This is a genomic window from Marinomonas dokdonensis, assembly GCF_052747885.1.
Map to the genome: position 1 here is coordinate 1 of NZ_JBRAND010000001.1, position 115343 is coordinate 115343.

Annotated in this window: 101 protein-coding genes and 2 tRNA genes (1 of these 103 running past the window's edge); 43 read left to right on the forward strand and 60 right to left on the reverse strand. The window is 45.4% G+C overall.

The genetic code is table 11. The annotated features are described in order from the left end of the window. The coding region (locus ACUM5Y_RS00005; protein ID WP_445974795.1) for a retention module-containing protein at positions 1 to 4146 on the reverse strand (4146 nt) is incomplete at its 3' end. Positions 4147 to 4509: 363 nt separating this feature from the next. Between ACUM5Y_RS00005 and ACUM5Y_RS00010 the strand changes: the two genes are divergently transcribed. From ACUM5Y_RS00010 to arsJ, 4 genes are all read left to right on the forward strand, one after another. Beyond that, positions 4510 to 6000, forward strand: coding sequence for a SulP family inorganic anion transporter (locus ACUM5Y_RS00010; protein WP_445974796.1), 1491 nt, complete (start codon positions 4510 to 4512; stop codon positions 5998 to 6000). Positions 6001 to 6018: 18 nt separating this feature from the next. Continuing rightward, entirely contained in the window at positions 6019 to 6870 is an 852-nt protein-coding gene (locus tag ACUM5Y_RS00015; RefSeq protein ID WP_445974797.1) for a universal stress protein, read from the forward strand. A 199-nt stretch (positions 6871 to 7069) separates the two neighbouring features. Next, positions 7070 to 8083: an ArsJ-associated glyceraldehyde-3-phosphate dehydrogenase gene (locus ACUM5Y_RS00020; protein WP_445974798.1), complete on the forward strand. Its 1014-nt coding sequence runs from the start codon at positions 7070 to 7072 to the stop codon at positions 8081 to 8083. A gap of 33 nt (positions 8084 to 8116) precedes the next feature. Continuing rightward, entirely contained in the window at positions 8117 to 9340 is a 1224-nt protein-coding gene (arsJ, locus tag ACUM5Y_RS00025) for an organoarsenical effux MFS transporter ArsJ (RefSeq protein ID WP_445974799.1), read from the forward strand. A 7-nt stretch (positions 9341 to 9347) separates the two neighbouring features. On the opposite strand, the gene ACUM5Y_RS00030 is transcribed toward arsJ, so the two are convergent. Together ACUM5Y_RS00030 and ACUM5Y_RS00035 are read right to left on the reverse strand one after the other, a co-directional pair. Then, positions 9348 to 10400, reverse strand: coding sequence for a threonine aldolase family protein (locus tag ACUM5Y_RS00030; RefSeq protein WP_445974800.1), 1053 nt, complete (start codon positions 10398 to 10400; stop codon positions 9348 to 9350). Positions 10401 to 10433: 33 nt separating this feature from the next. Beyond that, on the reverse strand, positions 10434 to 11579 hold the full coding sequence (locus tag ACUM5Y_RS00035; protein WP_445974801.1) for a GNAT family N-acetyltransferase/peptidase C39 family protein: 1146 nt from the start codon (positions 11577 to 11579) through the stop codon (positions 10434 to 10436). 285 nt (positions 11580 to 11864) lie between these two features. Here ACUM5Y_RS00035 and ACUM5Y_RS00040 point away from each other — a divergent pair, with 285 nt between their 5' ends. Further along, the gene (locus ACUM5Y_RS00040; protein WP_445974802.1) at positions 11865 to 13346 is read left to right on the forward strand and encodes a RimK family ATP-grasp domain-containing protein; all 1482 of its coding nucleotides are present in this window, start codon (positions 11865 to 11867) and stop codon (positions 13344 to 13346) included. 92 nt (positions 13347 to 13438) lie between these two features. Then, positions 13439 to 14176, forward strand: a complete 738-nt coding sequence (locus ACUM5Y_RS00045; protein WP_445974803.1) for an AraC family transcriptional regulator — start codon at positions 13439 to 13441, stop codon at positions 14174 to 14176. Here ACUM5Y_RS00045 and ACUM5Y_RS00050 read toward each other — a convergent pair. From ACUM5Y_RS00050 to ACUM5Y_RS00075, 6 genes are all read right to left on the reverse strand, one after another. Beyond that, positions 14173 to 15225 (reverse strand): ABC transporter substrate-binding protein, encoded by a 1053-nt coding sequence (locus tag ACUM5Y_RS00050; protein ID WP_445974804.1) that lies wholly within the window; start codon positions 15223 to 15225, stop codon positions 14173 to 14175. The two genes, ACUM5Y_RS00045 and ACUM5Y_RS00050, sit on opposite strands and share 4 nt — an antisense overlap. Next, complete coding sequence (locus ACUM5Y_RS00055; RefSeq protein WP_445974805.1) at positions 15222 to 16718, reverse strand: sensor histidine kinase; 1497 nt, start codon at positions 16716 to 16718, stop codon at positions 15222 to 15224. Before ACUM5Y_RS00055 ends, ACUM5Y_RS00050 begins: the two co-directional genes overlap by 4 nt. After that, positions 16684 to 17364, reverse strand: coding sequence for a response regulator transcription factor (locus ACUM5Y_RS00060; RefSeq protein WP_445974806.1), 681 nt, complete (start codon positions 17362 to 17364; stop codon positions 16684 to 16686). The genes ACUM5Y_RS00055 and ACUM5Y_RS00060 overlap by 35 nt, the downstream gene beginning before the upstream one ends. A gap of 124 nt (positions 17365 to 17488) precedes the next feature. Continuing rightward, complete coding sequence (locus tag ACUM5Y_RS00065) at positions 17489 to 19009, reverse strand: tripartite tricarboxylate transporter permease (protein ID WP_445974807.1); 1521 nt, start codon at positions 19007 to 19009, stop codon at positions 17489 to 17491. Positions 19010 to 19011: 2 nt separating this feature from the next. Beyond that, positions 19012 to 19452, reverse strand: coding sequence for a tripartite tricarboxylate transporter TctB family protein (locus ACUM5Y_RS00070; protein ID WP_445974808.1), 441 nt, complete (start codon positions 19450 to 19452; stop codon positions 19012 to 19014). 85 nt (positions 19453 to 19537) lie between these two features. Then, complete coding sequence (locus ACUM5Y_RS00075; protein WP_445974809.1) at positions 19538 to 20530, reverse strand: Bug family tripartite tricarboxylate transporter substrate binding protein; 993 nt, start codon at positions 20528 to 20530, stop codon at positions 19538 to 19540. A 253-nt stretch (positions 20531 to 20783) separates the two neighbouring features. On the opposite strand from ACUM5Y_RS00075, the gene yddG reads away from it, so the two are divergent. Next, positions 20784 to 21674, forward strand: coding sequence for an aromatic amino acid exporter YddG (gene yddG, locus ACUM5Y_RS00080; protein WP_445974810.1), 891 nt, complete (start codon positions 20784 to 20786; stop codon positions 21672 to 21674). A gap of 63 nt (positions 21675 to 21737) precedes the next feature. Here the strand turns inward: yddG and ACUM5Y_RS00085 are convergent, their stop codons facing one another. After that, positions 21738 to 22970: a pyridoxal-phosphate-dependent aminotransferase family protein gene (locus tag ACUM5Y_RS00085; protein WP_445974811.1), complete on the reverse strand. Its 1233-nt coding sequence runs from the start codon at positions 22968 to 22970 to the stop codon at positions 21738 to 21740. A 292-nt stretch (positions 22971 to 23262) separates the two neighbouring features. Between ACUM5Y_RS00085 and ACUM5Y_RS00090 the strand changes: the two genes are divergently transcribed. Beyond that, positions 23263 to 23700, forward strand: a complete 438-nt coding sequence (locus tag ACUM5Y_RS00090; RefSeq protein WP_445974812.1) for a DUF3010 family protein — start codon at positions 23263 to 23265, stop codon at positions 23698 to 23700. 132 nt (positions 23701 to 23832) lie between these two features. Here the strand turns inward: ACUM5Y_RS00090 and ACUM5Y_RS00095 are convergent, their stop codons facing one another. Further along, on the reverse strand, positions 23833 to 24723 hold the full coding sequence (locus ACUM5Y_RS00095) for a DMT family transporter (RefSeq protein ID WP_445974813.1): 891 nt from the start codon (positions 24721 to 24723) through the stop codon (positions 23833 to 23835). A 132-nt stretch (positions 24724 to 24855) separates the two neighbouring features. Between ACUM5Y_RS00095 and ACUM5Y_RS00100 the strand changes: the two genes are divergently transcribed. From ACUM5Y_RS00100 to ACUM5Y_RS00110, 3 genes are all read left to right on the forward strand, one after another. After that, entirely contained in the window at positions 24856 to 25680 is an 825-nt protein-coding gene (locus tag ACUM5Y_RS00100) for an HAD-IIB family hydrolase (protein WP_445974814.1), read from the forward strand. Between the two features lie 45 nt (positions 25681 to 25725). Then, positions 25726 to 26958: a glycosyltransferase family protein gene (locus ACUM5Y_RS00105; protein WP_445974815.1), complete on the forward strand. Its 1233-nt coding sequence runs from the start codon at positions 25726 to 25728 to the stop codon at positions 26956 to 26958. Between the two features lie 108 nt (positions 26959 to 27066). Beyond that, complete coding sequence (locus tag ACUM5Y_RS00110) at positions 27067 to 28824, forward strand: alpha-amylase family glycosyl hydrolase (protein ID WP_445974816.1); 1758 nt, start codon at positions 27067 to 27069, stop codon at positions 28822 to 28824. Positions 28825 to 28885: 61 nt separating this feature from the next. Here the strand turns inward: ACUM5Y_RS00110 and ACUM5Y_RS00115 are convergent, their stop codons facing one another. Together ACUM5Y_RS00115 and ACUM5Y_RS00120 are read right to left on the reverse strand one after the other, a co-directional pair. Further along, complete coding sequence (locus ACUM5Y_RS00115; protein WP_445974817.1) at positions 28886 to 29218, reverse strand: DMT family transporter; 333 nt, start codon at positions 29216 to 29218, stop codon at positions 28886 to 28888. A 41-nt stretch (positions 29219 to 29259) separates the two neighbouring features. Beyond that, positions 29260 to 31101, reverse strand: a complete 1842-nt coding sequence (locus ACUM5Y_RS00120; RefSeq protein WP_445974818.1) for an ABC transporter ATP-binding protein — start codon at positions 31099 to 31101, stop codon at positions 29260 to 29262. Positions 31102 to 31385: 284 nt separating this feature from the next. On the opposite strand from ACUM5Y_RS00120, the gene ACUM5Y_RS00125 reads away from it, so the two are divergent. The 4 genes from ACUM5Y_RS00125 to ACUM5Y_RS00140 all read left to right on the forward strand — a co-directional run bounded on the left by ACUM5Y_RS00125 (position 31386) and on the right by ACUM5Y_RS00140 (position 34147). After that, entirely contained in the window at positions 31386 to 32585 is a 1200-nt protein-coding gene (locus ACUM5Y_RS00125; protein ID WP_445974819.1) for a Bcr/CflA family multidrug efflux MFS transporter, read from the forward strand. An 18-nt stretch (positions 32586 to 32603) separates the two neighbouring features. Then, the gene (locus ACUM5Y_RS00130) at positions 32604 to 32954 is read left to right on the forward strand and encodes a HopJ type III effector protein (protein WP_445974820.1); all 351 of its coding nucleotides are present in this window, start codon (positions 32604 to 32606) and stop codon (positions 32952 to 32954) included. A gap of 94 nt (positions 32955 to 33048) precedes the next feature. Further along, the gene (locus ACUM5Y_RS00135; RefSeq protein WP_445974821.1) at positions 33049 to 33870 is read left to right on the forward strand and encodes an HAD family hydrolase; all 822 of its coding nucleotides are present in this window, start codon (positions 33049 to 33051) and stop codon (positions 33868 to 33870) included. A gap of 121 nt (positions 33871 to 33991) precedes the next feature. Continuing rightward, positions 33992 to 34147, forward strand: a complete 156-nt coding sequence (locus ACUM5Y_RS00140) for a hypothetical protein (RefSeq protein WP_445974822.1) — start codon at positions 33992 to 33994, stop codon at positions 34145 to 34147. Positions 34148 to 34207: 60 nt separating this feature from the next. Here ACUM5Y_RS00140 and ACUM5Y_RS00145 read toward each other — a convergent pair whose 3' ends face one another. Both ACUM5Y_RS00145 and ACUM5Y_RS00150 read right to left on the reverse strand, forming a co-directional pair. Further along, positions 34208 to 35707 carry a TyrR/PhhR family helix-turn-helix DNA-binding protein gene (locus ACUM5Y_RS00145; protein ID WP_445974823.1) on the reverse strand — a complete coding sequence of 500 codons (1500 nt, stop codon included), beginning with the start codon at positions 35705 to 35707 and terminating at the stop codon, positions 34208 to 34210. A 42-nt stretch (positions 35708 to 35749) separates the two neighbouring features. Then, a complete protein-coding gene (locus ACUM5Y_RS00150) occupies positions 35750 to 36961 on the reverse strand; it encodes an ROK family transcriptional regulator (protein ID WP_445974824.1) in 1212 nt (403 codons plus the stop codon). 127 nt (positions 36962 to 37088) lie between these two features. Here ACUM5Y_RS00150 and ACUM5Y_RS00155 point away from each other — a divergent pair, with 127 nt between their 5' ends. Together ACUM5Y_RS00155 and ACUM5Y_RS00160 are read left to right on the forward strand one after the other, a co-directional pair. Further along, positions 37089 to 38291: an AGE family epimerase/isomerase gene (locus ACUM5Y_RS00155; RefSeq protein ID WP_445974825.1), complete on the forward strand. Its 1203-nt coding sequence runs from the start codon at positions 37089 to 37091 to the stop codon at positions 38289 to 38291. A gap of 147 nt (positions 38292 to 38438) precedes the next feature. Then, positions 38439 to 39392, forward strand: a complete 954-nt coding sequence (locus ACUM5Y_RS00160) for a LysR family transcriptional regulator (protein ID WP_445974826.1) — start codon at positions 38439 to 38441, stop codon at positions 39390 to 39392. Positions 39393 to 39476: 84 nt separating this feature from the next. Here the strand turns inward: ACUM5Y_RS00160 and can are convergent, their stop codons facing one another. The 4 genes from can to ACUM5Y_RS00180 form a co-directional block, all read right to left on the reverse strand. Beyond that, positions 39477 to 40109, reverse strand: a complete 633-nt coding sequence (can, locus tag ACUM5Y_RS00165; RefSeq protein WP_445974827.1) for a carbonate dehydratase — start codon at positions 40107 to 40109, stop codon at positions 39477 to 39479. A 12-nt stretch (positions 40110 to 40121) separates the two neighbouring features. Next, positions 40122 to 40961 (reverse strand): putative RNA methyltransferase, encoded by an 840-nt coding sequence (locus ACUM5Y_RS00170; RefSeq protein WP_445974828.1) that lies wholly within the window; start codon positions 40959 to 40961, stop codon positions 40122 to 40124. A 141-nt stretch (positions 40962 to 41102) separates the two neighbouring features. Next, a complete protein-coding gene (locus ACUM5Y_RS00175) occupies positions 41103 to 41969 on the reverse strand; it encodes a DUF1853 family protein (RefSeq protein WP_445974829.1) in 867 nt (288 codons plus the stop codon). Continuing rightward, entirely contained in the window at positions 41969 to 42310 is a 342-nt protein-coding gene (locus tag ACUM5Y_RS00180; protein WP_445974830.1) for a YqcC family protein, read from the reverse strand. The genes ACUM5Y_RS00175 and ACUM5Y_RS00180 overlap by 1 nt, the downstream gene beginning before the upstream one ends. A gap of 104 nt (positions 42311 to 42414) precedes the next feature. Between ACUM5Y_RS00180 and ACUM5Y_RS00185 the strand changes: the two genes are divergently transcribed. The 3 genes from ACUM5Y_RS00185 (at position 42415) to ACUM5Y_RS00195 (ending at position 46499) form a co-directional block, all read left to right on the forward strand. Next, positions 42415 to 43485 (forward strand): DUF3549 family protein, encoded by a 1071-nt coding sequence (locus ACUM5Y_RS00185; RefSeq protein ID WP_445974831.1) that lies wholly within the window; start codon positions 42415 to 42417, stop codon positions 43483 to 43485. A 161-nt stretch (positions 43486 to 43646) separates the two neighbouring features. Continuing rightward, positions 43647 to 44501 carry a sulfurtransferase gene (locus ACUM5Y_RS00190; protein WP_445974832.1) on the forward strand — a complete coding sequence of 285 codons (855 nt, stop codon included), beginning with the start codon at positions 43647 to 43649 and terminating at the stop codon, positions 44499 to 44501. Positions 44502 to 44513: 12 nt separating this feature from the next. Beyond that, positions 44514 to 46499 carry an EAL domain-containing protein gene (locus ACUM5Y_RS00195; protein ID WP_445974833.1) on the forward strand — a complete coding sequence of 662 codons (1986 nt, stop codon included), beginning with the start codon at positions 44514 to 44516 and terminating at the stop codon, positions 46497 to 46499. Between the two features lie 49 nt (positions 46500 to 46548). Here ACUM5Y_RS00195 and ACUM5Y_RS00200 read toward each other — a convergent pair whose 3' ends face one another. Then, positions 46549 to 46806, reverse strand: coding sequence for a formyltetrahydrofolate deformylase (locus tag ACUM5Y_RS00200; RefSeq protein WP_445974834.1), 258 nt, complete (start codon positions 46804 to 46806; stop codon positions 46549 to 46551). Between the two features lie 181 nt (positions 46807 to 46987). Between ACUM5Y_RS00200 and ACUM5Y_RS00205 the strand changes: the two genes are divergently transcribed. Then, a complete protein-coding gene (locus ACUM5Y_RS00205; protein WP_445974835.1) occupies positions 46988 to 47275 on the forward strand; it encodes an ArsR/SmtB family transcription factor in 288 nt (95 codons plus the stop codon). 61 nt (positions 47276 to 47336) lie between these two features. On the opposite strand, the gene purU is transcribed toward ACUM5Y_RS00205, so the two are convergent. The 4 genes from purU to ACUM5Y_RS00225 form a co-directional block, all read right to left on the reverse strand. After that, the gene (gene purU / locus ACUM5Y_RS00210) at positions 47337 to 48194 is read right to left on the reverse strand and encodes a formyltetrahydrofolate deformylase (protein WP_445974836.1); all 858 of its coding nucleotides are present in this window, start codon (positions 48192 to 48194) and stop codon (positions 47337 to 47339) included. A gap of 89 nt (positions 48195 to 48283) precedes the next feature. After that, positions 48284 to 50458, reverse strand: a complete 2175-nt coding sequence (gene rlmKL, locus ACUM5Y_RS00215) for a bifunctional 23S rRNA (guanine(2069)-N(7))-methyltransferase RlmK/23S rRNA (guanine(2445)-N(2))-methyltransferase RlmL (RefSeq protein WP_445974837.1) — start codon at positions 50456 to 50458, stop codon at positions 48284 to 48286. A gap of 149 nt (positions 50459 to 50607) precedes the next feature. Continuing rightward, positions 50608 to 51648, reverse strand: coding sequence for a quinone-dependent dihydroorotate dehydrogenase (locus tag ACUM5Y_RS00220; protein WP_445974838.1), 1041 nt, complete (start codon positions 51646 to 51648; stop codon positions 50608 to 50610). Positions 51649 to 51678: 30 nt separating this feature from the next. Then, on the reverse strand, positions 51679 to 51909 hold the full coding sequence (locus tag ACUM5Y_RS00225) for a DUF2835 family protein (RefSeq protein ID WP_445974839.1): 231 nt from the start codon (positions 51907 to 51909) through the stop codon (positions 51679 to 51681). A gap of 128 nt (positions 51910 to 52037) precedes the next feature. Between ACUM5Y_RS00225 and ACUM5Y_RS00230 the strand changes: the two genes are divergently transcribed. Genes ACUM5Y_RS00230 through ACUM5Y_RS00260 form a run of 7 tightly spaced genes read left to right on the forward strand, consistent with a single transcriptional unit; the run spans position 52038 to position 59921 of the window. Next, entirely contained in the window at positions 52038 to 53006 is a 969-nt protein-coding gene (locus tag ACUM5Y_RS00230; RefSeq protein WP_445974840.1) for an AAA family ATPase, read from the forward strand. Positions 53007 to 53025: 19 nt separating this feature from the next. Further along, positions 53026 to 53937: a DUF58 domain-containing protein gene (locus ACUM5Y_RS00235; protein ID WP_445974841.1), complete on the forward strand. Its 912-nt coding sequence runs from the start codon at positions 53026 to 53028 to the stop codon at positions 53935 to 53937. Further along, entirely contained in the window at positions 53937 to 54419 is a 483-nt protein-coding gene (locus tag ACUM5Y_RS00240) for a DUF4381 domain-containing protein (RefSeq protein WP_445974842.1), read from the forward strand. Before ACUM5Y_RS00235 ends, ACUM5Y_RS00240 begins: the two co-directional genes overlap by 1 nt. Next, positions 54412 to 55410, forward strand: a complete 999-nt coding sequence (locus tag ACUM5Y_RS00245) for a VWA domain-containing protein (protein WP_445974843.1) — start codon at positions 54412 to 54414, stop codon at positions 55408 to 55410. The genes ACUM5Y_RS00240 and ACUM5Y_RS00245 overlap by 8 nt, the downstream gene beginning before the upstream one ends. After that, positions 55407 to 57152: a VWA domain-containing protein gene (locus tag ACUM5Y_RS00250; RefSeq protein WP_445974844.1), complete on the forward strand. Its 1746-nt coding sequence runs from the start codon at positions 55407 to 55409 to the stop codon at positions 57150 to 57152. Before ACUM5Y_RS00245 ends, ACUM5Y_RS00250 begins: the two co-directional genes overlap by 4 nt. Beyond that, positions 57146 to 58948 (forward strand): BatD family protein, encoded by a 1803-nt coding sequence (locus ACUM5Y_RS00255; protein ID WP_445974845.1) that lies wholly within the window; start codon positions 57146 to 57148, stop codon positions 58946 to 58948. Before ACUM5Y_RS00250 ends, ACUM5Y_RS00255 begins: the two co-directional genes overlap by 7 nt. Before the next feature lie 52 nt (positions 58949 to 59000). Continuing rightward, positions 59001 to 59921, forward strand: a complete 921-nt coding sequence (locus ACUM5Y_RS00260; RefSeq protein ID WP_445974846.1) for a Dyp-type peroxidase — start codon at positions 59001 to 59003, stop codon at positions 59919 to 59921. Positions 59922 to 60004: 83 nt separating this feature from the next. Here ACUM5Y_RS00260 and ACUM5Y_RS00265 read toward each other — a convergent pair whose 3' ends face one another. From ACUM5Y_RS00265 to ACUM5Y_RS00300, 8 genes are all read right to left on the reverse strand, one after another. Continuing rightward, entirely contained in the window at positions 60005 to 61828 is a 1824-nt protein-coding gene (locus ACUM5Y_RS00265; RefSeq protein WP_445974847.1) for a SurA N-terminal domain-containing protein, read from the reverse strand. 75 nt (positions 61829 to 61903) lie between these two features. Next, positions 61904 to 61980, reverse strand: a tRNA-Asp gene (locus tag ACUM5Y_RS00270). Positions 61981 to 61986: 6 nt separating this feature from the next. Further along, the gene (hbs, locus tag ACUM5Y_RS00275; RefSeq protein WP_012069435.1) at positions 61987 to 62259 is read right to left on the reverse strand and encodes a non-specific DNA-binding protein Hbs; all 273 of its coding nucleotides are present in this window, start codon (positions 62257 to 62259) and stop codon (positions 61987 to 61989) included. A 123-nt stretch (positions 62260 to 62382) separates the two neighbouring features. Next, positions 62383 to 64776, reverse strand: a complete 2394-nt coding sequence (gene lon / locus ACUM5Y_RS00280; protein WP_445974848.1) for an endopeptidase La — start codon at positions 64774 to 64776, stop codon at positions 62383 to 62385. Positions 64777 to 64988: 212 nt separating this feature from the next. After that, positions 64989 to 66272, reverse strand: coding sequence for an ATP-dependent protease ATP-binding subunit ClpX (clpX, locus tag ACUM5Y_RS00285; RefSeq protein WP_445974849.1), 1284 nt, complete (start codon positions 66270 to 66272; stop codon positions 64989 to 64991). Between the two features lie 13 nt (positions 66273 to 66285). Then, positions 66286 to 66918: an ATP-dependent Clp endopeptidase proteolytic subunit ClpP gene (gene clpP / locus ACUM5Y_RS00290; protein ID WP_347982335.1), complete on the reverse strand. Its 633-nt coding sequence runs from the start codon at positions 66916 to 66918 to the stop codon at positions 66286 to 66288. A 77-nt stretch (positions 66919 to 66995) separates the two neighbouring features. After that, the gene (tig, locus tag ACUM5Y_RS00295) at positions 66996 to 68321 is read right to left on the reverse strand and encodes a trigger factor (protein ID WP_445974850.1); all 1326 of its coding nucleotides are present in this window, start codon (positions 68319 to 68321) and stop codon (positions 66996 to 66998) included. Between the two features lie 119 nt (positions 68322 to 68440). Further along, a tRNA-Arg gene (locus tag ACUM5Y_RS00300) sits at positions 68441 to 68517 on the reverse strand. A gap of 255 nt (positions 68518 to 68772) precedes the next feature. Between ACUM5Y_RS00300 and ACUM5Y_RS00305 the strand changes: the two genes are divergently transcribed. Continuing rightward, positions 68773 to 69597, forward strand: a complete 825-nt coding sequence (locus ACUM5Y_RS00305; RefSeq protein WP_445974851.1) for a YihY family inner membrane protein — start codon at positions 68773 to 68775, stop codon at positions 69595 to 69597. Between the two features lie 52 nt (positions 69598 to 69649). After that, positions 69650 to 70204 carry a hypoxanthine-guanine phosphoribosyltransferase gene (locus ACUM5Y_RS00310; RefSeq protein ID WP_445974852.1) on the forward strand — a complete coding sequence of 185 codons (555 nt, stop codon included), beginning with the start codon at positions 69650 to 69652 and terminating at the stop codon, positions 70202 to 70204. Positions 70205 to 70287: 83 nt separating this feature from the next. On the opposite strand, the gene sthA is transcribed toward ACUM5Y_RS00310, so the two are convergent. The 11 genes from sthA to ACUM5Y_RS00365 form a co-directional block, all read right to left on the reverse strand. Beyond that, the gene (gene sthA / locus ACUM5Y_RS00315; protein WP_445974853.1) at positions 70288 to 71682 is read right to left on the reverse strand and encodes a Si-specific NAD(P)(+) transhydrogenase; all 1395 of its coding nucleotides are present in this window, start codon (positions 71680 to 71682) and stop codon (positions 70288 to 70290) included. A gap of 19 nt (positions 71683 to 71701) precedes the next feature. After that, positions 71702 to 71935 (reverse strand): (Na+)-NQR maturation NqrM, encoded by a 234-nt coding sequence (nqrM, locus tag ACUM5Y_RS00320; protein ID WP_445974854.1) that lies wholly within the window; start codon positions 71933 to 71935, stop codon positions 71702 to 71704. A 32-nt stretch (positions 71936 to 71967) separates the two neighbouring features. Beyond that, positions 71968 to 72984: an FAD:protein FMN transferase gene (locus ACUM5Y_RS00325; RefSeq protein WP_445974855.1), complete on the reverse strand. Its 1017-nt coding sequence runs from the start codon at positions 72982 to 72984 to the stop codon at positions 71968 to 71970. A gap of 63 nt (positions 72985 to 73047) precedes the next feature. Continuing rightward, a complete protein-coding gene (nqrF, locus tag ACUM5Y_RS00330; protein ID WP_445974856.1) occupies positions 73048 to 74274 on the reverse strand; it encodes an NADH:ubiquinone reductase (Na(+)-transporting) subunit F in 1227 nt (408 codons plus the stop codon). Between the two features lie 42 nt (positions 74275 to 74316). Next, on the reverse strand, positions 74317 to 74925 hold the full coding sequence (gene nqrE / locus ACUM5Y_RS00335; RefSeq protein WP_445974857.1) for an NADH:ubiquinone reductase (Na(+)-transporting) subunit E: 609 nt from the start codon (positions 74923 to 74925) through the stop codon (positions 74317 to 74319). After that, positions 74926 to 75588 (reverse strand): NADH:ubiquinone reductase (Na(+)-transporting) subunit D, encoded by a 663-nt coding sequence (locus tag ACUM5Y_RS00340; protein WP_445974858.1) that lies wholly within the window; start codon positions 75586 to 75588, stop codon positions 74926 to 74928. Then, positions 75588 to 76385 (reverse strand): Na(+)-translocating NADH-quinone reductase subunit C, encoded by a 798-nt coding sequence (locus ACUM5Y_RS00345; RefSeq protein ID WP_445974859.1) that lies wholly within the window; start codon positions 76383 to 76385, stop codon positions 75588 to 75590. Before ACUM5Y_RS00345 ends, ACUM5Y_RS00340 begins: the two co-directional genes overlap by 1 nt. Next, positions 76378 to 77574 carry an NADH:ubiquinone reductase (Na(+)-transporting) subunit B gene (locus tag ACUM5Y_RS00350; protein WP_445974860.1) on the reverse strand — a complete coding sequence of 399 codons (1197 nt, stop codon included), beginning with the start codon at positions 77572 to 77574 and terminating at the stop codon, positions 76378 to 76380. The genes ACUM5Y_RS00345 and ACUM5Y_RS00350 overlap by 8 nt, the downstream gene beginning before the upstream one ends. 3 nt (positions 77575 to 77577) lie before the next feature. Next, positions 77578 to 78915 carry a Na(+)-translocating NADH-quinone reductase subunit A gene (locus ACUM5Y_RS00355; RefSeq protein ID WP_445974861.1) on the reverse strand — a complete coding sequence of 446 codons (1338 nt, stop codon included), beginning with the start codon at positions 78913 to 78915 and terminating at the stop codon, positions 77578 to 77580. 588 nt (positions 78916 to 79503) lie between these two features. Further along, the gene (locus ACUM5Y_RS00360; RefSeq protein ID WP_445974862.1) at positions 79504 to 80475 is read right to left on the reverse strand and encodes a transposase; all 972 of its coding nucleotides are present in this window, start codon (positions 80473 to 80475) and stop codon (positions 79504 to 79506) included. A gap of 125 nt (positions 80476 to 80600) precedes the next feature. Beyond that, complete coding sequence (locus tag ACUM5Y_RS00365) at positions 80601 to 81482, reverse strand: LysR family transcriptional regulator (RefSeq protein WP_445974863.1); 882 nt, start codon at positions 81480 to 81482, stop codon at positions 80601 to 80603. 123 nt (positions 81483 to 81605) lie between these two features. On the opposite strand from ACUM5Y_RS00365, the gene ACUM5Y_RS00370 reads away from it, so the two are divergent. From ACUM5Y_RS00370 to ACUM5Y_RS00380, 3 genes are all read left to right on the forward strand, one after another. Continuing rightward, positions 81606 to 82679, forward strand: a complete 1074-nt coding sequence (locus ACUM5Y_RS00370; RefSeq protein ID WP_445974864.1) for an NAD(P)/FAD-dependent oxidoreductase — start codon at positions 81606 to 81608, stop codon at positions 82677 to 82679. A 246-nt stretch (positions 82680 to 82925) separates the two neighbouring features. Beyond that, entirely contained in the window at positions 82926 to 86339 is a 3414-nt protein-coding gene (gene mfd / locus ACUM5Y_RS00375; RefSeq protein WP_445974865.1) for a transcription-repair coupling factor, read from the forward strand. Continuing rightward, complete coding sequence (locus ACUM5Y_RS00380; RefSeq protein WP_445974866.1) at positions 86336 to 87097, forward strand: hypothetical protein; 762 nt, start codon at positions 86336 to 86338, stop codon at positions 87095 to 87097. The genes mfd and ACUM5Y_RS00380 overlap by 4 nt, the downstream gene beginning before the upstream one ends. 81 nt (positions 87098 to 87178) lie before the next feature. Here ACUM5Y_RS00380 and sohB read toward each other — a convergent pair whose 3' ends face one another. Then, positions 87179 to 88216, reverse strand: a complete 1038-nt coding sequence (gene sohB, locus ACUM5Y_RS00385) for a protease SohB (RefSeq protein ID WP_445974867.1) — start codon at positions 88214 to 88216, stop codon at positions 87179 to 87181. 173 nt (positions 88217 to 88389) lie between these two features. Here sohB and nhaB point away from each other — a divergent pair, with 173 nt between their 5' ends. Continuing rightward, complete coding sequence (gene nhaB / locus ACUM5Y_RS00390) at positions 88390 to 89892, forward strand: sodium/proton antiporter NhaB (RefSeq protein ID WP_445974868.1); 1503 nt, start codon at positions 88390 to 88392, stop codon at positions 89890 to 89892. 78 nt (positions 89893 to 89970) lie between these two features. On the opposite strand, the gene dnaQ is transcribed toward nhaB, so the two are convergent. The 3 genes from dnaQ to ACUM5Y_RS00405 are packed head-to-tail and all read right to left on the reverse strand — an operon-like array spanning position 89971 to position 91861. Next, entirely contained in the window at positions 89971 to 90684 is a 714-nt protein-coding gene (gene dnaQ, locus ACUM5Y_RS00395) for a DNA polymerase III subunit epsilon (RefSeq protein WP_445974869.1), read from the reverse strand. Continuing rightward, on the reverse strand, positions 90681 to 91124 hold the full coding sequence (gene rnhA, locus ACUM5Y_RS00400) for a ribonuclease HI (RefSeq protein WP_445974870.1): 444 nt from the start codon (positions 91122 to 91124) through the stop codon (positions 90681 to 90683). The genes dnaQ and rnhA overlap by 4 nt, the downstream gene beginning before the upstream one ends. Further along, complete coding sequence (locus tag ACUM5Y_RS00405) at positions 91121 to 91861, reverse strand: class I SAM-dependent methyltransferase (protein ID WP_445974871.1); 741 nt, start codon at positions 91859 to 91861, stop codon at positions 91121 to 91123. Before ACUM5Y_RS00405 ends, rnhA begins: the two co-directional genes overlap by 4 nt. Positions 91862 to 91950: 89 nt before the next feature. Between ACUM5Y_RS00405 and gloB the strand changes: the two genes are divergently transcribed. Both gloB and ACUM5Y_RS00415 read left to right on the forward strand, forming a co-directional pair. Continuing rightward, entirely contained in the window at positions 91951 to 92724 is a 774-nt protein-coding gene (gene gloB, locus ACUM5Y_RS00410) for a hydroxyacylglutathione hydrolase (protein ID WP_445974872.1), read from the forward strand. Positions 92725 to 92777: 53 nt separating this feature from the next. Beyond that, a complete protein-coding gene (locus ACUM5Y_RS00415; protein ID WP_445974873.1) occupies positions 92778 to 94448 on the forward strand; it encodes a lytic transglycosylase in 1671 nt (556 codons plus the stop codon). Between the two features lie 70 nt (positions 94449 to 94518). Here ACUM5Y_RS00415 and ppnP read toward each other — a convergent pair whose 3' ends face one another. The 4 genes from ppnP to ACUM5Y_RS00435 all read right to left on the reverse strand — a co-directional run bounded on the left by ppnP (position 94519) and on the right by ACUM5Y_RS00435 (position 97873). Next, entirely contained in the window at positions 94519 to 94809 is a 291-nt protein-coding gene (gene ppnP / locus ACUM5Y_RS00420) for a pyrimidine/purine nucleoside phosphorylase (protein WP_445974874.1), read from the reverse strand. 59 nt (positions 94810 to 94868) lie between these two features. Next, positions 94869 to 95798: a transcriptional regulator GcvA gene (gcvA, locus tag ACUM5Y_RS00425; RefSeq protein ID WP_445975660.1), complete on the reverse strand. Its 930-nt coding sequence runs from the start codon at positions 95796 to 95798 to the stop codon at positions 94869 to 94871. Positions 95799 to 95861: 63 nt separating this feature from the next. Then, the gene (locus ACUM5Y_RS00430; protein ID WP_445974875.1) at positions 95862 to 97205 is read right to left on the reverse strand and encodes a DEAD/DEAH box helicase; all 1344 of its coding nucleotides are present in this window, start codon (positions 97203 to 97205) and stop codon (positions 95862 to 95864) included. Between the two features lie 122 nt (positions 97206 to 97327). Continuing rightward, positions 97328 to 97873, reverse strand: a complete 546-nt coding sequence (locus ACUM5Y_RS00435) for a DUF1285 domain-containing protein (protein WP_445974876.1) — start codon at positions 97871 to 97873, stop codon at positions 97328 to 97330. Between the two features lie 172 nt (positions 97874 to 98045). Between ACUM5Y_RS00435 and ACUM5Y_RS00440 the strand changes: the two genes are divergently transcribed. Further along, on the forward strand, positions 98046 to 99002 hold the full coding sequence (locus ACUM5Y_RS00440) for a methylenetetrahydrofolate reductase (protein ID WP_445974877.1): 957 nt from the start codon (positions 98046 to 98048) through the stop codon (positions 99000 to 99002). Here the strand turns inward: ACUM5Y_RS00440 and ACUM5Y_RS00445 are convergent. After that, positions 98999 to 100009, reverse strand: coding sequence for a glycosyltransferase family 9 protein (locus ACUM5Y_RS00445; protein WP_445974878.1), 1011 nt, complete (start codon positions 100007 to 100009; stop codon positions 98999 to 99001). The two genes, ACUM5Y_RS00440 and ACUM5Y_RS00445, sit on opposite strands and share 4 nt — an antisense overlap. Before the next feature lie 106 nt (positions 100010 to 100115). On the opposite strand from ACUM5Y_RS00445, the gene ACUM5Y_RS00450 reads away from it, so the two are divergent. Beyond that, a complete protein-coding gene (locus tag ACUM5Y_RS00450; protein WP_445974879.1) occupies positions 100116 to 100826 on the forward strand; it encodes a 3-deoxy-D-manno-octulosonic acid kinase in 711 nt (236 codons plus the stop codon). Next, positions 100819 to 101739 carry a lysophospholipid acyltransferase family protein gene (locus tag ACUM5Y_RS00455; RefSeq protein ID WP_445974880.1) on the forward strand — a complete coding sequence of 307 codons (921 nt, stop codon included), beginning with the start codon at positions 100819 to 100821 and terminating at the stop codon, positions 101737 to 101739. The genes ACUM5Y_RS00450 and ACUM5Y_RS00455 overlap by 8 nt, the downstream gene beginning before the upstream one ends. Positions 101740 to 101749: 10 nt before the next feature. Here the strand turns inward: ACUM5Y_RS00455 and ACUM5Y_RS00460 are convergent, their stop codons facing one another. The 7 genes from ACUM5Y_RS00460 to ACUM5Y_RS00490 form a co-directional block, all read right to left on the reverse strand. Continuing rightward, positions 101750 to 102748: an LLM class flavin-dependent oxidoreductase gene (locus tag ACUM5Y_RS00460; protein WP_445974881.1), complete on the reverse strand. Its 999-nt coding sequence runs from the start codon at positions 102746 to 102748 to the stop codon at positions 101750 to 101752. 106 nt (positions 102749 to 102854) lie between these two features. Next, positions 102855 to 105203 carry a fatty acid cis/trans isomerase gene (locus ACUM5Y_RS00465; RefSeq protein WP_445974882.1) on the reverse strand — a complete coding sequence of 783 codons (2349 nt, stop codon included), beginning with the start codon at positions 105201 to 105203 and terminating at the stop codon, positions 102855 to 102857. A 121-nt stretch (positions 105204 to 105324) separates the two neighbouring features. Further along, the gene (locus ACUM5Y_RS00470; protein WP_445974883.1) at positions 105325 to 105933 is read right to left on the reverse strand and encodes a hypothetical protein; all 609 of its coding nucleotides are present in this window, start codon (positions 105931 to 105933) and stop codon (positions 105325 to 105327) included. 67 nt (positions 105934 to 106000) lie between these two features. Continuing rightward, a complete protein-coding gene (locus ACUM5Y_RS00475) occupies positions 106001 to 106381 on the reverse strand; it encodes a YacL family protein (protein ID WP_445974884.1) in 381 nt (126 codons plus the stop codon). Between the two features lie 11 nt (positions 106382 to 106392). Then, on the reverse strand, positions 106393 to 107388 hold the full coding sequence (gene ylqF / locus ACUM5Y_RS00480) for a ribosome biogenesis GTPase YlqF (protein ID WP_445974885.1): 996 nt from the start codon (positions 107386 to 107388) through the stop codon (positions 106393 to 106395). A 127-nt stretch (positions 107389 to 107515) separates the two neighbouring features. Beyond that, the gene (locus ACUM5Y_RS00485) at positions 107516 to 108106 is read right to left on the reverse strand and encodes an acyl carrier protein phosphodiesterase (RefSeq protein ID WP_445974886.1); all 591 of its coding nucleotides are present in this window, start codon (positions 108104 to 108106) and stop codon (positions 107516 to 107518) included. A 39-nt stretch (positions 108107 to 108145) separates the two neighbouring features. After that, positions 108146 to 110497, reverse strand: a complete 2352-nt coding sequence (locus ACUM5Y_RS00490) for a bifunctional diguanylate cyclase/phosphodiesterase (protein ID WP_445974887.1) — start codon at positions 110495 to 110497, stop codon at positions 108146 to 108148. A gap of 188 nt (positions 110498 to 110685) precedes the next feature. Between ACUM5Y_RS00490 and dbpA the strand changes: the two genes are divergently transcribed. The 4 genes from dbpA to guaD all read left to right on the forward strand — a co-directional run bounded on the left by dbpA (position 110686) and on the right by guaD (position 115211). Next, positions 110686 to 112068 (forward strand): ATP-dependent RNA helicase DbpA, encoded by a 1383-nt coding sequence (dbpA, locus tag ACUM5Y_RS00495; protein ID WP_445974888.1) that lies wholly within the window; start codon positions 110686 to 110688, stop codon positions 112066 to 112068. Between the two features lie 2 nt (positions 112069 to 112070). Then, positions 112071 to 112445, forward strand: coding sequence for a VanZ family protein (locus ACUM5Y_RS00500; protein WP_445974889.1), 375 nt, complete (start codon positions 112071 to 112073; stop codon positions 112443 to 112445). 68 nt (positions 112446 to 112513) lie between these two features. Beyond that, the gene (locus tag ACUM5Y_RS00505) at positions 112514 to 113785 is read left to right on the forward strand and encodes a glycerate kinase type-2 family protein (protein WP_445974890.1); all 1272 of its coding nucleotides are present in this window, start codon (positions 112514 to 112516) and stop codon (positions 113783 to 113785) included. A 124-nt stretch (positions 113786 to 113909) separates the two neighbouring features. Continuing rightward, positions 113910 to 115211, forward strand: coding sequence for a guanine deaminase (gene guaD, locus ACUM5Y_RS00510; RefSeq protein WP_445974891.1), 1302 nt, complete (start codon positions 113910 to 113912; stop codon positions 115209 to 115211). Positions 115212 to 115282: 71 nt separating this feature from the next. Here guaD and ACUM5Y_RS00515 read toward each other — a convergent pair whose 3' ends face one another. Continuing rightward, positions 115283 to 115343, reverse strand: the 3' end of a protein-coding gene (locus tag ACUM5Y_RS00515; RefSeq protein WP_445974892.1) for a hypothetical protein. 188 nt of this gene lie beyond the right edge of the window; 61 of the gene's 249 nt are visible here — the last part of the coding sequence; its start codon lies beyond the right edge, outside the window — the gene reads right to left on this strand; the stop codon is at positions 115283 to 115285.

Sequence of the window (115343 nt, forward strand, 5' to 3'; positions counted from 1 at the left end):
GAAGCCTTCTGGAAGCGCAATCGAGACAACACCAAGGCCATCCTCGTTCACTTCAGCAGCGTTAAACACGCCATCCGCTGTGTCATCACCCACCAAGCTTAAGGTCGGTGCGGCCAACGCTGTAGTATCCAACGTTAAGCCATCCTCTAGCTCAGCCGTCGCTGTGTTACCTGCCGCATCCGTGACTTCCGCACTGATGCTGATCGCTCCGTCTGCCAACTCTGTTAAGTCAACACCACTGAACGTCCACTCACCCGTCTCGCTGTCTTTTTCTGTCAACGTCACCACAACTGGTGTCTCACCACCATCGCTCAACGTCACGGTCACGCTGACCGCGTCATCGTCCACGCCGTTCACTGTGATTGACGCCGCATCATTCGTTAAGGCATCCGCTACGCTGATGCTTAACGCTGTGTCGTCTTGATCCGCAGACAGATCCACGTCAATATCAATAGGAGTAGAGACAGTTGAAATATTTCCTGCTTTATCCGTAATGCTGGTTTCTAATACATCACCAGGCTCAACTTCCACTCTAACAACATACCCAGCTTCAATTTCTTCTGCTGTAAACTCATGCTCAACACCATCGATTGATAATGTGTCTGTTCTTGGATTGAAATCATCTGGCACACTGACTGTTACCGTTAAAGTACCGTCAGCTCCCAATTCATCAAGATTAATAACATCATCACTATTAAGGTCACCTAAGATTTCGACGATTGGCGCACCAACCTCAGTATCTACAAAATATACTCTTGTGGTGTCAGCAAATCCCTCTTGCCCAATAATGTTGCTAACAGAAACACTACCTAGAATTTCAGTATTAGGGTCAGCAGCTAGATCCGCACCAGAAACAGGAATCGAGAAACTGCCATCAGTCACCTCTCCCTTATATGTATTACCATTAATAACTAAGGTCACTTCACCTTCGTATTCAGCAAGGGTATCTACTTGAACTGAACCAGTGATATTTACAAGTCCACTAGCCTCATCACTATTAATAGCGGCATCAGATGTCACTCGATCAATGATAAAATTCACTTGTAATTCTGACTGATCAATAGAATGAAGAGACTCACCTACTGTTGTAACCGTATTTCCAGCCAAGTCTGATGAGGTTACTGATACTGTGAAGTCTGTATCAGCAACTAGGTCAACACCTTTTACATCAAGTGACCATTGGCCGTTTTCATCGACCACAGTTTCATATGTAAAGCCGTTGATAACAGCTTTAACGGCATCTCCAGTCTTTATGTCACCACCCGTTGCTTTACCAGTAACGAGAATATCTGATACAGCTTCAAGGGCTGAAATCTTGTCATCCTGAGTAATATCATCAACTGTCACGCTACCTTGCTCAGCCACTGTATCAACAAGATAATCAGCCGTTATAGCGTCTTTGCCTTGCAAACCATCCGAACTGAATGCAGTTACACTTGCAGAAACTTCATACTCTCCGTCTCCGTTTACCGAAAGAACAGAAACTGGAACGTCTACACTAAACACTCCATCTGCATCAACACTGCCACCTGGTACACGTACGATATAGGTTTCACCATTTACGACCAGACTTACCGATGCAAACGCATACTCATCGCCCGTCACAGAGCCCGTGATCGCAATGGTTTCTGCCCCCGATTCAACGGCGTTAATGATACTGTCGGATGCAATATCATCCAGAGTCAACTGAACATCAATTGACTCGGCACCTTCTGCCACGTCATTATCAAAAATACGTAGCGAGCCTTGCATATCCCCAAGCACAGCATCGCCTGTTACATTTGATAAGGTAACAAACGCCATTTCCATGTTTTCGACTTCAATATCATCGACAATTGGAATCTGTATAACAGCGGATGTTTGCCCTGCAGGAATGGTTATGGTTCCTGTGGCATTTTCGTAGTCTTCCCCAGCGGTCGCCCCCATTCCTAGCACATCATAATCAATCGTCACGTCTGTGGCGGATGGCTCACTCAATGACACTGTAAATTCTGCGTACTCTTGGCCTTCAACCGCGTAAACATAATCAATAGAGACAACTGGTTGAGTAGCTTCAACTGTGTCGTTATCAGTTATTTCTATACTAATATTTTCATCATAGAAGTTATCGCCAGTGATCACGGCATCAAGGAATTCTGCCCCTTCAATTTCCACATCATCAAAAATAGGGATTCGTACTTCAATAGAACTAGCACCTGCAGGAAGCTCTAAACCAAAGGTTGGCCACGCTACATCACCAATAAATTCAACGGAATTAAGTGTGGCCGACAACCAAGTTTCCCCACCGTCAGTGGAATATTCAAACGGCATACTAAAGTCATCAGCATATTCAGCAATCTGTTTACCAAGTTCGCCACTCAATGTTTCACTGGTAAAGGTGATATTGAGAGATTGCGCCTCATCAAAGGCAAGAGTACTGCTTAGGGTAAATTGGGCGTAGTCATCGCCTTCTGAGACAGGGTCTGAAATATTGGTTGAAAGGTGGGATTTATTAAGATCTAGCGCTACTGAAGAGCTTTCTGTGTATGACGCGGTCCAGTCATTGACAGTAAAGTCAAAATTTAAGCCCTCAAGGTCATAAGGGGTCAGATCTTCTTTGGTGATATTAATATAATAGGTACCATCGCCATTGTCGACGAGCTCACCTAAACCTTCAAAATCAGCACCTAAAGAAACGTTGGATACAACCAAGTTCTCTGAGAAAACTTGATTTACCTTAATACCATTTGCTAAATCACTAGCGTTAAATTCTAACCGCCCAGACTCTTTAACATCATTAAAATTATAACTAACCGTACCTTGGCTAAATTCAATAATATCTGGAGCTCTTTCATCAAATTCCTCAGGAACTCGGTCGCCAGCAAACTCTTCAATACTCTCTTTAACGTGCTCCATCGCAAGGGTTTCAAATTCGTTATACCCAAGCCCATCAGCAATTTCAGACTCACGTGTAAATTCAATACCCAAGGTTGCCAAAAGATCCGATAAATCTTCCTTGTCCATCGTTTCGATGTTTAAATTAACGTTCTCTAGGGCATCACGAACAGATTGAGAGATAGAAATTACTTCACTAACTTCTTCTAGGTTAACAAGGTCATTAGTCTGCAGTATGCCATCATCTTCTGCTGTATCTGTATCACTATCCTTCAAACCGTCTTGAATGGCTTGCAGAAAGATCGCCATATTCTCAACATAGTTATAATTTAGATCGTCTAACCCTATATCTGCACCTGTTTCAGCATCTACACCAGCAACATCTTGCAAGAACAGATAGTCACCATCAATCTCATCAGAAGTAACGCTACCAACAATTACACCACCCACCGAGAAAGTAATGGTATCCCCTTCATGGTATCGAAAAGAACCATCATCACCATCAGCACCAGTCAAACCAGTTAGACCACTTGATGTGGTATAAGTTAATCCGTTGACCAGTCCATCGACAAAATAGCCAGTGAACTCTTCAGCAACTTCAGTTGCGCTATCAGTCGAACTAGTTGAGGAGCTGCTAGATGAACTGGTTGAGGAGCTGCTTCCAGTATCATCATCAGAATCGATTGAGGATAGAGAAGTTGATATACCAAAACGACTACCCGTTTCACTTTCTGCGCCATTATAGGTAAAGCTAACTCGAGCCGTATAAACCGTGTTGGTATCATAACCAAAAATTGGTAAGTCACTGGTATCAAAACCTGTACCAATGGAGGCTTCAGATTGATTACGAGTTATACTTACATCAACACTATCTGCATTATCATATTCACCAGACTCTTCACCGGCAGCAGGGGCTTCTTGAGTTTGCGATGGATCCTCACCTGCCAAGATAGCATCTTGTAGAGCCTGAGCCTCGGCTGCAGATTCTTGGGCAAGAGCATCTAAGTCTTCTTGGTTATAGACTTCGCCATTAATATCAACCACATCACCAGGACCAAACTCAACATCTTCAGTCACCCCATCGAAGAAAACAATTTTTCCTCCAGAGGTATTATTGGCGACAATCACATCTCCAAAAAATATTACGCCACCGTCTTCTACAGTTCTAACCTCGCCATTCGCCGATTGAACCTCAACACTGCCATCATTGATTGCTAAGTAACCGATAGGTTTAACATTTACTTCTGTAGCAGGAGTCTGATTGTCGCTCATAACATTCACCTTTAAGTTGGTAAAAAATTTAGTTCCATAATTACTACTAATATTACAAAGCAAAGTACACTTATTACATTGTACTTTGGTACAGTTTTGTACCCATCGTTACACAACAGAACACTTAAAACGCATTTTTTTATTTACAAACAATCCAAATAAGCGTATGACCAACCACCCAATTTGCCATCACTAGCCTCTCAATCTATAATCCGCAGCAATTAATATTTTGCCCTCCGTATTTGAGGTATAAATATTTTTTATACTTATAAATTGTGTAACGGTCTCGATTTTTAACTTAATCGTCTTTTACGCATTTATTCCCCTCCTTTCCAAAATTCTTTCAGCACTCAGAAGGTAATAATGATCGACACAATAAAACGAGATTGGCTCTCAAACATAAAGGGCGACTCTTTAGCGGGTACAGTGGTGGCACTGGCCTTGATCCCAGAAGCCATCGCATTTTCTATTATTGCAGGGGTGGATCCTAAGATAGGCTTATACGCTTCCTTCTGTATTGCTGTTGTGATTTCTATTGTGGGCGGGCGACCAGGCATGATCTCTGCCGCCACGGGTGCCATGGCGTTACTGATGGTTACGCTTGTTAAAGAACACGGTTTGCAATACTTGCTCGCAGCAACCTTGCTCACGGGTGTCATTCAAATCATCGCAGGGTATATAAAACTCGGGGCCTTAATGCGGTTTGTGTCCCGCTCCGTGGTGACAGGCTTTGTGAATGCTTTGGCCATATTGATTTTCATGGCCCAGTTACCAGAATTAACCAACGTCACTTGGCATGTCTATGCAATGACGGCGGTTGGCCTTGGTATTATTTACTTATTCCCTCTATTACCTGTTATAGGCAAAGCCGTTCCTTCCCCATTAGTGTGTATCGTCTTACTGACCATGTTCTCTATGGTTTATGGATTAGATATCCGTACGGTTGGCGACATGGGTGAGCTACCAGACACCCTACCTGTTTTCTTATGGCCTGATGTCCCCCTAAACCTTGAAACACTAATGATCATTCTGCCCTATGCCATTGGTTTAGCTATGGTTGGCTTACTTGAATCCATGATGACAGCAACCATTGTTGATGAATTCACCGACACTACCAGCGACAAAAACCGTGAGTGTAAAGGCCAAGGTATTGCAAACATTGCCTCAGGTCTTTTAGGCGGCATGGCGGGCTGCGCCATGATAGGTCAATCAGTTATCAACGTGAAATCCGGTGGTCGTGGTCGTTTATCCACTTTCATCGCGGGTTTATTGCTTTTGATCATGGTGGTCTTCCTTGATGATTTGATCAGCCAAATCCCAATGGCTGCATTAGTCGCCGTTATGATCATGGTGTCTATCGGCACCTTCTCTTGGGAATCCGTCATTAATCTGAAAAAACACCCACTTTCAACTAACATTGTAATGCTGGCGACGGTATCCATCGTGGTGGCGACACATAATTTGGCGATCGGTGTATTTGTGGGTGTATTGCTGGCCTCACTTTTCTTCGCCAACAAAATTGGTCGCTTCATGGTGGTAAAAAGCAGCTTTGAAGAAGCAAGCCATCACCGTACCTATAAAGTTGTCGGTCAGGTTTTCTTTGCATCAGCAGATCAGTTCAACGCTGCGTTTGATTTTAAAGAAGCCGTGGAGAAGGTTACTATCGACTTATCTTCTGCTCATTTTTGGGATATCACATCCGTATCAGCACTGGATAAAGTTGTTATTAAATTTAGACGTGAAGGCGCGGAAGTCGACTTAATTGGCATGAATGAAGCCAGTGCAACCGTGGTAGATAAGTTCGGGGTTCATAACAAGCCCGAAGAAGTTGCTAAGTTGATGGAAGGCCACTAATTACGATTGGAGAGCATTATGAGTAATGTGATGGCATGTATTGACGGTTCTAGTTTATCTGAACACGTAACCACAGCATCGGTTTGGGCTGCCCTTACCCTGCGGTGTCACATTACTCTCTTGCATTCTTTGGAGAAACCTCCCACCCGAACCGCCGAAGACCTATCAGGGTCCATCGGCTTCGGCAGTCGTGAACACCTGCTTAATGAATTAATCACCCTAGAAGAAAAACGCTCTAAGCTGGCCCTAGAACATGGCAAGCTTGTGCTTGAGAATGCCGAGGCATTTGCCAAACAAGCCGGCGCTGAGCACATCCAATCTCTGCAGCGTCACGGGGATTTAATAGAAACCCTAACAGACCTCAAGGACGAAACGCGCTTAATCGTCTTAGGACGCCTTGGTAGCAACCATCCAATGGATGCCCATACGGTTGGCTCCAATATCGAACGGGTTGCGAGAACACTTGATAACCCTATACTGATCAGTGTCGGTGAATTTCAGCCCCCTAAAAGCTTTATGATCGCTTACGACGGCCGTGAAGCCGCTGACAATGCGATACAAAGAATCGCTAAAAGCCCACTCCTGAAAAACCTACCTTGCCATCTGGTAATGGCGGGTGAAAACAGCCCAGAGCGACAACAAAAGCTTGCCAAAGCAACGCAAATTCTTGAAGCAGAAGGCTTTGAGGTAACTTCTCATTTAGAATCTGGCAGTATTTTTTCCGTTATTAGCCATTACAGAGATCAGCACAATATCGAGCTAGTGGCCATGGGCGCGTACGCCCACTCCAAAGTCAGACAGTTTTTCGTGGGTAGTAACACCTCAAGAATGATCATTGAAAGCCCAATTCCCCTACTGATATTGCGATAATATCTCATCACTTTTGCCTGTTTAGCCTAGTAAGGCAAACAGGCTCTTTTCTACCAATATGACAATTCCATTAAATATCTGAATTTATGAATATATGGTTTTACATATATTGCAAAATTCGACTATCATAGCCCCATCATAGCTTATCCGATACATTCACCTTCGGAACTCTAATCTCGATACAGCAAAAGGTATTTTTATGACAATTAAAGTGGGTATTAACGGTTTTGGCCGCATGGGCCGTCTGTCTTTTCGCGCAGCCTTTGACTGGGACGATGTGGAATTTGTACAAATCAATGATGTTGCAGGGGATGCAGCTACACTCGCTCACCTAGTAAATTTTGATTCAGTTCACGGTCGTTGGCACCACAATGCAACAAGCCAAGACGGCAACATTGTCATTAACAACCAAACCATCACCTGCACTAAAAATCGCCAAATCAGCGAAACAGACTGGTCTCAGTGCGACATTGTTATTGAAGCCTCTGGTGTTATGAAGACCAAAGCGCTACTGCAAGCTTACCTTGACCAAGGCGTGAAGCGCGTCGTGGTCACAGCCCCCGTGAAAGAAGAAGGCGTGCTTAACGTTGTTATGGGCGTTAATGACGACCAATATGACCCAGCTAAACACCCAATCGTGACCGCTGCGTCTTGTACCACCAACTGCCTAGCCCCTGTGGTGAAAGTATTGCATGAGTCCATCGGTATTAAACATGGCTCCATGACCACCATTCATGACATTACCAACACTCAAACTATTATCGACGCGCCCCATAAAGATCTACGCCGCGCACGGGCTTGTGGTAGCAGCCTTATCCCAACAACGACCGGCTCCGCAACGGCCATTACTCATATTTTCCCTGAACTTAAGGGTAAATTAAACGGTCATGCAGTGCGCATCCCTCTAACCAATGCTTCCCTAACAGATTGTGTCTTTGAAATGGAACGTGCCACCAGCGAAGCTGAAGTGAATCAGCTTATGCGTGAAGCAAGCCTTGGTGAACTGAAAGACATTCTAGGCTATGAAGAACGCCCACTGGTGTCTATCGATTACAAGACTGACCCTCGCTCAAGCATTATCGATGCACCAAGCACCATGGTCATTAACGATACCCAAGTAAAACTTTATGTTTGGTATGACAACGAGTGGGGCTATGCCAACCGCACTGCGGAACTTATGCGTAAAGTAGGTCAACTTGACCTTTCGAATTAATCATTAATTTTACATAACAAGCGGTATCGAAACATGTTATCTCAGCTTTCTAGAAGTGTGCGCCAGTACCTTATCGTGACTGGCAACTATTGGTGTTTTACCCTCACCGATGGTGCCCTACGTATGCTCGTGGTGCTCTATTTTTATGGCCTAGGTTATGGTGCTCTCGATATCGCCTTGTTATTTCTGTTTTATGAAATCTTCGGTGTTATTACCAACCTTTTAGGAGGTTGGTTAGGTGCCAGATGGGGACTTAATCGCACTATGAACATTGGTCTTGGGTTACAGATCATTGCCCTAGCCATGCTTTTGGTGCCCACCACTTGGTTAACTGTGTTTTGGGTGATGTGCGCCCAAGCCCTATCTGGCATCGCTAAAGACCTCAACAAGATGAGTGCAAAAAGTGCCATTAAGGTGCTGGTGCCAAAAAATGAAACAGGCAAGCTTTACCAATGGGTTGCCATATTAACAGGCTCAAAGAACGCCCTAAAAGGCATGGGTTTTTTCTTGGGCGGGCTATTGCTAAGTCTCGTTGGTTTCCAAAAAGCGATACTTATTATGGCGGTTGCCTTGGTGTTCGTGTGGTTGTTTAGTCTATGGCAACTGGGTGAAGACCTAGGTAAATCCAACAGCAAACCAAAGTTTTCAGAGATTTTTTCCAAGAGCCGTGAGATCAACATTTTATCCGCCGCCCGCATGTTTTTATTCGGTGCGCGTGATGTCTGGTTTGTCGTGGCACTGCCGGTGTATTTAAGCAGCCAGTTCAACTGGGACCATTGGACAGTGGGAAGTTTTCTAGCCATTTGGGTTATTGCCTACGGCATAGTACAAAGCCTTGCACCCTATATTACCGGTAAGAACAGCAAAACAGTCCCCGGAGCAAAAGTCGCAACGTTTTGGGCATTATTACTGGCGATGATTCCAGCCATCATTGCGCTAGGATTGAGCTATTCCGATCACCCATTAAGCATACTGTTAACCGGCTTAATCGCTTTTGGTGCGGTATTCGCCATTAACTCTTCGCTGCACAGCTACCTAATTGTGCAGTTTGCTAGCCAAGATGGCGTTTCCATGGACGTTGGCTTTTATTACACTGCCAACGCCATGGGCCGCCTAATCGGCACCCTACTGTCCGGTTGGATTTATCAAGAATATGGCCTAGAAAGCTGTCTGTGGGTTTCTTTTGGCTTTCTATTTGTTACCAGCCTTATTTCCATGGCGCTACCCAATAAAAACCCTAAAGCTGCAAACGCTTAACCTTGTTTCAAGAGGTCTTAGTATGAGAAGTACTAAGATCTCTTGCGCAAGCAATAAAGTCTTCAACATCCGCTTGTTGCGTTTGGAATGACGTTACAAAACGCACCACACCTTCCTCCCAGCGACCAGTATAAAAACTAAAGCCTTGTGCCAATAACGCCTCAGCCATGCCAACAGGAAGTCTGCAAAACAACATGTTTGCCTGTGCTGGCGCAATAATTTCTACTCCTGCTATGCTGGCCATTCCCTTTTGCAACAAGGCCATCATGGCATTGGCATGACGAGCATTGTTTAACCAAACATCGTCTGACAAATAGCCCAACATTTGTGCTGATAACAAGCGCATTTTTGAATGCAAATGACCGCCACGCTTACGTAACAAAGCCAATTTCTGGGCAAGGTTCTTATCAAACACAACAATAGCTTCTGCCGCCATGGCACCATTTTTCGTGGCACCAAAAGAAACGATATCAATACCGGACTGCCAGGTCATTTGCGCAGGCGTACAACCCAAAGACACTAGAGCATTGGCAAAGCGTGCCCCATCCATATGCACCTTAAGCCCTTTACTGTGAGCAAGCTGAGAAATTTCTTGTAGCTCGGCAAGGCTATAGACACTGCCTATTTCGGTGACTTGAGAAAGACTTACAGCAGAAGGCTGTACTGAGTGTACATCTCCCATGCGCTTGTTTATCGCCTGCTCTAAGGCGGAGACGGAAATTTTTGCTTCCTCGCCAGCCACGCCGACTAAACGCGCACCATTGGTGTAAAATTCTGGTGCGGAGCACTCATCATTAACAATGTGGCTTTCAGGATGACACAACACACTCCCCCAAGGAGGCGTTAGCGCCGCGAGACTCAATACATTTGCTGCCGTGCCCGTGGACACTAAAAACACCGCCACATCACACTCAAACAGCTCAGCAAACATTTTAGTAACCTGTTCGGTTAAAGGGTCACCGCCGTAGGGCATAGCCTCCCCTTGAGCGGCTTTTATCATCTCAGCCACTACAGCTTCACAAGCCCCGGCAATATTGTCACTGGTCAACGCTAACCTCATCTTATCTCCCTAAATAGTCGCGACGGATGGAATTCACCTCGGGTTCAAAATAACACTTGCCTGTAAGCGCCTTTGTCCGTAGCGCGACATTTTTTCAAACTCTGCTCGGGCAATGGGCACGTACTGACAATCAAGGGGGCTGGCTGGATCATCTTGAGGCCTGCCCTCCTCATCTAAATCCGGGTCATGAACCAGAATACAATCTTCATCATAACCTGACATCACCACCCAATGGGGGACTTTTTTGCCATCCATTCGATAGGTACTGATTAAAATCAGCGCCAATGCTCCGTCATCAAAAGCCTGTAGCAACTGAGTCAGTGGCATGGCCTTGTAGTGCACCTCAAGCCTAGCGTCCTGACATTGTTTCGCAAAACTGTGATGCACGCGCTCGATCACGTTTTTCTTTAATTCATCCCGAACACTGTCTACAAACAGCGGCACATCATCACTCAACCAAACGCTGGCAGAAAGCCCTCGTCGCTGGGCAGCCAAAGCCAAGCCCATAGGGTGGCAACCACCGTGTCCAGAGGTCATAAAAATAGTGGTGGCCTCACGCCAAATTTCCAACTCATCATCCGGTGTCGCCTGATACACAGAATTCAACTGGGTTAACGCCATTTGCAAACAAGCAGGGCCACAGGAAAAAGGCGTACCTTGAGCCAACCAGGGCACGGCGCGCACGGAACGCATCCCTTCCACATGGCGGATTGGCTTTTGCATACGAATCGCATCGGTTTGATCTTCATAATAAGCATCATAATGACCAAACTCACGGAAGCCTAACTTATGATACAAGTTGATCGCCACTTGGTTATTTTCACTCACTTCCAGTCTCAGTACACTCTTGCCTAATTTAACCGCCTTTTTCTCACAGGCCACCAGCAATGTACTGGCAACCCCTAAGCCCCGACTATCTGGACTCACCGCTAAAGAATATAAACGTGCCAAGCGAGTGCCTTGACGTAAATGCAACAAGGCATACCCCAATAAATCCGTGTTTTGACCATCCTCACGGCCCGATACCAACAAGGCAGACCCTGCGGAATGAATCGCACGACGAAAGCTACGACGACTTAACCGGTCACCGCGAAAGGCTTGTTCTTCAAGGGTTAGCAATGCCGCAAGATCTGAAGTTTGAGCAGCACGAATAAACAGTTTGGGGGAAGGTTCTGGCATTATTTCGCCTCAGCAAAAGAGCACAACAAAATGAAAGTTCAACCTGTATAGCCCGTTTTTTGCGACACTTAAAAACAAGTACTACCGAGTCGAATCGACGCGGATTCTAGGACCATTTAATGGAAAAAGATAGTATAAAAAAACACCAAAAAAAGTTTTTTTAGCTCTTGTCAAAACACTAAAACAAGCGCAATATCCGCGCAAATATTGACCTCAATATTTCATGCATTTTGCCCTTCAGCAAGGCGGTTTTTCCCATACTTTCTACAAGGATAAACACAGCGAATGTCGCAAACTTACATTGTCGTTGATCAGGCCAAAGATTGGTCCGCCTTCTTACCCAGCGATCGAGTGATTACATTTTCTCAATACCTAAACTTGGCGACTAAAAGCCAAGGGCGCACCCGCATTATTAACCTATGCAAAAGCAGCAAATACTTGTCCGATGGCTACTACTGCTCATTACTTGCTGAAAGCCGTGGCCACCACGTTATGCCATCTGTTCGGGTGTTAAACGACATTAGCAAAAAGACCTTGTACGAAATGCAAGTGGCTCAGCTATTACCCTCTTTAAGCGAAAAACTTGGCACCCCAGAACAACCAACTGAGCTGCATTTTTACTGTGTGTTTGGCAAAACCACACAAACAGAAATGAAAGAGTTTTCCAGAAAGCTGTTTGAGTTTTTTGCTTGCCCAGTATTAAAGGTATCCCTGAAGTTTCGCAAAACATGGCAAGTAAGTGATCTACAGGTCGCTTCGCACAAACACTTGAATGATGAAGAAGAGACTCTGTTTGCAGAATCACTAGAAGCCTTTAGCACCAAGGTATGGAGCAAAGGCCGCACCCAACGTGCCGCTAAGTTTGATTTGGCCATGTTGGTAAACCCTGACGAAGCCATGCCGCCCAGCGATGCACAAGCCCTTAAGAAGTTTGTGCAAGCAGGTAAACAGCTTGGTATTCAGGTGGATATGATAGGTCCTAAAGACCTCATGCGCTTACCGGAATATGACGGTTTATTTATTCGTGAAACGACCAATATTGACCACCACACTTATCGCTTCGCGAAAAAAGCCGAAGCGGCAGGCTTAGTGGTGATGGACGACCCGCAATCGATCATGCGCTGTACCAACAAGGTGTATTTGGCTGATTTATTTAACACCCATAAAGTGCCTTGCCCAAAAACCCGCATTGTCCATAAAGGGGAGAAAGACTTAGAAACCTTACTTGAAGGTGCCATTAACTACCCTATGGTGGTAAAAATACCGGACGGTGCCTTTTCCAAAGGGGTTATCAAAGCCGAAAATCGTGAGTCTCTTAGCAAGAGTTTGGTAACTCTGTTTAAAAAATCGTCCTTGTTATTGGTGCAAGAGTATCTCTACACAGAGTTCGACTGGCGTATTGGTGTACTCAACAATAAGCCGATCTTTGCTTGTCGCTATTATATGGTGAAAGACCATTGGCAAATTTACCAACATGGTGAAAGCAGCAGTGAAAGTGGTGGTTTTGACACCCTACCTACGTTTGAAGTGCCAAGACGGGTTCTACAAGCCGCCATCGCGGCCACCAAGCCTATTGGAGACGGCCTATACGGTGTCGATATTAAAGAGATAAACGGTCGTGGTTATGTGATTGAAGTGAACGATAACCCTAGCATCGACCGTGGCGTGGAAGATAAATACCTAGGGGATGAGCTTTACATGCACATCATGTCCGAATTTTTGCGTCGTATGCAACTTAACCGCAGCCCGAACATCGCACACCACTAATCTGCCACAAGAAGCGTCAGCCTTGACGCTTCTTGTCCATATGCCAACAGATGATGTTATGATAGCTGTCTGTATTGTTTGTTGAGCAAGCTATGCGTAAGCCAATTGAAGTCATATCCTACCAGTCTACCGCCCCCGACCATCATCACCATCACACCCAGATAGTGATGCCGATTAGTGGCGAGTTGACGTTACAGGTAGAGAGGCAAGAAGCCCTGATCACAAAAGGCCAAGCTTGTTTAATCTCCAAAGAATTCAGCCACACCCATTATGCTCAGCTGACCAATCGCTGTGTAGTAATTAATGCCTTACCAAGCTGGAATCATGAACTCCCCAGCGCATCGGCCTTTGTCACTTTAACGCCCATTGCACAGCAATATTTAGACTTTCTGGTGCATCTGGACGGCCTTGATCCTTACCACCCTATGCTCCCTCAAGCCATGAATATGCTTGAGCATATGTTGCCTTTACCTGTGGAGTCGTTAACCCACCAAGACAGAAGGTTAAGCCAAGCTAAAGCCTTGCTCGAAAAAGACTTTGCTTACCCTTGGACCATGACAGAATTGGCACAAAAGGTTCACCTAAGCCAAAGCCAACTAAGCGTATTATTTAAACGTTATCTAGGCTTAACCCCAAAGCAATATCTGCTTAAGCTTCGTCTTGAAAAAGCTCAATACCATTTAACCACAACAAAATGGAGCCTAGAGCAGATCGCCGAGAAAGTCGGCCTAACGGACGCAAATGCGTTAATTCGCCTGTTTCAGCAACACCTACAACTCACCCCTCGACAATACCAATCCCAGCACCTGGATAGGCTTAAGCACGCCTAATTTTCTTGGGAAATTTCCAAGGCACTCTCCCAGCTTTGAATGAGCCTTTTCTGCTTAGCATAATCGCGGCCAACCAATAGCTGCTGATCCAGTTCAATGGTACGAGTTGGGCCAGAGGCTTGGATAATATAAGGGGAATTCAGCGAAGGCACCTCCGCTTGAATGGGGAACAATAGCCCCCTACGCTGCATCATTTCTTGCCCAGCTTCGGACAAAATAAAGTCTAGAAACAAACCTGCATCCGCTGCATTGGGAGCCTTTTTGGGAATCAAAGCGACCCGCTTTAGCATCAAGGTGTAATCTTTGGGCAAAATCATTTCCAAATTACTGTCCTGACTGGCTCTTTGTGAAGCATAGGAACCTAACAGGTTATAACCCAACACCAATTTGCCTGACGCCACATCGTCAATCACGTCCCGGGTACAACAATAGGTTTGTACATCATGGCTACCAAAGGCTTCTAGCAAACGCCCCCAAGTAGCATCCGCTTGTCGTGCATCTTGACTGACCAGCAAATAACCCACACCACTTTTACGAATGTCATACATGCCGATGCGCGCTGTCATCGCCAGCTCATTTTGACGTATGGTGCGCAGCAGGTCTTGTCGGTCTTGGGGTAATGGTCCTGGAAACAGCTTTTTATTTACCAACATCACAATCGGCTCATAAGAAAAGGCAAACAGCTGATCACGCCATTTCGCCATACTCGGCAAGGCTTCTGTGGTTTCCGATTGATAAGTCTGTGCCAACCCATCATTTACCAATTTAAGCTGTAAATCCATGGCACTACTGATCACCAAACTGGCTTGTGGTGCATCTTTTTCTTTGATGGTTTGGTGATAAAGCTCAAGGGTGTTGATGTCTTGATACGCCACCTTAACCTGTGGGTACAAGGCAATGAACGCCTCCAACAAAGGCTCAAAGGATTCCAAATCCATCGCAGAATGTATGTACAACATTCTGGCGGCATTGGCATTGCCGTACCAAACAGGATTGGCCCATAAGGCTGGGCAGCACAAAAGCATTATGCCCACTAGAAATTTCGTCATCGTGCTGGCCCCTGAGTATATTTTTGAATGTCCACTTGAATACTTGTGCCGGTAGGTTCGGTATCCATAATGACAATACTAGCGGAGTGGTAATCGACAATGTCTTTCACCATGGATAAGCCAACACCACTGCCGGACACATCATAGCGACCACGGTAAAAGCGCTCAAACACTCGAACTTTTTCTGCCTGTGGTATGCCTTCACCAAAATCTATCACGCAAATTCGAAAGTAGCGCTCATGCTCTTCGAGACGAACCACCACTTCATTTGGCCTATGGTGATCCAGCGCACTGTAGCGAACGGCATTTTCAATAAGATTTTGCATCATTTGCTGAAGGGCAAAGCTGTCTCCCAACACCCAAGCACTGGTGACATGGGTTTCCAAAGACAAGCTAATGCCTTTGTGAAGGGCCATTAAGGCTTGCTCACGACAGGACAAGGTCACCACTTCTAACAAATCCATGGCTTCCAAGTGCTTGGTTTGCAAACGGTGTGAAACCACCGCCTGATTGAGCAACAAGGTCACCGTTTTGCTCAGTGCATCACATTGCTGGACGATGTTTTCTAAGGCTTGTTGCTGGGTATCTGGAGAAGTTTGATCTCGCGCATTTTCTGCTAAGGCCTTTAGGCTGGCTAAGGGGGTACGCAATTGATGGGCGGCATCGGCCGTATAGTTTTCTAACTGCTGCAAGTTGCTTTGCAAACGTGCCATAAAATGATTGATCACCACTTTTAAGTGATGGGTTTCTTTTGGGGTATTGATGGTAATGGGGGTTAAATCTCCCAAAGATCGTTCTTCCAACGCCCGCTCAATCCGATGTAAAGGCCGCAACACAAGATGACTACCAATAATAATCAGTGAGATGGCCACCAGAGCAATGAGCAAAACCACCTCTACTGCCCTTCGGGTCACAGCAGAAGCCATCTCCTCTCTTGATAGACGAGTTTGTCCGAGGATAATACGTACGGTTTGTGCCGATTCAGGCTCAGTGAGCTGCCTCTCAAGCCATGCAAAACGCACTAACTCTCCAGAATACATTTGATCGTAAAACTGAATTTGGTCAAGTTCTGGTGGTTTGGGTGGCTGACTGAGCAGATCTTGATAGCCAGTAATAAAGCCCTGCTCGGCACTTTCTACCTTATAGAAAACCCTGTCCTCGTTGGCTTGTGCCAAAGTCGCAAAAGCTGACCAAGGAATATCAATACTGACTTCATTGCCGATCCAACCCACATTTTCATCCATTTGCAAAATCGCACTTCTCAGCAATCTGTCATAGGATAAATCGGCCAGTTTTTGGCTGTAATCAAACACCAGATTCACCGCCAATGCAGCGATCACACTAATGACCAAGACCCCAGCTAAGATAAAGCGGAACCGCAGGGATGGAGCTTTTTTTAAGGCCTGCTGCTCTTCCAAATACATATCCAAAGAACGGCCATCAAGGTTCGCCCCTAACTTAGTCGGGTTTGGATGGGGCAATTTGCGCCACATAACCAATTCCTCGCAAGGTACTAATCTGCAAATCCCCTTGAGCAAGCTTTTTTCTTAAGCGCCCAACATAGAGTTCAATGGCATTTTGCCCTGGGGTTTCATCGAAGTTAAACAGGTGATCGGTAATTTCGTCTTTACTTAACACACGGCCAAGGTGACCTAAAAAGATTTCCAGCAAACGAAACTCGCGGTTTGTGACCCCGGTTAACTCATTATTCACAAATACTTGGCGGCTATCTCGGTTCACAAGAATGTTACCATGCTCAGTGACATTACTGGCATAACCCTGCTTACGTCTCAGCAGCGCACGACATCTAGCTTCTAGCTCGCCGAAATCAAAAGGCTTGGTTAAATAATCATCGGCGCCTTCGTCAAGCAGACGAATCCTATCTTCTATTTGATCTCGGGCGGTTAGAATGAGCACAGGTGTACTGTCTTCCCTTTGTCGTAACTTTTGCAACAACTGAAGACCGGACAAACCCGGCAGGTTTAAATCCAGCAAGATCAGGTCGAAATCTTGGTACTTGAGTAATTCGTCGGCGCTTTTACCATCCGCGATCAAGTCTACCCCATGACCCAAACTGGTCAGCCGATCACAAATCGCCTGCCCTAACACTTGTGTATCTTCCACCACCAAAATGCGCATCTTTTATGTCACCGTATTATTTTTGTCATCACATTAGAAACGAAAAAAGTTCGAGCCCCCTATTAGGGTACTCGAACTCTAGCACTTCAGATTTGCTTAGTGAATACTGGCGCCCAGCACCCCCTTAAGCATCGTGCTCCGCAGTTTTAGAATTGCGCATTTTAGCGCGAACAATTGGGCCAATGATCATAGGTAAAACCAGACCAGAAATTGCGACTACCCAAAGGCCAATACTTAGGCCGCTGTTAAACAGCACTGTCCAATCACCATCGGAAAGTACTAAGGCATGACGCAAGCTTTTCTCCATTTCTGGCCCCAACAGCATACCCAAAATAATTGGGACTAGCGGGATTTCAACCTTACGGAAAATATAGCCTGCCACACCAAAGCCCACCATGAAATACAGGTCTAGCGCACTGTGACTTACAGAGTAAATGCCCACAGAAGCGATCAGGGTTACCACTGGCATTAGATATTTTGGTGGAATGCTCAACAACTTAACAAAGATGCCAACCATAGGAATGTTCAATAGCAACAACACTAGGTTACCCACGAACATGGCCGCAATAACCCCCCACACTAGATCAGCATTTTGTTGGAACAACATAGGGCCTGGGGTGATGTTCAAGGAAATCAGCATGGCCAACAGTACCGCTGTGGTTCCACTGCCCGGCACACCTAGGGTCAACATAGGTACCAGTGCACCGGATGCGGCACCATTGTTACCGGCTTCTGGTGCGGCAACACCGCGAGGGTCACCTTTACCAAATTCGCCTTTATCGGACACACGTTTCTCTAGGGTATAGCTGATAAAGCTACCCAAAGAAGCACCTGCGCCTGGTAGTACACCGGCAACAAAACCTAACACGGCACCGCGAATCGAAGTCGGCAAGACTTTAATAATATCTTTAGGAGAAAGCTTTAGTTTGTTAATTGCAACTTGCTTTAGGCCGTCTCCTGCATGTCTTTCCAAGAAGAAGAACAATTCACTGATGGCAAACAAACCCACAATGGCGATGATGAAATCCACCCCTTCAAAAAGCTCTAGGGTGTTAAACGTATAACGCTGTACGCCAGTGGATAAATCAATCCCTACTGTGGCAATCATCAAACCAATAGCCGCTGCCATGAGAGTTTTGAATTGGTTTTTGCCAGTAATGCCACCTAGGGTTGCGAAGGCGAGAGCAAAAAGCGCAAAGTATTCAGAAGGACCGAATTTAAGGGCAAATTTCGCCAAGATAGGAGCAAGAATAACCAAACCGATAGTGGCGATAAAACTACCAATAAAGGAGGCAATGGCTGAAATCGCTAACGCTTCCGCGGCCTTGCCCTTCACTGCCATAGGATAACCGTCTAAACAGGTCATCATGGCCGGTTCATCACCCGGAATATTAAGCAAGATAGACGAAATACGTCCACCATACATGGCCCCTGCATACACAGATGTTAAAAGAATCAGGGACGAAGTCGGTGATAAGCCTAAGCTAAAGGCCAAAGGAATTAAGATAGCCACACCATTGGCAGGGCCAAGGCCTGGCAAAGCGCCGATTAAGGTACCTAGAATCGCACCTATAATGGCAAACATTATGCTTTCAGGGGTTAATGCAACGGCAAAGCCCTGCATTAATAAGCTCATAGTATCCATAGTTAAAACTCCAATAGACCTAGAGGAAGTGCCAGTTCAAGCACGTAATCAAATAGGAAGAAGATAATCACTGCGCTGGTCACGCCTGTGATCAAGCTCTTCGCAATACTTGAGCCCATACGCCAGCTTAAGAAGCTAACCACTAAAGCGGCTGACAATAAGAAACCAAGGGGTTCAATTGCCCAAGCAAAGGCCATAATAGACAAGGCAACGACACTCAATTCGATTAACATTGGAATCGGAGCCCAAGGCTCATCTGGGTCTGGTCGCACTATCATGTAAACCGAGCTGATGCCTAACAAGATAGCCAGCATGATAGGAAAAGTTTCTGGGCCAACACTTTCGTGTCCACCAAATGGAATGGGGAATTGCGTTGCTTCCCAGCCATACGCCATGGCCAGCAAAAGCATCAGCAAGCCAAACACACGATCGTTAATACGCATGTCATTGCTCCGAGTTTGTTAATTCAAAAGGGGATTCGTTAAAAAAGGGAGGAACTAGGTTCCTCCCAAAAAGATCGGCTGGGAGTTATTTGATCAGACCGATGTCTTTAGATAGTACTTGGATGTCGCGGGTCTGAGCTTTTACAAATTGTGTAAATTCTTCACCAGACTTATGGAATGGCATTAGGCCGTTTTTCGCCATGATGTCTTTCCATTCTTGTGTCTTGTACAGACCGTTCATCGCATCTACCCACCAATCGTAAGAGGCTTCTTCAGCATTACCCGGTACGTAGAATCCACGCCAGTTTGGTGCAACGGAATCAATACCTTGCTCCATAGCAGTAGGAATTTGGTCAAATGGTGCTGGCAAACGCTCTTCAGATAGCACTGCTAATACACGTAGATCACCAGAGTCCATAAAACCTTTCACTTCAGATACATCACCCGTGAAGGCATCAACGTGACCACCGACTACTTGTACCAAAGCTTCACCACCACCACTGAAGGCTAGGTAACGAATTTTTGGAAGGTTTGAAACATTGGCTTTTTGCGCTGTGATCAAGACTTTAAGATGATCCCAACCACCTGAGCCACTACCACCAGAGAACTTAACAGAACCTGGATCTTCACGTAGATCGTCCATCATTTGTTTCAAAGAGGTGTATTTTGAGTCTTTACCAACGGCGATGACACCGTAATCGGCGCCCAAGGTACCTACCCACTTAACTTGGTCGGCATTCATGCCAGGGAATTGGCCTTGAGCTAGACGAGTTGTGGTTGCTGTACTGGCCGCAACAATCAAGTTGGCATCTTTTTGACGCTTACTTACTGTGTGAGCAAAGGCAACACCACCACCAGCACCACTCATGTTAACCGTTTTCACGTTACCTTTGATGTAATCTTGGTCTACCAAGACTTTACCAACACTACGACAGGTAAAATCCCAACCACCGCCTGGGTTAGCAGGGGCAATACATTCAGCGGAACGAGCGGGTTCAAAAGCATAGGCTTGGCCTGCAATCGTTAGGGCTGCAGCGCCAGAAATTAGAACAGACTTTAAGGATAAGGAATTAAGCATTATGATCTCCTGCTTGTTATTTTTGTTGTTTTATTTGCTTACTCAAAGCACGCAGTTAGTTCCCTAACTGTGATTTGATGCCCAAGACATTACCCTGCAAACCTGTCACTAGCCTGTCATCGCGTTATTTTATTGTCATCAAAATTTCAAAATCATCATTTTTGCCGATAAAATTAACGATTTTTGCCTACTCGACCATGGCAGTATTCCGTTACTCTACCCTCCTCTTCAACATGACAAATCGAGACATCTAATGCCGAATTCACCTATTGCCACCGGGATTGGCAGCATTGCCATTTTACTGTGGAGCATATTGGCGCTCTTCACCACACAAGCCAACCAAGTGCCGCCTTTACTCTTACTCACCTTGACTTTTGCCATAGCGAGCGGCCTCTTTTTATTGGTGTATTTAATCAAAGGAGAAGTTAAGCAGGCTTGGCAGAAAACCCCAGTCAGCGCCATGCTAATTTGTGGCTCGGCCTTTTTTGCTTATCACTTTTTCTATTTTTACGCGTTTAGCCATGCACCTGCGGTAGAAGCAGGATTAATTGCCTACTTATGGCCGTTACTGATTGTCTTAATGGCGGGATTAGGCCCTAACAACCGATTGCTTTGGCCTCATTTGGTGGGAGCACTGGTGGCTTTTGCAGGCACGGGCATCATGTTGTTTGCCAAAGACTCTGGAAGCCTTACTGAGAGTAACCCAAACCATGATTGGACAGGTTATGGTGCTGCCATCGCATGTGCCTTGATCTGGTCAAGCTATTCTGTTTTCAATCGTCGTTACCAGTCCGTACCTTCGAGTGGTGTGCTTTGGTATTGCCTTATTACCGCGTTCCTAGCTGGCCTTTCTCATCTTGCCTTGGAAGAGCAGAACTATCAGTTCTCAACCAGCACATGGCTGGCTATTTTCGCACTTGGCCTTGGCCCGGTGGGCATTGCCTTTTTCTGCTGGGATTACGGTGTAAAGCGCGGCAATTTATCCTTACTCGGGGTGCTATCTTACACCACGCCAGCCTTATCTACCGCTTGGCTTGTGCTCTTTACCGATGCGCCCCTCACTCAAGCTCAGTTTATTGCCTGTGCCTTTATTACACTTGGAGCACTCTTTGCCAGTGTTATGCCCACAAAAAAATCCCCATAGGCTTTGCCCATGGGGATTTCATTTTAGCCAAGCCGACTAGGACAGGACGCTTTACATCATTTGTTAAGCCACATTGACCAATTGCCTTGGTACCTGTTGTAAATAAGCCTCCATTTCAGCCATGCCGTTAGGTTGATCTACCTTAACCCCCAAGTCGCGCATGGTGCTGCCTAAAGCATGAAGCGTACGGAACAGGTTATGCTCACGACATTGCTCACCCATTTGCCCGATGCGGATAATCGGCTGCCCAAAAGAGCCTGCTATTTCAACCCGATAAACATCGGAAATGTGACGGCAAATTTGTACCGAGGTTAGACCCTCGGGAATGCTAATTCCCACCACAGAGTTTAGCCTTGAAGAAGGTTCAACAAACAAATTTAGGCCCATGGCCTCAATGCCAGCTTGCAGAGCTTTTGAACAACGTAAATGACGGGCAAAACGCTGCTCTAGGGTTTCATCACAGACAAGTTTTAAAGCCTCATGCAAAGCCATGATGCCGGATACTGGAGCCGTGTAGTGGTAACCATCCTTATGCCAGAAATTTTCCGCCAATTGTGCGTCAAAACACCATTGGGCAGTGGGCACAGTACGGTTCTTTACACAGGCCCAAGCTTCGTTTGAAAACACCAATAACGACACCCCGGGGATAGAAGACAGGCCCTTTTGTCCACCAGTAATCACCACATCCACCTGCCATTCATCCATCTTTAGAGGCATAGTACTTAGCGTACACACAGCATCGACAACCACTAAGCAACCATAAGACTTAGCAATTCGAGCAATCTCTTCTAAAGAGTGGTTAAACACGGTATTGGAAGTTTCCCCCTGCACAAGAGTGAGTACTTTTGGTTTGCTCTCTTCTATCGCGCGACGTACTCTCTCAGGGTCTACTGCTTGATGTACAGGTACATGAAGTTCATGGACATCTGCACCCACTCTGGTGGCCATTTCCGCCATTCTGTGACTAAAAAAGCCATTATTAATACAAAGAATAGACTCGCCAGGCTGCATTAGATTTGACACAGCCATTTCCATTGCGGCCGAGGCTGGTCCTGCCACCCCGAGCACCCATTTCGATTCAGTCTGAAAAACATAACGGGCCATGGCTTTTACTTGGTCGATAACTTGCGCCATCACCCCACCCAAATGGTTGATCACCACAGAGTTGGCTTTGGCCACCCGCTCAGGGATAGGAACCGGACCTGCGCCCATCATTAATAACGGTTCGTGTGGAAGAATTTCATCGAGTGTTTTCACCTGGGGGCGAGGAATGCCCATTGGCGACGAAGCAGTCATAATCTTTACAGCCTAATATATTTAACGGATTACAAGGAATGGCATCTACAAAAATCTCACTAGCAGCAGTGAAAAATATCGAAAACAGCATTTTTACAAAATAATATTCTGCAATAATACAATATTCTTTCTTAAAAAATAGAGTATTCAAACAAAACAGTGGATAACACTAGAAGTTAGATTTTTTACCCTAGATCTAACGCACCATCATCAACACAAGCAGTCTTTTTTACTCTGCCTAATGGAGCCAGATATGCAATAATGCCCATCATTATTTAATTAGGAAAACGCCATGATCACATGCGGCATAGAGATAAAAGGTAGCGAAGCCATTCTTTGCCTACTCAGTAAACAAGATGGTCTGTTTCAAATCACAGATTGTCGCCAAATTCGCCACGCCCTAAGCAACGCTAATGACAGCGCGAACATGCGTAAGTTTTACCAACTGATGAAGAAACTTTTTGAAGACTATAAAGTCGAGAAAGTGGTCATTCGTGAACGCCTAACGAAGGGTAAATTTGCTGGAAGTTCTGTTGGCTTTAAAATAGAAGCCGCTATCCAGTTGATTGAAGGTGTTCAGGTAGAGCTTTTTAACAGTGCTCGCATTAAAGACATTCTGCAGAACAACCCAATGCCCATTCCTTTCAAAGCAACAGGTCTAAAAGCTTTTCAAGAAGGTGCTTTTACCGTTGCTTATGTAGCCTTAGCCGAAGATACAGAACAAGTTTAATGGCCATCAAACACTTTCTTAGAGACTAAGAAAGTGTTGCTTTGTTTTCCCCGATAAAAAATTGCCATTTTAGCACACAACAAACCACCAAAATGGCGCAGAAGAAAATTCATGCACTATTATAATGCACAACTAAGCCGCTTTACGCTTACTTAAAATCACCATTAACACCCCACCCAATACCCCTGCGCTTGCCAAAATCAAATGCATAGTTACCGCTTCACTGGCAAAAACCACACCGCCAATGGTGGCAATCACTGGCACAAGTAATTGCAGTACTGCAGCTAGGGTCGTAGTGATTTGCGGTAGCAAGGCATACCATAGAGCGTAACCCAGTCCAGACATCACTGCACCAGACAGTATTGCCCAGATTGCGCCGAGGGATGATACCGACATTTCAAAACCGATAAAGACAATAAAAATCAATATCATAGGTAGGGTTCTAATAAAGTTTGAGGTGGTCACAAAAAGTGGACTGGTCGACTTTTTACCCAACCAGGTGTAAGCCCCCCAAGCGATCCCCGCCATCACCATCAAACCAACGGCCAATAAAGGCATAGCGGTTGCGCTCTCACCTTGCAAGCTTGGCAATATCAAATAAACAAAACTTAAAAATGCCACGGCTAAACCTAACCACTCAAGGCCTGCCAACCTCTGGCCGGCACGAATGGCCAATAAAATTAATGTGAGCTGAACGGCACCAAAAAGTATCAAGGCGCCAAGACCTGTACCCAATGACACATAGGCGTAAGAAAACCCTAGAGCGTATAGAAACAGTGCCAGAGCAGACCACCAGCTCCCTTGTTGCCAAACGTTTTTCACCCCGCCATTCGAGCTTTTTGCCAACTTAAATAAGCACAACAACAGCAGAGTAAAAGCGCCACTCACCAAGCGAAGCAGCGTAAAGCTGGCGGGATCAATCAGACCTTCCGCCAAAGCCAGACGGCACAAGATGGAATTACCAGCAAAAGCAATTAACGCTAAGGCTATATAGAAAAATAAGCGGATCTCTTTTGTCATCATTTTGTTTAAAACAGCCTCTAGTATTAATCAGTGTATCGTTCTTGAATGATCGTTCACTTTAATGACTGGCACTGGATTTGCAAGTTTTAACTTAATTAGTGTGGAGAGACACACCTGATAATGGACTTATTTATGACACCTTTGATTATTTTTACTGATCTTGATGGAACTTTACTTGACCATCACACTTACAGTTTCCAACCTGCCCTGCCGGCACTACAAGCTCTTAAAACCTTTTCTATTCCTTGTGTACTGAATACCAGCAAAACCTTCGCAGAACTTTTATCCCTCCGCCAAGCTTTAAATCATAACGACCCCTTCATAGTGGAAAATGGTTCTGCAGTATACATACCGAAACACCTCAATCTTAAATTGACAGAACAACTAGAAGATAGCGGAGATTTTTGGGTAAAAGCCTTTGGCCCGAAACGCAGTACCCTAGTGCAACTAAGCAAACAGCAAAAAGACATTTATCACTTCACGCCTTTTAGTGACATGAGTCATCACGACCTAATGGAGATCACAGGTCTTGAGGAAGACGATGCCAAATTGGCAATGCAGCGAGAATTTACTGAACCTATGTTATGGCAAGATTCCGACAGTGCGCTGGACGATTTAAGAGAAAGGCTGCAAGACGCGCACATACAAATTCAAAGAGGGGGACGCTTCGCCCACCTGATGGGAGATAAATGCGATAAAGCCAATGCCATGCTGTGGTTAAAAGAACTTTACCTCAACCAAGGGGATGGCGAGATTGCAACGGTCGCCCTTGGCGATGGAGAAAACGATATTGGCATGATCAGTAAAGCGGACTTCCCTGTGGTGATTCGCTCCCCTGCCCATGAGCCCCCTGTAATTGAGAACCGCTTGGATACCTATCTAACCAACGCATACGGTCCTGCAGGCTGGACTGAAGCCATTGATAGCATTCTCATCAAACAGGGCATTGTGGCGTAAGAATTTCAAACTTTTAGCATTACATTTAAAATTAGGACAAATACTATGGGTGACTTTCATCAAAACGGCATCATCACTACCTTTCATAATTTGGCTAACCGCCCCTTAGAAGATATGGAAAAAGAGCTGTGCGAATTCTCAAAATCTCGCCCCATGTCTCTTATTTTACCCTGTTTATATTCAGAGCTTGAAACGGATGCCATGCCGAACATCCTCAAGCATTTAAAAGAAGTGCCTTACCTTAGTGAGATCATCATTGGCCTAGACAGAGCCACTGAGGAGCAATACCGCCATGCTCTAGAATTTTTTAGCGTGTTACCGCAAAAGCACCGTGTGCTATGGAACGACGGCCCTCGCTTAAGAGAGATTGACGGTGTTCTAAAGGGTGAGCATTTATCCCCTTCTAACCCTGGTAAAGGCCGTAACGTTTGGTTCTGTATGGGTTACAACCTAGCAGCAGGGGAAGCAGAATCTATCGCCATGCACGACTGTGACATTGTTACCTATGACAGAGAATTATTGGCTCGCCTGATTTACCCTGTAGCCAACCCGAAATTCAACTACGAATTTGCTAAAGGCTACTATGCCCGTACGGCAAATGGCAAAATGAATGGCCGTGTTAGCCGCCTATTGGTGACGCCATTGCTGTACTCACTGAAAAAAGTATTTGGCAACCTAGATTACTTAGATTACCTTGATAGCTATCACTACCCACTTGCCGGAGAGTTTTCCTTCCGTCGAGATGTAATGACAGACATTCGTATTCCAAGTGATTGGGGCCTAGAAATAGGCGTACTCAGTGAAATGCACCGCAACTACTCTACCAACCGTTTGTGTCAGGTAGATATTGCTGATGTGTATGATCACAAGCACCAAGACTTGTCGGCTGACAATGATGATGGTGGTCTATCCAAAATGTCCATCGACATTACGAAAGCCATTTTCAGAAAGCTGGCCACCAATGGCATTATTTTCAACCAAGAAACCTTCCGTACAGTAAAAGCAACCTACTACCGTGTTGCCCTTGATTTCATCGAGGTGTATCGAAATGATGCGGAAATTAATGGTTTGAAACTGGATGTGCACAGTGAAGAGCAAGCGGTTGAGCTGTTTGCTGGCAACATCATGAAAGCCGGTAACCAATATTTAGACAAACCCATGGAAGCACCCTTCATTCCAAGCTGGAACCGAGTACAAAGTGCCTTCCCTGGCGTCATGGAACAATTAGCCAAAGCGGTAGAGCTTGATATGGCTGAGTTTGGACCAGCAAAAGACTAACGCCCCACAGCTGTTTCTATGAAGCATTAGAAATAGCTTGGTTCATACCTCGAAACGGAGCCTCAAGCGGGCTTCGTTTTTCCACATTTTGATAGATAGGCAGGTCATATGGATAACACAACTCCCTCTCACCTAGAGCAACGGCTCGTCGCTCACCTTCAAACCCTATACCCTAAGCTCGATGCTAATTCGCTTGCTCGTACCTGCCTTGAAACGTTTCACCTAGACCCAGCAACAGAACCGCCACGCCCCCATCGTAACATTTGGGATCAGTCGGACATCATGCTGATTACCTATGCCGACACCTTACGTAGCGAAAGTGAAGCACCGCTGGAAACCCTAACAAAGTTTGTTAAAAAGAAGCTTTCTGCCAGCATTTCTGCGGTTCATTTGTTGCCTTTCTTTCCTTACAGCTCTGACGACGGCTTTAGTGTCATGGATTACACCACGGTGAACCCTTCCTGTGGTAATTGGGACCATGTCACCCAACTCTCTCAGCAGGTTAAGGTCATGGGGGATTTGGTGATCAACCATTGTTCTAGCCGAAGTATGTGGTTTGAGAACTATAAAGCTGGAGTTGATCCTGGGGCATCCTTCTTCTATGAAGCTGACCCGTCTATGGATTTAAGTGCCGTGGTGCGCCCTAGAACCTCACCATTGCTCAGGGAAGTACAAACTAAAAATGGCGAAAAATATGTCTGGTGTACCTTTAGCCATGATCAGGTAGACCTTAATTTTGAAAACCCTGAAGTATTGCTCGAATTCCTGCGCATTATCCGCTTATACCTAGAAAAAGGCATTCGTTGGTTCCGTTTGGATGCGGTGGCTTTCTTATGGAAAATCCCCGGCACCAATTGCATCAACTTGCCGCAAACCCATGAGATGATACGTTTGCTCAGATTGATGATTGAGCACTATGCGCCCGATTCCGTCATCATTACCGAAACCAACATTCCTAACCAAGAGAACTTAACGTATTTTGGTAATGCTAACGAAGCACACTTGATTTATAACTTCTCCTTGCCACCTTTGTTGATTAACAGCTTGGTGACAGGTAACAGCAGCCACTTGAAACAATGGCTAATGAGCATGCCTCCGGCACAGCAAGGTACCACCTACCTTAACTTTGTGGCTTCTCACGATGGCATTGGCTTACGCCCAACCGAAGGCTTGTTGTCTGAGTGGGAACTAGAAACCCTGATTAGCACCATGAAACGCTTTGGTGGCAAGATCAGCTCTCGCACCACTCCAGATGGCGAGGCCAAACCTTATGAGATCAATATCAGCTTATGGAATGCCCTAGCGGGTTCTGTGCATCAAGGGCCAGACCAATGGCAACTGGCACGTTTCTTATGTGCCGCAGGGGTCATGATGGCGCTAGAAGGGGTTCCCGCGTTCTACATTCATAGCTTATTTGGCACAGAGAACGACATTGATCGGGTCAATAATACCGGTCAGTTCCGTTCCATTAACCGTCATATTTGGGATATGGAGGACTTGAATCATGTTCTTAATACTCCGACCCATCACCAAAAAGTCTTTGAGAATGTTACCCGTTTAACGCAAATACGCCGCGCGCAACCGGCCTTCCACCCGAACGCAACCCAATACGTGTTGCACATGGGTGAAGACCTATTCTCTTTCTGGCGACAAAGCCTAGACAGAAGACAGAGCCTGTTTGCGGTATACAATATGACGGATCAACCGAAGAGCTTTAATTTATCTGAGCTGAACTTAATTGCTACCGACGATTGGGTAGATTTGATTACAGAGCAGGTATACGAAGATCACTTGGCGAAAATCACCCTGATGCCTTATCAGTTCATCTGGTTGTCTAACAAGCGTGGCCGACTCAAGAACAGCTAAGAGTCAGTGATATAAAAAAGGCCCGTCCACTTCAAAGTGGACGGGCCTTTTTTTTGCTCCATTAGTGGCTAACGGTTTTAGAGAAAATATTAATAATAGCAACCCCTAAAACGATAAAGAACAAGCCTAAACAGGCCGCCATATCCAATTTTTCACCGTTAAAGAAATAAGCAAACAAAGAAATCAGCACCACCCCTAAGCCTGACCAAATGGCGTAAGTCACTCCTGTGGGCATAGATTGCATGACGATACTAAGCAGGTAAAAAGAAATACCATACCCCAGCACCAGAATGATCACAGGCCCAATACGAGTAAAAGAGTCCGAGGCTTTCAAGGCCGAAGTAGCGATTACTTCAGCCACAACTGCTAAAAACAACAATACATAAGTGATCATTTACGCCTTCTCCTTGCTTCAGACTCCAGCCTTAAATGGCATTAAGAATCCAGATCTTCCCCTAAGAAACCGCCTGTTTGGTGGGCCCAAAGCTTGGCATAAATACCTTCTTGCTGAATTAATTGATCATGACTCCCCTGTTCTACCACATGGCCTTTGTCCAATACAATCAAACGATCCATGGCGGCAATAGTGGACAAGCGGTGAGCGATAGCGATCACGGTTTTACCTTCCATTAACCGGTATAAGCTGGCTTGAATCGCCGCTTCTACTTCTGAATCTAGAGCAGACGTTGCCTCATCTAAAACCAATAAAGGTGCGTCTTTTAGCAGCACACGAGCAATAGCAATACGCTGTCGCTGACCACCAGAAAGTTTAATGCCACGTTCCCCAACCATAGCATCGTAACCCGTGTTACCGAATGGGTCGGTCAGGGTCAGAATGAAATCATGGGCTTCAGCTTTTTTCGTGGCGGCGATCATTTCTTCGTCACTGGCATCGGGGCGACCGTATAATAAGTTTTCTCTCACAGTACGATGTAGCAAAGAGGTATCTTGAGTCACCATACCTATGCCAGCACGTAAGGAGTCCTGACGCACTTCACTGATATCTTGCCCGTCAATGCAAATGCTGCCGGACTCCACATCGTGAAAACGCATGAGCAAGTTCACTATGGTTGACTTGCCTGCTCCAGAGCGCCCCACCAAACCGACCTTTTCACCCGCTTTGATTGATAAACTCAGGTTTTCAATGACCTTAGCGTCTTCTTTGCCATAGTGGAAAAACACCTGTTGATAATCAATCGCCCCTTGCTCAATAACTAAATCTTTCGCATTGGCTTTGTCTTGAATTTCCACAGGCTTGGACAAAGTTTTCATACCGTCCGCCACCATACCTATGTTTTCAAACAAGGCACTGACTTCCCACATGATCCATTGGGACATACCGTTCAAACGTAGAGCAAGACTCACAGCAATGGCAATCGCCCCAACACTAATAACACTGTCGGTCCACAACCAAATCGACAAGGCTGCAATAACAAAGGTCACTAGGTAGTTACTGGATTGTACCCCCACATTCAGCCAAGTCACTAAACGCATTTGCTTGTAGACAGTTTTCAAAAAGCCATCCATGCCTTCTTTGGCATAGTCGGCTTCACGATGATTGTGGGAAAACAGCTTCACCGTCGAAATATTGCTGTAGCTGTCTACCACTCGCCCTGTCATGTTTGAACGAGCATCCGCTTGTTCGCTGGAAACACGTTTTAGCTTAGGAACAAAATAGAGCTGCAACAGCACATAACAGACCAACCAACCTACTAATGGCAGCATTAAGCGGTAATCCGCATTGGCGATCAGCACCAGCATAGAAATGAAATACACTCCGATGTACACCAATACATCCAAAAGTTTCATCACAGTTTCCCGCACAGCGAGAGAGGTTTGCATGATTTTGGTGGAAATACGTCCGGCAAATTCGTCCTGAAAAAACGACATGCTCTGACGCAAAATGGCATGGTGGGCCCACCAGCGAATACGCATGGGGTAGTTGCCCAATAAGGTTTGATGCACAATGGCTGAGTGCAACAAGGAAATCAGCGGCATTGCGACCAATATCATCAAAGACATTAGCAACAAATGACCACCTTCTTCCGCAAAAAAGGTATCTGGATTCTTGGTAATCAGCCAATCAACAAGCTGCCCCATAAAGCTGAATAAGGTCACTTCTAGAATGGCAATCAAGGCGGTAAGCATCGACATTAAGACCAATGGCACTTCGACACCGCGAGAATAATAACGACAAAATGCCACTAACCCCGTCGGTGGTTGAGAGGTCTCTAGATCTGGATAAGCGCCCACCCACTTCTCAAAAAACTTTAACATACCTTTCCTTTTTTCTTTGGTCATTAGCCAGTCAATGAATGGTTAGGCAGCTGTTTGCACGCCAAGATGACCGAATCCTAATTTTGAGGCGAAATTGAAACATGTTAGCCCCTGTAAAACCAGCTTAACTATCACCTAGAGCTAACACAGATCGATCAATTATCTTACTGTTTTCATTATTCAATCCAGTTTTTTAAGCGATAAAACATTATAATTATGAGCTTATAACCAACAGCCCTGTGATGGCGTCTCTTGTCATCCTAAATTCAAAGGTCTTTTACGGAATGAAGCTAACTTTGCCCATTGTTTTAGTGTTGGGATTATTGGCAGGATTAACTCCCTTCGCCATTGATGCTTACCTACCTAGTTTACCCACTATCGCTCGTTACATGGGGACAGATGTCAGCCTCATTCAAATGACCTTGAGTATGTATTTGGTGGTCTTTGCTTCATTACAGATTGTCTTTGGCCCCATTTCGGATGCCTTAGGTCGTCGCAAGGTCGTGGTGACCGGCTTGTGCTTATTCATGGTCGGCAGCATTGTATGTAGCCTTTCTCAAAGCTACGAAGTGCTGATGATAGGTCGGGCTATTCAAGCCATTGGTGGTGCCGCCGTAGCGGTATGTGTGCCAGCGTTGGTAAAAGATGGTTTGTCTGCGGATCAATTTGTTAAAGCCATGTCCATGGTCATGCTGGTCATGGCCTTAGCGCCTTTGGCGGCCCCCATCATTGGTGGGGCGATTTTAACGCTACTGGATTGGCATTATATTTTCGCTCTATTAGCGGTTTTGGCAGCGATCGCCATGGTGCTTTTCCTGATCACTATTCCGGAAACACTCCCCGTTGAAAAACGCACCACTTTATCATTTGCAAGTGCCTTACATAATTACAAGGTGCTGTTAAAGAACCCGTCTGTCACTGGCTATATTGCCGCTGGTGCTTTCCACTTTGCTGGCATGATGTGTTTTATCACCGGATCGTCTTTTGTTTATATCGAACTTTATCATGTGCCTCCTGCGCAGTTTGGCTTCTTATTTGGCCTAAATGTTATTTGCATCATGATTGCCTCCACCATTAATAACCGTTGTGTTGAACGACTAGGCAGCGCCACCCTCACTAAATACGCCGCTCATGTGGTTTTCTGTGCTGCGATTGCCATGGTCATTATTAGCTTTATGGAGCAGCCACCCTTTATCTTTATTATTCTTAGTGGCATGGCCTTTATGGGCAGCATAGGAATTTTAGGCAGTGGCCTCATGGCAGGAGCGCTGAAAAACGCCGGCAATAACAATGGCAGTGTGACCGCCCTAGCAGGTGCCTCTCGCTTTGGTGCAGGCGCACTAAGCGGTGTCATCATCAGTGTATTGCATAATGGCACCTTCGTACCTATGGTGGCGACCATGGCCATTTGTGGTATTTTATCCTTCACTTGCTATAAGTTTGTTGTCAATTACAGCGCCAAGCAAAGCGCAAACAATCTCTAATCATTTTTAGGAGCCCAAATGTTAAATACGCAAAGCCTCATTGACCTTGTTCAATCCACTCCAGAACAAGTTGAATTTAAAAGCGTCATTGAGGTTATTGATCGTGACTACGATTTCACTCCCAGTGCTTTTACAAACGGTGAGCAGCAAAATCAAGCCAACGAAAATAACGGCTCTTGCAAAATCTTAGCTTTCGCTAAGCTGAATCAACTTACGCCAGAACAAAGCTTACAGCTGTTCGGGGACTACTATCGAGTTGATGTTCTGCAACACCCTGAAGCACAAGACCACCAAAACATTCGCCAATTTATGATTCATGGCTGGCAAGGTGTGAGCTTTACCACAAGCCCACTTACCCTTAAAGCTTAACGAACATTGCTCGCCAAACGAGCATGATTTGGCATTGGCATTAAACCCAATAAAAAGGGTTTAATGCCCCTTACGACTCAGCCCAGAGGTTTATATGGAATTAGTGGCATTTGATTTAGATGGCACCCTGCTTAACCGTCAGCAGCGCTTATCCGAGTACACCCTAGAAACTCTACGACGTATGGAAGCCGCAGGTATTTATTATACCGTCGCAACAGGACGTACCCATTTAGCTGCCAAGCCTTGCCTAATTGGCCATGAGTTCCCTAACGTACAAATCTTCAAAAACGGCGTTGAGTGGTGGGACCCAAGCCAACAAAGTTACCGTTACAAAAACCTACTGCAACTCGAGCACATTACCAATATGCTGCAATCTTTTGAGGAGCATAAGGTCACGCCATTCATTTTCTGCCTAGAGGAAGATGGCTTACAGCGGGTTTATCACGCGCCTTTACAAGGCCAACTGTGTGACCACATTGCCAACGAGTTAGGCAACCACGATAAAATGAGCCTGCATCCTCTTGAAGCCATGTCAGCACAGGCAAGGATCACCAACATTAGCGCCATGGGTCGCCCTGAGCATGTGCAAAACATTGTGAATGACAGTCAGGACCATGAGCACCTAACCGCTTACTCTGGCGGTGGTATTTATAATCCAGATGCTTATTGGCTCGATATCCACCATAGCAATGCCTGCAAGGGTTCTGCTCTTATGGAACTCAAGGCAGAGCTAGGTGCCACTCACCTTACGGTCTTTGGTGATGGAGATAATGATTTGTCCATGTTCGCCATGGCAGATGAATGTTTTGCCACAGATAATGGCAACCCAGAGGTAAAAGCAAGTGCGGACAAAGTAATAGGACATCACGATGAAGATGGCGTCGCACGCTTCTTAAGACAGAGATATGACCTCTAAGCATGGGTTGAATTCTTAGAAATTCGCCTCATTATTAACAATAAGACAACATATTGGGCTTTACGACAGGGTCAGAATAGGTCATTCTAGAATCATAAGAACAACCAAATGGAGAAACGCCATGTTTGAATTTTTACTTTTTGCGGCTGTATGTGCACTAATGGCTTTCTTAGCGGCAGGTCTATACACACAGATTTCTCAGCCAAAAACTAAGCTGCAACCCATCAAGATCAAAAAGCAGCCGACTCGTAACAAGCGCCATCCACAAGATTATTAATACTTACTAATCTTAAAACTCAAAGCAGACTTAGCAGTCTGCTTTGTTGTTTCTAGCCCATCATTTTAACGCAATATTATATTCATTGAGTTTATTCGCTACCGCACTGTGGCTAAGCCCTACGGCTTTTGCTAGCCGTCTGGTGCTTGGATATTGAGGATACAGCTGCCTTAGTAACTTGGCCTCAAAGGCTTTCACGGTTTTATCAAGGGAACCTTCCTGTAACACCACCTCTAAACTCGTGTTGTCGGACGCTAAGCCTAGATCTTCTGCCTGCCACTCTTTATTGGGATTCGCCAATAGGGTTTGCAAACAAACACTGTGCAATTCTTTCAAGTTACCCGGCCAAGGGTACAAGGAGAGTTTTGCCAAAGCTCCTTTTGAGATACTCGGTAAGGCAAGATTATAACGACCACAAATGTCCTCTAGAGTCTGCTCTAAAAGCCCAGCGAAATCCTCTCGTCGACGAGCAAGCTCTGGCATTGTTAACACCAAGGTAGATAACTCGAAATAGAGTGATTTATTGAGCGTTGCATGGTCAATCAATTGCTCTTGAGTCAAGGAAGATAAAGATACTAAACGGGCACTGGATCGTAAGCTGGTTAATTCATCGGTTTGTTTGGCGAGCCAACTTAATAAGGCGAATTGAACCTCTTCTTTGAGGCGTTCAATATGTTCTATCACCCACCAGCCACAGAAAGAATCCAGTGCTTGAATATCTGCAAGGTCTATATCCTCGGCAGATTTCATCACAATCTGACAGTCTCGCTCTAGTTGATTGTCATACCAGAACTGAAATAGCGCCTGAATGAAATCCCGCTTACCGGTTCCCACTTGGCCAACGAACAACAGCGGCATGGTAAGGTCCGCTAAGGATTTAGCCTGAGAAACAAGCCCTGCCATGGCCGAGCTTTGTAACACGGACTCACGATGGTATTTATCCAAGCCATTAATGGGCTTGGGGGCGTTCTTTAAACTTTGCGTTTGTCGTTGTAATCGCGCCTCAGATTTCAGGTGTATGACACTGCCCGCTGGGGTTTGGCTGCCATCGTCACCCTGCACCCAGATTGGTTTCATTTCTAACAAGAGCGTTTTGCTGCGAATTTTAATACGCTTGCTTAGACCTGCTGGCATACTCTGCCATGGTATCTTGGCAAAATTCACCCCTTTAATAAATTGCTGTAGCGGCTGGTGCAATAAGCCTGCAACACTGGTCTGTAAGTCTTCTGCGGCAAGCTCGGTTGCCATGGTGATCACACCTTTTAAGTCCACGGAAATCACCCCGTCTGGCAAGGCTTCCAGCAACATATACAAGGTGTTTGTTTCCCGTTCCGATGGGGTGAAGGCAACTGTTTTCACATCTTCCACATCGTCAAGTTTGCGGATTTCGGCCAGCAGTTTTTGAATCTTAGAAAAAGCTATGTCACTAAAGCCGCAGTAAATACAACGACGCAGGGTATCCACTTCGATGAGTCGCACATCAATTTGATAAGGGGTAAATAAATCCAATACTTCGCGTATCATGCCGATACGATCTTCACACTGAATTTCAAGCCTCATGGCCACGTATTACTCTCCTCGGGCGCTCTCACCCTAATCTATTTATTCGCCTAGGCCGGGTTTTGAACTTAACAGAAGTAAATCCCTTTGGGGTGAAAATACCTCATACAAAGGCAAGATTGCCGCCCCCATTACTCCTGCAGAGTAACCAGCTTGCGCGGCGCTAATCTCTGGTGCAACGAGCAAAGTCTGATCATTAAACAAGCTTTGCATTTGGTCCATCAAGCTTCTATTCACCTCAGCAGGCAAACGCCCAGCCAAAATGATATCCGCTGGATCGTATAGCGCTAAGACCGCGAGTAAAGCTGGCTTAATTTCTGCGATCACTTCTTGGGACCACTGCTTAATGACAGGTTGCAACTCAGCGTCGCCCCAGCCATCTTCTCGGTGTGGCCAAAGTGTTTGCTGATGTTCAAAGTAACGTCGCAAGGAAGATAACGATAAAGCTTCTAGCGTCCATTTGCCATGCTTGCCCGTGGCTGTGGCAATCATGCCAAAGCGACCCGCTTGCCCATGAGCTCCTAAATAGCATTCACCATCCGCAACAAAGCTGCCGCCACAGGCGGTACTGACAAAAATATAAAATAGATGCTTTCTATGGGTGTTGGCGGATAATAGAACTTCACTGGTGGCCGCTGCCGTTGCGTCGTTTTCACAATAACAAGCGACCCCAGATGTCTCTTCTAGCCATAACTCAAAGGCATTAGATTGCCAGTAACTCAGTGCCAATTTTAAGTCATTGAGTTGGTTGCGCTGGGCGGCATCTGTTACCAGGGTTTCCAACCAAGCGTCCATAAAGCCGGGGCGAGTGAGGCCTATGCCCTGTACTTTGCACCAATCTTCACCAAGTGTTTGCTTCACCTCAGCCAAGAGTTCTTGGGCAATGTTTTTTGCGACTTCTTCTGTAGGGAAAGACACCAGCTTTTCTCGTAACAGCACGCAGTGTCCTGTGAAATCCAGCAGTGCAGCACTAATGTGATCTCTATCTATATTAATGCCTAAGCTATAAGCCCCTTGTGCATTAATGCTCAATTTTATAGAGGGCTGGCCACGACGGCCTTTCACTTTGCCCGTGACTTCTAAAAGCTGACGCTTTAATAAAGATGAGGTGATCACCGAAATGGTTTGGCTGCTTAACCCCGTCAGCTCTGCCAGTTTGACCCGAGAGATATGCGGATTCTGCCTCACCAGTTGCAGAATAATACGTTCATTGTAAATGCGCCCCTGCTCGGCGGTACTGCCTGACACTTTCATACTTAGCTACCTTTTCTATTGGCTAGCAGTCTAACCAATATAATTAATAAATCTAGTTGATTTATTAAAGCAGCAAGGGCTATCCTAACGCCATAATTAAAATAACTGACCACAAAGGACGATCACCATGCAGGCGAGCCCAGACTTTCAATCCGCTGCTTTTCTTAAGCAACACATTCAAGACACCATGGCGTTTTATCACCCCCATTGTATTGATGAACAAGGCGGCTACTTCCAGTTCTTTAAAGACGATGGGCAAATCTATGACAGGGAAACCCGTCATTTAGTCAGCAGTACCCGCTTTGTTTTTAATTATGCCAAGGCTTATATGGCAGAAGGCAAAGAAGAGTATTTGGCAGCGACTCGACATGGTGTGGATTACCTTAGAAATCGACATCGTCGAGAAAATGGCGGCTATGTTTGGCTACTCGAGGGCGACTCTAACCTTGACGAAACCAACCACTGCTATGGTTTAGCCTTCGTACTGTTAGCCTATGCGAGCGCTTATAAAGCAGGCGTTAGTGAAGCCAAACCTTGGATCAACGAAACATTTGAATTAATGGAAAAGCATTTTTGGCAGCCTGAGTTTGGTTTGTACCAAGATGAAATATCCGCCGATTGGCAGACCCCCTCTTCCTATCGAGGCCAAAACGCCAACATGCACAGTTGCGAAGCCCTCATGGCCGCTTACGATGCCACCCAAGATCAGCGTTATCTAGAACGTGCCGAGCTACTTGCGAAAAATATATGCCAACGCCAAGCAGACTTGGCCGGTGGTGAAATTTGGGAGCACTATAGCCAAGATTGGCAGGTTGATTGGCAATACAACAAAGATGACCCAAAACATTTGTTTCGCCCCTGGGGGTTTCAACCTGGCCATCAAATCGAGTGGGCCAAATTGCTGATCTTGCTGCACCAAAGAAGCCCGCAAGATTGGCTCATCCCCAAAGCAGAAGCACTTTTTAATACCGCCTGGCAAAAGGCTTGGGACACTGAGCATAAAGGCTTATGTTATGGCTATGACCCAGAAGGCAATATTTGCGATGGTGATAAGTACTTCTGGGTTCAAGCGGAGTCTTTCGCGGCGGCCGCCATGCTTGCTTTAGTCACCAACAAAGAAGCGTATTGGCAGTATTACAACCAACTTTGGGAATACAGCTGGCAGCATATGATAGACCATCAATACGGGGCTTGGTTTCGCATTCTCACCCAAGACAACCAAGCTTACGATGACTGCAAAAGTCCGGCGGGAAAAACCGATTACCATACTATGGGGGCCTGTTATGAAGTCATTGAGCAATTACGCCTTCAAGGCATGAAACCAGCCTAATGGCTTGTCCCATACTACAAAGCTAACATCACCTAAAAATGGGCGGCCTCCTCTAACCCAAGACCGCCCATTTGCCATACATATACTCTTAATTTACAAAATGCAGTATGATTAGCCACTACGATTTGAATTCTGGCCCCATCTTATATGCAACTAGATAAAATAGACCTTAACTTACTGCGCTATTTAGACTCTCTACTTCGCGAACAAAATGTTACCCACGCTGCTAATCAACTGGGCATTACCCAACCCGCCATGAGTAATGGTCTACGACGTTTACGTGACCTATTCCACGACCCGCTCCTAGTGCGAACCAGTGATGGCATGATGCCAACCGCTCTAGCCATTCAGCTGCAGCCAAGAGTGGAAAACATTTTACAATCCGTCGACGAAGTATTGCATCTAGGACAAAGCTTTGAGGCTGAATCAAGTTCCCGAGTGTTTCGCATCATGGCCAGTGATTACGCGGAAGCTACGCTGATTCCTCCTCTTATGAAAAAGCTACAAAGCGAAGCGCCAAACGTTATTTTAGACGTTATGAACCCAAGTGATGTAAGTTTCCATGACGTCGAAAAAGGCAAGGTCGATCTGGTTATTAACCGTTTTGACACACTGCCTCAGTCTTTCCACCAAAAGTCTGTTTGGGTCGACCATTTCTCTTGTCTTGTGCCAGCGGATTCTGATCTGGCAAAGAACTTTAACCTCACCAATTATCTTTCATCTTCCCATGTATGGGTGAGTAAAACAGGGTTTGGTGTTGGGGTTGGCATACAACCGGAAGAAGTGCAGAAACTTGGTTGGGTTGACGGCACATTGGCCGATCTGGGTTTTAAACGAAACATTCGCTTATTTACTCGTAACTACAATGTGGCCATGCGTGCTACAGAACAGCTTGGACTCATTGCGACGCTACCTTCTTTGGCCACGCGACTCATGGAAGGCAACGATAAAGTGGTCGTCCTGCCCACACCATTTGAAGTGCCACCGATTGAATTAAAAATGCTCTGGAGCCCTTTGCTGCAGCATGACCCTGGACATATTTGGCTGCGCTCAACCATTGCAGGTTGTTCAAAAGCCATTGCCGAAAGTAATAATTTATAAAGTAACCGACAAAAAAATACCCCCAAGACCACAACCTTGGGGGTATTTTACGAAACCACACTGAGTGGCTTATTTATAGGTTACTTAAAGATTTTCTAAACGTACTTTTGCTTCCTCAGCATTCGATACGGTCATTTCCAAATCTTTAATATGGCCATTATCGATACTGTAGCACCAGCCATGTACATGCAGTTCCTGACCCGTTTTCCACGCATTTTGTACAATACTGCTTTGGCAGACATGAGCAACTTGCTCAATTACGTTTAATTCACACATGCGATCAAAGCGTTCGCAATCATCCGTGATTCCATCCACTTCTTCTTTGTGTAAACGATACACATCTTTAATGTGACGTAGCCAATTGTCTATCATGCCATGCTCTTCTGTGCCCATCGCCGCCTTGATACCGCCACAACCATAATGCCCCACTACCATGATGTGTTTTACCTTCAAAACATCTACTGCGAACTGAATCACAGATAGACAGTTTAAATCGGTATGCACGACCACGTTGGCAATATTGCGGTGTACAAACACTTCTCCTGGCAATAGATCAACAATTTGGTTAGCTGGAACACGGCTATCTGCACAGCCTATCCAAAGGTATTCAGGTTTCTGCTGCTTTGAAAGCGTGGAGAAAAACTCAGGATCTTCCGCATTGACCTTGGCAGCCCACTCTCGGTTTTTCGTGAAAAGATTACTTAAGCTATTCGACATTCTGCCTTCCTTCTAATTTTTACGATACCAGCGAAGTTTTATGTCCGCGGTGACACTTATGGACTCTAATGCCTTAACGGCCTCACGACCTTCATAAGAAGCTTTATGAATGTGAGGAGTCATACTCAATAATTGCTGAATGGCCAGTTGAGAGGTTAAATCAAAGTTGTAATTTAATTTGTGCTCTCCAAGACACTCAAAACCTGACACACCATCACTATAAGTGGCTTTATAGTCATGGATGGCAGGGTAGAGAATTTTTCTTAACTCAATAAGGTGATCTTCGCCTGATTCCACGAGGAGCAAGTATCCGCCCTCTGCCAAAACACGTGAAAACTCAGAGAAGACAGGGAAGCCAAAAAGGCATAATACGGCATCAACACGGGCTTCTGGCATAGGCAAAGCGGCATTACTGCCCACCAACCAACTCACCTCTTTATCCCTTTTGCTGGCGGCCATAATCGCCCATTTAGAAATATCTAAACCGATTCTCTCAATCGAATTGCCCTGTTCAGCCAGCAACAAGCCTAACTGATGTAAGTAGTAGCCTTCCCCACAACCGGCATCCAAAAGTCGCACAGTCTCTTGCTGGAAAAAGCCGGCTGGTGCACTGGCAACAATCTCTTTAACGATTGGAAAATAATGTTGCTGATTCAAAAAGGTTTGCCGTGCCGCAACCATTTCTTTGCTGTCGCCCGGATCTTTAGAGCGCTTATTCTGAACGGGAAGTAAGTTCACATAGCCAGTCTTGGCCAGATCAAAAGTGTGTCCATGGGCACAAACAAGGCTCGCTTGCTTAAGCTCAAGACGTGAGGCATCCATCGGACAGGATAAATTTTCCAGCTTAGACACAGTGTTCCTAATTAAGGTAGGGGATTGGTGTTATTTTATTGACACCACAGGGGATAAACAAGCCAAATCAAATAACTAAAAAAACAATTCAACAATGTTTACAATTTATTTAACAAAGCTTACCACATAGGTTTTTAAAGGTTACCAATCATTTGGCACAACAAAGATATTTGCGGGGGTTGGATTTGTTTTTTCGCTCCAACAACATAGGTTAATAGGCCGATCATCATGCCGAAATTTATCCCCCAGTAAGTTCGATAATTCAGACACAGCAAAGCCTTGAGTCAGTTCAGGTAACGCCAGCCAGTGGGGTTTCGTCATCAGTTTAGCGTACTCATAGCGTTCCTCTAACAAGGCTAAATTATCTAACCTTAACCAGCCACAACGTTCTTGCTGTATAGGGTTTTCGGTGAGTCTCTCTTGCCAATTTTTGGCAAGATTTAAATCGAAAAACAATCGCCCAAAAATTAACAGCTTGTTTGCTATCGGCTCGTTTTCAGAGCCCAGAATAAGATCAGCAGCTTGTCGCCCTGCTGGGCTTTTTAACAGCGTCAGCTGATGCTGTCGTGCTCGGGTAACCTTCTTCGCTAGGCTGTCTTGCTTATTAGGGCCAATCCAATCATGGGGAGCAAGGTCTGGTCGCTGCAAATAAAATTTAACCGCGATTTCAAACTGCAAAAGTCGCCCTTGCGGATCTCTTAGCAAAGCATCCACTTCGCCAAGGGTTTTACCCGCTTGTTGAACTTGAAAGTGCTCTTTAACAATACAAAGGGATGAAAGGTGTTCAATGGCAAATGAAAACAGAGTTTCAAAATAGCTGCCCAGAAAATGCGATTTACAAGCGTTAATCGCTTCAATTAGGGGCGCTGGGTCATCTTCAAGGGCTTGTAATCTAGCCTCAACATCATGATGCCAATATTTGGCGAGATCACAGTCTTGCTCTATGTAATGGCCTACAATCAGCCAGGCCAAATCCTTAACATAAGGGTGCTGTAACCCAGTGATCATCACTTAAGTTCACTCAAATAGACATCAATTGCTTCCAAACAAGCCACCAGCCGACTCACCTCAAGGGGAGACTTATGTTTAAAAGCTTCTTCCGCCATGGGAGCAACATGACAGCGAGTCGGTAACGGTTCACCACTATCGAGTAACGCGTTAAACCTTGCAATCATCACGTATCTTAACCACTGGGCAAAACTCATGGTGTCGATACAAAAAGGTTCTGTGCTCATCATGGCTTGTGCGCTTGGTTGGCCTGTCGACCATTCACCACATTGTTCCATGCAAGTTTCAAGCTCTTGAAGCAAAGCCTGCAAGTTTGGCTGTTTCGAAAAACCCTCTGACAACCTGATTTCTCCTTTAGAAAACGGTAATATAGGTCAACTTTTACTAATGATGGCCCCTTTCATTCACACTGCAAGCCATCTCTCATTTGAGCTTTATATCTACCATGAACAAAATTGAATCTCTTTCAGACTTATTTCAAATGGTTGGCTGCGATGTCACCTACTATGATCTTGGCCGTCATATTACTAAAATTTCCCCGCAACAAGCTATACAGTTTGACCGTAAACAGCAGGCCTACCCTTTCCCTTTTCGCCAACACGCTTGGTTAGCTTGCCTATTAAAAGATAGCCAGACGACCTCTAAAAGCTTGTTAGATAACGGTGTCATCTGGTTTTTGAAGCTGCCTCTGGACGAAGCTGGTTGCTTGAACTTGGGTACCCGAGATCATTTTATAAAAAGCATAGTGGATAAAATTTTGCATAAAGGGGAAGCTCAAGGCTTATCGGAAGCATTAGAAGACAGCCCTTATGCGTTTAAGCCCGACCAAGAACGTATGGCCAGCTTTCATGCCATTCTTGGTAAGCAGCTCAACACCCCAACTTCCAGTTTTTTTGATGGTGTCATTGATTACCTAAAATCACCACTTGAAGTCAACTCCGAGCAATGGCAAGAACTTGGTATTCAAGGCATTGCAGAGTTAGCCACTAGAGCCCATGAGCCAACATATACGGCACTCATTATTAAAGCAATCCAGCAAGCAAACCCTGCTTTTATCAGTGCACTCTGTCATGCTCTAGAGCATGAGTCACTGCCAAGCAGCATTCAAGAGGTGCTGATCCAACAACTAGAAGAGAATCAAGACCCCTTCTTGCAAGCCAGTTTTATCCGTGCGCTTTCGCGTAACCCCCTTGATAACCGACTGCTACTGCCCTTATTTGGGCTATTAGGCAGTCTAGTCGAATGTCAGGACGATGACACACACAGCATTGCCGCATTGGCCGCTAAATGTCCTCACTGGCTTGCGTCTAACCCTCAGTTGCTACGCATTATTATGGAGAAGCTGGCCCACCGACAAGATGGCTACATTGCCTTCAAGCAAATCACTGCCGAACTTAGCCAGCATCCAGAGACTCACCAGCCATTGTGGACCCTACTTCGCAGCCAACACATTAGCTCGCAATTGGCACAAGCGGTGAACCACATATTTACACAAACACCGGCCAATCTTCACTAAACCGCCCTTTAGCCTCAGTTTGCATGTTATTTGCACCCTTAATGACTGTTTTTACTGAGGCTAAGCATGTTTGTTGTCATATTTCCGTGCTAAATTTACAGAATATAGAAACTTAGTTTAAGGTCCGTTCATGTTGAAGCTTGGGGCCAAGAGAGGGTGTAGTGAGAAAATTATTAGTATTGTTTAGTTTAGTTGGCGCCATGTTTGCCAATGCCGAGAATTTACGCGTCGAGATTTCTGAAGTCGCCAGTAATCCAGAAAGCTACACCATTGTTGATGTTCGTGATGAGCAAATTTACCTTGAAGGCCATATTAAAGGCGCTGTTAATTTTCCTGCCAGCCTCACCTTCGATGATTTGACCATTAGTGGTCGCATTACCCCACCTAACCAAATGCAGTCGCTCATCCAGCAAAGAGGTCTCGATATCCATGACAAGGTTGCCATTTATGATGATGGCAGTTTCTTTGATGCGGCAAGACTTTTCTGGTCCCTAGAAGTGTATGGATTTACCAATGTAAAACTCATTAATGGTGGCTACTACGAGTGGCAATCCCTTAATCTTCCTACCAGCACCCAAGCCATAACACCAGAGCCTAGTCAGTATGTCGCTTCCATTGACAACAAAAAACTGGCCACTAAGTTTGCAACCCAAATCGCTTCTCGCAGCCCATCGCAAGTGGTAATTGATGCCCGCAGTACAGACGCCTACCAAGGCATCATTTCGACAGCTCAGCGTTTTGGCCATATCCCTCATGCCGAACACATTCCTGCGACCCACAATATTGGCGCTTCCAATGGCATGTCGAAACTTAAAGATTTGAATGAGTTAAAAAGCACTTATCAAAATATCGACCCTAACCAAAAAGTGATTATTTACTGTGCGATAGGTCGCGTTTCTTCAACCAACTATTTTGCCCTGCGTGAACTGGGTTATGATGTGGCTAACTATGACGCATCTTGGCGGGAATGGGGTAACGACTTTAACCTACCCGTGACCAACCCTTCAGGCCAATAACAAGGGCACCCTATGTGGTACAAACTGAGTATTAAGCGACAACTTATCATTTTCATGTCGTGCATTATTGTGGTGGTTGAGGCCGCCACATTATTCCTAATTCTAAATATTCAAAAACAAGAAACGCAGGAAATGGCGATCAATGAGGCCAACAGCATCAGTGCCTCATTGAATAATGATTTTGTAAAATACCTACTGACCCCAGGTGCTGATTCTTTATCGGATATCACCTTCCGCTTATCTGCCTTTAATAATATTCAAGGGGCGATGGTCTACGACGAAAGTGGTCGTGCGATTTATCGTTTTAAAGACACTGAACACATTACCGCAGAAAAACCGCAAGTCACACAGAACACCAGTGTATTTACTGAAGCCAACCTGTTAATTCAATCCCCTATTGAAGCCGAAGGCTATCAATTTGGCATGGTGATACTAGACGTCAATCTGGATACTTTTCGGGTCAAACAAAAAGAGATCACCAACACCATCTTAGCGATTTTCCCTTTTGCACTATTGTTCGGGCTTATCTTAAGCACCTTTTTAAGTAAGAGTTACACTAACCCCTTCCTCAAATTACTTTATGCGATGAAGAAAAGTGACCCGACCAATAACGCCATTGTCACCGTAGACACCAAATCGGAAAACGAAATCAAAGAGTTATTTGACGGCTTTAATCAGCAGATGGAACAGATTTCACAATCCTCTGAGGCACTTAAGTTTCAAGCTTCCCACGATACCCTAACGGGCATTTACAATCGTTACCATATGGAAGAACTCATCTCCCAAGCCCTTAAAGATGAAACCCGATGTGGTTATAACTTGTTGTATATCGATCTGGATCAATTCAAGTTGATCAATGATTCAGCGGGTTATCAGGCGGGTGACGAGTTACTTAAAATGATTGTCAGTCACTATCAAGCTATTTTACCCAGCCACGGGACCTTTGCTCGTGTCGACGGTAATGGTTTTATGGTGCTATTGAAAAACTGTACTGAAGGCTTTGGTAACGACTTCCTAAACTTAAGCTTACAACGCCTGAACGATTTCCGTTTTTCTACCAACAACGAAACTTACAGCGTGTCGGCCTCTATTTCTTTGGTGTATTTCAAACCTTTTGAATTCACCTTAAAAGAGCTTCTAAAAATCAGCAGCGCCTCTCTTTATACGGCAAAAGCTAAGGGTCGTAACAAGTCTCATATTTATGACCCAAGCGATGAAAAAACCAAGCGTGTGTCCATCGAGACAGAAACCGCTAGGATGATTAAAGAAGCCTTGCATGGAGGCCCTACTCGTTTTGAATTATTCGCTCAGGACATAGTGGCGCTGCAAGAAACCAAAGAACAAATTAGTTACGAAATCTTGATTCGCATGTGGGACAAGGATAATAATTTTATCTCCCCTGGAGACTTCCTTCCTGCAGCAGAGCGTTATCAATTAATGAGTGATATCGATGCTCATGTGCTTTGGACCTATCTTGAAATCGTCACCCAAAGCCCTGAACACATTGCCAAATTACACTCGGCTCATATTAACTTGGCCGGTTCGAGCTTAAATAACCCTGACTTCCAAGAAAAAGTAAGGCAAGCCATTGCTCACTTTGACTTCCCATGGGAAAAACTTGAACTGGAAATCACCGAGAGTTCGGCCATTGGCAGCTTTAATAGTGCCAATAAGTTCATTTCTTGGTTGAAAGAGCAGAAGATTGGCTTAGCTCTGGATGATTTTGGTACGGGCATGGCGTCTTTTGAATACTTAAAAAGCCTCCCCTTTGATGTGGTCAAAATTGATGGCAGCTTTGTAAAAGACATGCACACAGACCTTACCGACAAAGCCGTGATCAAATACATTCAAGAAATAGCCAATTTGAAAGGCCAAGAAACGGTTGCTGAATATGTGGAGACTCAGCAAGATGTGGATGAGTTAACAAGCATTGGCGTCACCTATGGCCAAGGTTTCTTCCTTGGTAAGCCACGTCCGTTAACAAGCTGGATAGATTAATAAAAACCCTCTTTAAGCGTCATGAGTTTGTGCTTAAAGAGGGTTGGTTTTAATGTTTGGTGGGCGATTTGCTCGCCACTCGCATTTTCTTTCTGTGCTCTACAAATGCTTCAGTCAGTAGATAATCCCCATGCTCAGTATATTCTAAGGCGCCTCGATTGATCAGAGCATCTAGTGTCTTCGACAACACTCTTTGTCTGTGATCACCTTTCACAAAATAGTATTGATCATCAAGCTGCACCAACTTAAAACCGGATTCTAAAAAGCCAACGCATAAGTTTTGAGTTGGCGTTAATTTGAGTTTCATAATTTCCCTCGTACGGCCGTCTCGTTTCGTTAACTTTAACTATAGTCAAAATTAGCCAGAACAAAAATTTTCTGTCTATTTTTAATCGAATCTTAATAATTCATTTAGACTGAGTTTTGCCTTGGCTGGGTACTTGGAATATTATGCTGGCACTTTAACGCTGCACAGTTGATCAAACATTATGAATATTCAAACCAGTGCAAAATATCTTGCAGAACTTGGCCACCCAACCAGGCTAGAGATATTGTGCTACCTAGCCCAAAAAAGTGCCAAAGGCATACCGGTGGGAGAGCTCCAGCATCAGCTGCAAATTCCAGCCTCTACTCTTTCTCACCATATTAATCGACTCATTAATGTGGGGCTACTAGAACAAAAACGTGAAGGACGTGTACTGTTGTGCTCACCGAAATACGACGAATTAGTGACCTTGCTGGATTTTCTATCTCAGCAGTGGAAGATCAAAAGCTAACCGATAGGCATAAAAAAAGCGGGGATTTAACCCGCCTCTTTAAACATACTGGCTGGCTGCCTTACTCAGCAAACACCACTGTCTTATTGCCGTGTACAAGAACACGATCTTCTAGGTGATAGCGTAAGCCTCGAGACAAGACCAATTTTTCGATGTCTTTACCTAATCGAACCATGTCTTCCGCTGCGTGACTGTGACGTACACGGATCACGTCTTGCTCAATAATAGGACCCGCATCTAAATCCGCTGTTACATAGTGGCAGGTTGCTCCGATCAGCTTAACCCCTCGCACAGCCGCCTGATGGTAAGGTTTAGCCCCGATAAAGGATGGCAAGAAACTGTGGTGAATGTTGATCACCCGATGACGGTATTTTTCACATAGGTATTCTGGAAAGATCTGCATGTAGCGCGCCAGAACGATAGTGTCGGCTTGAGCCGCATCGATGCAAGCCTCAATTTCTTGGAAAGCCGGCATCTTGTTTTCTTTTGGCACAGAGATGCAGTGGTAAGGAATCTTGTACCACTCCACCATAGAGCGAAGCTCTTCATGGTTAGCAATAACGCCAACAATCTCACAGTTTAACTCACCCGTGTGCCAGCGGTGCATAATGTCATTCAAACAATGGGATTCTTTCGTCGCCATCAACATAACTTTCGGACGATCGTCACTGTCTTTTACATACCAGCGCATGTTGTATTCAGCAGCAATGGGGGCAAACTCTTCACGGAAGGTTTCCACATCTATATTCAGGCTTTCTGCATCAATGTCATGGCGCATAAAAAACCATTTTTGTTCGATGTCAGTATGGTGGCTTGCTTCCACAATAGAGCCTTGACGCTCATTCAAAAACTGACTTACTGCAGCCACAATCCCCACTCTGTCGGGACAACTAATCACTAGACGAAATGTTTTTCTCATACTAAAAACTTACAACCTTTAAAATCATTTTCTTAACAAGAGCCATAGTCAAATTGGCTCTTCACATTCATCTCGAATTGAGAATTTTATTACGCCATCCCACGATGACGAATAATATAACACTGGTGAATCTTATTGTTGCGCTCAAAATCTGGATCAAGGGTCTGTTGGGTAATGTTCTCTACCTCAAACTCTTGCTCAAGATCCGCATCCAATACAAAACGGCGATAGTTATTGGAGAAGATCAGCTCACCAGCCGATGATAATCTGGCCATTGCCAAGCGTACTAGATCCCCATGATCTCGCTGTATGTCTAACACATCCGCCATTTTCTTAGAGTTCGAGAAAGTCGGAGGATCCATAAAGATAAGGTCAAACTCATCCTGACTTTGACGCAACCATTCAAAACAATCTGCCCTTTCCACTCTGTGGTCGCGTTCAGAGAACTCATTGAGTTCTATGTTACGTCGCGCCCAATCCGTGTAAGTGTTGGACATATCGACACTTAGAGTCGTGAAAGCGCCCCCTTGTCCTGCATGGACCGACGCACTAGCGGTATAACAGAACAAGTTTAAGAAGCGCTTACCATTGGCTTTTTGCTGGATAAGCTTACGAACAGGACGGTGATCAAGAAACAAACCTGTGTCCAAATAGTCTTTCAGGTTAACAATGAAATCACAGCCGTGCTCTTCAACCACCATCTCATGTTGAGACTGATCCAGCTTCTCATACTGGGTTTTGCCCGTTTGCTTCTGACGATGTTTAACCACCACCTGAGACTCAGGAATATTTAAAGCCGTAGGAATCGCCGACACCACTTCGAACAAGCGTTGCTTGGCTTTTTCAGGGTCAACACTTTTAGGCGCTTGATACTCTTGCACGTGCGCCCAATCTTGATAGACATCAATGGCTACCGCGTACTCAGGCATGTCCGCATCGTAAGCTCGGTAACATTGAATCTTATTCTTCTCTACCCACTTACGCATCTTCTTGATGTTTTTCTGCAGACGATTGGCAAACATCTGCGCCCCTGGCGTCATCACCGACTGGGCAACCACATCTTCTTTAATATTACCTGCCATCAGAGGAAAACGGTAAGCACGACATTCAATGCCACCATTGATCACTCGAGTGCTTTTTTCAGGGCGAACAGGAATTTGGCGAGCCAGATGATCGTTACTGGTTAGCATCATAAACTGCCAACCACGGGCGTTACTCACCACCCATTCACCTAATTGGCGATACAGGGCAATCAGGGCCATTTCATCCCCTAAACGCTCACCATAAGGTGGGTTGGTAATGACCAGCCCCTTGGTGTCTTCAGGGATAATAAACTCATGCTCTTGAAAAGGTGTCATGGCCACTTCGACTATGCCCACCAAACCAGAGCGTTTGATATTTTCACGGGCAGCGGCAATCGCGCGCTGCTCTCGGTCCGTACCTTGAAAACGTAAGCCTAGCTCTGCCGCATCACGTTTACGATTGCGTGCAAAATCCATCAGTTGTTGCCACAGACGATGATCGTGCTGCTTCCAGCCTTTAAAGCCCCAGTATTGACGACGCAAACCCGGTGCTATGTCTAGCGACATCAATGCCGCTTCCACCAAGAAGGTACCTGAGCCACACATAGGATCGATCAGCTGGGTCATGCCACAATCTTTCCCCCAACCTGCTCTGAGCAATAAACCAGCGGCAAGGTTTTCTTTAAGGGGTGCCATACCACCGTGCTGACGGTAACCACGGCGATGTAAGCTATCCCCTGATAAATCAATACTTACCGTGACCTGATCACGCTTAATTCGTAAGGCTATGCGCACGTCTGGTTGGTTTTTCTCAACACTTGGTCGCTCGCCTGTTAAGGCGACGAAATAGTCGGCAATGGCATCTTTGGCGCGCACCGCACCAAACTGAGTGTTGCGAATATGATGGTTGGTACCGTGACAATCAATGGCAATGGTATCATTCACTGACAAATGATCGGACCATTCTACAGCCTTCACCCCTGCGTACAGTTCGTCAGCAGATTCAATTTTGAAATGGGCAATGGGTAGCATCACCCGAGTGGCGACTCTCGACCATAAACACGCCGTGTAGATGCCCGTTAGATCCGTTGTCAGTTTAACTTGACCTTCCCCTAGACGGGTTTGAGTTAGCCCTTCTTCATGCAGCTCTTTCTCTAAAACATTTTCAAGCCCTAATGGACAAGTGAGTTCTAGCGCATAAAGCGTTTGGGCAGACTCGATGGTCGATTGATTTGTTGTCATTTTAAAAGTACTTATTCAATAAATGTATGAATTTGCAAAATCTAAATTGTGTCGATCTTGCAAAATTAAAGAGGCGGGATGCTATCCCGCCTCTTGCTTCGTTATTCACGATAGGGAAAACAATTCAGCTTTGCTGCGGTTGTTGACCCTTATAAACCTAATTCACGCTCACGATAATAAGCGTCCGTACTGGCAACCGCTTCGGTGACAAGCTCTGGACCCTTGTAAATGAAGCCCGAATAAATTTGTACTAAGCGTGCACCGGCTTGTAGTTTCTCAACCGCATCGGCACCACTGGAAATACCACCCACGCCAATGATAGGCAGTTGATCTTTCAGATGCTCCGCCAATACACGTACCACATGGGTCGCGGCGTCTTTCACTGGGGCGCCACTTAATCCGCCCATTTCCTGTCCATGTATGTGGCCCGCAACCGCGTCCCGAGACAAGGTAGTGTTCGTGGCAATAATACCATCAACCCCTTGTTCCACTAGGGTATCTGCGACCATTTTAATTTCATCGTCGGACATATCCGGGGCAATTTTCACGGCTAATGGCACACGCTTTCCATGCTCGGCTTCATAACGATCTCTTGCTTCACATAAGGGTGAGATCAATTGCGCAAGACTCTCACCAAACTGCAAGCTACGTAAGCCTGGAGTATTCGGAGAACTGATGTTGGCTGTGATGTAATCCGCATAAGGGATCACTTGTGTTAAACAAGCCAGATAGTCCGCTGCTGCGTCCTCAACCGAAGTTGACAAATTTTTGCCAATATTCACGCCCAAGATACCTGGGTAACGACGGCTTTTTATGCGCGATACCAGATGATCTACACCCTTGTTGTTAAAACCCATGCGGTTAATGATGGCTTCATGTTCTGGCAAACGGAACAAACGTGGCTTAGGGTTACCCGCTTGGCCTTTAGGTGTCACGGTACCGACTTCGACAAAACCAAAGCCTAACGCCCCTAGGGTTTCAAATGCATCAGCGTTTTTATCTAACCCAGCGGCCAAACCGACCGCATTGGGAAAGCGTAGTCCCATGACTTCAACAGGTTGAGCACTTGGCAGACCTTTCAACAGTTTAGAAACACCTAGGCGACCACTTGCTGCCAATAAATCCAAAGAAAGATCGTGGGATACTTCTGGATCTAATTTAAACAGTAACGAGCGAGCAAGGTTGTACATAGGTAAAGCTCCTAATGGTAATTGACAAGGCTAAAGGGTGTTTTCAAGCTGGGTCACAGCAACCAGCTTGTGATTCACATCAAATTCTACTTCAAACAGACCATAAATGCCCTGATGCGTAACAAAACGTACAAACGCAGACAAAGGCAGCTGTACTTTGCGTCCATCAAGGCTAGTGGCCACTAAATTCTGGGCCGCACCGGCATACATGGCTTCATACTTGTAAGCGGGCAAGGCGACATTTAAAATTAATTTTGCCATAAAAATTCCTTCACTTACGCTTCTCTTACAAGATTGAGTCTGGGCGTAAAGATTTGAATCCGCTAATATGGCCGCTATTATATTGTGTTGACACCTTTTTTGACAGAAGTATGAGGAATCTAGCTTTAATGGAAGCCGTAATTAGTCAGTTAAAAGATCACCTGAATAACGCCATCCTCGGCCAGCCCGATTTAACTCACGAATTACTCGTAGCCTTGATTGCCAATGGCCATGTATTACTGGAAGGACCACCGGGCATCGCCAAAACCACCGCAGCGAAAGCCCTTGCGAATGGCATTGCGGGACGTTTCCAACGCATACAATTTACCCCGGATTTATTACCTGGCGATGTCACAGGTTCAGACATTTATCAGCAAGAGATTGGGCAATTTAGCTTCATTCCCGGCCCCATCATGAATGAAATTGTACTAGCGGACGAAATTAACCGTGCCCCTGCCAAAGTGCAATCAGCCTTGTTGGAAGCCATGGGGGAGAAACAAGTCACCGTGGGCAATAATTGCTACCCATTACCGCCATTGTTCTTTGTAATAGCCACCCAAAACCCCATTGAACAAGAAGGCACCTACCCACTTCCTGAAGCTCAGCTTGACCGCTTCATGATGAAAATAGTGCTGGGCTACCCAAGTGCCGAAAGCGAACTCAATGTGTTAAGACTGGTTCGACAGCAAGACCTTCATAAGACTCAACAATTCGCCCCTGCCGCCATTTGTCAGCCAGAACAAATTTTGCAGTTACAACAACAAGCATTGGGGCTTTATATGTCGGAATCGGTAGAGCAATATATTGTTCAACTGGTAATGGCCACACGCCACCCAGAAATGTTCTTGGGGGATAACGACAACAGCCGCAAGCTTATTGAGTTTGGCGCAAGCCCGCGAGGCACGCTAGCCCTTGATCGTTGTGCACGCGCCAATGCTCTGCTGAATGGCAAAGACTTTGTGAGCCCAGACGATGTTCGACAAGTGGCCTTGCCTGTATTGCGTCATCGCATACTCACCAGCTTTGAAGCACAAGCCAGCGGTTTAAGCCCAGACGACATATTAAAACGCTTGATCAGCCATGTTCCCACCTTGTAATTAGGCCTAATAATCGATCATGAGTGATTTATTATCTCCATCTTCACCCGAGCTGGATGAAAGCCATTTTACAAAATTGGCCCATTACGCCAAGCAACTTGGTCGCGCCCCCCAAGCCCGACGCTTGTCGATGAAAACCGGCGAACACAGGTCTCGCCAAAAAGGCCATGGGATGGAAATGCTAGAATTGCGCCCTTACCAAGCCAGTGATGATTTACGTCATATTGATTGGCGCGTCACGGCACGCACAGGGCAAGCCCATACCCGCCTATATGCACAAGAGAACGACCACCAGCGCATGTTACTAATGGACCTGTCTAACAATGCTTATTTTGCCACCCGCCATACGTTTATCTCTACCCGACTTAATCAATTGGCAGGGCTAATTGCTTGGCGCTCCATGCAACAAGGGGACAAACTAGGCTATCGTCTTAGTTACGGGCAGCAGGATTTTTATGGACAAGCCAAGCAAGGCATCGCCACCTTAATCCAACAATTAGTCGATGCTTGTCAGGTTCATCACAGACTGTCGCCAAAAGAAAGCACAGGCATTTGGCAGCACCCCATGATCACCGGCAAGATCCACAATCAAGACATTATTATCCTCACAGATCACCAAGACATTCCGCTTGCCAGTGAAGTAGCCTTGCAATCTTTAGCCAAACACAACCATGTGCATTGGGTGCAAATCATTGATAGCCAGATGTTCAACTTGCCCTCAGGGCACTATCAATTTGCTGACCCACAGGGAACCCAGTCGGTACAGGTGAATCGTTCCAGTCAACAAAAAGCCAAACAGAACTATTTCTCCCATAATGCCAAGGTGCGACAAAAGCTTGCTCGTATGGGAGTGCATTATCAGCTGTTTGATATTACCGAATCCCCTGAGAACATCGCCCGCAGTTTACTCAAGCAAGGAGCACTGCGCTGATGGCAACTTCACACATGAATCAAACCCTAGAATTACCTCACAAGGCTTATTTGCTGCCTGAGGCCATTCCCATGTGGCCACCCGCATGGTGGACTTGGCTCGTCTTGTTGGCCTTCATCCTCTTCATAGGGCTCATGGTCTTTGGTTTGCTTCGTCGCCACCAAAAACGCGGCTATCGCCGTGAGGCACTGACCCAATTAAACCAAGCCCAGATGAGCCTATCAAATCGTGACACCATAGTGCTGTGCCATGAATTAATTCGCCGCTGTTTAATCACCGAGAACAAGATGGATCTGGCCTCTCAACCTGCTCCTAAACTCATTGAACACATTGATCAGCAACTTAAAGAGGGCAAGCGCTTTGCTGATCTTGACCCAAGTTTTATTGATGGCCCCTATCGCCCTCACCTTGAGCTATCTCAAGCGCAACGTAATGCCATTATCCAAACCACCCAAGATTGGATAAGGAAACATCATGCTTGAACTTAATTGGCCTTGGTTTCTTCTTATCCTACCTCTGCCCTTATTGATGTATTTCTTGCCTAGCAAGAACCAACAACAGAGCAGTATTTGGTGGCCCAGTGCAAAACTTTTGGCTCAACACGAGGAAACAACTCAGCTGAATCCCAAGTTTAATATCAGTCTACTTTTGTTGGCTCTGGCTTGGATCGCTTTAGTATTCGCCATTGCCCGACCTAGTTGGCTAGGTGAGCCAACGCAAGTAACTCCATCAGGGCGAGACCTACTGATCGCCTTGGACTTATCCGGCAGTATGCAGGTTACAGACATGAGCCTTAATGGCGAAAGCGCAGACAGATTAAGCGCGGCTAAGTCTGTCTTAGCAGACTTTATACAGCGTCGTCGCGGCGACCGCGTTGGCATCATAGTGTTCGGTTCAAAAGCCTATCTACAAGCCCCATTAAGCTTTGACACCACAACCATTAACCAACTGGTGCAAGAAACTCAAATAGGTTTTGCAGGAGAGAAAACGGCCATTGGTGATGCCATAGGCTTGGGAATAAAGCAACTTGAAAACAAACCCTCGGACCAAAAAGTTTTAATCTTGATGACAGATGGTGCCAATACGGCCGGTCGAGTTCAGCCCCAACAAGCGGCGAATTTCGCCCATTCTCAGCAGGTTAAAATCCACACCATCGGCATAGGTGCAGACCAGATGCAGGTGCAAGGTTTTTTTGGTCCTAAAAGCATCAACCCTTCCGCCGACCTGGACGAAGCTTTACTACAAAATATTGCCCAGCAAACCGGTGGCGAATACTTTAGAGCCCGCAGTACCGCAGACTTACAAAGCATCTACAACATTTTGGATCATTTAGAGCCCACACCTTCGGAAGATTTGTGGCAAAGACCAAAAACCGACTTTTTCCGTTATTTGGCGATGTTAGCGTTAATATTTTTTGCGCTTGCTTTGGCGAGCAGCAAGCAGTTCCAATGGCGATTAAAGGTGCGCTCATGACACTATTCAATAGCCTACATTTCTCACACCCTTTATGGTTATGGCTCATCCCTATTATCTTGATCATAGCCTTGGTTAGCCAACTACAAAGCCAGACAACTCATGGCCTACGAAAGCTGGTGGATCACAAGCTATTAGCCCATCTAGAGCTGGCGAATAGTCAGACCAAGCTGCCCATGCGCCTCACCTTAGTGAGTGTTTTACTTTGCTGCCTTGGTTTGGCGGGCATCAGCTGGACCAAGGCCTCCACGCCTTTATACGAAAGTACCAGCAAAACTGTGTTAGTGGTGGATCAGTCCCTATCCATGTTTTCTACCGATGCCAAGCCAAATCGCCAGACTCAACTGAAGCAAACCGTAAGAGATATATTAGAACGTAGCCAAGAAGGGGACATTGCCTTAGTGGCTTTTGCTGGCGAAGCCTATGTGATCAGCCCATTTAGCCAAGATAGGGAAACCATCACACACTTTTTGCTGGCCCTAGACCCATTGATCATGCCAGTTTATGGTAGCCAACTGAGCCAAGGCATAGAAACGGCGTTAAAGCTAAGTACGGACCCCAACGAGTCTCTTCATTTGATTGTCTTTACCGATGATATTAATGACCAAGACCGTCAAAGCATCAAGCCATTACTGGAAGATCGCGAGGTCACTTTAGATGTGATCGCCATTGGCAGCCAACAAGGGGCCAGTATTAAACTGCCCGATGGACGCCTGCTCAGAAAAAACGGTCAAGCTGTTATTGCCGGCACTCCCATCGATGCCCTGCAAGACTTCACCCAACAGCTAGGGGGCAACTTCTATCAAGCAAGGCTATCCCCTTCACAAATCAGCGCCATTACACAACCTTTATTGCCACCCGAGCATCTTGAAGAAAGCCATACCAACAGCATTCAGTGGCAAAGCCAAGGCCATTGGTTTGCGCTGCCTTTACTGCTTTGCCTTGCCTTAGCCTTCCGCAAAGGCATGTTACTCATGCTATTGGTTGGGCTATTGTCTTTTCCAAATGATAAGCTCTTGGCCAGCCCATTGGACTGGTTTTTAACACCAGATCAAAAGGGCCAACAAGCGGTAGACCAAGGGGATTGGCAAGCGGCTCAAGAACACTTTAAAGACCCAAAATGGAAAGCTGCCTCCGCCTATGCGTTGGAAGATTACCAACAAAGTATCGAAGCGCTACAAGGGCTTAATAAAAATGCCAGCGAACACTACAACCTAGGTAATGCCTTTGCTTTAAATGGCAATGTCGAGCAAGCCATAAAAGCTTACCAAGCAGCACTGGAGCTGGACCCCTCTTTGCAACAGGCGAAAGAAAACCTCGAGTACTTACAAAAACAACAAGACCAACAAGAGCAGCAATCCCAGCAAGAACAGGATTCGAACTCCTCACAAGATTCATCCAAAGACTCTTCCCAAAGTGACTCACAACAAAACCAGCAGCCCTCAAATAACGACCAGCAGGACTCTAACAGGGACAACCAAGAGGATTCCTCACAAAAAAGTGATGAAAAACAAGACAAGCCGTCTGGGTCAGAGGATAATAAGCAGGATGAACAGGCCTCTCAGCCCGAACAAGCTACAAATGAGACACTGGATAAAGAGCAAACCCAAGCGCTTAACCAGTGGTTAAGACAGATACAAGATGATCCAGGCTCACTATTACAACGTAAGCTCTGGTATTTACATCAAGAAAAACGCAGCACTTCGCAATACAGACAAGAGGATGGGCAAAACCCGTGGTAATCCCCCAACTTAACAAAGTAAAAGCACTCATCTTCAGTTTGCCCAACCGCATACTGATGTTGCTGTTTCTACTTAGCTTCGGCCAAGCAAGTTATGCCGCAAGCGTTACCGCCTCATTAGACAAAACCACCAGTGTTGAAAACGAAGTGGTGCAACTGACGTTACGAGCAGATTTTACCAATACCGGGAATGGCCCCGAGTTGGACGCCTTAAAAGAGAATTTTGAGATTCTGGGTAAAAGCCAAAATAGCCAGTTCAGTTTTAATCTAGGCACCAACACGGCTTTGAGTTATTGGATCGTTTCCTTAATGCCAAAGTCTGTTGGCGTGATTGACATTCCCGCCATCAAGATTGGCGACCATGAATCCAACCCTTTAAAACTGACGGTCAAAAACTCTCCTCAGCTGTTAGACAGTAATGGCAACCCTCCTGCCATGATTAAAACTCAGGTGTCGGAAGTCGAGCCCTACTTGCAACAGCAAGTCATTTTATCGGTCAAACTCTATACGTCGGTGGCGTTACAGAATGCAAACCTGTCTGTGCCTTCTCATCCAGATTTAATCATTGAGCAGTTAGTTGATGACCAGATGAGTTATGAAACCATCAATGGTACGGATTATCAGGTGCTTACCCGTGAGTATTTAGCCTTTCCGCAACGTAGCGGCTTATTAACCATTCCGGTACAAACCATTCAAGCCATGATCAATACCAATACTGGCCGGAGAATGATTAAGGTACAAAGCGAGCCCCTCGCCCTACAGGTTTTGCCTATTCCAGCCAGTTACCCATCCGATAATTGGCTACCCAGTGAAGCGGTCACCGTCACCACCAAGCTAACCAGCACAGTGGAGCAACCTAGGGTGGGTGACACCCTAATCTGGGATATACAAATTCAAGCCAAAGGGGCGCTGCCAGAACAGATTCCTACCATGGCATTTAACAGTACCCGCGCTTATAAGCTTTACCCAAAGCCTGCGGAATTTAACACCCGTAAAACGGCCCAAGGCATTACCGGCCAGCTCAACATGAGCATTGAAGTGGTGCCAACCGAAGAAGGGCAAATTACGCTACCTAAAATCACGGTTCCTTATTGGGACACAGAACAAAGAGTGATGCAAAGCGCCGAAGCCAGCACCAAAACACTACACATTAACCCTTTACCAGATGGCTCGCAAAAAGCGCCGTCTCCTGCTGCTGCGGCCAACACCACGCCGTTGCCACCCCAGTCTCGCTCTGTTGCCCCCATTTCCCTTAACAAACCTAAGCCAGTAGCGGCTCAAACACCTGTTACGGAAACCAGCACTGTTGTCGCAACCACGGGCTCAACGTCCAACATAAAGCGCTACCTTATTATCGCCCTGATCGCCTCCTCTCTTGTTATGGTGGCCTTATGGTTTTATCTAAAACGCAAATCAGCCAGTACCCCAAGCGAGCCGAATGTACCGACTTTGCAGGACTTTGCCCCCCTTAATACGCCTGACGAGAAAAGTGCTTACGCTAACCTTATTGGCTGTTGTCGTGACAACCAGCTTACTGAGCTGCGCTCTCACCTACTCGAGTGGGCTCGCCATCGTTGGGGAGATGAAGAAATTACCAGTGTTGACGACATTAAACGCTTAAGCGCCTCTGTCAGCCTAACCCAGTTATTAATGGAAGCCGAACTGATGATGTATTCACAAAATACTCATCATCAGTGGCTTGGCGAACCTCTTGCCGAAGCATTGCAAGAATTTACCAGTGGCGAAGCCAAGCCCTCACAGGCCAGCCAATTAAAAACCCTTTATCCCAATTTCTAAAAAGGTTAGGGTTTAACAGTCATTCGATAATTTAGAGGTAGAACTAGTCACCATGAGCGACCCCTTCCAAACTGGCATTATTGCTGAAGCATCCAGCGATGCACTATTCATTACCCTAAACGCTGACCATGAACGTCTAAGTGATATAAAGTCCGCTTTAGCAAGTTACCCAGCAATCGTGAAGCAACTACAAGAAGAGTACCCAGAGGCAGAATTACACGCAGCCTTTGGTATCAGTCATTTAATTTGGGATAAGCTAGACGACCAACGCCCTCTACACCTAGCACCTTTTCCTAGCTATCAAGGCCCAGACGCTAATATTGTCGCCACGGACGTGGACCTTGTCTGGCACATACGCTCTCAGCGCAAAGACATTACCTATATGCTAGCGCAACAACTGTTTGATGCTTTTGCCGGTAGCCTCACTGTGGTTGAAGAAGTCAGCTGCTTTAAATACCTAGATAATCGCGATCTCACCGGCTTTGTTGATGGCACTGAAAACCCGACCGGTGATGCCAAAAAAGACGTTGCTCTTGTGGATGAGGAAGACATTGCTTTTAAGCATGGCTCATACTTCAACCTCATGCGCTTTGTCCATGATCTAGGAAAATGGCAACAGCAAGACCTGCAAAGCCAGGAAGATACCTACGGTCGAACGAAACAGGACAACATAGAATATCCTGGTGACAAAAAGTCTCTGCATGCACACACCAAACGCACCTCACTAAAGGATGCCGAGGGTCGCTCTATTGAGATTTTACGCCATAGCATGCCATTCGCCTCTTTGGCTGAAAAAGGCTTAATGTTTGCCAGCTACAGCAAGACCCCACATGCATTTAACCTGATGCTTGAGAGCATGGTCGTTGGGGATGAAGATGGCCATACAGACCACCTCATGAAGTACACAACCGCCACCACAGGCCAAGCCTTCTTTGTGCCAGCCAATACTTGGTTTGAAAACCTAAGTCAATAAATCGTACTTTTCTATCCGACATAAAAAACCCTCTTAGGTGCAAACCTAAGAGGGTTTTGTTTATGCGTTAACAACGCAAGGCGTTAGCGCTCGATTTCTGCACTCGCCTCTAACAAGGTTTGTTGAGACAAGGTGTTCATGGAAACCTGCGTCTGGTTCAGATAATTCTGATAAGCCAACTGCTCTTGCTCTTCAGGCGCTTCTGCCCCCTCTATAACAGTATTAAGACGAATCAATACCAGATCACCACTTGCAAGAGATTTAACCTCTAAAGAAGGCTCTCCTTGCGGATGAGGCAGAGTAAAGGCTAGAGAAGCCATTTCATCTTGTCCACGACTCGCTAGCTCAACAGATGTCCATTGAGTATCTGCCGCTTGCTTGGCTGATTCCGCCTTAGTTTGCAAGGATGCTACCGCTTTTTCTTCCACCACTCTTGAAGTCACCAACTCTTTGGTTTCTTCAAAGCTCTGTACTGCTTCGGCTTTGTGATCGTTTAGACGCAGCACCATTACCTGATCATCGCTCAACTCAATTAGATCACTGTTTTGGCCATCTTCCAGTACAGCGACGCCATAAGCTGCGGCAACGACTAACGGATTATCTGTCAACTCACTGCCTGAAGGGTTACGACCAAAGTAATCACTTTGCTGAACCTCTACGCCATATTCATTGGCAATAGGCGCCAATTGATCGCTGGCGTAAGCCAAATCTGTGATGTCTTCATGGGCCGTCAATAATGCATCACGAGCTTTCGCCTGCAACAGAGTTTCAGTCAGTTCTTGACGCATATCTTCTAGTGTTGGCGCATCGGCACTGGCGATATCTACTAACTTGATCAACTGAATACCGTATTGAGTTTCAACCGATTCAACATCGCCTTTGTTCATAGAAAATAATTTGGCCTCAAAGTCATCACCAAAGCTGCCTTTAGTAATATAACCTAGATTACCGCCATCATTTTTTGAGCCGATATCATCGGAATATTCTGCAGCCAGTGCGGAAAAGTCTTCACCCGCAGCCAGCTTAGTTTCGATTTCAGCCAATACTTGATCCGCTTCTTCATCACTGCGATCTGATGTTTCAATCAAAATGTGAGAAGCCAATCGTTCTTCTTGAACCGTCCCCGCTAAAGAAGCTTGATAAGCTTCATTTAACTCAGCATCCGTTACTTGTACATCGTCATAAAAATCAGCAGATGACACCACTACATAGTCAATCTTGACTTGCTCAGGGGTTTTAAAGCTTTCTTTATGGGCATCATAGTAAGCTTGTAGTTCTTCATCCGTTACGCTGGTTTGCTCTGCCTCGTCAGCAAGAGAAAAAGTAACATAATCATAACTACGTTGCTGTGATTGCAATGCTGACACCGCATCCACTTGATAAGGCAAAACAAACTCAGAGCCGGCAACAGCATTACGAGTTTGCTGAATTAATACGTCTTGCTTAATGCGCTCTTTAAATGCCAAAGGTGTGTAGCCTAAGGAACGCACAAAGTTTAAATATTTGTTTTGATCAAACTGATTAGCCGTCTGAAACTGCTCAGACTGTACTATGTATGAATCCACTTGGGCATCGGAGACACCTAGACCAAGCTTATCTGCTTGGCTTGCCAGTACGGCACGCTGGATCAACTCATCCAAAGCACGACGTTGCAGCAAGTTTTCTTCTAATAATGCCGGATTAATCTGGCCATTCATCATAGAAATTAATTGACGACGCTGAGTTTCAGCACCTTGCAACATTTGAGTACGGGTAATGTCCGTGCCGTCTACACTGGCAACCGTATCAGAAGTGGTAAAACTATTGACCAAGGCATCGACGCCAAATAGAGCAAAAGTCACAACAATAAAACCAACAATGATCTTGACCACAATACCTTGTGACTTATCTCTTATATCTTGGAGCATTACTGCCTCCATAATTAAACATGATTTACAAATAAAAAAGGTGTATTCCGCTCGGAATACACCTTTTGTATCTAATGGCGGAACAGACGGGACTCGAACCCGCGACCCCCTGCGTGACAGGCAGGTATTCTAACCAACTGAACTACTGCTCCAAAAAATTAATTAACAGCGTCTTTAAGACCTTTACCGGCTTTAAAACCAGGAACCTTAGCTGCTTTAATTTGAATTTCCTCACCCGTTTGAGGATTACGGCCAGTACGTGCCGCACGTTCTTTAACTGCAAAAGTACCAAAACCCACTAGTGTAACCTGGTCACCTTTTGCCAAAGCCGCTTCAATTGCTTTTAGAGTAGCGTCAAGAGCATTGCTCGCAGAAGCTTTAGATAGATCTGCAGACGCTGCAATAGCATCAATCAATTCAGATTTGTTCACGTTGTACCCCTTCAGTATTTTTGTGGTTCCTTAGTATTATTTTTCGGCGCTATGTAGGCTACCGATAAGGCCGAGCTAGATGTTATACAAGCCCAGCCTATTCCCTGTCAACACAGAGTATGCCTAATGATGACTTACAGTTTCTTGTTCATCAACAGTTTTTTCCTTCGAAGCCAATGTTTCTACCTTTTTTGGCGAAGGAATGTACTCTAATGCTACGTCCAGCACTTCATCAATCCATTTTACTGGAATAATGTCAATGTCAGCCTTGATATTATCTGGAATTTCTTTCAGATCACGGGCATTTTCTTGCGGTATGATCACGGTTTTAATGCCACCCCTGTGAGCCGCTAGAAGCTTCTCTTTCAAGCCGCCTATGGGTAGAACCTCACCACGCAGGGTAATCTCGCCTGTCATCGCCACAGAGGCCTTAACAGGGATCTTCGCCAGCACGGACACCATAGCAGTACACATCGCCACACCAGCACTTGGGCCGTCTTTCGGTGTCGCACCTTCCGGCACGTGCAAATGCAGGTCAATTTTTTCGTGAAAATCTTCATCGATACCAAGACCTAGCGCTCTGCTGCGCACAACCGTTAAGGCCGCTTGAATCGATTCTTGCATCACATCACCAAGAGAGCCAGTTTTTACATGACGCCCTTTACCTGCCACACCAGCCGCTTCAATGGTCAATAATTCACCACCAACAGACGTCCAAGCCAAACCTGTCACCTGACCGATTTGATTTTTCTCTTCCGCTTTACCGTAGCTAAATTTGCGCACGCCCGAGAAGTCTTCAAGATTCTCAACCGTCACATCAACAGCCTGAACCTTTTTAGCTTTACTTAGCGCTTGCTGTTTCACCACACGGCGACACACTTTACTCAATTCACGCTCTAAACCACGCACACCTGCTTCTTTGGTGTAGTAACGGATAATATCCATTAGCGCATCATCACTAACTGAAATTTCGGCTTCTTTCAGGCCTGCTAGTTTCACTTGTTTTGGCAACAAGTAGCGTTTAGCAATATTGAGTTTTTCATCTTCGGTGTAACCTGGAATACGAATCACTTCCATACGATCTAGTAGCGGACCAGGAATGTTCATACTGTTTGAAGTACAGATAAACATCACATCCGACAAGTCGTAATCCACTTCCAAATAATGGTCATTAAAAGTGTGATTTTGTTCAGGGTCTAGCACTTCTAGTAGTGCAGACGCTGGATCACCACGCTGATCCATGCCCATTTTGTCGATTTCATCGAGCAAAAACAGTGGGTTTTTCACCTTCACTTTCGATAATTTTTGCAGCAACTTACCCGGCATGGAGCCAATGTAAGTACGACGGTGACCACGAATCTCCGCCTCATCACGCACACCACCTAAGGCCATGCGTACATATTTACGGTTAACCGCTTTAGCAATGGATTGACCTAAAGAAGTTTTACCCACCCCTGGCGGTCCAACCAAACACAAGACTGGACCTTTAACTTTTTTCACTCGCTGCTGAACGGCTAAAAACTCTAAAATGCGTTCTTTCACATCTTGCAGACCGTAATGATCCTGATTCAAGACTTTTTCAGCATAAGCTAGGTCATTGCGTACTTTACTACGCTTTTTCCAAGGCAAGCACACCAACCAATCAATGTAGCCACGTACCACAGCAGCCTCCGCCGACATAGGCGACATCATGCGCAATTTTTTCAGTTCGGCTTCCGCTTTCTCGGTCGCTTCTTCCGACATGCCGGCATCGGTAATTTTTTCCTGCAACATATCCAACTCGTTGCCGCCGTCGTCCATGTCGCCCAGCTCTTTTTGAATGGCTTTCATTTGCTCATTCAAATAGTACTCGCGCTGGCTTTTCTCCATCTGCTTCTTAACACGGCTACGGATATTCTTTTCTAAATGGGCAATGTCTAGCTCGCCATCCATCAAGGAAATCAAGTACTCGCCACGCTCTACCAAAGAAGCGATCTCAAGCACTTTTTGCTTGTCTTCAAGCTTCAAGCTCATGTGGCTAGAAATGCTATCAATCAGTTTTGATAGATCATCGATAGATTTAACAGAGGTTACAACTTCAGCAGGAATGCGCTTGCTACCAGCGACATATTCATCAAGCTGCTTTAACAATGCATGACGAATCGCACCAAATTCGCTCTGGTCTTCTTCATCTGTTAGTAGGTCACTAACATTACCTACAACAAACTTTTCACCCTCTTCCATGGATTCAAGGGTGGCACGCTTCACACCTTCTACCAGCACTTTTACTGTGCCATCTGGAAGGCGTAGTAGCTGCATAACTTTAGCAACAGTACCAATAGTGTAAAGGTCTTCTAACTGAGGATCGTCTTTAGAGGCGTCTTGTTGAGCCACTAAGAAGACTTGCTTGTCATCTTCCATGGCAGACTCTAATGCCGCAATGGATTTAGCGCGCCCCACAAACAAAGGCAGCACCATATGGGGATAAACCACCACGTCTCGTAATGGCAGCATAGGAATGCGTGATACTTCTGACATATATTCTTCCAATCTGGGCGCCTCAAAACAAGCGCACTTTATATATTCAACTAGGATTATCAAAGAGATAAGGACGAACAGTGAAAATACAAGCGTTCATCCTCGTTGAATTTGCTTGAACATCGAATTACTTCCAGTACAGCACAAAAAAAGGCCGAAATTAAGTGTTTCCACTCAACTTCGGCCTTTTAATTAAGCCTATTGTCGAAAAATTAACCGTTCTTAGCTAATTCTTCTTTTTCCAGTACCATCAAAGGTGAAGACTCACCGCGGATAGATGGTCCATCCATCACAACTTTCACCACATCATTGCGTGTTGGTAGATCGTACATGGAATCCAACAAAGCTGACTCTAGAATGCTGCGTAAACCACGGGCACCAGTTTTGCGCTCAAGCGCCAAACCAGCCGCTTCACGTAAAGACTCAGGCGTAAATTCTAACTCTACCCCTTCTAACTCAAACAAATGTTGATACTGTTTCGTCAATGCGTTTTTCGGTTCACTCAAAATGGTCATCAAGGCTTCTTCATCCAGCTCAGAAAGCGTTGCCACAACAGGTAAACGACCCACGAACTCTGGAATCAAACCAAACTTAACCAAATCTTCCGTCTCTACACGGTGTACAGCTTCGGAGAAGGATTTGCCCTCATCCTTGCTTTTCACTTTCGCAGAGAAGCCAATACTACTTTTCTCGGTACGTTCGCTAATAACGCGCTCAAGACCCGCAAAAGCACCACCACAAATAAACAAGATATTAGACGTGTCGACCTGCAAAAACTCTTGCTGAGGGTGCTTACGTCCACCTTGTGGCGGCACAGAGGCAACCGTGCCTTCAATAAGTTTCAGTAGCGCTTGCTGAACACCTTCACCTGATACATCACGAGTAATAGAAGGGTTGTCAGATTTACGAGAAATCTTGTCGATCTCATCTATGTAAACAATACCACGCTGAGCTTTTTCAACATCATAGTCACAATTTTGCAAAAGCTTTTGAATGATGTTTTCAACGTCTTCACCCACATAACCCGCTTCTGTCAGTGTGGTCGCATCGGCGATGGTAAAAGGTACATCAAGAACGCGCGCTAATGTTTGCGCAAGCAAGGTTTTACCACTACCTGTTGGACCAATTAGCAAGATATTACTCTTGCCCAATTCGATGCTGCTATCAGTTTTACCCTGATGACGCAAACGTTTGTAATGGTTATATACCGCAACCGCCAGCACTCGCTTAGCTTTGTCTTGGCCAATAACATAATCATCCAACGCCGCACTCAACTTCGCAGGGGTTGGCAACTCGTCTTCCGCTGCACCACCTTCAACCGTCGCCTGAGAAAGCTCTTGGGTAATAATGTTGTTGCACAGATCCACACACTCATTACAAATGTAGACAGATGGTCCCGCTATAAGCTTTTTAACTTCGTCTTGGCTCTTTCCACAAAAAGAGCAGTACAATAACCGATCTGAGTGGTCACCACGGCTAAAATTATCGTCCGACATTTATTCCACCCTTTTAAACTGTACGTTTCTGTAAAATATCATCAATTAAACCGTATTCTTTTGCCGTCTCCGGATTCATAAAGTTATCACGGTCTGTATCGATAGCAACTTGCTCAATGTCTTTACCCGTATGGAAAGAGATAATTTCATTCAGCTTATGCTTAATACTTAAAATTTCGCGCGTATGAATTTCGATATCAGACGCTTGGCCTTGATAACCACCTAAAGGTTGGTGAATCATCACGCGAGAGTTTGGCAAGCAATAACGCTTACCTTCTGCACCAGCCGTCAACAGTAATGCACCCATGCTGGCCGCTTGACCAATACACATAGTGCTTACGTCTGGTTTAATAAATTGCATGGTATCGTAAATAGACATACCCGCTGTCACCGAACCACCCGGAGAGTTAATATACAAATGAATATCTTTATCCGGGTTTTCAGACTCTAAAAACAGTAACTGCGCCACTACTAGATTGGCCATGTGATCTTCAACTTGACCAACTAAGAAAATCACTCGCTCCTTCAACAAACGCGAATAAATATCAAAAGATCTCTCGCCACGGGCTGTTTGTTCAATAACCATAGGAACAAGGCCATTACTTGTAATTGCAACTGGGCCTGTAGTTGGGTTCGTCAAATTCATATTGCATTCCTTAAAAGCAAAAAAGGCCGACATAACATTTGCTATGTCGGCCCTTTATTAAAAAGATAAGCTAGCGCTTATGCTTCTTCCCCAGCTTCTTCAGCTTGGGCATTTGGCTTGATAGCATCTTCATAACCCAAAGTTACTTCAGTAACTTGAGCAGATTCTAACAGTTTATCAACAACTTGCTCTTCAAGTACAGCAGATTGCACCTGAGCTAGTTGCTCTTTATTCTTCAAGTAGAACTCGATAACTTGCTGTGGCTCTTGGTAAGCTTGCGCCATGTCTTCAAGGAAAGCACGAACACGGTCATCATCTACTTTCAATTCGTTTTGCTTGATTACTTCAGAAATTAGAAGACCAAGTTTAGCACGTTTTGTCGCTTCTTCTTGGAACAATTCTGCAGGTAATTGGGAAGCATCAAAGCCTTCACCACCGAACTGCTGAGCCGCTTGCTTGCGCAATGCGTCAACTTCTTGATCAACAACAGACGCTGGAACTTCAACTTCGTTGATAGACAATAGGCCATCAAACAAAGCGTTTTTCAACTTAGCTTTGATCGCTTGGCTCAATTCACGGTCCATGTTTTTACGCACTTCTGCACGCAAAGCATCAACTGTTGCTTCAGCTAGGCCGAATTTCTCAACGAAAGCATCATCGATTTCAGGAATGATTTGCTCAGCTACTTCAGATACAGTGATCTTGAAGCTTGCTTCTTTACCTTTCAAGTTTTCAGCTTGGTAATCTTCTGGGAAAGTCACAGAGATAGTACGCTCTTCACCTGCTTTAGCACCTTCGATACCAGCTTCAAAACCAGGAATCATAGTGTTAGAACCCAACACTAATTTGTGACCTTCTGCTGCACCACCTTCAAAGGCTTCATCGCCTAGGTAGCCAACAAAATCAATTGTCACTTGGTCGCCGTCAGCTGCTTCACGCTCAACTGCAGACCAGTCTGCATTTTGCTTACGTAGAGTTTCCAACATAGTGTCAACATCAGCATCTGTTACTTCAGAAACAACACGCTCAACAGCGATTGTAGAAGCATCAGCTAAAGTGATTTCTGGGTAAACTTCCACTTTGGCAGTGAATTCTAGATCAGCACCTTCAGCAAAGTTTTTTGGCTCAATGCTTGGCATGCCAGCAGGCTGGATAGATTCAGCTTGCAAAGCTTCCATGTAAGCATCACGCATAATTTGCTCAACAGCTTCCATACGGATGCTTTGGCCGTAGCGCTTTTTAACCAAACTTACTGGCACTTTACCTTTACGAAAGCCATCAATACGAACTGTTTTCGCAGTTTTAGCCACTTCAGAACTTACTTTTTCTTCGATACGAGCAGCAGGAACACTAATGGTTAAAACGCGCTCAATTGGAGACGTTGTCTCTACAGAAACTTGCATAAAACTTCCTCACGGGAACTAGCTTTATTTGCCAATCTTACGACAAGGTAACTTGGACCTTGAACAAGCGTTAATCAGCAAAACCTAAAAATTTAAACGCATAAAGTAATGGGCTGAAATGGCGCTCCGTACTGGATTCGAACCAGTGACCTACCGCTTAGAAGGCGGTTGCTCTATCCAGCTGAGCTAACGGAGCGAAACTCATTACATTTCGTGTGGTGGGCTATTATAGGGATGGAATAAGAATCGTCAACCAATTGGCCTAAAAAAGCCTATAAATCATAGGCAAAATGCGTTTATCCCCATAAAGGTGAAGTTTCCCCCTAAAATATCGCCAACTGGGTTCATTAGGCACAAGCTCAGGCATTATCCTTAGAGACTGAAAAGCTCCCTAAACGAACACTCTGTGTTACTCTTAGGTGAAACTCTTAATGGATACAGCAACCACTTTATGTCAACTCATTACGCTGCTTTTTCACTCGCCATCAAGCACTTTGCTTTAAGCGCTTATGAGCGCTTCAAAAACAACAACGCCCAGCAAAGAGCGGCCCAGCTGACGCTTTCAAGTTTACTCGCCGCCGTCCCCATCCTGACCATTATTCTTGGCATACTCAGCTTCACTCCCACCCTAGAACAAATGCAGAATCAGCTATTTAAACTGATTGAACAAAATTTAGCGCCGGGTTCTAGCGATGTTGTTATCCCTTATTTATTACAGTTCTCAGAGCAAGCCAAAAACTTACCTGTCGCTGGACTTATCATGCTGTTCCTTACCGCCCTTCTGCTGCTTAACAGCTTTGAAGGCAGCGTACAATCCATTTGGGGCATCACCAAACCAAGAAAGATACGTGAAAGATTACTGACCTATTGGGCTATTTTGACTCTTGGCCCGATCTTGTTCGCTTCGATTATCAGCCTGCACGGCACTTTGATATCTCTACAAATCCAGCAAGAAGAAATAAACCTACTGCTCAGCTACCTTATTAAAGTAGGACGAGTTCTGCTCTATTTCCTTATGTTACTAACCCTTAACTTTTTAACCCCCAATGCAGATGTGTCGATAAAATGGGCCGCCTGTGCTGCGGCTATCGGCACTGTTGGTCTACTCGTGCTTAACTTGGTCTTTAGCTCCTTTGCTCAGCTTTTTGCCAGCTATCAAGTGGTCTATGGTGCTTTTGCCGCTCTGCCTATTTTCTTAGTCTGGTTACAGTCAACCTGGTTGATTATTCTTGGTTCTATTTGTTTGTGCGCCACATTCCATCATATTAAGGCTTAGCATCAAGGTAAGTTTAAGGTAAAATTGCGCGGATTTTTTAACAAGGCCTCCCATGAAAAACACGATAGACGACCTAAACACCCTATTAGCAGAAGCTGATTGCTTGATTAACGAAAACCAAATCAACGCAGCCCTAGACACTATGGCCGCGCAGATCACTGATGATCTGGCCGACAAATTGCCCCTAGTGCTATGTGTAATGAACGGCGGCTTAATCCCAACAGCAGACCTAATTAGTCGACTAAACTTTCCACTCGAGTTGGATTACTTACACGCGACTCGTTATGGCATGGAAACCGAAGGCTCAGCTCAATTAAAGTGGCTTAACTACCCGCAATCGGACATTAAAGGGCGTGATGTTTTAGTCGTTGATGACATTTTCGACCAAGGTCATACCTTACAAGCCATTATCAAATGGTTGGAAGAGCAAGGAGCAAACCGCGTCTACACGGCAACCGTGATTAACAAACTTCACGATCGTAAAGTCGATATGACACCAGACTACATTGGTGCTGATGCAGAAGACCGCTTCCTATTTGGCTACGGCATGGATTACAAAGGTTTCTTTAGAAACGTTAAAGGAATTTACGCGGTAAAAGGCAGCTAGGCTAATTAGAGCAAAAAATTTACGCGCAAAAAAAAAAACGCTTCAATTTTGAAGCGTTTTTTATATCTAGAGACTAAAGACTCTTAAAATACTCGGTTAAAACCATTCAACGCCGCAACACGGTAGGCCTCAGCCATGGTTGGGTAGTTAAAGGTTGTATTCAAGAAGTACTTCAAGGTGTTTTGCTCACCTGGCTGCTTCATGATGGCTTGACCGATGTGTACGATCTCGGAAGCTTGGTCACCAAAACAGTGGATACCTAAAATCTCTAACGATTCACGGTGGAAGAGTATTTTCAGCATACCAACCGCTTCATCTGTGATTTGCGCACGAGCGGTATTTTTAAAGAAAGCTCGACCCACTTCGTAAGGCACTTTTTCAGCCGTCAGTTCCGCTTCGTTTTTGCCCACTGAACTGATCTCAGGAATGGTATAAATACCGGTCGGTACTTCACTGATAAATTCACCGCCCTCAGCACCAAACATATTCGCTGCTGCAGCTCGACCTTGATCATAAGCTGCACTGGCAAGGCTTGGCCAACCGATCACATCACCCACTGCATAAACATTGTCTACCTTGGTTTGGTAAGTATCGTTGACTGCAAGTTGACCACGGCTATTTACATCCAAACCAATGGCATCTAGGCCTAGGTTGTCGGTATTACCAGAGCGGCCGTTACAGAACAACAAGGCATCTGCACGCAGTTTTTTACCTGAAACCATGTTCATTACAACGCCGCGCTCGGAAGTCTCAACCGACTCATAAGTTTCGTTGTCACGGATTAGCACACCGTTATCACGCAAGTGGTAACTTAGGGCATCGGTAATTTCATCATCCAAGAAGCTTAGCAGTTTCTTCGCTGGGTTAATTAGCTCAACACGTACGCCCAAGCCACAGAAGATAGAGGCGTATTCACAACCGATTACACCCGCACCATAAATAATAAGAGAGCGTGGTGTGTGGTTTAAGCTCAAAATAGTGTCTGAACAGTAAATACGAGGGTGAGTAAAATCGATATTGGCAGGACGGTAAGGACGCGAACCTGTGGCAATCACAACCTTGTCTGCCACCAATAACTCAGGACCACTTTCGTAAGTATTTACTTCGATAGTGTTGGCATCTTTAAACTTACCACGACCAAAAAAGATATCGATGCGGTTACGTGCGTAGTATTCCGTGCGCCCCATCACCTGCTTATCAATAACGCGATTGGCACGGTCCAATACTTTTGGAAAAGAGAACCAACGTGGTTCACCGATATCACGGAACATTGGGTTAGTGTTAAAGGCAATAATCTCTTTAACCGCATGACGCAAAGCTTTGGAAGGTATTGTTCCTAAATGAGTACAACTACCGCCCACTTTAGGGCTAGCCTCAATGACGGCCACACGCTTGCCCGCTTTCGCAGCGTTCATTGCAGCGCCCTCACCTCCAGGCCCTGTACCCAATACTACGACATCATAATGTCTCGTCGTCATAACATCCCCTTAAATTAAATTATTTCGATGCATCGTAAAACGAAGTCGTTGATGTATCTGCGCCAGTGGACTTTTGCTTTTCTTCGTCACACTTACCTTTATCACCACCACAGATATCACAAGCGACTTCCATGCCAAGCGAACTCATACCGCCACATGAACCTGAAATGGGCTTGCGCCCCATCAAAACACCGACGGCCATCGCGGCCACTAAAACCAACATAAGAGCGAAAGCCAATACAATTGTTAGCATATTAAATCCCCTAAAATGAAATTTTTGTTTGGTTAGTCATTCCGGTAATGCTGAAAAGCATCAGAAGAACGTTCTTCATAACCAAAATCTGTTTTTACTAATAGATAAGCCGCAACACCGTTTTCCTGTGCAAATGCCAGACCTTTCTCTGGTCCTAATACGGTAATTGCTGTGGCCAAGCCATCTGCCATAGTGGCTGTCTTATCTATGACCGTTACTGACACCAATCTGTGTGTCACTGGACGGCCTGTAATCGGGTTAATGGTATGAGAGTAACGCACACCATTTTTTTCAAAGTAATTACGGTAATCACCAGACGTAGCGATAGCAATATCATCTGCCGCTATAATTTTCTTAGCAATTGCATGACCGCCCGCTGGGCTTTCAATGGCTACTTGCCACGAATCACCTTCAGGTTTAAAGCCTTTTGATCTAATTTCACCACCTACTTCAACTAGGTAGCTTGTGATCCCATGATCCTCTAGGGCTTCTGCCACCTTATCTACCCCGTATCCCTTGGCAATAGAAGAAAGATCAATATAGACATCTTTTTGTTTGGTTAGTTGATTTTTCTCCAATTGAATGGATTGATAGCCAATTCGAGCTTTTGCCTGCTGGATTTCGGCATCCGTAGGGACTTTATCTTCACGCTTACCCGGACCAAAACCCCAAAGGTTAACTAATGGTCCTACTGTAACATCATATTCACCGCCGCTCATTTGGCTGATCAATAGCGCTTTATCAATAACATAGGCCAAACCCGAGCTAATATCTTGCACTGAGTTGGCAGGCAGTTTATTTAAATTAGACAGTTCTGAACTCGGGTCATAGGTCGACATGTGCTTATTCACACTCAACAATACGTCGTCGACATCACTCTTAATGCCCCAAGGGTTTTCAATTTCTTCTGTTGTATAAAACTTAACTGTATAAGTTGTCCCCATGGTTGGGCCAGAGAAGCTCACCAGTTCTGGAGTAAAACTTGTTAAACGATACACCACTGCAAGAATAATAAGCAGTAAGGCGGGTAACCATATTTTTTTACGCATACATCTTCTTTTCAAAATTAATAAATAAAGACCCACCAATTGGTGGGTCTTTATTTTCAACTACTAGCCACCGAAATCATCCAATAGGATGTTTTCTTTTTCGACACCTAGGTCTTCAAGCATTTTAATCACGGACGCATTCATCATTGGCGGCCCACACATGTAGTACTCGCAATCTTCAGGCGCTGGGTGATCTTTCAGGTAATTTTCATACAAGACATTATGAATGAAACCTGTTTTACCTTCCCAATTATCTTCTGGCTGAGGATCCGATAACGCCAAATGCCATTCGAAGTTTTCGTTCTCTTCTTGCAGCTTGTCGTATTCATCCATATAGAAGGCTTCACGTACACTACGTGCGCCGTACCAGAAAGACATTTTACGAGTAGAATTCAGACGCTTAAGTTGGTCAAAAATGTGTGATCGCATTGGCGCCATACCAGCACCACCACCGACAAACACCATCTCCGCATCCGTGTCTTTAGCGAAGAACTCACCAAATGGACCGTATACTTTGATTTTATCGCCTGGCTTAAGGCTGAACACGTAAGAAGACATTTGACCTGGAGGCAAATCATCTTTACCCGGTGGTGGCGAAGCAATACGAATATTGAACTTCACGATACCTTTTTCTTCAGGGTAGTTCGCCATAGAGTAAGCGCGGATAACAGGCTCAGTAACGGTAGAAGAGAACTTCCACAGATTGAACTTATCCCAATCGCCACGGTACTCTTCTTCGATGTCGAAATCTTTGTAGTGTACCGTGTGCGCAGGCGCTTCTAGCTGAACGTAACCACCAGCACGGAAATCAACGTTTTCGCCTTCTGGCAATTTCAACGTCAATTCTTTAATGAAGGTAGCAAGGTTCGGGTTAGACTCAACCGTACATTCCCAAGCTTTAACACCAAATACTTCTTCTGGTACCTCTACATCCATGTCCTGTTTCACAGAAACCTGACAAGACAAACGGTAGCCTTCTTTTTCGTCACGGCGAGTAAAGTGTGATTGCTCAGTCGATAGCATAGAGCCACCGCCGCTCGTCACTTTACATTTACACTGGGCACAAGTACCACCGCCACCACAAGCAGACGACAAGAAGATGCCGCTGTTTGCTAACGTTTGTAATAACTTACCGCCAGCAGGGGCAGTAACTTCTTTTTCACCATTGATGCGAATTGTAACGTCACCAGTACTTACCAATCGAGCGCGGGCAGCAAGGATAATTGCCACTAACGCTAGAACGATAGCTGTGAACATTACCACACCTAGAATAATCTCTAAGTTGACCATGTTAGTTAAACCTTATTCTTGGTTGTCCAACTGAGCAGCCTATTACAGCTGCACACCAGAAAATGACATGAAACCTAAGCTCATTAGACCTACTGTGATAAACGTGATACCAAGACCACGAAGACCAGCAGGTACATCTGAATATTTAAGTTTCTCCCGAATACCAGCTAGGGCAGCAATTGCAAGCGCCCAACCAACACCAGCACCAACACCGTAAACCAAACTTTCACTGAAGTTATAGTCACGCTCTACCATGAACAAAGAGGCACCCATGATGGCACAGTTCACGGTAATCAATGGCAAGAATACACCAAGAGCGTTGTACAGCGCTGGCATATATTTATCTAACGTCATTTCCAATATTTGTACCACAGCGGCGATAACACCAATGTAGCTCAACAAACCAAGGAAGCTTAGATCGACACCTGGTAAACCTGCCCACTCTAATGCGCCATCAACCAATAGGTTTTGGTACAAAAGGTTGTTCAGAGGAACAGTAATTGCCAATACAACAACAACCGCAATACCTAGGCCGATCGCCGTTTCAACTTTCTTAGATAGGGCCAAGAAAGTACACATACCAAGGAAGAAGGCCAGAGCCATGTTTTCAACGAAAACAGCTTTTATAAATAGACTAATAAAATGTTCCATTTAGAGCGCCTCCTGAGCACGTGAATTCGGTGCGATCTTATACTCTGGCTCTTCAACTTGATCCGTTTTGTAAGCACGTAGTGCCCAAATAACCAAACCGATAACGAAGAAAGCACTTGGTGGTAGCAACATCAAACCGTTTGGCTGGTACCAGCCACCGTTTTGAACCGTTGCGAAAATTTCCACACCAAACAATTTACCAGCACCTAGAAGCTCGCGGAAGAAAGCAACGATAATAAGCATGGCGCTGTAGCCAAGACCGTTACCGATACCATCCAAGAAACTCATGGCTGGGCCATTTTTCATAGCGAAGGCTTCCGCACGACCCATTACGATACAGTTCGTAATGATCAAACCAACAAATACTGACAACTGCTTAGAAATTTCGTAAGCAAAGGCTTTCAGTACTTGGTCAACCACGATTACCAAAGAGGCAATGATGATCATCTGTACAATGATTCGAATGCTGTTTGGAATATGGCTACGAATGACCGCGATAAACAAGTTAGAGAAAGCGGTTACCAAAGTAAGCGCGATCGCCATAACAAAACTTACGCTCAAGCTACTTGTTACTGCCAAAGCAGAACAAATACCCAAAATCTGTAGCGCAATCGGGTTATTCGAAAGGATTGGTCCAAATAGGACGTCTTTTACATTAGACATTATTGAGCTCCTTCACTACGCAGTGTGGACAAGAATGGCGCAAAGCCCTCTTCACCCAACCAGTATTGAACAAGATTGGTGACACCACGACTCGTTAGTGTGGCACCAGACAAACCATCTACTTTGTGTATTGCTTGTGGATCAGCGCTATCAACACCGCCTTTAGCTAACTGAATAACAGCGTCGCCTTGGTCGTTGTAGACTTTTTTGCCTTCCCACAATGCTTTCCAGTTAGGATTATCTACTTCACCACCCAATCCAGGTGTTTCACCTTGATCGTAGAAGCCAAAACCAATAATGGTATCGAAGTCATTCTCTAGGGCAATAAAGCCGTACATAGTTGACCACAATCCGTAACCGTGAACAGGTAGGATAATACGCTCAATGGAATCATCCGCTGCTTTCACCAAATAAACAGACGCGAATTTAGCGCGACGTTTAATGCTCGCCGGATCATTTACCAAAGCTTCAGACAAAGCTGGATCTTTCGCTGCGGCTTGTTGGTTATAAGTTTGAGGATTAATACCTGCTTGCTCAAGCTCAGCGTCAGTCGCAAATTGACCAGTGGCCATACTTACGATGCGCGTATCAACTGTTGCGAAGATTTCATCGACAGATTTACTAGCATCAAGCATGCCAGCTGCAGACAAGATATTACGCTTACGGTCTAAATCTTGGTTGGTTTTCTGAATAGGCTTTAGACCTACTGCTGCTGCCGCAACAAAAATAGAACAAACCAAGCATAAAGACAGAGCAACAATAATGGTTTTTTTAATACTATCGTTATTACTAGCCATTGCGTGCAATCCTCCGTTTGATGTTCGCCTGAACTATAAAGTGATCAATAAATGGGGCAAACAAGTTCGCAAACAAGATGGCCAACATCATACCCTCTGGGTAAGCTGGGTTAACCACACGGATCAACACGACCATGACACCAATTAGCGCACCGTAGAACCACTTACCGCGATTCGTCATTGAAGCAGAAACTGGATCTGTTGCCATGTACATCATACCAAAGGCAAAACCACCCAAAACTAGGTGCCAGTACCAAGGTGTAGAAAACATTGGGTTGGTGTCTGAACCAATAAGGTTGAACAACAAAGACGTCAACACCATACCTAGCATTACACCCGCGACAATTCGCCAAGCAGCGATACGCATGATAAGCAAGGCACCACCACCGATTAGGATAGCCAGTGTTGAAGTTTCACCCATTGAACCTTGAATGAAGCCGAAGAAGGCATCAGACCAAGCAACCGTTAGACCAGCAACGCCGTCTGCCGCCAACTGGCTTAATGCCGTCGCGCCAGAGAAACCGTCAACTGCTGTCCATACGGCATCACCAGACATAGATGCTGGGTAAGCGAAGAACAAGAAGGCACGGCCAGCCAAAGCTGGGTTCAAGAAGTTTTTACCTGTTCCACCGAACACTTCTTTCGCCAATACCACACCGAAGGTGATACCTAGTGCCACTTGCCATAAAGGCACAGTCGCTGGCAAAGACAAGGAGAACAAGATAGAGGTAACGAAGAAACCTTCGTTCACTTCATGCTTACGCACGGAAGCAAACAAAATTTCCCAGAAACCACCCACAACAAAGGTCACTAGATAAACTGGCAAGAAGTACATTGCCCCGTAAATCATGTTGTCTATGATGCTGTCGGCATTATAGCTGGTCAGGGCACCAATGATGCCGTGACGCCAAGAGTCATCTGCAGTAACGCCCATTGCGTCCATCGCAGTATTGGCTTGTAGACCGATATTGTACATACCGAAGAACATGGCAGGGAAAGTACACATCCATACCAAGATCATAATACGTTTCATATCAACCGCGTCACGAACGTGTGAGCCATTTTTGGTCACAGAGCTTGGACGGTAGAAAATCGTATCTACAGCTTCAAAAAGTGCGTACCACTTTTCGTATTTACCACCTGAATGAAATTCAGGTTCAATTTTATCGAGTACTTTTCTAAGCCCCATGAATTAACCCTCTTTCTCTATTAGAGTTAGGCAATCCCGAAGGATCGGGCCATATTCGAACTTACCTGAACAGCTGTAAGTACACAAAGCAAGATCTTCTTCATCTAGCTCTAGCGCACCCAATTTTTGAGCTTGCTCGGTGTCATTCACCACTAACGAACGTAACAACTGAGTCGGAAGAATATCCAAAGGCATCAAGCGTTCGAAATTACCTAGCGGCAACATAGTACGGTCACTACCGTTTGTCGTTGTAGACATATCAAAAGACTTCTTACCTGTTAACTTAGACAGGAAGACGTTCATGATAGAGTGTTTCTCTACACCAGCACGAAGGTAATGCATCATTTGACGCTCACGACCTTCAAGCAAGACAGAAACTTGAGTGTGGTAACGACCTAAGTAAGCGAAAGGACCGAATGCATTACGACCAGAAAGTACGGAACCAGAAATCACACGATTCTCGCCTTCTGCCAATTCACCCGCAACAAGATCCGTTAGGCTCGCACCAACTAATGTGCGTACCAAACGAGGCTTCTTCACTTGTGGACCCGCTAGCGCAACAACGCGCTCAACACTTAATTCGCCAGAAACAAACAACTTACCAATCGCAACAACGTCTTGGTAATTTACTGACCAGACAGTTTTCTTGTCGCTAACAGGGTCAAGTAAATGAATATGAGTACCGGCAAGACCTGCTGGGTGAACACCAGAAAACTCTTCAACAGACACATCAGATGTCGTTGGAATTTTCGCACCCGCTTCTTTACATAGGAATACTTTGCCTTGTGTTAAACGAGTTAACACAGTTAAGCCATCAGCAAAGGCTTCGGCCTGATCCGCCAATACAACTTCAGGAGAAGCCGCTAAAGGGTTGGTATCAATAGCAGTAACAAAAATAGAACTTGGAACAGAAGCGACTTCAGGTACTTTAGAGAAAGGACGAGTACGGAACACTGTCCATAAACCTGACTCAACAAGGTTCTCTACTACTTTCTCACGCTCTAAGTCTTTAAGCTGTGCACCAGAGTAAGAAGCAAAAGTTTCTGCCTCGTCGCCTTCAAGCTGAATCACTACAGATTGAAAAACACGTCTCTCGCCACGGTTAACGGCACTGATAATACCTGCTGCAGGGGCAGTATACTTTACGCCCTCTGTTTTCTTATCAGTAAAGATCACCTGACCTTTTTTAACTTTATCGCCTTCCTTAACAAACATGGTCGGTTTCATACCATGGTAGTCAGGGCCGATTACAGCAACGGATTTCACCGCCGCCGAATTTTCAATCACTTGATTGGGGGCGCCAGAAATCGGAAGATCAAGGCCTTTTGTAATTTTATACATATGTCTGCCCAACAATAAATTGAACACAAAAGCGTTAAGTATTTTGCTTACACCCCCCTCCGGGAAAACATGCATAAGCTAACAACCAATTTTACTCGGCTGTAAAACACAAACTCACTTCACCAAAAAACCGAAGTATTATAGAGGTCATTGCCAGTCTTGACTACACCATGACAGAGTCTTTGCAGCGCTCCTTGCAAATTGTTTGAGGTGTTTTTGATGCTTTCTTACATTCTCGCTCAAAAAACGCACAAATAAAGCACAAATAAAGCACCCTACCAGCAGAATATAACCCAAGGGAAATCTAGATATACCCCAAACCACACCCTCCAACAAACCAACCAGACTATCTAACCTAGACAGCCACCTTTAAACACCAGCAAACTCGCCTAGTTCGGAGCGGCACGCAGCCCCTAAGGCTAGGATGAATTCACATGGATATAAAAATTTATAGGCAGATTCGCGGAATAATGAGTATTGAGATCGAGAGGTTAGGATTTAACTGATTAATTAGTCTAATTCACTGTTTTTAGTCACAAAAAGGCTAGAGCACGATAGGCTATTAATTATTAGTTCCACACTATTTTTTTAGGCAAGCAGTTTTATTTGCTCACGATTGGGCTTTCGATGCCGTTGGTGCACCTGACAATAGCAATCAATGGATTGTTCATGACCCACAAGACGACCCGTTAGGATTTCAAAGTGTGCAGCGATGCACAACCAAGTTTCTGATGGAATATTCAGCCGTTGTAATATAGATAGGCAAGGAGCATCGATAACGCCTTGTTTATCTTTTCTGATTATTCGCCCTGTCATGTCGACAAGCTCTAAATAGTCGACCAGCTTAAAAGGCAAACCGCTTGGCATGTCTTCACGAGGGTGACCAACGAAAGGAAAAAGGTTTTTTGGTTGAGTTTTTATTTTCGCAGCTTCTACTCGCCTTTTTATACTTGTGAAGTCCGATTCTTCAGGCGCATTACTTATATTAGAGCGTAGTGGATTGAGATCCACATAGGCCATACATGCAATTAATGCAGCCTCATCAAGTAAAGCTTGTGACTTAAATCTCCCTTCCCAGAAATGCCCAGTGCAGTTATCTTCGACATTCGCTTTTCGAGCAATCGGTTCGTTCAATTCGCGCATAAACCAACTTATATCTGTTAAGCGCTTTCGATAAACCTTTACCGACGCCTCCACGAACTCCATCGCGCTTTTAGGGAGATTCTCGCCTGCTGTGTATTGCCGAGTAAAATGCGTGCCTTTATGTATTTTATGCCAACGTTCTAACACCTCTCGGAATGACCAGCTTTCAGCTTTTTCAGTATTAATATGCAGTACAACATGAAGATGATTGCTCATTACGGCGTAGGCACAAACATCAATGGAAAAAACTCCCGCCAGAAACAATAAGCGATTTTCCACCCATTCACGGCGGTGTTCATAACTCACTCCCGTTGCAGCATCTTCACCACATAAATAAGCACGACGAACACATCGTGAAACACAATGATAATAAGGGGTATCTTCAACACATATCTGCTGATTTCGAGGCATTGGCATGGCGAATCTCCTCTTCCTTGAGAAAACATAAATTCAGTATAGAAGAGGCTCCGAAAAAAGCTTGTAACTTTGAAACACCTTGGAAATACTTAGTGTTAATCGTGGGTGTCTTAATTAGTTTTTATCTAATTAGGCAATTTGCTTTGATATTCATCACTTTTTAAAATGGCTAAAAATGCCTGAACTTTCTCAGAGCGATGCAAATCACCATGGGTCACAATCCAGTTTTCAAAGTTCCATTGAATATCAGGCAGTACACGACACACATTAGGGTAAATTTGTGAAGCTTGGCATTGCATAAACCCAATCCCCAGACCATTAACAATCGTTCTCTGCAACAAGTCTTGGTTATTACTCGTGCACACCACCTGTTCTGGTGGAACAATCTCAGTAAACCATTTCACAATTTCTAACCGATCTGGCGCTTCATCCGCCGCTACAAACAGATGCTCTTTTAAATCGGACTCAACTACTGGCACGCCATGTTTCTGCAAGTAACTCTCACTTGCATACAAACCAACACTCAATGGTGCAAACGGCTGCACAACATAACTATCGTCTTGAGGTTTTGGGCCGGTACGAATCGCCACATGAGCCTGTCCATATTCTAATTTCATTAGCTCAACACTGGTCAGCCATCTAACACGTATTTTTGGATAGGCTTGACTAAAGAGTTTCACCGCCGGCATGAGTAAATGAGATAAAGCATCTAAAGAGGTTAAAATAAACTCTCCTTCTAACTCCCCTTGCTGACCCCTAGCCCGCCTGGCAAAGTCGCTAAATTGCTCGTCCGTTAACTTTGCTACACGCAATAAATCCTTACCCACTTCCGTTAGTTGGTAACCTTTGGCATCTCGCAAAAACACCTTCGCTCCCAACTCTTCCTCGATCACATCTAGATGTCGAAGAATCGTCGCTCTGTGCACCCCCAACGCCCTTGACGCACCACTGATACTGCCAGTTTTCGCGACGAAAAAGGTTGTCCTTATTTCAGTCCAATGTTTCATAACACCCCATGCATAAAATACGCACACACAAATACAATTTTCGCTCATTGTTGCATTTTTTATACAGCTTACAATAAGCTCAATACATAGTGAATCAACCTAACCTTTACAATGAGCCTTAACATGAACACAACAACCCACACCCTTATTATTGGCGGGGGCTTCGCCGGTGCAACCCTGGCCCAAGAGCTCGCTAAATCAAACATTTCAACGACTTTAATCGACCGTAAAGACTACTTTGAAGTCACCATGGCGACGCTTCGCAACGTTGCAGACTTTTCCAAGGTCAAAGACACCCCAAGAATACGCTACGCTGATTTCCTTTCTGGTGAATTTATCCAAGGCAGCCTTGTTGAATTAACGGAGAACAGCGCACTTCTCGATAACGGCGAAAGACTAACCTTTCAACAAGCAATTATCGCGACAGGATCAAGCTACCCATCTTTTTCAGTTGCCAAAAGCAACCATGCATTTACCTTAAATGAACGAAACGAAGAGTTAAAAGATGCTTCTCTTGCATTAGCTAAGGCAAAATCTGTACTGGTTATAGGCGCAGGAGCAGTAGGTGTTGAACTGGCCGGTGACATCGCTTACAGCCACCCTAACATCAAGGTAACACTGGCCGACTCATCCTCCACCGTTCTCTCAAGCTATAGCGAGAATACACAACGCAAGGCAACTAAACAGCTACAAGCGCTGGGAGTAAACATACAAACCAACCGTTATTACCAGCAACAGGACAAGGTTTATATTGACAAACACACAGGCGATCAGCTCAATGCAGACATCACCTATGTCGCCGTTGGTGTAAAGGCCAACTCAGACTTCATGAAGCCTCAGCTAAGCCAATGTATAACCGAACAGGGCTTTATTAAAGTGGATGCTGATTTTCAAGTGACAGGCACGACTAGCTTATGGGCGGTTGGTGATGTGGCGGATCTACAGGATTTAAAACTAGCCGCTGCAGCGATCCCCCAAGGAAAAGAGCTAGCCGCCAATCTTATTGCCAAACAACAAGGCAAAAAGACCAAAGCCCACAAACCTATGCCTGAAATGGGGCTTATCCCCATCGGCCAGAAAAAAGGTGTGGCTCAAATACCGATCTTTGGCGCAGTCACTTGGAAACCCTTGATCAACTTCAAAAATAAAGACTTGCTCATTGGCTATGTCTTCAAGGGGCTTGGCATTAAACACTAAAGATCGACAACTAACTAAGACAGCCCTTTAAAATCCAAAGACCTTGCGTTTACTGGGTTTTAAACATGCCTGTCTTAGTTATTTTATTGAGATATTCTCCTCCTTTCCTAAGTCTTATGGGCTGTTAAAAGTTGCCAAGCAAGTTTGAAACAGCCACAATGTATGGCGCTAAACAGCGCACTCACTGATCCCCATTTCAACGTTAGAAGTCGGTGTAAAAAATCCTCTAGGAAAGTATTTCGTATCATGTCAGATCTTTTATCCATTAATACCAAGCCGGGCTATAAAAACCTTATTGAGGGGTTAGACGGCAGTCGCAAAGCCTTGCAACTACTTGATATCGCAGACCAACATGCCACTCCCATTCTTTATATGGTCAATACGGTAGCGGAATTAAATGAATTAGAAGATGAGTTAGCTTTTCTTAACCAGCAGAATCATGAAATTTTGCGTTTTAGTGATTGGGAGACGCTGCCTTACGATGCCTTCTCTCCCCACCAAGACATTATCTCTCAGCGCCTAGAAACCCTTGCCAAACTCAGTGAAAGCAAGAACCCAATTATTCTTACCACCGTGGCGTCATGTTTGACTCGATTGTGCCCAAAGCAGCACATTGATGCTCAGCGCTTTCACCTAAAGGAAGGCCAAAACCTTGCCCTAGAAGCCTTATCAAGTAAGTTAACCAGCGCAGGTTATTTAAACGTAGACAATGTTCATCAGCACGGGGAGTATTCTGTACGCGGCGCCTTGATGGATATTTTCCCCATGGGGGCGGAGAATCCCATTAGGCTGGACTGGTTTGACAACGAGATTGACTCTATCCGCTGGTTTGATGCGGAAACTCAGCGCAGTATTAACAAGGTGAAAGAAATTAAAATGTTGCCAGCGAAAGAGTTTCCGGCGACATCCCAAGGCATACAGCAGTTTCGTCAAGCCTTTCGCGAGCGCTTTGAGATCGACCCACTGTCTAGTCCCATTTATCAAGACATTTCCAGCGGCATTATTCCTGCAGGCATCGAATATTATCTCCCCTTGTTCTTTCAGCAAACCGAGAGCATTTTCGACTATTTACCAACAGACACCATAATCGTTCGCTCCAACACCCTAAACGAGCAGCTTGGCAGCATACAGTTGGATTTTCGTAGCCGCCATGAGTCGCTCAATTACGATATTGAACGACCCATTCTAAAACCTGAAGAAATCAACTTAAAAGAAGATGAATTCTTCGGCCTGCTGAATAAATACGCCAATGTGATTTTTTCTGCCCAAGGTCAGCACCCACATTATGAGCCATCTGTGGATGTGCGAATCGACTCAAAACACCCTCAACCACTCAACAAATTACAAGCCTATCTAGACAATACCAGTACACCCGTACTGATAGTGGCGGAAACAGCGGGACGTCGAGAAGCTCTGCTAGAGTTACTTAAAAAACACAAAATCAAACCCAAGCAAGTAAGTGACTGGCTCACTTTTAAAAACGCCCCGCAAGCTTTAGCCATTACCGAAGGCGCGATTAACCGTGGCTTTGTTATTCGCAATGAGATGGTACTCATCGCCGAAAGTGAGATTCTTGGGGAACGTGTTTCCCAACACAGAAGACGCAACAAGCACAGTGATGTCAACGAAGATGCGATTATTCGCAACCTGACAGAGCTAAGATTAAACGCACCTGTAGTACACATTGATCATGGCGTGGGACGCTATCTTGGCCTCACCAACCTACAAATAGACGGTCAAGAAACCGAGCTGTTAACCCTAGGTTATGCCAATGATGCCAAGCTCTATGTACCCGTATCTTCTCTCCAGCTTATCTCTCGCTACACAGGCGCCGATGAAGACACCGCACCACTGCATAAACTCGGTACCGACAAATGGAGTGTTGCAAAGCAAAAAGCCGCAGAAAAAGCCCGAGATACTGCCGCAGAATTGTTAGAGATCTACGCCAAGCGCGAAGCCCGTGTGGGCTATGCTTTTGCTAAGCCGGACGATCAATATGAAATTTTTGCCGCTGGCTTCCCCTTTGAAGAAACGCCAGATCAGCAAACTGCCATTGATGCTGTGATAACCGACATGGCAGCCCGCAAACCTATGGACAGATTAGTCTGTGGCGATGTGGGGTTTGGTAAAACAGAAGTAGCCATGCGCGCGGCGTTCTTAGCAGTACAAGATGGTAAGCAAGTGGCAGTTTTAGTGCCAACGACCCTGCTGGCTCAACAGCATTATGAAAACTTCTGTGACCGTTTTGCCGACTGGCCAGTGGAAATTGAACTGCTGTCACGCTTCCGTTCTGGCAAACAGTCCAACGCCGCCATAGAGCGCTTAGAATCTGGCAAAGCGGATATTGTTGTAGGCACCCACAAGCTGATTCAAGGGGACATCAAGTTCGCCAATTTAGGCTTGGTCATCATAGATGAAGAGCATAGATTTGGGGTGAAGCAGAAGGATCAATTCAAGTCCTTACGAGCTGAGGTGGACATTCTTACCCTCACAGCTACGCCAATCCCAAGAACTCTGAACATGTCTCTGTCTGGGATCCGCGATCTGTCGATTATCGCCACACCACCCGCAAAACGCTTATCGGTAAAAACCTTTGTAAAAGAAAAAGACGAGCGCAATATTAAAGAAGCCATCTTGCGTGAGCTTCACAGGGGTGGCCAAGTGTACTTCCTACACAATGAAGTACAAACCATTCAAAAAGCGGCCGAAGAGCTAGAAGAACTCATCCCAGAGGCACGAGTAATCGTTGGCCATGGCCAGATGCGCGAGCGTGAATTGGAACAAGTGATGTCCGATTTTTACCACAAGCGCGCCAATGTGTTGGTCTGTTCCACCATTATCGAAACCGGTATCGACATTCCAAACGCCAACACCATTATTATTGAGCGAGCTGATAAGTTTGGCCTTGCGCAACTTCACCAATTACGTGGCCGAGTGGGTCGATCACACCACCAAGCCTACGCTTATTTGCTGACACCCAACGATAGAAAAGTCACTCCCGATGCAGAGAAGCGTCTAGAAGCCATCACGCTTGCAGACACTTTAGGTGCAGGCTTTACCCTTGCCACCCACGACCTTGAAATCCGTGGTACAGGGGAATTACTAGGGGACGGTCAAAGTGGTCACATTGAGCACGTTGGTTTTTCATTGTTTATGGACATGCTAGATCGGGCGGTGAAGTCACTGAAAAATGGTGAATCTCCTAATGTCGACATTACCTCCCCTAGCCAAACCGACATTAATTTGCGCGTGCCAGCACTTATTCCTGATGATTACCTTGGGGATGTGCACTCGCGACTCATCCTTTATAAGCGCATTGCCAGTGCCAGCAATGAACAGGATTTAAAAGAGCTTCAAGTTGAAATGATCGACCGTTTTGGCCTACTGCCAGACGCCACCAAGAACCTGTTCCGCCAAACGGGCATTAAGCTTACGGCAGAAAAGCTGGGCATCAATAAAATTGAAGCCAACCAAAAAGAAGGTAAAATCTATTTCAGTAGCCAGACACCTGTTGATCCGATGAAGCTCATACGCTTGATCCAAAGCAAACCAGATCACTACAAACTGATAGGTTCTGATACACTTAAATTTATTGCGCCTATGCTGAACGCTGAAGATCGTTTCCAACAAACGACTAAGACATTGGAACTATTACATTGAAATCATTGCCCATTACGCTTGCCCTACTGACTTTCCTAAGCCCTCATTTAATGGCTCAAGAGGAAAACATCAATCCGGACACAGCTCGTGCCTACCAGGGCTACTTGCTGACCTTTGTGTGGCCTGAACGCTATACCAATGAACACGTTGACTATGAAAATGTTCTAACGCTAGACGGCTTAATTCGTGAATCATTCGATGCCGATGTGGACCAGCAGCTGTCTGCTGAGCAAACAAGTCAAACCTTGCCAAGCGTATTTGATGATTTTGATAAAAAGCTTGATAGACGTGTACAGATTCTGTCAAACCAGAAATGGACACTGATCTTTAAAGATCGGGGCGATGTAATTCATAAACGCTTCACCAGCCCTGAAAACAAAGACGGCTACCCTGAGCTAACAGGTGATATTTCAATTAAACTGGGTCGCTACTTAGAATCGGATATTCGCTATAAACATTACTTGTTTGATAGCTTTACCCTACCCGCTGCCACAGATAGCACAACAGAGTTTTCCGAAAGCCCAACCCAATTCAAACAATTTGAGCCCGCACTGGTGTTAAATCTTCGTGAGAAGAACAAAACCGCCAGTAAAAAAGTAAATTATATCGACCACCCGATTATTGGCAGCCTTCTTTACTTTGAGCCAATTGAACTTGAAGACGCCATTGAGCAGATCGCTCAGCAGTCTTTACCAGCTGAAACCGGTGCCAGCTTGACCTATGACAGACTCAATAGCACCAACGAGCTAAGTAACTAAATCATCCCCCCACAAAAGAAGGTAAGGTGACATCACCTTACCTTTTATGAACTCTCACAATACTCAAACCACTAACGAATGTTAGTAGCCTCGTGTCTGAGTCAGCTTTCCAATCCAGCTAACGGCTTTAGCTTCCACCGCGTTAAAAACAGACAGCCCGACTTTTTCAGCCATGGATTTGGGCTGTTTAAAAGCGACTTGAATAACATCCGCTTGAGCGTAGTTTTCCACCAAATAAGCATCACTGGTCATCACACTGTCCACCAGCTTATTGTCTAGAGCTTGGCGACCATACCAGGTTTCACCCGTGGCAATGGCTTCGATATCCAAAGCGGGTCTTTGTTCTGCGACAAAGCTTTTGAACAAACCATGGGTATCTTCTAGATCTTGTTTGAATTTTTCACGGCCCTCATCGGTGTTTTCACCCAGCATGGTAAGAGTACGTTTATATTTACCTGCAGTATGAAGTTCAACGTCAATCAACCCCTTATCCAACAATCGATGAACGTTTGGCACTTGAGCCACTACACCAATGGAACCCAAAATAGCAAAAGGCGCAGCAATAATTTTATCCGCCACACAGGCCATCATGTAACCACCACTGGCAGCGACTTTATCTACACAAACCGTTAATGGAATGCCGGCACTGCGAATACGCTGTAGTTGAGAAGCCGCCAAACCATAGCCATGCACCACGCCACCACCACTTTCCAAGCGCACCATTACCTCGTCGGTTTTTTGTGCAACGCTTAGAATTGCGGTAATTTCTTCACGCATACTGGCAACCGCAGAGGCTTTTATATCCCCATCAAAGTCGATGACGTACAAGCGTTTTTTCACTTCTGCGACATCTTCTTTGGTATTTTTAGCCGCCTTTTTGTCTAGCTTGGCTTGCTTCTTCTTAGCCTTTTCCGCCGCTTTAGCAGCCTTCTTATCCAACAGCTGAAGGTCCAGTTCGGCCTTCATCGCATCGTAGCCATCGTTTAGCTTAGTCACCACTAAATCCCCAGGACGCGACTTCTTCTTACCATTCGCGACCATAGCGACTACCACTATGATGGCGATTACTATGGTCAAGGTTTTCAGTAGAAACCCTGCATATTCTGTTAAAAATTCCAAATTGATACCCTTACAAATCGTCTTAAGTTAACCATGATATGGGGACACACACAGCAAATAGCAAGCGCTTAGCACAACAAACTCGGTAGATACTGAGAGGTTTATCACTTATTATCGGAAGATTAAATTTTTCGTAAAGTTTCAAATTAGCCTTTCTTAACAAGGAACTATCAATGCACACCAACCTTTCAAGAGCCTTTAGCAATAACTTTCTAGGCTCATCACCTCTATGGTACAAGCAAGCCGTCATCATATTCTTAATCGTTAACCCTATCTTATTGGCCGTGTTAGGCCCTTTTGTAACGGGCTGGTTATTAATTATCGAGTTTATCTTCACCCTCGGTATGGCGCTCAAATGCTACCCTCTTTTACCCGGTGGACTCATTGCAATAGAAGCGGTTTTATTAGGACTAACCAACTCGGATGGTGTGTACAAGGAAGTTGTCCATAATATTGACGTGATTCTATTGCTGATGTTCATGGTCGCCGGCATTTATTTTATGAAAGATATGCTGTTGTTTATCTTCAATAAATTGCTGGTTAAGATTCGCTCCAAAGTGGCTATTTCCTTAGTGTTTAGCTTTGCGGCCGCCATTCTTTCTGCCTTTCTAGACGCATTAACCGTAACCGCGGTGCTGATCAGTGTCAGTGTCGGGTTTTACTCGGTTTATCACAAAGTCGCTTCTGGCCAATCCGCTGAGAAGAAACACAATCATGTGGTCGACGATAAGATCCTCCCCGTCAACCAAGAAGACCTCGCTCAATTTCGCTCTTTCTTGCGTAGCCTGCTGATGCACGGCGCTGTGGGTACCGCCCTTGGAGGCGTTGCTACCTTGGTAGGCGAACCACAAAACCTTTTGATCGCTAAGATTGCAGGTTGGGACTTTGCTGAGTTTTTCCTACACGTTGCACCAGTCTCTGTGCCGGTCTTCTTTTGTGGCTTAACCACTGTGGTTTTTCTAGAAAAAACCAAGCTGTTTGATTACGGTGCGGTATTGCCAGAAAATGTGCGCAACATTTTGAAAAACTTTGAAGAAGAAGAATCCAAGCGCAGCACCAATAAACACAAGGCCAAATTGATTATTCAAGGGCTTGTGGCGGTTGTCTTGGTACTCTCTCTGGCTTTCCACGTGGCAGAAGTTGGCTTGGTCGGTCTTATGGTGATTGTCTTGCTGACATCCTTTAACGGGGTCACAGAAGAGCATCAAATTGGCCATGCATTTGAAGAAGCTCTGCCTTTTACCGCATTGCTCGTGGTGTTTTTCACTGTCGTGTCGGTTATCCATGAGCAGCATTTGTTCCAGCCCATCATTGATGTGGTGCTGAACATGCCCACTCACTCACAGCCGATCATGTTCTTTATCGCCAATGGTGTGCTTTCTGCCATCAGTGATAACGTTTTCGTGGCAACGGTTTACATCAGTGAAGTGAAGGCAGCTTTAGATGCAGGCACTATTAGCCGTGAACACTTCAACACCCTAGCGGTGGCCATTAACACCGGCACTAACTTACCCAGTGTGGCAACCCCTAACGGGCAAGCAGCGTTCCTGTTCTTGCTGACCTCGGCGATCGCACCATTACTAAGATTATCCTACGGTAAGATGGTGTGGATGGCTCTGCCGTACACAATCGTGCTTAGCCTTGTCGGCGGTTTGTGCGTGTTTTACTTCCTATAACTGGCGTTAAACACCCATAAAACGAAAAAACCTCACTTCAGATTTTGAAGTGAGGTTTTTTATTTTCTACCGAACACTTTAGTGTTTAATACGCCACAAGGACTGACCCGATTTTTTATCAATAAGGTCCAAACGCTCTTCATGCATCTTAAGTTCATCATCACTGGCGCGTATCACTTTAAGCATGGGTCTGTCCGCAGACAGGCGGCGAATTTCGCCAGCGCTTTCTTCTTCTCCAGAACCTGAGTCGGAATGGCTGCTCAAACCAAGGTTGGTTTGCCCACCCGTCATTAATAGGTAAACATCCGCTAAAATTTCGGAGTCCAATAGGGCCCCGTGCAATTCACGGTGGGAGTTATCAATACCGTATCGTTTACACAGTATGTCTAGATTGTTTTTCTGGCCTGGGTGCTTCTTGCGAGCAAATACTAGGCTGTCAAATACCCCACAAACCTCAGCGGTTTTCGGGAAGCCACCAAGCTTGGCAAACTCATGATCCATAAAGCCAATATCAAATGGAGCGTTGTGAATAATGAGTTCAGCCCCTTTAATAAAATCGAAAAACTCTTGGGCTATTTCATGGAAACGGGGTTTATCCGCAAGAAATTCATTGCTAATACCGTGAACGCGAAACGCCTCTTCTTCCACTTCCCTATCTGGGTTGATGTACACATGAAAGTGACGCTTAGTCAGTTTACGGTCAATCATTTCCACACAACCGATCTCGATAATGCGATGCCCCTGTTTGGGATCGATACCTGTGGTTTCGGTATCCAGTACAACCTGTCTCATGATTTAGCCCTTAATTCATCAATCCCCTGATTGGCCAATTGGTCGGCGATTTCGTTGCCTTCAATACCAGCATGACCTTTCACCCATTTCCACGTCACTTCGTGGTTCTGGCACTGCTCATCTAGCGCTTGCCATAAATCTTTGTTTTTCACTGGTTGCTTTGAAGCCGTTTTCCAACCCTTTTTCTTCCAACCCGCCAACCATTCCGTAATGCCTTTTTGTACATAAGAAGAGTCGGTGTAAAGGGTGACTTGGCAGGGTTCTTTTAGGGCTCGTAAGCCTTCGATTGCCCCTAATAACTCCATACGGTTGTTCGTGGTTTCTAATTCTCCACCACACAGGCGTTTTTCGTGCTCACCAAAGGTCAACCAAGCCCCCCAACCACCAATGCCTGGGTTACCTTTACAAGCGCCATCTGTGTACATTACAACGTTTTTCAATGTTTCATCTCTTTTGCTGTTGGTTTCGTTAAATGTGGTACTCGAACACGAGCCCCAGACCAACGAGGTTTTATTGGGATAAAATGCCTTACTTGTTTGGTGGCTGTCAGTACATAGACGCCACTAAAAGGCAATTTCAATGGTTTTAGCAACCTGTCTAGCCACTGACAACGCTGATACCATTTTGGGTTTTGTACAGGCGGTGAATAATGCAAAAAAACTTTTTTTTCTAAGGTAAGTCCTGCGACCTTGAGCCAATCTTCCAACCGCTTATGGGCAATGAAGCGCCCACACCAAGGGGCTTTAACACGCTTAGAAAAAAGCCGTCTTACGCCCCAAAAGCTCCATGGATTAAAACCAACCACCACTAATTTGCCACTAGGCAATAGGGTTCTGGCCGCTTCACGCAGATCATCATGGGGCGTTAATGATAAGTCCAATGTATGGTGCAATACGTGTAAATCAACCCCGTCGGACTCAAAGGGCAATTCATTGGCCTTGGCAATCACCCCATGACTGGGTGTGCCAAATTCGATATCGGGGGCAACAATAATCTGCTCACGAATACGATGGTTGTGGAAAGACAAATCTTTGATGGGCGACTGCACGATAAGGTAATACCCCACCGCATTATCCAGCTCACTTTCAATTTGGGCGGTTTCTTGCTGTTTAAGCTGCGCTCCCAAATCGCTGTCGTACCATTTTTGAAAAAATTGTCTTGCTTGATCATCCAACATACAATGAGTTCTCTTTTACCATGGTTTGGTGACTTTATTATTTTTCCAAGCCAATTCTAGACCCCTTAACACACCCTTACAGGTTCAGCATGACTCTTATTCCATTAGCCGCTTTTCATGACAATTATATATGGATAATTGAGGACAAAGATAGCTCAGGTATTTGGGCGGTCGACCCTGGAGACGCCAAGGTGGTGCTCAATTTTTGCCAATCCCAGCAAAAGAATCTCGAAGGTATTTTGATTACACATCACCACAAGGATCACACGGGTGGTGTACAAAAGCTCAAGCAAACCTTTGACTGCCAAGTCATTGGCCCAAAACACCTGAGCCATTTGATCACCCGTGGTGTGGAACAGGACGACATAATCGAGATCTATGGCCGTCAATATAGGGCTCTAGAAACCCCAGCCCACACACTAGACCATATTTGTTACTTTTCAGACGCAGAAACACCTATCTTGCTCAGTGGCGACACCCTATTTAAAGGCGGTTGTGGACGCCTGATGGAAGGCACCCCAGAACAAATGCTCAATGCTATGGACAGATTAAAACAGTTGCCCGATCACACTTTAGTGTATTGCACCCACGAATACACCTTGGCGAATTATCGTTTTGCTTTGTCCCTAGATCCTGAAAATGAAACTCTAATTACAGAAAACCAAGTTTGCCAAGCCTTGCGTGAAAAACAAGCCATTACATTACCAAGCAATATCGCTCTCGAAAAAGCCAGTAACCCTTTCATGCGATCCCACCTAAATTCAATCGTTATGCGAGCAGCTAAGCAATTAAATGAGACACCCGCTACCACGTCTATTGAGGCCTTTGCTCAGGTGAGAAGAGCAAAAGATACTTTTAGTTGACCTCAGGAATGACACCTTTAAAATGTCCCGACTTAATTAAAAATGTGGATTTCATGACTAACAAGTTAATTTGGGCACTATTATTGAGCCTACTACTAAGCGGCTGTCAGGCCCTTAGTCCATCGAAGACTCAAAATGATGACTCAACATCTCTTGAAGAAGCTGAAGTCCTTGAGGTTGAAGACGAAGCATCTGGGCTTATCGACAGTGTTGAGCCAATCAGCCAAGCTGAAACAGACCTTAGCTCAGACGAAGCCGTAGAATCTGTCGATGAAGCCATCGAACCCGAAGTTGTTGTCGCCCCGAAGCCAAAGGCACCTGAAGATCTATGGGAAAGAATACGCGCCGGCTATCAACTCAACCTAGATTACGATAAGCCTAGATTATCCTCTCAATTACGCTGGTACAGCTCTCACCTGTCCTACCTAGACAGAGTGTCAAAACGTGGCGAACGTTACCTTCACTACATAGTAACGGAATTGGAAAAAGCCGGTTTACCGACCGAAATTGCCCTACTTCCTATTGTAGAAAGTGGCTTTGACCCATTTGGCTATAGCCATGGTCGTGCCTCCGGCCCTTGGCAATTCATCCCCTCTACAGGGCAAATGTATGGACTAGATCAAACTTGGTGGTACGATGGTCGTCGTGACATCATTGGTTCTACTCAAGCGGCCATTGCTTATTTAACGCGCCTTAACAAGATGTTCGATGGTAACTGGCTGCATGCATTGGCTTCTTACAACTCAGGTGAAGGCACGGTGATGCGTGCGATCCGCAAAAATAAGAAGGCCAATAAACCGACGGATTTTTGGTCTCTAGACTTACCCGCGGAAACTCGAGCTTATGTGCCTAAGCTAATTGCCTTAGCAAAAATCATCAAAGAGCCCGCTAAGTACAATTATGAAACCTACTTCATTGCTAACAAACCTTATTTTGAGGTGGTGAATATCGGTGGTCAGCTAGACCTTGCGCAAGCAGCAGAAATGGCCGACATCAGCATTGATGAGGTTTACCTTCTCAACCCAGGCTTCAACCAATGGGCAACGTCACCAGAAGGTCCGCACCGTTTGTTGATGCCAACCAGTAAAGCCAAACAGTTTCGTACCAAGCTTGCTGAAATTCCCGCTCAAGATCGCGTTACCTGGGTAAGATATACAGTCAAAGCTGGCGACAACCTGCTATTGGTTGCTAAGAACCACAACACCACAGTCAATGTTCTGCAAGACGTAAACAAAATGTCTTCTACTTTGATTCGTGTGGGTCAGGAGCTCATGATCCCGGTCGCTGGTAATAAGATTGAAAGCTACACCTTAAGCTCTCATCAGCGTCTTTTAGCCAAGCAATCTCGTGCGCCTAGCTCGAACCGCATCAAGATCAATCACATTGTGAAATCCGGCGAAAGCCTTTGGTTGATTGCCAACAAATATGACACAGACAGTAAGACTCTTGCCCGCTGGAATAGCATGGGCTTAGGTGATCCGTTAATGCCGGGTAAAAAACTTGTGGTCTGGTTAACCCCGAAAAAACAAGTCAACACCAGCCAACGCAGTGTGGTGAAGAAAGTGGTTTATACCCTAAGATCAGGTGACTCTCTTGGCAAGGTAGCCCAGAAGTTCAAGGTGTCCGTGAGCGATATTCGCAAATGGAACCCTTTGGTTGGCAGTAAAAAATACGTACAACCTGGAGACAAGGTCACGCTATTAGTGAACGTGGTGGGCGGCTAAGCCACACACCATTCTCCAAAGCACAAAAAAGGGTCGATGCTATCGACCCTTTTTTGTGGCAATTTCGCTATTATTCGTAGCGACATAGGTAAGCAGTCATTTCTGTTACCTTCACTTCAAAGCTTTGATTCGCGTCCACAATAAAGGTTTCTTGTTTGCTGAACGTCTGCCAGTCATCTTGACCGGGTAACTTAACAGTTAGAGAGCCAGAAACCACTGTCATGTACTCTTTTTGGCTGGTGCCAAACTCATACTCGCCTACCGCCATTACCCCTAGGGTAGACACACCCTCTGCATTGTTTAGGGCAATAGATTTCACTTGATCATTAAAATAGCTGTTTACTTGTAATGCTTCACTCATTCATTCGATCTCTATACAGGGGGTTAAAAAACATTTACAGGGTTAAGCCGCGCGCTCAGCTATTTGCTGCTACCGGCCATTTCTTCAATAATCCACTCTTTGAACGCTGACATAGCAGGGCTCACCGCACGGCGACGCTCGTATACTAAATAAAAAGATCGGTCGGTGATCAAGTGCTCATCAAACAGAACTTTTAAGGTGCCAGCTTCAATTTCAGGCTCCACCAATTCAGGGTCCGCTAAGGAAATACCCAAGCCTTGTGCCGCTGCCCCAGCGGTTAACGAGCCACTGGAAAACATTAAGCCTCGACGGAATAATTTTGGGTCCAGATCATGCTGTTGCAGCCAATCGTGCCACTCATCTTTTCGCTTAGTCACGTGCAATAAGGGGTAAAAGCGCATATCTTCTGGCTTTTCTATGGGTTGCTCGGACTTGATTAACTTAGGGTTACAGACAGGTGCGAGCCTTGCTGGACGTAAATAATGGGTGTCGACCCCTTGCCAGTCGTCATTACCAAAGTACACCGCCATATCAATGTCCCCAGCTTCAAAATCAATCACCCCCATAGAAGAGCTAATTTCAATTTGAATATCAGGGTAACGGCTTTGGAAACGCTCCATTCTAGGCATCAACCAGCGGGTTAAGAATGCTGGCGGCACAGATAAGCGCAAGGAACCAATTTGTTGCTTGCTCTTCAGCTCTGCGGTGGCGCTTTCCAGTTGCTCAAAAATATTGCGAATAGGGCCAAGATAAAATTCACCCGCCTCGGTTAATACAACTTTTCGCTTTGTTCGGCGAAATAGTTCGATACCAAGAAAGCTTTCCAGACCTTTAATCTGGTGACTAATCGCTGAGGGGGTCACTGAAAGTTCTTGAGCAGCTTTATTAAAGCTGCCATGGCGCGCAGCCGACTCAAAACACTTCAGAGAATTTAATGGCGGTAAACGATTAATAAGCCTATCTCCAATAGATAAGAAAGATTGATGAATAGCTTGTAACGACCCTACTTGTCAATCTTCCTTACTCATTTATCTACTAAACGCTCTTAGCGCCTAGTCTTCGTCATCAGTCAGTGGCTTTTTATCAAAGCGACGAGGGGGTAATTTAAAGGCATCAAAACCTTGTTGTTCAGTTTCATGGAAACTTGCTTTGGCCTTGCCTTTACGAGGGGCTTGCTTAGTTTTCTTCACCACAGGCTTAACATTTTTAGGGGCAAACTTAGGCTTTTTCTTTTTCTCAGGCGCTAAGCCTTTAAATTTCGGCTCTAAACCATCCACTTGTTGAAACTCGAATTTACGCTGCAAAAAGTTCTCGATGGCTTTAAAGTTTTGCCAATCTTTCGGCCCTACTAAAGAATAAGCATCCCCTTTAAAACCAGCACGGCCCGTACGACCGGTACGGTGAATAAACTCTTCCGCTTGTTTTGGCAAATCAAAGTTAAACACATGGGAAACATTGACAATATCCAAACCTCTGGAGGCCACATCGGTACAAACCAAAACTTGGTACTGACCTTTCGCGAAGCTTTCCATGGCCTTATTACGGGCACTTTGCGACAAGTCACCATTCAAAGCTTGGGTGGTTAGTCCCCACTCTTGAATGCTTTCCGCCAAGCGTACGGTATCTAGCTTAGTGGCCGTAAACACAATGGCTTGCTTGATGCTTTCAGCGGCTAAAAAGTGCTTAAGCAAAGCCTCTTTATGATCTAGGTGGTCACAAAGGTAGACATGTTGTTCAATGTCTTGGTGCTCATCGAAGCCCTGCCCAACTGCGACACGGCTAGGCTCTTTCAATAACTCATCTGCAATCTCATTGACTTCTGTGTTATCTAGGGTCGCCGAGAAAAACAGCGTTTGACGTAATCTATGATTGGCCGCCTGATTAATCGCTCGCATGGCAGGAGCAAAGCCCAAATCCAGCATACGGTCCGCTTCGTCGAGAATTAATAGCTCCAAACCTTCTAGGAAAACATTTCGCTGCTTAAGATGGTCAACCAAACGGCCTGGGGTCGCGACAATAAAGTGTGGATCTTTCTGCAGCTGTTTAAGCTGATCATTGAAGTTTTCTCCCCCTTGAATCAAGGTGGAGTTTAGTCGCGTTCCTGCCAGCAACAAACGCAGTTGGCTGTAAACCTGTTTTGCCAATTCACGAGTAGGAACAAGGATGACCACACGTGGGTCTCGTTTCGACAAGGCGCGCTTTTTAAACACCCTATGCAAAGCAGGCAGTAAGTAAGCGAGTGTTTTCCCCGAACCGGTTTTAGACGATGCCAATAAGTCCCGGCCAGACATGGCCTCAGGAATCGCTCGGGATTGAATCTCAGTTGCCTGTTCAAACCCAAGATGCCCAATGGACTTTAAAATACGATTATCAAAACCAAATTCTTCGAATAACAACGACTTACCCCTTAAATAACAAAACATACGTACGTTTGAGTACGTTCAATGGGGACATTATACCCCAGCCTTGCCTAAGAAAGCGTGTTTCCTATAGGGGTAATGGTGCTTTTATCGTCGCCTTATGAGTCAGATACAAGCAAATATTGCTTTGTGCCACTGATCAGCCCCATACCGCTGCCTTCAGCAGTATTAACTGGTACTAAATGATTAGCTAAATCATAAAAAACATTACGACCAATCAAGCCTTTCATGCCATAGCGCATATTGATATAAGGGCGCTCTTCCCCATTAAAACCCTCTAGCCAAAGATCGCAATCCGCCCCTAAAACGCACACATCACCTGTCATGGAGGTAAAGACGATCACTCTGCCTTCTTCACTCTCAGCGCTTTCCCAAGAAGTGATTAAAAAAGGCGCATCTTCTACTTGAATGCGAACTTTCTCCACCGGAGTCACTAAAAAATGCTGGTTATTTTCCTGCCACAAAATTCGGCTAAACATTTTCACCATGGCTGGGCGCTGAATTTTTTGCCCTTCATGAATCCAATCTCCGTTACTTTTGATCAACATATCCATATCGCCACAAAAGTCAGGCTGCCAAGTGTGAACTGGCGGCAAAGGGGCGTCTTGCTCCGCTGCTAGGGTATTTAAGTCAATATTTGGCATTAGCCTGGCTACTCTTCTGGAATAAATTAATTGCCCTCACTCAAACATCTATATTATTCATGTTTATTAGAGTGATCTTGAATTCGGTTCACTGATATACTTTCCTCATCAAATAAACCTAATCGAGATTGAGCCATACATCGCTCTCTCGCTGTAATGTAGAGAACAGACAATGAAATCGCAACTAGCAGATAAGTTCCAAGATCCCGGCCGCGGTGTCTATTTTATTGGTAGCACACCACCAAAATCGACCACACAAGAAGAGCAACTTATCGAAATCAGCGGTAAATTACTAGCACGACTTGAAGACTTAGAAGTAGATGGTTTGATCGTTTACGATATCCAAGATGAAAGCAGCCGTATCGATAAACCTCGCCCTTTCCCTTTCATGGAAACTCATGACCCAAGAGCTTGGTCCCAGCGATTAAACAGTGCTTCCGGTAAGCCTGTTATTACCTATAAATCTGTTTCCTCTCGTAGTTCAGAAGCCTTTACCGCTTGGCTTAATGAAGCTTGGAATGAGTATGGCATTAAAGATTTAGTGCTGGTTGGGTCACCTTCTTCCCAAGGTGATATCAAACTACCACTACCAAAAGCCTACAACACTTTGGCCGACAACGAACATGACTTTAACCTAGGCGGTGTGACCATTGCTGAGCGTCACGCGGTGAAAGGTGATGAACACTTACGCCTGTTGAAAAAATCGGCATCAGGTTGTGACTTCTTCGTTTCTCAAGCGGTTTACAATCATCAAGCCACAGCAGATTTAATCAGCCGTTACGCTCGTACTTGTCGTGATCGTGGCGAAAAACCAAAACGCATCATTCTGACCTTTACCCCTTGTGGCAGTGCGAAAACCTTAGAATTCATGGAGTGGTTGGGCATTTCCGTTCCTGACGCGACCAAGCATCGTATTCTTGATGCAGAAGCACCGCTGGCAGAATCCATTAAGATTTGCCGCAACGCCCTTGAGCAAATCATTGAAACCGCTTTGCCACTTGGCGTGCCACTGGGGTTAAACATTGAAAGTTTAACGAACCGCAAAGAAGAGATTGATGCGTCTATCCAGCTTTATAAACTGCTAAAAGCCACGCTGGACCTTAAACTTGCCGAGCAAGCTTTGATCTAAAGCATGCTCTCAAGGCGCACGAGCACAGACTCTATCTGAATAAACTGCATGGCCTTAGGGTCATGCACGCGCGCTGACCATGGCAGTTCTGCAACACTTTTCTGATATTCTTTCTCAGCCAATTTTTGATATACGCTCACCACTTGATCAAGGTTTTTATAAGGCCCTGTTCGTGCAGGATTAGAATGGGCATAAAGACCGAGTACGGGTGTCCCCACAAGAGTCGCCATGTGCGCAGGACCTGTATCGGGTGATACCACAAGGCGAGCCTGTTTCAACACACTAAGCATCTTGTCCAACGGGGTTTTGCCCACCAAATTAACGACATCAGTCGATATACCTTCCAGTATTTGTTGCGCAAATTGCTGCTCTTGTTCTGAAGGGCCGCCCGTTAGCACCGCTGTGACTCCTTTTTCACTCAAGTATCCCAACACCGCCTGATAACCCGCTACCGTCCAATTACGCTCTGCTTTAGACGCACTAGGGTTTATCACCACATAAGGGACTGAAAGCTCTTTAGGCAATGGCGGTAAGTTAAGCTCACAGGGTAAACTTGGTTCGCTCACATCCAGTACACTTGCTTGAGCCATAAAGGAATCCAATACATGTTCGCCTTGCGCCAGGGGCGCTAATTCATTGACAAACCAATGCTGTTTTTCTCGGGACTGAGCACGAGCAAAGCCAACTCGTCTGCCAGCCTTTACCATACGTGTGAGCACACTTGCCCGTAAAGACCATTGCAAGTGCAGCAAAATATCAAAATAACGTTCTCGCAAAGCACGCTTTATGGCAAACATGCCTTTAAAACCACTGCGCTTGTCATATTCGATCACTTCCACACCTGGGAGCAAACGCACCAATTTGGCTTCTAGAGGTGAGGTCAGCCAAGTTACCTGAGCATTAGGATGACGTTGCATAATGGCTTGCACCACCGCCATAGCATGGCAAACATCCCCAAGGGCGGATAAACGGACGATCATAATGCGCAATGGCTCTTCTTCTGGCATCTTTTTCTCAAAGGCTGTTTAAATTCGGGGATTATTATAGAATAGCGACATGATAAAGTGTGCAATTTTATCCTGCCTCATTTCTTAATACGATTAAGCGAGAATAATGCCCGAATCTGTTTCTCTTTCTGCCCAAACCCAGTTATTAACTTGTGACCCGAATCTACCTGTAGACGCAAATTGGTTCGATGCAAACTACTGGCAGCAGCAAAATGCCCTCAAAGGCACAGGCTTTGGTCGCGGGGCGGTATGGTTTATTCACAATAAACATGGCGATTTTGTAATACGTCATTACCGTCGCGGCGGGTTAATTGCCAAGTTTAATCGACAGTTCTTTTTATATACTGGCTTACAACATACTCGCCCATGGCAGGAGCTCCACTTACTACAAACCATGCAGGAGTTAGGCTTACCTGTGCCCAAGCCCATTGGGGGCTTGGTGGAGCGAAGCTGTGGCTTTTATCGAGCAAAACTCATCACTCAGGTGATTCCTAATGCTCAAGATTTATTTGAAGTTTTAAAGGCTGGTAAAAGCGACTCGGTTGATTGGTTCAATTTGGGTCAAGTGATTCACAAATTTCATCAAAATGGCATCTACCACTCTGATCTTAATTGTCATAACATTATGATAGATAAAGAAAATAAAATATGGGTTATCGATTTTGATAAATGCCAACAGCGTCCAATCACAGAACAATGGATGCAAGAAAACATCGCACGTTTAGAAAGATCTCTCAACAAAGAAACGGCTAAACACCCACAATTTTCAGTCAGCCAAACACAATGGCAAGCCTTTTTGGAGGGATACCGTGGCTAAATCCAGCACACTAGATAAAAAGTTACGTGACTTTATTGCCCCGCAGCACTGGCCTTCGTGGCTCTTTATGGGCGTTGCCTACCTATTTAGTTTCTTGCCTTGGACACTCATGCAGATTTTCGGCAAGTATCTTGGCCTTGGTCTTTATTACGCAGCTCCGAGACGCCGCCATATCTGTGATGTGAACTTTCAGATTTGCTTTCCTGAAATGGACAAAGCGGCCCGCAAAAAACTCACTAAAGCGCATTTTGAGAGCATGGGGAAAGGCATTTTCGAGATGTTTGCCTCATGGTTTCAAGACAACGAACGCTTTGCCTCCCGCACCACAATGGAAGGACAAGACGTCATTGACGATGTGCTCTCCAGAGGCCGAGGTTGCGTTTTAATCAGCGGTCATTTTTCCTCATTGGACCTTTGCGGAGGCCAAGTACCACGCTTTGTAGACGCTCACCCCATCTATAAGCTGCAACGAAACCCTGTGATGAATTGGGTTATGGAACGCCAACGTAAGGCGATTTTTTCCAAAACCATTGAACGCAGCAACATGCGTGAAGTGCTTAAATCCCTTAAAAAGAACAAGCCAGTTTGGTATGCGGTGGATCAGGATTATGGTCGACAGGATTCTGTTTTCGCGCCGTTTTACGGACGTGAATGCGCAACCATCGCCCACATTGGCCGTATCGCTAAAATGACCAATGCACCGGTCGTCCTTTACGATTATGGTCGCACACCCACAGGCTATCATTTAGTGTTTCGCGAAGTGCCTAACTTCCCAACCGCTGATGATGTGGAAAATGCCACCAGAATGAATCAGTTGATGGAAGAAGTGATTGCACCAAAAAAAGAGCAATATTTTTGGTCCCACCGTCGCTTTAAAACACAAGTGGAAAAAGGCGATCCTTCACCTTACTAGGCCATAGAGTTTAAACGCCTTGCTGTAAACTCTGTGTTACTTGTGCCATTAAGGCCACAGACTTCAACCTAGCTTGAGAGTCATGAATAGGCATAGAAACAATCAATTCATCCACCTGAGTTTGTGCCACAAAACGCGATAGTTTGAATGCCACTGAGGCAGGCGAGCCCACCATGGCGTATTGCAACATATGCTCTACCATGTGCTTTTCACTGGGCGACCACAGCCCATCCATAGTATCCACTGGCGGTGGAAAGGCACGATTTCGATCTCGTCGTAAATTCATAAACTGTTGTTGAGCCGAAGTAAAAAGATATTGCGCCTCTTCGTCCGTATCCGCCACAACCACCATGACGCCAGCCATGGTATGAGGTGCTGACAACTCAGCAGATGGCGAGAAGTTTCGACGATACACGGTTAGTGCTTGCAGCAATTGGTCTGGGGCAAAGTGAGAGGCAAAAGAGTACGGTAAACCAAATTGCGCCGCCACTTGCGCGCTGTATAAGCTGGAACCCAGCATCCATATCGGCACTTTGGTATTGACTCCGGGCACCGCTCGCAATGATCCTGTTTGCTCATCCCCCAACAGTCTTTGCAACTCTCGAACATCTTCTGGGTATTGTTCTACCGCCACATCCATATTACGACGCAATGCTCTTGCGGTAAGCATATCTGTACCGGGCGCTCGCCCAAGTCCAAGATCAACTCGATTTGGGTAAAGCTCGGCTAGAGTGCCAAACTGCTCAGCAATGATTAAAGGCGAATGGTTAGGCAACATAATACCACCCGAACCAATGCGTATGCTTTGGGTGGCCTGACCAATATGGGACAAGAGCACAGCCGTTGCCGAACTGGCCACAGCTGCCATACCATGATGTTCTGCTAGCCAGTATCTATGATAGCCATGTGCTTCAGCGGCCTGTGCCATTTGTCGGCTCATTTGCAAAGCCTCAGCAACAGAGGCACCTTCTGCGATGGGCGCCAAATCCAACAGTGAAATGGGTAACATGGTTAACTTCCTGCAAACGTAAAAGATACCCTGTATGTTGGGTATCTTTTACAAGAAACAAGGCGTGAATTAAGCAAGCATTAGGCAATCATACATTACCTAAACACTAACGATTTTCTAGGCGATTATAGTCCAAGATACCACTAGCTCTTGGGCGTTTCTCTGCATTCAGTTTGGCAATCGCATCACTTACGCGCCAAAAATTTGGGTGGGTTCTTCTAATACCATAACTGTCGATGAGGGCTTGATAGTCCGCCAAAGTTTGCAGTTGTTTAAATTGCTCTACCCAGGCTTGCAGCTCACTTTGCTCAACTTGCATAAGGGCATTTGGATAATCACCTAACACCCCTCTTACCATGGTGACACTGTCTTCTTCTGGTAATCGCGCGGAAGCTTCATCCAATAAACTGGACACATTAGAGTGAGCTTTATTGTGTATCACACTGATCACCTCAAGAGGCTCACCTTGCTCGGTCACCAACACAACAAAGTTATTCGGAAGATATTGTAAACCCTGCCCTTCTAGCTCCTGCAAAGAAACTAATGCAGCAACATCCGTCTGTGACAAAGGCCCAGTACTCAGCTCATGTTGATGATCCAAAACAGGCCGCAAATATTGCTGTAACTTAGCGTACAACTCCCCTTGGTGATCATCGGTTTGGTAAGCTATTTGCGTTTGCGCCTTAATATTAATGTAGTCGGCAAAGATGTAATCTTTAATTCTTTGCTTGGCATCACGATACCAATATTGACGAATGGGTTTGCGCTCTTCCTGAGGCAGCAAGAACAAGAAGTTCGCTTCACCTTCCATTCGCAGAAAGTCCATGTAGAGGCGTGTCACTAACTGATGCCCCACATTGCCATACACGTCAAACCCTGCCACCAGCAAATAATGAATGCGCTCTAACAAGGGGTAATCGATTAGCCAAGCGGTTTTAGGCGCTTGCCCTACCATCCCCTTCACTACCGATGCGTTATCAAAGTGTCTAAAAATAGTGAGCGCAGCATTATCATTCACCTGATAACCATCCCACACCAAATTGAGGTCAATTGGGAAGCCTTTAGCGGTTGCGTCCTCAACTAGCTTAGCTTTAGCGGACAAATAGGATTTTTGTTGCTCAGAGAAAGTAATCCAAGCAGCTAAACCTAGGGTATTACTGGAACTCTCAGCCGGCATATCCAAGTGTTGCACCTGATTCTCTAGAAAAGCCGCTACGCTATCGTTATAAGCCGTATCTGGGTCAACAAAGTACACCCAAAAATGCTCATTGATAACATTTACCGCCACCTGACCACGACAAACAGGGCCTTTTATAAAGGACATTATGGTGTTTTGGGCATGATCCAATAGGAACTGATAGCGAGCCCCCGCAGGGATCTGCTTAAAAGCACGGAATGGATTGGTGGACACTTCTGGGTCATAGCCAGGCCATGTTGTGACCTCATAATCTGTGCTGTAAAAATACGCTTGCCAGCGAGCAAATCGGGCTTCATCCAGCTGCATAGGTATATGGTTTTTCTGTACCTTTACCTCAGGGTCAGACCACAAACGATAATACACTCGCGAAACCTTTGGGTTATCGTAAGGGCGGCGCGTAGCAATACGATCAATCGGTGTGCCCGGAGGGGTTTTAGAACGAACCAGTTTAAAGCGGAAGTCTTCCCCGCCATCCAAGTACAAGCTATACAGATACAAGTGCTCATAGATGTAACGTGAAATGAGTTGATCTTTAAGCGAGTCGCCATTTAATCGAGACTCCCACAACTCAACGGCTTGTTGTAAATTCTCTGGCAAAGGCTGTGCTTTGGGCATCTTGCCGCCCGTTGCTAACCAACGGGTTAAGGTGTTGTACTCTTCGGTACTTAACGCTGGCAAACCATAAGGCATTCCCCACTTAGGATGATCCCTTTCATAATCGGAAAATTCTTCGGCGCTGGAGCATTGCTGGTCCCGATACAAGGACACATCGTAATCATCATCCAAAAGAGGTTCTTCAAACTTGCCTTGTTTTTGACGCAGAGCGATCGCTCGGTATAAGACACTGTTATTAAGGTTTGCGGCAGGCGACTGGGATCTTTCATTGAGGACGGGGTGAAAGCCTTTTTTGCGCCACTCCTCTGTGCTTTTACCATCCACAAACAAACGCGAAGGCGTAGAGGCCAAAAGCCTAGTACCATCGTAAACCAGATCTTTCGAGCCACCACGCTCGATACCAGCAGGCGCTGTCAGTTTGAGTTGGCAGGGAGCATCATAACAAGCATGGCAAGACACACAGCGGTTATCTAAAATGGGTTTCACTTGCTCATAGTAAAATGCATCGTCTTGGGCATCGGTTAGCGTGACGCGGTTTTCTACACTTTCGTTACCGTAGTTTTGACTTAACTGCTGGTTGGCAAACAAGGCACAACCCGACAATAACACCAACATTCCGACAATAGACAGCCACTTGCGCATAATGCAATCCCTTTCGAGGCAATCAACTGCCTATGAGTAATAATGAATTAACTATATAAAAATACCGCCCCAAAAACAAAAAACGCCCATACGGGCGTTTTTAGATAGGGCAAACTCTGAATTATCTGTCTAGATCAGTTTGGGCATCTAAATCTTCAGGGTATTCTTCCGACAGCTCGTAAGCGTCTTCTCCCATGTCTTCATTGGCAAGGATAAGCGCCTCTTCGTAAGCGCCACCAAATTCAATGCGCGTAATATCGTAAAGGTCGTACTCAAAGGTTTCATCAAACCAACGAGCATCAGAACCGATTTCTTCTAGCTCATAAGTGACGGCATCGGCTTTTAATACACGGCCGATTTCACAACTATCAGGTTCAACCTCTTCACGGTGCAAGGTCACCAAACCGTATTCTTCACTAATGTCGATTAAGAGTACCGCAAGGTCATCAAGATCCACTTCAGGGTCAATGACTTCTTCGTCACGCAGGGCCAACACTTTTTTCTGGAAATCATTAAATGGCGCAGGGTGAGCAAAATCACTGATATCTTCTAAAAATAGAATTTGGTAACCATTAATATGAACACCATCATCTACTAATTGGAGCAGGACCATTTCCTCATTGGCGTCCACAACAAAGCCATCAGTCCAGCTGTCTGGTCCGTCCAACTCTTCACGAAAAATTCGGACAACATTATTTCGAGTACGGGCTTTTTCCAATTCGATGAGCATATCGGCTCCCTAAAAGCATAAAAAGAATAACAGGCGCTAGTGTAAACCCAGCTAGCACAAGGAACAACTATTGCAGCACTTCGTGCCAGTTTTCTATCATATTAATTAAATCTTCTAGACCACATTCAGCTTGAATACCTTCCGTGGACGTTTGATAAAAGCTATCTTGTGAATCAAACATGGCTTTTATCTCTTCTTCAGCAGATTCCATATCCACTTTACGGGATACTGAAACGCCTTCTTCGCTGATCACAACATCAAAAGGACCATGTACGAAACTGGTGCCCTCTTTTTCACTTTCGGCCAAACGTGCAGCGGCCAAAACACGCTGGATATTTTCTAGATCACGCACGTATTCAGTTACCCATTCACCAATGGCGGCGAATTCATAACCCGTGTAAATGCGGTAATTATTTTCTTCTTGATCAAAGGCTATTTCATAATCCATGACCTAGATCCTCACTGATTGTCATCTTGTTTATCGGTTTGTTGCGGTTGTGATTGATCATGACGATATTCACGGTTTTGTTGTTGCTGACGCTGTGGCACCGCCGCGGCTAATTTTGCCAAGCGTTTAGCTTCTTTCAAGGCTTTCGCCTCTTCCACCAATATTTCTTCACGGGCGATCATTTCGGGGGTTTCCATCACATATGGACCAATGGCCCCAGTGCGCACATCGCTTAAAAACACTTCTGCGGCTTTGTGCATATCCACCTTACCACCGGAACGTAATGCGCCCCGTTTAGAGCCAATCACTTTAAGCACTTCGTAGGCATCTGCGTCTACAGTTTTCAGCTTGTAGCGAGTGACCAAGGCATCTAGGTAATCCGCCATAAAGAACTTTAGGCCAACTAGCGCCACATCTTCGTAATCAATGGCGGTATCGCGCACCGCACCAGTGACGGCAAGACGGTAGCTGGCATCTGGGTTTTCAATTTTTGGCCATAAAATGCCCGGTGTGTCCAACAATTGAAAACCGTTCGTCACTTTTAGCTTTTGTTGCGCTTTGGTCACCGCAGGCTCATTGCCCACTTTGGCAACACGTCGCCCTAACAAAGCATTCATCAAGCTGGATTTGCCAACATTGGGGATACCCGCGATCATGGCACGAATGGGTTTTTCCGCTGTGCCTCGATGAGGCACCATTTGCGCAACCCACTGGCTGACTTTATTGACATCAGCTTTATCTTGAGTCGAGAAAGGATGAGCCAATACGGTTTCACTGCCACGCCAATGGTCTAACCACAAGTTAAGGCGAGTTTTATCGGCTAGGTCTTTTTTATTCAGCAATCTAAGAACAGGCACCTCACCACGTAAGGTATTCAACATAGGATTTTGGCTGGAGTCTGGAATACGCGCATCCAATACTTCAATAACAATATCCACTTGCGTCATCACTTCTTCTATCTCGCGACGCGCCTTGTTCATGTGTCCTGGATACCACTGAACGCTCACCCTAACACCCCTCTTAATTAGCTATAAAATTTTGCGGTTGCGAATTCTAGCACAAGTTGCGCCCTAAGATATTGAAAATAACGGGATAAACACCGGAATAACGCGTTAAAGAATAGTTTAAAAATTACTATTTTGCCGTCAGCTTGTTATCTTGGGTTTGTGCGACAAAAGCCAGTAAATCTGGATAGAGAGCCAAAAATGGCGCTTCGCCCTGTTCAATCACAGCAGGCAACTCATCCACAAAGTCTTGCAAGTGTGCCCCATGTTTCCAGCGCCTCATGATGGAATGCAAGGCATTTTCTACCCCTTGCAGTGTCCCTAAATTCCCTAACCAATTATTTAGCAATAAAGAGTCGATCATGGATTGTAATCGTTTCGGGCATCTTGCTTGGTCAGCCGCCAACTCCTGAACAGCTCGCTCACAAAAGACCTCTAAATCAGTTGAGCTGAATCGTGACCAATACTGTATTAACCAATAATCCATCACAATATCTTGTACTATGCCAGCAAAACGCCTGCGCCCTTTTCTGGGCATTTGACGATACTGCAAGCTAGCAGGATGTTTATCCACCATCACATCAACTTGTTGGTGTAAGTTCCATCCTTCCCATAAGTCAGCGTCTAAACTTTGTACATCAACAGCAAAATCGCCTAACAAATTGCCCGCCCAAGAAGTTTGGGTAATAGAGGCAATGTGCAGATGGGCAAAATAATTCATTAAAGCGATGGCCTAGTTATTGAAGGCGTTAAAACACCGTTATTGATCATAAATGGGTGCAATGGAGAGCAATTTCAATGATGACGTGGACATGTCTCCACCTTGAATGGCTTTGCTGAATAAAAAGCCTTGCCCAATATCACAACCGTATTCTCGCAATCTCGCCAGCTGCTCGACATTGGTAATGCCCTCGGCAATGACTTTTAAATTCAGGTCGTGGCTCAAGCTAATAATGGCTCGGGTCAAAGCCGCATGATCACAATCTTCAATGAGATCATGAATAAAGACTTGGTCTATTTTCACATAATGGAACGGCAAGTCTTTTAGATAACTTAGGCTTGAATACCCCGTACCAAAATCATCAATGGCTAACTTAACCCCTAAACGACTGACTTGACGCAATAGGTTGGCACAACTCTCGGCATCTTCAATTAAGATGGATTCAGTTACTTCGATTTCCAATAAGCTTGGATCAATTTTGTAGTCATCTAAAAGCGACAATAGCTGCGCTAAAAAGTCTGGTCGACGTAACTGTTCCGCCGAGCAGTTAATGGCCACAGGAGGAACTCTTATACCCTGCTCCTGCCAAGCCAGCATATGGCGAAAGGCTTCTTCAAACACCCACTTGCCTAAGGGCAAAATGATCCCAGTTTGCTCCGCAATGGGAACAAATTCAGCGGGTGAGACTGTGCCAAGCTCATCATCCTGCCAACGCAGCAAAGCTTCCATACCAACACAAACTTCCGTTTGTAAGTCGACTTTTGGTTGGAACAAAAGTTGTAATTGATTTTCTTCAATGGCCTTTCTGAGTCGCGTCTCGATTAACACATTACGCGCTAGTCGCTTACCCATCTCGCCATCATAAAAATGATAAGTCGCACGGCCTTTTGCTTTGGCCTTACTGACCGCCATGTCGGCATTTTTAATTAGGGTTTCAGAGTTCAAACCATAGGCTGGGTATAACGCGACGCCAATGGAGCAACCTATATTTAGAGTACGATTATCAACAAAGTAGCTTTGGCTAAGTTGACGAATGGTCTCTTGCAAAATGGCCGGCAACTGAGACTCAAATTGCTTAGTAGGAATGACCAATGCGGCTAAAAACTCATCCCCTCCAAGGCGACCTAAGAGTGTGTTATCGGGTAATGTTACGCCAAGGCGCTGAGCAACCTTGATCAGCAACTTATCCCCCACTTCATGGCCAAAGGCATCATTAATGGTTTTGAAGTGATCTAAATCCAAAAGTAACACAGCCACTTTATGAGCATCTTTGCGACATTGTCGAATCATCTCATTTAAAGCCACTTGCACCTGACTGCGACTATTTAACCCCGTAAGTTTATCAACCTTAATATGCTGATTTAGAGAATTTAAAGCGCCAAGATAAATGTTGGATAAACGGCGCAAGTAATCTGCTAGCACGACAGCAAGCACCAAAAAGCCAATAAAGGGTAACAGGATTAATGCCCAGTTCATGTAATGACTGGTATGTAGTTTAAACGCACTATCGAGTCGAAAAGTACGACCTGCAAATTCAATATTCAGCTGATCAAAATTTGCATTCCGCCAAAACACATCGGACTCAGCCGAGTCCTTTAACCACAATGGCGAGCGGGCCGTATTCGTAATATCCGCTAAACGGTAATGCAAATTTGATCGTTCTTGAAAGGCCGATTGTTCCAATAAAGACGCAATTGTCAGGTGTGCTCCCGCCACTCCGTATAAAGACACTTTTCTTCGATCTTGAGACCCGCCGGTCTGGTCATAATCGTAGACGACCTGACGAATAAAGATTTCGTCATAAGGTGACTTGGGGGCAGCACCTTGTAGAACCGCTACCTGAGATGATGGCAAATATAAAAAATGCATTTTCTTATCATCATTGATATCAATAGCAAGGGTATCTAAAGCGACTTGAAAGAGATCGTAACCGTAAGATGACACTTGTGGGTAGCTATAAATCAAGGGTAAATATTCATCACGTTTACCCATCGGATGCACTTGAAAATTCGGATTGTTAGATCGTATCTTTTGCTGGGTTTCAAAATTTCTTAAGTCATTTTCAGGCACAAATCGAGCAAATAAAAGATTAAAGCCTGGACTCATTGAGCTTTTTAAATGCTTGCTAAAATCCGCAAAATCTTTGGCCGTTACGTCATTATGGTAACTTTGCATAAGCGCAGCTGCCGCCGAAACATTGGCACCATGGTTAAGTAAAACCTGCTGGATTTTTTCGGCAAACATCTGGTTATGACTCGCCTGCTGATGCAAAACACTTCGCTTTTCTTGCTCATAAAGTGTCATGGAAGCCGCCACAGCAAACAGGAAAACGACGATAAAAACGAGTACTGACGCTTTGTTATTTTTTAAATGATTAGTAAACCAAGGCATGCGTCACCGTTTAAAACTCTCTTAGGAAGGAAATTGCGTAATATAGTAGCAACAAAATCCTATCTGCGCTCGATTGTAAGGTGAAAGTATGTGTAAAAGCCGCCCCTAGAGCTATACAAAAAACAACTTAATAGTCATATTTCTGGTATCCTATGAACATTATTTATTATTAACAAGACAGGCCTTTTGTGACCCAGTTCCAGCATACTTTAAACTCCGCACTTCCTAGCAAACTTACCAGCCTTTTGGCGGACATGGGCTTTCGCTCCTTCACGCCAATTCAAGAGCAAAGCTTGCCTGCCATTATCGATGGCAAAGATATTCTTGCTCAAGCACAAACCGGTAGCGGAAAAACCATTGCGTTTGCCATTGGTCTATTGCTGAAAATCAATCCTCGCTATTTTGGGGTGCAAGCACTGGTCATGTGCCCAACCCGAGAATTGGCGGATCAGGTTTCAAAAGAAATCCGTAAAATCGCCCGTTTTCAAGACAACATCAAAGTACTGAGTTTGTGCGGTGGTATGCCATTTGGCCCACAAATTGGCTCTTTAGAGCACGGTGCTCACATAGTGGTCGGAACCCCTGGTCGACTTATGGAGCATTTACGCAAAGGCACCTTGCGTCTTAATGCGCTAAATACGCTAGTGTTAGACGAGGCGGACCGCATGCTTGATATGGGCTTTGTAGACAGCATCCGTGAAGTCGTTGAGCTCACTCCTGCCAATCGCCAAACCCTGCTGTTTTCGGCCACATACAGTGACACCATCGAATCTTTAAGCGCAGAGTTCCAAAACAAACCTGTGTCTATCAAGGTTGAAGCACAGGAAGATTTGAAACCCAACATTGAGCAATTCTTTGTACGCAGTGAAAATGCCGATAAATGCGAAACGCTATTGGCTTGCTTGCAGCATTTTGACCCGCGTCAGGTAATTGTATTTTGTAACACCAAAGCCGAATCGCAATTGGTCGCGGACTTTTTGAGTGATCACAAAGTAGCTGCTCAAGCCATTAACGGTGACTTAGAACAACGCCAACGAGATCAGGTCTTAGTACGCTTTAGTAACCAAAGTAGCTGCGTACTGGTGGCCACAGATGTTGCGGCTCGTGGTATTGATGTGAAAGAAGTGGATCTAGTCGTTAACTACGACACCACCCGTGACACAGATGTGCACACCCACCGTATTGGCCGAACAGGTCGAGCTGGTGCAGCCGGTACGGCAGTAAACCTTGTTACTTCAAAAGACGACTACAAAGTTCGAGACATTGAAGAACGCTTCGCCATAAGCGCCCAGTACATTGAGCTAGACGCCGCTGACCCACACTATCGATTGGTTCCACAAAAAACCACTATCGCTTTTGATGCAGGACGCAAAAACAAATTGCGCCCAGGTGACATTCTTGGAGCACTAACCGCAGGTTTAGGCTTAGATAAATCTCAAGTGGGCAAGATAGATATATTTGATTTCCATGCCTATGTATCCATTGACAACAGTGTGGCGAAATCTGTGGTCAAAGAGCTGGAAAACAAAAAGATTAAAGGTCGTAACATTCGCGCCCGTATTTTACGTTAATCATGCTTAAGCGAATCCTCCCTGCTCTGCTTTCAAGGCCTGCGCAAACCGCAGGCTTTGTTGTGGGGGCGATTATCATCAGCCTTGCCACCCTAACCCCTATCGAATCCCTACCCCCTGCACCGGGCTCCGACAAACTCCATCACATATTAGGTTTTGGTGGCTGGGCGCTACTTTGTGCTTTCGGCCCTTGGCGGCGTTTTGCCATCATGGCGTTTTGTATAGTACTGTGGGGCGGTATGATCGAGTTAATACAGCCCAGTGTGAATCGCTATGGTGAATGGCTAGATTTCTTTGCCAACACCTTGGGCGTCACCCTAGTCACGATTATTAGAGCGCTCATCCAAGGGAGGATCGCTCGCTCTCAAGCAAACTGACGGCTGGTATAAAAACTGCATCAATTGAAGAACACCTAATTGCCATTATTCGCTGTAAGGGACCTCCAATGACAACAATAACTTCGCCAAACACCTTCCTTCGCTCACTATTCGATGCCGCCCTAGACGTCGCTCAACCGGATAAATGTGTGCCCCGTTACTTACCAACTAAGACCTCAGGAAAAACCATTGTTATTGGTGCGGGCAAAGCCTCGGCGGCCATGGCTCGCGCCCTAGAAAAACATTGGCAGGGCCCCTTATCTGGCGTGGTTGTGACCCGTTATGGTTACCGAGTGGATTGTGAGCACATAGAGATTTTAGAAGCGGCCCACCCTGTTCCCGACGAAGCAGGTTTAGCGGCCAGTCAACGCATCCTAGAATGCGTTAAAGGCCTCAGCCCAGAAGATCAGGTTATCGTGCTTATCTCAGGGGGTGGTTCTGCTCTCATGCCGTTACCAGCGGACGGTATCTCATTGGAGGAAAAGCAACAAATTAACCAAGCTCTGCTTAACAGTGGTGCGAACATCATTGAAATGAACATAGTACGTCGCCACCTTTCCGCCATAAAAGGGGGGCGCTTAGCGGCGGCTTGTTACCCAGCTAAAGTAACCAGCTTGTTAATTTCGGATGTGCCAGGGGATGATCTCCCTTCTATTGCCTCGGGCCCAACAGTTGCCGATGAAAGCCGCTGTGAAGATGCCCTGAGAATCATTGATAAATACAAAATTCCAGTCTCAGCTTTGATACGAGAGAATCTAGAAAAAGGCCTTTATGAAACCATTAAACCGGATGATAAACGCCTCGAAAATTGCACCACCAGCATGATAGCCACCCCACAAATGGCCCTAGAAGCCGCCGCAAAGGTAGCCCAACAAGCAGGTATTAACAGCATTATTCTAGGGGACAGTATTGAAGGGGAAGCACGAGAAGTCGGCATTATGATGTCGGGAATTGCGCGCCAAGTTCGCACTTTTGGTCAGCCTATTCAGCCTCCTTGTGTGATTCTTTCTGGTGGCGAAACCACAGTAACGATGAAGGGCAATGGCGTTGGCGGGCGCAATGTCGAATACTTACTTTCTTTGGCCATTAGTTTACAAGGCATGCCGAAGATCTCCGCCCTAGCAGGAGATACGGATGGTGTCGATGGCGCCGCAGACATCGCCGGAGCCCTGATCGATGAACACACACTAGACAGTGCCTTACAACAAGGCATGTCACCGCAAGACTATCTCAATAATAACGATGCCCATAGCTTCTTTCAGGCGCTCAACCTTTCCATCATCACCGGCCCGACCTTAACCAATGTTAATGACTTTCGAGCGGTGTTCATTGAGAAGTAATTGCCCCTAAGATAGGATTCGTCCTTTACCATAGTGAAAGCCGCTACGAGAACTGTTAATATCAAACCGATCGGTCAAAAATTAACAGTTCAGCTATTTTTCCATATAGGTTATGAGGCAATAAATGAGTTTACTAAAAGCTTGGCGAGCGGCCATTGTGCACTGTATCGCAGACCCTAAAGAAGTAGGTATTGAAAACGCCTACGAGTATTTTGCAGATGGTCTGCTGGTAACAGAGAATGACAAAATCCACGCGATTGGCCATGCGGACAAGCTATTGCCTAAGCTGCCAAAAGATATAGAAATAGAGCATCATCCAGACGGCATTATCACCCCAGGCTTTATTGATACTCACATTCACTACCCACAAACCGACATGATCGGCTCCTATGGGGAACAACTGCTCACTTGGCTCAATACCTATACCTTTCCAGAAGAAAGCAAATTTAGCGATAAGCAACATGCCAGAGAAGTGGCCGAACGTTTTCTAGCAGAGTTGTTACGAAACGGTACGACTACAGCTCTGGTATTCGGCACAGTACACAAGGTGTCAGTAGAAGCTTTCTTTGAAGCCTGTGAAGTGCAAAATCTAAGAATGATTTGTGGCAAGGTCATGATGGACCGCAATGCCCCTGATTACCTCACGGATACCCCTGAAACCAGCTATGAAGACAGCAAGGCGTTGATCGATGCTTGGCACAATAAAGGCCGCCTGCACTACGCTATTACCCCACGCTTCGCTCCCACCAGCAGTGATGAACAGCTACAACTGGCAGGTAAATTATTAGGGGAATACGAGGATGTATACCTACACACCCATTTATCTGAAAACAAAGATGAGTGCGCTTGGGTACAAGAGCTTTTCCCCCAAAGCCGCCATTATTTAGATGTGTATGATCAACACCAGTTATTAAGTGAGCGCTCTGTGTTTGCCCACGGCATACACTTGTGCGACCACGAGTACCACAGACTCCATGAAACCGGTTCTGCGATTGCTTTTTGCCCAACCTCTAACTTATTTATAGGCAGTGGTTTATTCCGACTTAGCGAAGCCGAAAAGCAGCAAGTAAATGTGGGCTTAGGTACAGATGTGGGAGGTGGTACCAGCTTCTCCATGCTGCAAACCATGAATGAAGCTTACAAGGTTATCCAACTGCAAAATGAGAATTTAAACCCTATTAAATCCCTTTACCTTGCCACTCTAGGGGGCGCTAAAGCCCTGCGCTTAGAAGACAAAATAGGTAACCTTGCGGTAGGCACTGAAGCCGACTTTATTATCCTAGATAAAAAAGCCACGCCGTTACTGACGTCTCGCTTGGCGCTGAGTAAGAATATCGAAGAGACATTGTTCGTATTCATGACCATAGGTGACGATCGCGCCATCAAGGCCACCTACTCAGCGGGTCAATGCGTACACCAAAGATAAGCCCACAAAGCAAAAAACCACTTATCGACTGATAAGTGGTTTTAAGTTGGAGAGCACAGAGCAGCCTTTAATTAATGAGGCTTCTTCGTGCCGTAACGCACCATATCTTTTCCGTTTTCGAACACTTCTTGG

Coding starts and splice junctions, on each gene's coding strand:
- dnaQ (WP_445974869.1), bottom strand. CDS start 90,684: ATGAGACAGGTTGTACTGGATACCGAAACCACAGGTATCGATCCCAAA.
- mfd (WP_445974865.1), top strand. CDS start 82,926: ATGTCAGATCTTTTATCCATTAATACCAAGCCGGGCTATAAAAACCTT.
- ACUM5Y_RS00465 (WP_445974882.1), bottom strand. CDS start 105,203: ATGCGCAAGTGGCTGTCTATTGTCGGAATGTTGGTGTTATTGTCGGGT.
- can (WP_445974827.1), bottom strand. CDS start 40,109: ATGTCGAATAGCTTAAGTAATCTTTTCACGAAAAACCGAGAGTGGGCT.
- ACUM5Y_RS00490 (WP_445974887.1), bottom strand. CDS start 110,497: ATGCCTTGGTTTACTAATCATTTAAAAAATAACAAAGCGTCAGTACTC.
- nqrM (WP_445974854.1), bottom strand. CDS start 71,935: ATGCTAACAATTGTATTGGCTTTCGCTCTTATGTTGGTTTTAGTGGCC.
- ACUM5Y_RS00205 (WP_445974835.1), top strand. CDS start 46,988: ATGAATATTCAAACCAGTGCAAAATATCTTGCAGAACTTGGCCACCCA.
- nqrE (WP_445974857.1), bottom strand. CDS start 74,925: ATGGAACATTTTATTAGTCTATTTATAAAAGCTGTTTTCGTTGAAAAC.
- ACUM5Y_RS00035 (WP_445974801.1), bottom strand. CDS start 11,579: ATGCCAGAACCTTCCCCCAAACTGTTTATTCGTGCTGCTCAAACTTCA.
- ACUM5Y_RS00090 (WP_445974812.1), top strand. CDS start 23,263: ATGATCACATGCGGCATAGAGATAAAAGGTAGCGAAGCCATTCTTTGC.
- ACUM5Y_RS00350 (WP_445974860.1), bottom strand. CDS start 77,574: ATGGGGCTTAGAAAAGTACTCGATAAAATTGAACCTGAATTTCATTCA.
- ACUM5Y_RS00340 (WP_445974858.1), bottom strand. CDS start 75,588: ATGTCTAATGTAAAAGACGTCCTATTTGGACCAATCCTTTCGAATAAC.
- ACUM5Y_RS00030 (WP_445974800.1), bottom strand. CDS start 10,400: ATGAGGTTAGCGTTGACCAGTGACAATATTGCCGGGGCTTGTGAAGCT.
- ACUM5Y_RS00230 (WP_445974840.1), top strand. CDS start 52,038: ATGGAAGCCGTAATTAGTCAGTTAAAAGATCACCTGAATAACGCCATC.
- nqrF (WP_445974856.1), bottom strand. CDS start 74,274: ATGGTCAACTTAGAGATTATTCTAGGTGTGGTAATGTTCACAGCTATC.
- ACUM5Y_RS00310 (WP_445974852.1), top strand. CDS start 69,650: ATGAAAAACACGATAGACGACCTAAACACCCTATTAGCAGAAGCTGAT.
- ACUM5Y_RS00265 (WP_445974847.1), bottom strand. CDS start 61,828: ATGCTCCAAGATATAAGAGATAAGTCACAAGGTATTGTGGTCAAGATC.
- ACUM5Y_RS00070 (WP_445974808.1), bottom strand. CDS start 19,452: ATGCGTATTAACGATCGTGTGTTTGGCTTGCTGATGCTTTTGCTGGCC.
- ACUM5Y_RS00065 (WP_445974807.1), bottom strand. CDS start 19,009: ATGGATACTATGAGCTTATTAATGCAGGGCTTTGCCGTTGCATTAACC.
- ACUM5Y_RS00485 (WP_445974886.1), bottom strand. CDS start 108,106: ATGAATTATTTTGCCCATCTGCACATTGCCTCTATTACCCAAACTTCT.
- ACUM5Y_RS00195 (WP_445974833.1), top strand. CDS start 44,514: ATGTGGTACAAACTGAGTATTAAGCGACAACTTATCATTTTCATGTCG.
- arsJ (WP_445974799.1), top strand. CDS start 8,117: ATGTTATCTCAGCTTTCTAGAAGTGTGCGCCAGTACCTTATCGTGACT.
- nhaB (WP_445974868.1), top strand. CDS start 88,390: ATGCACACCAACCTTTCAAGAGCCTTTAGCAATAACTTTCTAGGCTCA.
- ACUM5Y_RS00260 (WP_445974846.1), top strand. CDS start 59,001: ATGAGCGACCCCTTCCAAACTGGCATTATTGCTGAAGCATCCAGCGAT.
- ACUM5Y_RS00360 (WP_445974862.1), bottom strand. CDS start 80,475: ATGCCAATGCCTCGAAATCAGCAGATATGTGTTGAAGATACCCCTTAT.
- ACUM5Y_RS00015 (WP_445974797.1), top strand. CDS start 6,019: ATGAGTAATGTGATGGCATGTATTGACGGTTCTAGTTTATCTGAACAC.
- ACUM5Y_RS00305 (WP_445974851.1), top strand. CDS start 68,773: ATGTCAACTCATTACGCTGCTTTTTCACTCGCCATCAAGCACTTTGCT.
- ACUM5Y_RS00055 (WP_445974805.1), bottom strand. CDS start 16,718: ATGTGGCGCAAATTGCCCCATCCAAACCCGACTAAGTTAGGGGCGAAC.
- ACUM5Y_RS00105 (WP_445974815.1), top strand. CDS start 25,726: ATGGGTGACTTTCATCAAAACGGCATCATCACTACCTTTCATAATTTG.
- ACUM5Y_RS00240 (WP_445974842.1), top strand. CDS start 53,937: ATGGCAACTTCACACATGAATCAAACCCTAGAATTACCTCACAAGGCT.
- ACUM5Y_RS00140 (WP_445974822.1), top strand. CDS start 33,992: ATGTTTGAATTTTTACTTTTTGCGGCTGTATGTGCACTAATGGCTTTC.
- ACUM5Y_RS00235 (WP_445974841.1), top strand. CDS start 53,026: ATGAGTGATTTATTATCTCCATCTTCACCCGAGCTGGATGAAAGCCAT.
- ACUM5Y_RS00445 (WP_445974878.1), bottom strand. CDS start 100,009: ATGCCAGAAGAAGAGCCATTGCGCATTATGATCGTCCGTTTATCCGCC.
- ACUM5Y_RS00085 (WP_445974811.1), bottom strand. CDS start 22,970: ATGACTGCTTCGTCGCCAATGGGCATTCCTCGCCCCCAGGTGAAAACA.
- ACUM5Y_RS00155 (WP_445974825.1), top strand. CDS start 37,089: ATGCAGGCGAGCCCAGACTTTCAATCCGCTGCTTTTCTTAAGCAACAC.
- sthA (WP_445974853.1), bottom strand. CDS start 71,682: ATGACGACGAGACATTATGATGTCGTAGTATTGGGTACAGGGCCTGGA.
- ACUM5Y_RS00325 (WP_445974855.1), bottom strand. CDS start 72,984: ATGCGTAAAAAAATATGGTTACCCGCCTTACTGCTTATTATTCTTGCA.
- ACUM5Y_RS00120 (WP_445974818.1), bottom strand. CDS start 31,101: ATGTTAAAGTTTTTTGAGAAGTGGGTGGGCGCTTATCCAGATCTAGAG.
- ACUM5Y_RS00440 (WP_445974877.1), top strand. CDS start 98,046: ATGAAATCGCAACTAGCAGATAAGTTCCAAGATCCCGGCCGCGGTGTC.
- ACUM5Y_RS00505 (WP_445974890.1), top strand. CDS start 112,514: ATGACAACAATAACTTCGCCAAACACCTTCCTTCGCTCACTATTCGAT.
- rlmKL (WP_445974837.1), bottom strand. CDS start 50,458: ATGACAACAAATCAATCGACCATCGAGTCTGCCCAAACGCTTTATGCG.
- gloB (WP_445974872.1), top strand. CDS start 91,951: ATGACTCTTATTCCATTAGCCGCTTTTCATGACAATTATATATGGATA.
- ACUM5Y_RS00435 (WP_445974876.1), bottom strand. CDS start 97,873: ATGCCAAATATTGACTTAAATACCCTAGCAGCGGAGCAAGACGCCCCT.
- ACUM5Y_RS00095 (WP_445974813.1), bottom strand. CDS start 24,723: ATGATGACAAAAGAGATCCGCTTATTTTTCTATATAGCCTTAGCGTTA.
- ACUM5Y_RS00100 (WP_445974814.1), top strand. CDS start 24,856: ATGACACCTTTGATTATTTTTACTGATCTTGATGGAACTTTACTTGAC.
- ACUM5Y_RS00060 (WP_445974806.1), bottom strand. CDS start 17,364: ATGCGCATTTTGGTGGTGGAAGATACACAAGTGTTAGGGCAGGCGATT.
- ACUM5Y_RS00370 (WP_445974864.1), top strand. CDS start 81,606: ATGAACACAACAACCCACACCCTTATTATTGGCGGGGGCTTCGCCGGT.
- clpX (WP_445974849.1), bottom strand. CDS start 66,272: ATGTCGGACGATAATTTTAGCCGTGGTGACCACTCAGATCGGTTATTG.
- ACUM5Y_RS00110 (WP_445974816.1), top strand. CDS start 27,067: ATGGATAACACAACTCCCTCTCACCTAGAGCAACGGCTCGTCGCTCAC.
- ACUM5Y_RS00075 (WP_445974809.1), bottom strand. CDS start 20,530: ATGCTTAATTCCTTATCCTTAAAGTCTGTTCTAATTTCTGGCGCTGCA.
- ACUM5Y_RS00250 (WP_445974844.1), top strand. CDS start 55,407: ATGACACTATTCAATAGCCTACATTTCTCACACCCTTTATGGTTATGG.
- ACUM5Y_RS00415 (WP_445974873.1), top strand. CDS start 92,778: ATGACTAACAAGTTAATTTGGGCACTATTATTGAGCCTACTACTAAGC.
- ACUM5Y_RS00010 (WP_445974796.1), top strand. CDS start 4,510: ATGATCGACACAATAAAACGAGATTGGCTCTCAAACATAAAGGGCGAC.
- ACUM5Y_RS00045 (WP_445974803.1), top strand. CDS start 13,439: ATGCGTAAGCCAATTGAAGTCATATCCTACCAGTCTACCGCCCCCGAC.
- ACUM5Y_RS00160 (WP_445974826.1), top strand. CDS start 38,439: ATGCAACTAGATAAAATAGACCTTAACTTACTGCGCTATTTAGACTCT.
- ACUM5Y_RS00115 (WP_445974817.1), bottom strand. CDS start 29,218: ATGATCACTTATGTATTGTTGTTTTTAGCAGTTGTGGCTGAAGTAATC.
- ACUM5Y_RS00185 (WP_445974831.1), top strand. CDS start 42,415: ATGAACAAAATTGAATCTCTTTCAGACTTATTTCAAATGGTTGGCTGC.
- guaD (WP_445974891.1), top strand. CDS start 113,910: ATGAGTTTACTAAAAGCTTGGCGAGCGGCCATTGTGCACTGTATCGCA.
- ACUM5Y_RS00050 (WP_445974804.1), bottom strand. CDS start 15,225: ATGACGAAATTTCTAGTGGGCATAATGCTTTTGTGCTGCCCAGCCTTA.
- ACUM5Y_RS00365 (WP_445974863.1), bottom strand. CDS start 81,482: ATGAAACATTGGACTGAAATAAGGACAACCTTTTTCGTCGCGAAAACT.
- ACUM5Y_RS00135 (WP_445974821.1), top strand. CDS start 33,049: ATGGAATTAGTGGCATTTGATTTAGATGGCACCCTGCTTAACCGTCAG.
- ACUM5Y_RS00500 (WP_445974889.1), top strand. CDS start 112,071: ATGCTTAAGCGAATCCTCCCTGCTCTGCTTTCAAGGCCTGCGCAAACC.
- ACUM5Y_RS00450 (WP_445974879.1), top strand. CDS start 100,116: ATGCCCGAATCTGTTTCTCTTTCTGCCCAAACCCAGTTATTAACTTGT.
- ACUM5Y_RS00150 (WP_445974824.1), bottom strand. CDS start 36,961: ATGAAAGTGTCAGGCAGTACCGCCGAGCAGGGGCGCATTTACAATGAA.
- yddG (WP_445974810.1), top strand. CDS start 20,784: ATGCCGAATTCACCTATTGCCACCGGGATTGGCAGCATTGCCATTTTA.
- ACUM5Y_RS00225 (WP_445974839.1), bottom strand. CDS start 51,909: ATGGCAAAATTAATTTTAAATGTCGCCTTGCCCGCTTACAAGTATGAA.
- tig (WP_445974850.1), bottom strand. CDS start 68,321: ATGCAAGTTTCTGTAGAGACAACGTCTCCAATTGAGCGCGTTTTAACC.
- ACUM5Y_RS00020 (WP_445974798.1), top strand. CDS start 7,070: ATGACAATTAAAGTGGGTATTAACGGTTTTGGCCGCATGGGCCGTCTG.
- ACUM5Y_RS00220 (WP_445974838.1), bottom strand. CDS start 51,648: ATGTACAACCTTGCTCGCTCGTTACTGTTTAAATTAGATCCAGAAGTA.
- ACUM5Y_RS00245 (WP_445974843.1), top strand. CDS start 54,412: ATGCTTGAACTTAATTGGCCTTGGTTTCTTCTTATCCTACCTCTGCCC.
- ACUM5Y_RS00355 (WP_445974861.1), bottom strand. CDS start 78,915: ATGTATAAAATTACAAAAGGCCTTGATCTTCCGATTTCTGGCGCCCCC.
- ACUM5Y_RS00130 (WP_445974820.1), top strand. CDS start 32,604: ATGTTAAATACGCAAAGCCTCATTGACCTTGTTCAATCCACTCCAGAA.
- ACUM5Y_RS00470 (WP_445974883.1), bottom strand. CDS start 105,933: ATGCTCATCGAATTGGAAAAAGCCCGTACTCGAAATAATGTTGTCCGA.
- lon (WP_445974848.1), bottom strand. CDS start 64,776: ATGTCAGAAGTATCACGCATTCCTATGCTGCCATTACGAGACGTGGTG.
- ACUM5Y_RS00475 (WP_445974884.1), bottom strand. CDS start 106,381: ATGGATTATGAAATAGCCTTTGATCAAGAAGAAAATAATTACCGCATT.
- ACUM5Y_RS00345 (WP_445974859.1), bottom strand. CDS start 76,385: ATGGCTAGTAATAACGATAGTATTAAAAAAACCATTATTGTTGCTCTG.
- ACUM5Y_RS00040 (WP_445974802.1), top strand. CDS start 11,865: ATGTCGCAAACTTACATTGTCGTTGATCAGGCCAAAGATTGGTCCGCC.
- ACUM5Y_RS00405 (WP_445974871.1), bottom strand. CDS start 91,861: ATGTTGGATGATCAAGCAAGACAATTTTTTCAAAAATGGTACGACAGC.
- ppnP (WP_445974874.1), bottom strand. CDS start 94,809: ATGAGTGAAGCATTACAAGTAAACAGCTATTTTAATGATCAAGTGAAA.
- clpP (WP_347982335.1), bottom strand. CDS start 66,918: ATGAATTTGACGAACCCAACTACAGGCCCAGTTGCAATTACAAGTAAT.
- purU (WP_445974836.1), bottom strand. CDS start 48,194: ATGAGAAAAACATTTCGTCTAGTGATTAGTTGTCCCGACAGAGTGGGG.
- ACUM5Y_RS00145 (WP_445974823.1), bottom strand. CDS start 35,707: ATGAGGCTTGAAATTCAGTGTGAAGATCGTATCGGCATGATACGCGAA.
- ACUM5Y_RS00460 (WP_445974881.1), bottom strand. CDS start 102,748: ATGTTACCCATTTCACTGTTGGATTTGGCGCCCATCGCAGAAGGTGCC.
- ACUM5Y_RS00125 (WP_445974819.1), top strand. CDS start 31,386: ATGAAGCTAACTTTGCCCATTGTTTTAGTGTTGGGATTATTGGCAGGA.
- ACUM5Y_RS00175 (WP_445974829.1), bottom strand. CDS start 41,969: ATGATCACTGGGTTACAGCACCCTTATGTTAAGGATTTGGCCTGGCTG.
- ACUM5Y_RS00200 (WP_445974834.1), bottom strand. CDS start 46,806: ATGAAACTCAAATTAACGCCAACTCAAAACTTATGCGTTGGCTTTTTA.